This window comes from Sorangium sp. So ce363, assembly GCF_051520435.1.
Classification (GTDB): domain Bacteria; phylum Myxococcota_A; class Polyangia; order Polyangiales; family Polyangiaceae; genus Sorangium; species Sorangium cellulosum_B.
Genome location: NZ_CP150333.1, coordinates 7,509,753 through 7,625,095, shown reverse-complemented (window position 1 = coordinate 7,625,095; position 115,343 = coordinate 7,509,753). Strand labels below are relative to the sequence as shown.

The 115,343-nt window shown below is 71.0% G+C and carries 88 protein-coding genes and 1 pseudogene (1 of these 89 only partly in view); 34 read left to right on the top strand and 55 right to left on the bottom strand.

Features of this window, described 5'->3' with window-relative positions:
- Positions 1–94 precede the first annotated feature (94 nt).
- From WMF12_RS28580 to WMF12_RS28560, 5 genes are all read right to left on the bottom strand, one after another.
- Positions 95–523 (bottom strand): hypothetical protein, encoded by a 429-nt coding sequence (locus WMF12_RS28580; RefSeq protein ID WP_437850463.1) that lies wholly within the window; start codon positions 521–523, stop codon positions 95–97.
- 301 nt (positions 524–824) lie between these two features.
- On the bottom strand, positions 825–1,172 hold the full coding sequence (locus WMF12_RS28575) for a hypothetical protein (protein ID WP_437850461.1): 348 nt from the start codon (positions 1,170–1,172) through the stop codon (positions 825–827).
- A gap of 97 nt (positions 1,173–1,269) precedes the next feature.
- Positions 1,270–3,813, bottom strand: a complete 2,544-nt coding sequence (locus WMF12_RS28570) for a helicase HerA-like domain-containing protein (protein ID WP_437850459.1) — start codon at positions 3,811–3,813, stop codon at positions 1,270–1,272.
- Positions 3,814–3,818: 5 nt separating this feature from the next.
- A complete protein-coding gene (locus WMF12_RS28565; protein WP_437850457.1) occupies positions 3,819–6,014 on the bottom strand; it encodes a hypothetical protein in 2,196 nt (731 codons plus the stop codon).
- Complete coding sequence (locus tag WMF12_RS28560; protein ID WP_437850455.1) at positions 6,011–6,880, bottom strand: hypothetical protein; 870 nt, start codon at positions 6,878–6,880, stop codon at positions 6,011–6,013. The genes WMF12_RS28565 and WMF12_RS28560 overlap by 4 nt, the downstream gene beginning before the upstream one ends.
- 22 nt (positions 6,881–6,902) lie before the next feature.
- Between WMF12_RS28560 and WMF12_RS28555 the strand changes: the two genes are divergently transcribed.
- Both WMF12_RS28555 and WMF12_RS28550 read left to right on the top strand, forming a co-directional pair.
- Positions 6,903–7,172 (top strand): hypothetical protein, encoded by a 270-nt coding sequence (locus WMF12_RS28555; protein WP_437850453.1) that lies wholly within the window; start codon positions 6,903–6,905, stop codon positions 7,170–7,172.
- A 91-nt stretch (positions 7,173–7,263) separates the two neighbouring features.
- Positions 7,264–8,814 carry an outer membrane protein assembly factor BamB family protein gene (locus tag WMF12_RS28550; protein ID WP_437850451.1) on the top strand — a complete coding sequence of 517 codons (1,551 nt, stop codon included), beginning with the start codon at positions 7,264–7,266 and terminating at the stop codon, positions 8,812–8,814.
- 73 nt (positions 8,815–8,887) lie between these two features.
- On the opposite strand, the gene WMF12_RS28545 is transcribed toward WMF12_RS28550, so the two are convergent.
- The 7 genes from WMF12_RS28545 to WMF12_RS28515 form a co-directional block, all read right to left on the bottom strand.
- Positions 8,888–9,976, bottom strand: a complete 1,089-nt coding sequence (locus WMF12_RS28545; protein WP_437850449.1) for a HisA/HisF-related TIM barrel protein — start codon at positions 9,974–9,976, stop codon at positions 8,888–8,890.
- Between the two features lie 308 nt (positions 9,977–10,284).
- Entirely contained in the window at positions 10,285–10,602 is a 318-nt protein-coding gene (gene xseB / locus WMF12_RS28540; protein ID WP_437850447.1) for an exodeoxyribonuclease VII small subunit, read from the bottom strand.
- A gap of 4 nt (positions 10,603–10,606) precedes the next feature.
- Entirely contained in the window at positions 10,607–12,250 is a 1,644-nt protein-coding gene (gene xseA, locus WMF12_RS28535) for an exodeoxyribonuclease VII large subunit (protein WP_437850445.1), read from the bottom strand.
- Positions 12,251–12,437: 187 nt separating this feature from the next.
- Positions 12,438–13,061, bottom strand: coding sequence for a glutathione S-transferase family protein (locus WMF12_RS28530; protein ID WP_437850443.1), 624 nt, complete (start codon positions 13,059–13,061; stop codon positions 12,438–12,440).
- 206 nt (positions 13,062–13,267) lie between these two features.
- Positions 13,268–14,632 (bottom strand): MATE family efflux transporter, encoded by a 1,365-nt coding sequence (locus WMF12_RS28525; protein WP_437850441.1) that lies wholly within the window; start codon positions 14,630–14,632, stop codon positions 13,268–13,270.
- A 6-nt stretch (positions 14,633–14,638) separates the two neighbouring features.
- Entirely contained in the window at positions 14,639–15,616 is a 978-nt protein-coding gene (locus tag WMF12_RS28520) for a phosphotransferase family protein (protein ID WP_437850439.1), read from the bottom strand.
- Positions 15,617–16,075: 459 nt separating this feature from the next.
- Positions 16,076–16,690, bottom strand: a complete 615-nt coding sequence (locus WMF12_RS28515) for an ABC transporter permease (protein WP_437850437.1) — start codon at positions 16,688–16,690, stop codon at positions 16,076–16,078.
- Positions 16,691–16,974: 284 nt separating this feature from the next.
- Between WMF12_RS28515 and WMF12_RS28510 the strand changes: the two genes are divergently transcribed.
- Together WMF12_RS28510 and WMF12_RS28505 are read left to right on the top strand one after the other, a co-directional pair.
- On the top strand, positions 16,975–17,628 hold the full coding sequence (locus tag WMF12_RS28510; protein WP_437850435.1) for a TetR/AcrR family transcriptional regulator: 654 nt from the start codon (positions 16,975–16,977) through the stop codon (positions 17,626–17,628).
- Between the two features lie 17 nt (positions 17,629–17,645).
- Complete coding sequence (locus tag WMF12_RS28505; protein ID WP_437850433.1) at positions 17,646–18,947, top strand: DUF3500 domain-containing protein; 1,302 nt, start codon at positions 17,646–17,648, stop codon at positions 18,945–18,947.
- A gap of 50 nt (positions 18,948–18,997) precedes the next feature.
- Here WMF12_RS28505 and WMF12_RS28500 read toward each other — a convergent pair whose 3' ends face one another.
- Complete coding sequence (locus WMF12_RS28500; RefSeq protein ID WP_437739849.1) at positions 18,998–20,047, bottom strand: iron-containing alcohol dehydrogenase family protein; 1,050 nt, start codon at positions 20,045–20,047, stop codon at positions 18,998–19,000.
- Positions 20,048–20,235: 188 nt separating this feature from the next.
- Here WMF12_RS28500 and WMF12_RS28495 point away from each other — a divergent pair, with 188 nt between their 5' ends.
- Positions 20,236–21,360: an ATP-grasp domain-containing protein gene (locus WMF12_RS28495; protein WP_437850431.1), complete on the top strand. Its 1,125-nt coding sequence runs from the start codon at positions 20,236–20,238 to the stop codon at positions 21,358–21,360.
- A gap of 99 nt (positions 21,361–21,459) precedes the next feature.
- Here the strand turns inward: WMF12_RS28495 and msrB are convergent, their stop codons facing one another.
- The 9 genes from msrB to WMF12_RS28450 all read right to left on the bottom strand — a co-directional run bounded on the left by msrB (position 21,460) and on the right by WMF12_RS28450 (position 28,824).
- The gene (msrB, locus tag WMF12_RS28490) at positions 21,460–21,858 is read right to left on the bottom strand and encodes a peptide-methionine (R)-S-oxide reductase MsrB (protein WP_437850429.1); all 399 of its coding nucleotides are present in this window, start codon (positions 21,856–21,858) and stop codon (positions 21,460–21,462) included.
- 363 nt (positions 21,859–22,221) lie between these two features.
- Positions 22,222–22,743, bottom strand: coding sequence for an ATP-grasp domain-containing protein (locus WMF12_RS28485; RefSeq protein ID WP_437850427.1), 522 nt, complete (start codon positions 22,741–22,743; stop codon positions 22,222–22,224).
- Positions 22,744–22,858: 115 nt separating this feature from the next.
- Positions 22,859–23,572 carry an SGNH/GDSL hydrolase family protein gene (locus WMF12_RS28480; RefSeq protein ID WP_437850425.1) on the bottom strand — a complete coding sequence of 238 codons (714 nt, stop codon included), beginning with the start codon at positions 23,570–23,572 and terminating at the stop codon, positions 22,859–22,861.
- A gap of 115 nt (positions 23,573–23,687) precedes the next feature.
- Positions 23,688–24,095 (bottom strand): VOC family protein, encoded by a 408-nt coding sequence (locus WMF12_RS28475; RefSeq protein ID WP_437850423.1) that lies wholly within the window; start codon positions 24,093–24,095, stop codon positions 23,688–23,690.
- Positions 24,096–24,261: 166 nt separating this feature from the next.
- Positions 24,262–24,678: a DUF6210 family protein gene (locus tag WMF12_RS28470; protein WP_437739841.1), complete on the bottom strand. Its 417-nt coding sequence runs from the start codon at positions 24,676–24,678 to the stop codon at positions 24,262–24,264.
- 169 nt (positions 24,679–24,847) lie between these two features.
- Complete coding sequence (locus WMF12_RS28465) at positions 24,848–25,420, bottom strand: hypothetical protein (RefSeq protein ID WP_437850421.1); 573 nt, start codon at positions 25,418–25,420, stop codon at positions 24,848–24,850.
- Between the two features lie 108 nt (positions 25,421–25,528).
- Positions 25,529–25,903 (bottom strand): hypothetical protein, encoded by a 375-nt coding sequence (locus WMF12_RS28460; protein WP_437850419.1) that lies wholly within the window; start codon positions 25,901–25,903, stop codon positions 25,529–25,531.
- A gap of 466 nt (positions 25,904–26,369) precedes the next feature.
- The gene (locus tag WMF12_RS28455) at positions 26,370–27,800 is read right to left on the bottom strand and encodes an SPFH domain-containing protein (protein WP_437850417.1); all 1,431 of its coding nucleotides are present in this window, start codon (positions 27,798–27,800) and stop codon (positions 26,370–26,372) included.
- Positions 27,801–27,984: 184 nt separating this feature from the next.
- Positions 27,985–28,824 carry an SDR family NAD(P)-dependent oxidoreductase gene (locus WMF12_RS28450; RefSeq protein ID WP_437850415.1) on the bottom strand — a complete coding sequence of 280 codons (840 nt, stop codon included), beginning with the start codon at positions 28,822–28,824 and terminating at the stop codon, positions 27,985–27,987.
- A gap of 217 nt (positions 28,825–29,041) precedes the next feature.
- Between WMF12_RS28450 and WMF12_RS28445 the strand changes: the two are divergent.
- The 3 genes and pseudogenes from WMF12_RS28445 to WMF12_RS28435 form a co-directional block, all read left to right on the top strand.
- A pseudogene (locus WMF12_RS28445) lies at positions 29,042–29,269 on the top strand (DUF3072 domain-containing protein); the annotation flags it as partial.
- The gene (locus WMF12_RS28440) at positions 29,264–29,509 is read left to right on the top strand and encodes a DUF3072 domain-containing protein (RefSeq protein ID WP_437748048.1); all 246 of its coding nucleotides are present in this window, start codon (positions 29,264–29,266) and stop codon (positions 29,507–29,509) included. The pseudogene WMF12_RS28445 and the gene WMF12_RS28440, both read left to right, overlap by 6 nt.
- Before the next feature lie 110 nt (positions 29,510–29,619).
- Positions 29,620–30,774 (top strand): HEAT repeat domain-containing protein, encoded by a 1,155-nt coding sequence (locus WMF12_RS28435; RefSeq protein ID WP_437850413.1) that lies wholly within the window; start codon positions 29,620–29,622, stop codon positions 30,772–30,774.
- Between the two features lie 136 nt (positions 30,775–30,910).
- On the opposite strand, the gene WMF12_RS28430 is transcribed toward WMF12_RS28435, so the two are convergent.
- The 6 genes from WMF12_RS28430 to WMF12_RS28405 form a co-directional block, all read right to left on the bottom strand.
- Positions 30,911–31,465, bottom strand: a complete 555-nt coding sequence (locus WMF12_RS28430; RefSeq protein ID WP_437850411.1) for a hypothetical protein — start codon at positions 31,463–31,465, stop codon at positions 30,911–30,913.
- A gap of 128 nt (positions 31,466–31,593) precedes the next feature.
- Positions 31,594–32,133 carry a carboxymuconolactone decarboxylase family protein gene (locus WMF12_RS28425; protein WP_437850409.1) on the bottom strand — a complete coding sequence of 180 codons (540 nt, stop codon included), beginning with the start codon at positions 32,131–32,133 and terminating at the stop codon, positions 31,594–31,596.
- Positions 32,134–32,208: 75 nt separating this feature from the next.
- Positions 32,209–32,673 carry a MarR family winged helix-turn-helix transcriptional regulator gene (locus tag WMF12_RS28420; RefSeq protein WP_437850407.1) on the bottom strand — a complete coding sequence of 155 codons (465 nt, stop codon included), beginning with the start codon at positions 32,671–32,673 and terminating at the stop codon, positions 32,209–32,211.
- 194 nt (positions 32,674–32,867) lie between these two features.
- Positions 32,868–34,187 carry a hypothetical protein gene (locus WMF12_RS28415; RefSeq protein ID WP_437850405.1) on the bottom strand — a complete coding sequence of 440 codons (1,320 nt, stop codon included), beginning with the start codon at positions 34,185–34,187 and terminating at the stop codon, positions 32,868–32,870.
- Between the two features lie 61 nt (positions 34,188–34,248).
- Complete coding sequence (locus WMF12_RS28410; protein ID WP_437850403.1) at positions 34,249–34,977, bottom strand: HEAT repeat domain-containing protein; 729 nt, start codon at positions 34,975–34,977, stop codon at positions 34,249–34,251.
- An 82-nt stretch (positions 34,978–35,059) separates the two neighbouring features.
- The gene (locus WMF12_RS28405) at positions 35,060–35,455 is read right to left on the bottom strand and encodes a type II toxin-antitoxin system PemK/MazF family toxin (RefSeq protein ID WP_437301626.1); all 396 of its coding nucleotides are present in this window, start codon (positions 35,453–35,455) and stop codon (positions 35,060–35,062) included.
- Positions 35,456–35,757: 302 nt separating this feature from the next.
- On the opposite strand from WMF12_RS28405, the gene WMF12_RS28400 reads away from it, so the two are divergent.
- Together WMF12_RS28400 and WMF12_RS28395 are read left to right on the top strand one after the other, a co-directional pair.
- Positions 35,758–37,134, top strand: coding sequence for a serpin family protein (locus WMF12_RS28400; protein ID WP_437850401.1), 1,377 nt, complete (start codon positions 35,758–35,760; stop codon positions 37,132–37,134).
- A gap of 211 nt (positions 37,135–37,345) precedes the next feature.
- Positions 37,346–38,272 (top strand): hypothetical protein, encoded by a 927-nt coding sequence (locus WMF12_RS28395; protein ID WP_437850399.1) that lies wholly within the window; start codon positions 37,346–37,348, stop codon positions 38,270–38,272.
- A 108-nt stretch (positions 38,273–38,380) separates the two neighbouring features.
- Here the strand turns inward: WMF12_RS28395 and WMF12_RS28390 are convergent, their stop codons facing one another.
- On the bottom strand, positions 38,381–39,898 hold the full coding sequence (locus tag WMF12_RS28390; protein ID WP_437850397.1) for a xylulokinase: 1,518 nt from the start codon (positions 39,896–39,898) through the stop codon (positions 38,381–38,383).
- 136 nt (positions 39,899–40,034) lie between these two features.
- Between WMF12_RS28390 and WMF12_RS28385 the strand changes: the two genes are divergently transcribed.
- Positions 40,035–41,069, top strand: coding sequence for a zinc-dependent alcohol dehydrogenase (locus tag WMF12_RS28385; RefSeq protein ID WP_437739827.1), 1,035 nt, complete (start codon positions 40,035–40,037; stop codon positions 41,067–41,069).
- Positions 41,070–41,227: 158 nt separating this feature from the next.
- Entirely contained in the window at positions 41,228–41,986 is a 759-nt protein-coding gene (locus tag WMF12_RS28380; protein WP_437850396.1) for an SDR family oxidoreductase, read from the top strand.
- A 55-nt stretch (positions 41,987–42,041) separates the two neighbouring features.
- On the opposite strand, the gene WMF12_RS28375 is transcribed toward WMF12_RS28380, so the two are convergent.
- On the bottom strand, positions 42,042–42,203 hold the full coding sequence (locus WMF12_RS28375; protein ID WP_437739825.1) for a hypothetical protein: 162 nt from the start codon (positions 42,201–42,203) through the stop codon (positions 42,042–42,044).
- 585 nt (positions 42,204–42,788) lie between these two features.
- Between WMF12_RS28375 and WMF12_RS28370 the strand changes: the two genes are divergently transcribed.
- A complete protein-coding gene (locus WMF12_RS28370) occupies positions 42,789–43,343 on the top strand; it encodes an RBBP9/YdeN family alpha/beta hydrolase (protein ID WP_437850394.1) in 555 nt (184 codons plus the stop codon).
- A gap of 16 nt (positions 43,344–43,359) precedes the next feature.
- Here the strand turns inward: WMF12_RS28370 and WMF12_RS28365 are convergent, their stop codons facing one another.
- From WMF12_RS28365 to WMF12_RS28355, 3 genes are all read right to left on the bottom strand, one after another.
- Positions 43,360–44,217 carry a hypothetical protein gene (locus WMF12_RS28365; RefSeq protein WP_437850392.1) on the bottom strand — a complete coding sequence of 286 codons (858 nt, stop codon included), beginning with the start codon at positions 44,215–44,217 and terminating at the stop codon, positions 43,360–43,362.
- Between the two features lie 58 nt (positions 44,218–44,275).
- On the bottom strand, positions 44,276–44,653 hold the full coding sequence (locus WMF12_RS28360) for a hypothetical protein (RefSeq protein WP_437850390.1): 378 nt from the start codon (positions 44,651–44,653) through the stop codon (positions 44,276–44,278).
- Positions 44,654–44,870: 217 nt separating this feature from the next.
- Complete coding sequence (locus WMF12_RS28355; protein ID WP_437850388.1) at positions 44,871–50,600, bottom strand: CARDB domain-containing protein; 5,730 nt, start codon at positions 50,598–50,600, stop codon at positions 44,871–44,873.
- A gap of 206 nt (positions 50,601–50,806) precedes the next feature.
- On the opposite strand from WMF12_RS28355, the gene WMF12_RS28350 reads away from it, so the two are divergent.
- Complete coding sequence (locus WMF12_RS28350) at positions 50,807–51,634, top strand: SDR family oxidoreductase (protein ID WP_437850386.1); 828 nt, start codon at positions 50,807–50,809, stop codon at positions 51,632–51,634.
- A 57-nt stretch (positions 51,635–51,691) separates the two neighbouring features.
- Complete coding sequence (locus tag WMF12_RS28345; protein ID WP_437850384.1) at positions 51,692–52,912, top strand: lanthionine synthetase C family protein; 1,221 nt, start codon at positions 51,692–51,694, stop codon at positions 52,910–52,912.
- Between the two features lie 43 nt (positions 52,913–52,955).
- On the opposite strand, the gene WMF12_RS28340 is transcribed toward WMF12_RS28345, so the two are convergent.
- Positions 52,956–53,888 carry a hypothetical protein gene (locus tag WMF12_RS28340; protein ID WP_437850383.1) on the bottom strand — a complete coding sequence of 311 codons (933 nt, stop codon included), beginning with the start codon at positions 53,886–53,888 and terminating at the stop codon, positions 52,956–52,958.
- Between the two features lie 351 nt (positions 53,889–54,239).
- Between WMF12_RS28340 and WMF12_RS28335 the strand changes: the two genes are divergently transcribed.
- A complete protein-coding gene (locus WMF12_RS28335) occupies positions 54,240–57,245 on the top strand; it encodes a PEP/pyruvate-binding domain-containing protein (RefSeq protein ID WP_437850381.1) in 3,006 nt (1,001 codons plus the stop codon).
- Between the two features lie 16 nt (positions 57,246–57,261).
- On the opposite strand, the gene WMF12_RS28330 is transcribed toward WMF12_RS28335, so the two are convergent.
- On the bottom strand, positions 57,262–58,122 hold the full coding sequence (locus WMF12_RS28330; protein WP_437850379.1) for a hypothetical protein: 861 nt from the start codon (positions 58,120–58,122) through the stop codon (positions 57,262–57,264).
- Positions 58,123–58,413: 291 nt separating this feature from the next.
- On the opposite strand from WMF12_RS28330, the gene WMF12_RS28325 reads away from it, so the two are divergent.
- Complete coding sequence (locus tag WMF12_RS28325) at positions 58,414–59,454, top strand: Gfo/Idh/MocA family protein (protein WP_437850378.1); 1,041 nt, start codon at positions 58,414–58,416, stop codon at positions 59,452–59,454.
- Positions 59,455–59,461: 7 nt separating this feature from the next.
- On the opposite strand, the gene WMF12_RS28320 is transcribed toward WMF12_RS28325, so the two are convergent.
- The 4 genes from WMF12_RS28320 to WMF12_RS28305 form a co-directional block, all read right to left on the bottom strand.
- Positions 59,462–63,019 carry an AgmX/PglI C-terminal domain-containing protein gene (locus tag WMF12_RS28320; RefSeq protein ID WP_437850376.1) on the bottom strand — a complete coding sequence of 1,186 codons (3,558 nt, stop codon included), beginning with the start codon at positions 63,017–63,019 and terminating at the stop codon, positions 59,462–59,464.
- Positions 63,020–63,129: 110 nt separating this feature from the next.
- Positions 63,130–64,713: a carboxypeptidase regulatory-like domain-containing protein gene (locus WMF12_RS28315; RefSeq protein WP_437850374.1), complete on the bottom strand. Its 1,584-nt coding sequence runs from the start codon at positions 64,711–64,713 to the stop codon at positions 63,130–63,132.
- Positions 64,714–64,940: 227 nt separating this feature from the next.
- On the bottom strand, positions 64,941–65,435 hold the full coding sequence (locus WMF12_RS28310; RefSeq protein ID WP_437850372.1) for a hypothetical protein: 495 nt from the start codon (positions 65,433–65,435) through the stop codon (positions 64,941–64,943).
- A 1,193-nt stretch (positions 65,436–66,628) separates the two neighbouring features.
- On the bottom strand, positions 66,629–67,105 hold the full coding sequence (locus WMF12_RS28305) for an AgmX/PglI C-terminal domain-containing protein (RefSeq protein ID WP_437850370.1): 477 nt from the start codon (positions 67,103–67,105) through the stop codon (positions 66,629–66,631).
- A gap of 397 nt (positions 67,106–67,502) precedes the next feature.
- Here WMF12_RS28305 and WMF12_RS28300 point away from each other — a divergent pair, with 397 nt between their 5' ends.
- Positions 67,503–68,168, top strand: a complete 666-nt coding sequence (locus WMF12_RS28300) for a hypothetical protein (protein ID WP_437850369.1) — start codon at positions 67,503–67,505, stop codon at positions 68,166–68,168.
- 51 nt (positions 68,169–68,219) lie between these two features.
- Positions 68,220–69,308 carry a Kelch repeat-containing protein gene (locus WMF12_RS28295; RefSeq protein ID WP_437850367.1) on the top strand — a complete coding sequence of 363 codons (1,089 nt, stop codon included), beginning with the start codon at positions 68,220–68,222 and terminating at the stop codon, positions 69,306–69,308.
- 113 nt (positions 69,309–69,421) lie between these two features.
- On the opposite strand, the gene WMF12_RS28290 is transcribed toward WMF12_RS28295, so the two are convergent.
- Positions 69,422–71,476 carry an ATP-binding protein gene (locus WMF12_RS28290; protein ID WP_437850365.1) on the bottom strand — a complete coding sequence of 685 codons (2,055 nt, stop codon included), beginning with the start codon at positions 71,474–71,476 and terminating at the stop codon, positions 69,422–69,424.
- A gap of 163 nt (positions 71,477–71,639) precedes the next feature.
- Here WMF12_RS28290 and WMF12_RS28285 point away from each other — a divergent pair, with 163 nt between their 5' ends.
- Both WMF12_RS28285 and WMF12_RS28280 read left to right on the top strand, forming a co-directional pair.
- A complete protein-coding gene (locus WMF12_RS28285; protein WP_437850364.1) occupies positions 71,640–72,872 on the top strand; it encodes a sigma-54-dependent Fis family transcriptional regulator in 1,233 nt (410 codons plus the stop codon).
- A 250-nt stretch (positions 72,873–73,122) separates the two neighbouring features.
- Entirely contained in the window at positions 73,123–73,902 is a 780-nt protein-coding gene (locus tag WMF12_RS28280) for a hypothetical protein (protein ID WP_437850362.1), read from the top strand.
- An 81-nt stretch (positions 73,903–73,983) separates the two neighbouring features.
- Here WMF12_RS28280 and WMF12_RS28275 read toward each other — a convergent pair whose 3' ends face one another.
- Complete coding sequence (locus tag WMF12_RS28275) at positions 73,984–75,894, bottom strand: DUF4215 domain-containing protein (protein WP_437850360.1); 1,911 nt, start codon at positions 75,892–75,894, stop codon at positions 73,984–73,986.
- A 268-nt stretch (positions 75,895–76,162) separates the two neighbouring features.
- Here WMF12_RS28275 and WMF12_RS28270 point away from each other — a divergent pair, with 268 nt between their 5' ends.
- Positions 76,163–76,909 carry a TVP38/TMEM64 family protein gene (locus WMF12_RS28270; protein WP_437850358.1) on the top strand — a complete coding sequence of 249 codons (747 nt, stop codon included), beginning with the start codon at positions 76,163–76,165 and terminating at the stop codon, positions 76,907–76,909.
- A gap of 651 nt (positions 76,910–77,560) precedes the next feature.
- Positions 77,561–79,306, top strand: coding sequence for a glycoside hydrolase family 5 protein (locus WMF12_RS28265; RefSeq protein WP_437850356.1), 1,746 nt, complete (start codon positions 77,561–77,563; stop codon positions 79,304–79,306).
- A gap of 249 nt (positions 79,307–79,555) precedes the next feature.
- Here the strand turns inward: WMF12_RS28265 and WMF12_RS28260 are convergent, their stop codons facing one another.
- On the bottom strand, positions 79,556–81,001 hold the full coding sequence (locus WMF12_RS28260) for a right-handed parallel beta-helix repeat-containing protein (protein WP_437850354.1): 1,446 nt from the start codon (positions 80,999–81,001) through the stop codon (positions 79,556–79,558).
- 688 nt (positions 81,002–81,689) lie between these two features.
- On the opposite strand from WMF12_RS28260, the gene WMF12_RS28255 reads away from it, so the two are divergent.
- On the top strand, positions 81,690–82,697 hold the full coding sequence (locus WMF12_RS28255) for a hypothetical protein (protein ID WP_437850353.1): 1,008 nt from the start codon (positions 81,690–81,692) through the stop codon (positions 82,695–82,697).
- Between the two features lie 62 nt (positions 82,698–82,759).
- Here the strand turns inward: WMF12_RS28255 and WMF12_RS28250 are convergent, their stop codons facing one another.
- From WMF12_RS28250 to WMF12_RS28220, 7 genes are all read right to left on the bottom strand, one after another.
- Positions 82,760–83,134 carry a DUF4406 domain-containing protein gene (locus tag WMF12_RS28250; RefSeq protein ID WP_437739804.1) on the bottom strand — a complete coding sequence of 125 codons (375 nt, stop codon included), beginning with the start codon at positions 83,132–83,134 and terminating at the stop codon, positions 82,760–82,762.
- Between the two features lie 9 nt (positions 83,135–83,143).
- The gene (locus WMF12_RS28245) at positions 83,144–84,178 is read right to left on the bottom strand and encodes an aspartate-semialdehyde dehydrogenase (RefSeq protein WP_437708313.1); all 1,035 of its coding nucleotides are present in this window, start codon (positions 84,176–84,178) and stop codon (positions 83,144–83,146) included.
- 157 nt (positions 84,179–84,335) lie between these two features.
- Entirely contained in the window at positions 84,336–85,598 is a 1,263-nt protein-coding gene (locus WMF12_RS28240; RefSeq protein WP_437850351.1) for a glucose-1-phosphate adenylyltransferase, read from the bottom strand.
- A gap of 96 nt (positions 85,599–85,694) precedes the next feature.
- Positions 85,695–87,362: a serine hydrolase domain-containing protein gene (locus WMF12_RS28235; protein ID WP_437850349.1), complete on the bottom strand. Its 1,668-nt coding sequence runs from the start codon at positions 87,360–87,362 to the stop codon at positions 85,695–85,697.
- 203 nt (positions 87,363–87,565) lie between these two features.
- Positions 87,566–88,393, bottom strand: a complete 828-nt coding sequence (locus WMF12_RS28230) for a TIGR02452 family protein (protein WP_437850347.1) — start codon at positions 88,391–88,393, stop codon at positions 87,566–87,568.
- Between the two features lie 155 nt (positions 88,394–88,548).
- On the bottom strand, positions 88,549–90,063 hold the full coding sequence (locus WMF12_RS28225; protein ID WP_437850345.1) for a hypothetical protein: 1,515 nt from the start codon (positions 90,061–90,063) through the stop codon (positions 88,549–88,551).
- A 25-nt stretch (positions 90,064–90,088) separates the two neighbouring features.
- Entirely contained in the window at positions 90,089–90,280 is a 192-nt protein-coding gene (locus WMF12_RS28220; protein WP_437739798.1) for a hypothetical protein, read from the bottom strand.
- 577 nt (positions 90,281–90,857) lie between these two features.
- Here WMF12_RS28220 and WMF12_RS28215 point away from each other — a divergent pair.
- The 3 genes from WMF12_RS28215 (at position 90,858) to yddG (ending at position 93,744) form a co-directional block, all read left to right on the top strand.
- Positions 90,858–91,685 (top strand): matrixin family metalloprotease, encoded by an 828-nt coding sequence (locus WMF12_RS28215; RefSeq protein WP_437850343.1) that lies wholly within the window; start codon positions 90,858–90,860, stop codon positions 91,683–91,685.
- A gap of 132 nt (positions 91,686–91,817) precedes the next feature.
- Positions 91,818–92,609: a helix-turn-helix domain-containing protein gene (locus WMF12_RS28210; protein ID WP_437850341.1), complete on the top strand. Its 792-nt coding sequence runs from the start codon at positions 91,818–91,820 to the stop codon at positions 92,607–92,609.
- Positions 92,610–92,748: 139 nt separating this feature from the next.
- Positions 92,749–93,744, top strand: a complete 996-nt coding sequence (yddG, locus tag WMF12_RS28205; protein ID WP_437850339.1) for an aromatic amino acid exporter YddG — start codon at positions 92,749–92,751, stop codon at positions 93,742–93,744.
- A gap of 43 nt (positions 93,745–93,787) precedes the next feature.
- On the opposite strand, the gene WMF12_RS28200 is transcribed toward yddG, so the two are convergent.
- On the bottom strand, positions 93,788–95,194 hold the full coding sequence (locus WMF12_RS28200) for a serine/threonine protein kinase (protein WP_437850337.1): 1,407 nt from the start codon (positions 95,192–95,194) through the stop codon (positions 93,788–93,790).
- Between the two features lie 184 nt (positions 95,195–95,378).
- Between WMF12_RS28200 and WMF12_RS28195 the strand changes: the two genes are divergently transcribed.
- Entirely contained in the window at positions 95,379–96,287 is a 909-nt protein-coding gene (locus tag WMF12_RS28195) for a hypothetical protein (protein ID WP_437850335.1), read from the top strand.
- Between the two features lie 8 nt (positions 96,288–96,295).
- A complete protein-coding gene (locus tag WMF12_RS28190; protein WP_437850333.1) occupies positions 96,296–100,300 on the top strand; it encodes a protein kinase domain-containing protein in 4,005 nt (1,334 codons plus the stop codon).
- A gap of 134 nt (positions 100,301–100,434) precedes the next feature.
- Here WMF12_RS28190 and WMF12_RS28185 read toward each other — a convergent pair whose 3' ends face one another.
- Entirely contained in the window at positions 100,435–102,456 is a 2,022-nt protein-coding gene (locus WMF12_RS28185; protein WP_437850331.1) for a hypothetical protein, read from the bottom strand.
- A 514-nt stretch (positions 102,457–102,970) separates the two neighbouring features.
- Between WMF12_RS28185 and WMF12_RS28180 the strand changes: the two genes are divergently transcribed.
- From WMF12_RS28180 to WMF12_RS28160, 5 genes are all read left to right on the top strand, one after another.
- Positions 102,971–103,678, top strand: a complete 708-nt coding sequence (locus WMF12_RS28180) for an alpha/beta fold hydrolase (RefSeq protein ID WP_437739790.1) — start codon at positions 102,971–102,973, stop codon at positions 103,676–103,678.
- Positions 103,679–103,795: 117 nt separating this feature from the next.
- Entirely contained in the window at positions 103,796–105,304 is a 1,509-nt protein-coding gene (locus WMF12_RS28175) for an NfeD family protein (RefSeq protein WP_437850329.1), read from the top strand.
- On the top strand, positions 105,301–105,774 hold the full coding sequence (locus WMF12_RS28170) for an NfeD family protein (RefSeq protein ID WP_437739788.1): 474 nt from the start codon (positions 105,301–105,303) through the stop codon (positions 105,772–105,774). The genes WMF12_RS28175 and WMF12_RS28170 overlap by 4 nt, the downstream gene beginning before the upstream one ends.
- A gap of 50 nt (positions 105,775–105,824) precedes the next feature.
- Positions 105,825–106,817 carry a flotillin-like protein FloA gene (gene floA, locus WMF12_RS28165; protein WP_437850327.1) on the top strand — a complete coding sequence of 331 codons (993 nt, stop codon included), beginning with the start codon at positions 105,825–105,827 and terminating at the stop codon, positions 106,815–106,817.
- 180 nt (positions 106,818–106,997) lie between these two features.
- The gene (locus WMF12_RS28160; protein WP_437850325.1) at positions 106,998–108,656 is read left to right on the top strand and encodes a hypothetical protein; all 1,659 of its coding nucleotides are present in this window, start codon (positions 106,998–107,000) and stop codon (positions 108,654–108,656) included.
- A 190-nt stretch (positions 108,657–108,846) separates the two neighbouring features.
- On the opposite strand, the gene WMF12_RS28155 is transcribed toward WMF12_RS28160, so the two are convergent.
- The 4 genes from WMF12_RS28155 to ilvD all read right to left on the bottom strand — a co-directional run.
- On the bottom strand, positions 108,847–109,956 hold the full coding sequence (locus tag WMF12_RS28155; protein ID WP_437850323.1) for a fatty acid desaturase: 1,110 nt from the start codon (positions 109,954–109,956) through the stop codon (positions 108,847–108,849).
- Between the two features lie 650 nt (positions 109,957–110,606).
- Positions 110,607–111,578, bottom strand: a complete 972-nt coding sequence (locus WMF12_RS28150; RefSeq protein ID WP_437739784.1) for an FAD-dependent oxidoreductase — start codon at positions 111,576–111,578, stop codon at positions 110,607–110,609.
- Positions 111,579–111,915: 337 nt separating this feature from the next.
- Complete coding sequence (locus tag WMF12_RS28145) at positions 111,916–113,256, bottom strand: formylglycine-generating enzyme family protein (protein ID WP_437850321.1); 1,341 nt, start codon at positions 113,254–113,256, stop codon at positions 111,916–111,918.
- Positions 113,257–113,485: 229 nt separating this feature from the next.
- Positions 113,486–115,343: the 3' portion of a dihydroxy-acid dehydratase gene (gene ilvD / locus WMF12_RS28140; RefSeq protein WP_437850319.1), read on the bottom strand. It continues 59 nt past the right edge of the window; 1,858 of the gene's 1,917 nt are visible here — the last part of the coding sequence; its start codon lies off the right edge, out of view; it ends in the stop codon at positions 113,486–113,488.

Genomic DNA, 115,343 nt, shown 5'->3' with positions numbered 1-115,343 from the left:
GGCTGCTGGCCGACGGCGCCGAGCGTAAGGCGCACGTCGCCGCGGCAGAGCCGCAATCCGTTCGGCGATGACCGATCCGATCCCGGGGGCAACCTCACCAGACCGGCTTTCCTGTCCGCTTGAGCGACCGGAGGAAACGCAGCCGCTCGGCCTCGGGCGGCAGCGGATCCGAGCCCTGGGCCTCGACGATGAGCAAGCAGGTCATGTCCTCGAAATCCACCGTCCGCTGGTGTGCCGCCGGCGGCGTCCCCTTCACCTCGAGCCTGTCACGGCCGGGCGCGCGCGCCTCCGGCCCGAGCTTTCCATCTCGCCGCGCCATGCAGCTCGCGCTGAAGGCGAGCCGTCCAGGCGTCTTTCCGCCGACCGTGTGCGTGCGCAGCTCCACGTCGTCGGTGGCCCGGGCGCGCGTTCGAAAGTCGTTGAACGGGAGCGGCAACTCCACGGAGAAGGCGCCTTCCGTCGATCGCGCGAGGTGCCAGCCATCTCCGAGCGGCTGGGTGGCCTGCACTCTGTGCATCGTCATGAAGACGCCTGCGCCGATTTCACGCTCCTCGCCCGGGCCGATGCCCGCCAGTCGCTCGGCCACCTCGTTCTTCGAGGGCGCGGCCTGCCCAGCGACCGGTGCAGCGTGCGATTGTGCCGGTACGATCGTGCCGCTGGCGGGGGCCGTCGCGCTCGCGGTTGAAATCTCGTTCGATCGAGCGGGCACTCCTTGGCACCCGCAGAGGGCCACGAACAGCATCAGAGGAAACGGCCTCCTTCTTTCAGGCGCGCTCTTCATGGAAGCACCTCGTGTCGCGGGCTTTCTGGGGATGTCGCGACCCCTACTCGTCCGGCTGATGCTCGAGGCCGAGCTCGGCCGCGAGCCGGTAGAAGTGCTCCGACTCCTCTCGGTTGCCAAGCAGCTCATGGGAGCGGCCGAGGTTCACATACAACGAAGGGTAGAAGCTCTGGACACGTTCATCGTCGACCTTCCTTGCGCGAACGAGCGCCTCTCGATTCCACGACATCGCCTCCTCCGGCGTGTCCTGAAACCGTGCGACGTAATGCGCCGCCACGCAGGCGTCGTAGTCGTCCTTGCAGACAGCCCACGCCTGACGATAGAGCTCCCGGGCATCCTCTTTCCTGCCTTCGAACTCCGCCCGGGTGCCCTCCGCACAGAGTCGAATCACGGGATTGTCCAGATCCATGCACCACCTTCGTGCCTACCTCGATCCCGCGGAGTGCCTTGCTGGTGAGGAGGCGTCGACCCCGCCCGCGCTCGCCGCCTCACCCGCCCGTGCCACGGAGCCCCGCCTCGGTGACGGCCCGCTCCACGCGGTCGGGCGACCATGCGCCGGCGTGGCGCGTGAACAGCGTTCTCCCCTTGAACGCGCGGCCCGCGAGCTCCGCGGGCATGTCGGGCCAGCGCGCGACGAAGCTCCCCTTCGGCGCCCCCTTGCGCGCGGCGACCCACGGAGGGGCCCCGCCCTCGATCGTGAACCAGTCGATCACGCGCTCCACGTCCTGGGCCGCCTCGAGCCGCCCGATGAGCTTCGTGCTCGTGTTGCCGAACACGTTGTAATCCACCGATCGAGGGCTCTGGGTGCACAGCAAGCAGCCGACGCCGTACTTCCGGCCCTGGGTGAAGAGCCGGATGAGCGGCTGCTTCGCGGGCGGCTTGCTGCCGCCGGCCGGGATCCAGTCGCGCGCCTCGTCGATGTAGAAGAGCAGGTTCACGCCGCCGGAGGTCGCGTCCACGGTCGTGATCATCCAGCGGTACAGCTCCGTCGCGAGGGCGGCGAGGAAGAAGTGTTTCTCATCGTCGTTGCTGAGCGCGTTCAGGTAAACGATGTTGAGCGGGACGCGCCCCGGCTTCGAGGGCCGGAGCAGCTCGGTGAAGTCGAGGCGCGTTCCGCCCGAGAAGAGCCTCGCGGACGGGCCCTGCACGAACGTGTTGAGCTTTCGCGCGAGCCGCTCGCGCTCGGATTTGCGGATCAGGCTGTCGACGTCGTCGATGCCGAGGTCCTCGGGCGCGGTGACGGCGGCCACGATGTCCCTCAGCCGGACCGGCGCCGCGCGCGGCAGGTGCCGCAGCACCTGGTAGAGGAACGTGCGCTGCGACTCCTCCTCGCCGCCGCACGCGCACAGGCTGACGAGGTTGGCCGCCACCGCCACGAGCAAGCCCTCCTCCTCCTCGGCGCGGAGCGCGGGGTTCGCGATGTGCGAGAGCTCGCCCGCGCTCGGGAGCCGCAGGGGGTCGAGGCAGAGCCGCAGGCCGTGCGAGGACCCGGGCGTGAGGATGCGCGGCTCCATGCGCTCCCTCAGCTCCTCCCACGCGCGGTGCAGCTCCGCCGGCACGTCGGACGGCGGGCGCGCTTCCATCATCTGGACGAGATCGCCCTGGGGGTCGATCGCGACGACGGGGACACCGGCGCGCAGCGCCTCCTCCGCGATGACCTTGGCCATCCACGTCTTGCCGCTCCCCGCCGCGCCGACGACCGAGACGTGCGTCCGGAGCACCGCAGGGTCCACGCGGACGGGCGAGCCGCCGTCGTCGAAGCCGAGGAGCATGCCGGTGACGCTCGCGGTGCGGGCCTCCGGCGGCCTCGCTCCCGCGTCGAGCGCCGCGGGGGTCGGGCGCTCACCGCCTGGCGGCGCCTCCGGCGGCCTGGCACCGCCTGGCGGCGCCTCCGCCGGCCTGGCGCTGGTACCGCCCGGCGGCGCCTCCGCGGGCGCCTTTCGCCCGCGGCCCCGCGCCGGCGCCTGCTTCGGGCGCTCGACGGCCGGCTTCACGACCGCCAGCGCCTCGTCGAGCTCGGGATCGTCCTCCACCATCGGCTCGTCCGCCGGCTCGTCCGCCGCCGGCGCGCTGGCGGCGGCGCGCTCGCTCCCCTCCGGCGCTCCGCCGCCGCGCGTGGCCTCGAGCGCCGTCCAGCGCCGGTCCCACGCGCCCACGTCCTTGTGGCCGAGCTGCGCGACGCACGCCCCGGAGCGCTCGTGCTTGCAGCCGCCGCAGTACGCGCGGTCGCCCGGCGGCGCGAGCCCGCCCGCGCCCACCGCGTGGTCGGACCAGGCCACCATGCTGGCGATGAGCTCGTAGACCTTGCCGCGCTTCGCCTCGATCTCCTCCCAGCGCGCCTCGCGGACGCTGCGCGTGGGGTGCAGGTAGAACACCGCCACGTCCGGCCGGGTGCCGTGCTGGTGGTGGTGCATCAGCGCGTACGTGAAGATCTGGAAGAGATCGCTGTTCGGGGAGGTCGCGGGCGTGAGCTTGTAGTCGACGATGCGGTGCTTCCCGAGCCGCGGATCGAAGTACACGTAGTCGATCGCCCCGGTGACGTGGACGTGGACGTCCTCCCCCACGTGGAACGTCACGTCGACCCGCTTGCGCGAGTCCCCGAAGAGCTGCGCCCGGAGCTCCGCCGCGGGCAGGCCCGCCGCCCTCGCGTGCGCCGCGAGCCGCGCGAGCTCCTCCATGTAGAGCTGGACCGCGGAGATGAAGCCCAGCCGCAGCGGCACCGGGCGCGCCGCGAGCGCATCGAGGTTCAGGCAGGAGGCGTTGAACCAGCGCATCAGCGCCTGCTGGAGGCCCGGGGCGTCGCCGGCGGCCTCCAGCGCCGCCAGCACCTCGTCCGAGCTCGCCGCGGCGGCGTTGAAGCGCTCCACCGCGGTGTGGAACAGCGCCCCGCAGCCGGGCGCCTCCCCGCCCTTGCGCCAGATGCGGCTCACGACCGTCCGCCCGTCCTGCCGCTCGGCCGTGGCGCGCGCGTCGAACCAGTGGAGCCTCGGGCACGTCGCCGCGACGCGGAGCTGGGTCACGTTGACGTGCACGAGCCTCACTTCTTGCCCCGCAGCTGGACGAAGAGGTCGTCGTCGGTCGCGGTCGCGTGGACGTGGCCCTCGTCATGGAGCGCCTGCGCCGTCTTCTTGATGTGCGACCACACCTCCAGGAAGCGCTTCTCGTGCAGCTTCTTCCGGCTCGCGAAGATCTGCGCGAGCTCCTTCGCCATCAGGCCGAGGCGCCACGACAGCTCGGCCATGATGTGCTCCCGCGTCTGCTGCGGATCCCACGCCGGGGGCGGCGTCGAGTCCCCGCCGCCCTTCACGATCTCCTCGGTGAGCAGCTCGCGCAGCAGCGGGTGCGCGAGCAGGAGGCTCTGGCGCTCGAAGGACGCCAGCACCTCGGCCTCGGTCACCTTGCGGTACTGCCCGCGGGGGTGCTCGATCTCGAGATCATGGCTCCTCGCGGCGCCGAGGAGCCCCACCAGCGAGTCGAGCTCCGCGTGCCCGGCGAAGTCGAGGTGGAGGTGGAGGAAGCGCTGGCGGCCCAGCTTGCAGAGCGCGTCGTACGCGGCCTTGCCGGCGCCGCCGAGCCGCAGCGGCCGGCGCTCCTCGTCGGTGACCAGGATGCGCTTGTCCGTGTGCTTCGTGTCCTCGACCATGCGCTGGAGCGGCAGCCGCGCGCCGTGCCCGCTCGGCGCGCAGAGGAACGTCACGCCGGTGGTCACGACGACGCCGTCCGCGCGCTTCTCCTTGGCCACGAGGTGGTGCGCGGGGGCGGCCTTGCCGCGCTTCTTCGCGGTGGCGTGCTCGACGCTCAGGAGCGTCGAGGCGCCCTTGCCGGCGCACCTGGCGAGCAGGTGGTGCGTCAGGCTCGCGAGGTTGTCCTCGTCGGGCGGCAGCGACGCCTGCTGCAGCCGGCGGCGGGTCGTGCCCTCGACGAGCTTCTTCTTCACCTCGGCGTCGATGACGTCCTCCAGCTTCACCGGCGGCGGCTTCGGCCCGTCCTCGGGGCCAGGCCAGTCCTTGAGCCAGCGCTTGCCGCCGACGGCCGCGAGCCGGTCCTGCTGCGCCTCCCAGCGGTCGCGTGCCCAGAGGATCGCGTCCCGCGGCCGGAGCTCCTGCACGCCGTCGAGGCGCCGCTCGAGCCACGCGCTGCCGAGCGGGAAGAGCCGATCGCGCTTGCGCGCGGCCATGAGCTCCTCGATCTCCTTCTCCTCGAAGCCGGAGAGCGCGGCGTCGAGCCGCCCCTCGAGGATGGCGCGGGCCTCCTCCGGCGAGACCATGTGCAGCTCGAGGATCCGCTCCGCGATGCGGTCCCACGCGGCCGCCGGGATCACCTCGCCGGTGCGCAGGGAGAGCATCGACTGCTTCACGCCCGAGACGATCACGACGAGGTGCTTCGCCCGGTCGAGCAGCGCGTGCGCGTACGACATCAGGGCGCGCACGGCCTCGGCGTCGAGGTTGTCGATCTGGTCGAGGCAGAGCACGAGCGGGAGCTCGGCGAGGGCGCACAGGTGCGCGAGGACGTGGAGGACGCGCTCCACCGCGGCGTCATCCGCGAGGGCGAGGCCGTCCTCCCCGGCCGCCTGGTCGAGCAGGCGCGCCTCGTCGGGCCCGAGGGTCTCGCCGGAGAGCCACAGCACCGCCGCCTGGGCGCGCTTCTCGGCGCCGGCGTCGCCGAGGCTCGCGTGCGACGTCCCGGTGAGGAACGCGTTGAGCACGGGGATGACCGCGTTCTGCGGGTCGATCTTGGCGCCGAGGCGGGCCAGCGCCTCCTTGCGCGCCTCGATCTCCTTCGGGCCCGTCATCATCTTGCGGCCCTTGAGCGCGCCCGTCCGGATGAGGGCGCGGTTGAGGACGGTGTAGAGGCGCGACTGCGTGTAGTCGCTGCCGCGGTGCCCCGCGAGATCGCTGACGGTCGCGTTGAGCACGTACCGGAGCATCCGCTCGGGCGAGGCGAGGATGTTGTGCAGGTAGACGACCGTCGCCTTGTCTTCCCCGGCCCACTGGAACAGCCGCGCGAGCAGGTGGCTCTTGCCGACCCCGGGCGCGCCGATGAGCAGCGCGCCGATGCTGATCGGCTCTTTCGCGGCGTCCTGCACGACGCGCACGAGCTTGGTGAAGGCGTTCTTGTGGATCGACTCGACCGTGGCTTCGCCGCCCCCGACGTCGGTGATGCGGTGGCTGCGGAACGGGTTGGTGCCCCGGACCGCGGCGAGGAAGCGCTCGAACGTCGGCTCCTCGCTCATGCGTCGTCCCTCCGCGCCACGTAGACGAGCAGGTTCCCGGCCTCCATGATGCCGGCGTCGCGCTCCGCCTCGGCCATCTGGTGGTGGCGCCCGTCGGACGGGTCGAGCGAGTAGCGCCGCTGCCGCCGGAGCGCGGCGAGCTCCTCGTCGAAGGTGGCGCGCGGGATGTCCGGCAGCGCGGCGCGGAGCGCGTGGAGGGTGACGTAGTTGAGGCGGCCGGAGGCGCGGTCGAGCGAGGAGAAGGCGGCGTCGAAGCGATCGGCGAAGGAGATGGCCGGCGCGCCGGGGCCGCCGGCGGCCGATGTGCCGGCGCTGCTGGGGGCCGAGCTGCCGGGGCCGTCGGCGGCCGTGGGGCGGGCAGCGCCGTCGGTCGCGATCGCGGCGGGCCGCGCCGGCGCGCCGGCGGCCGGGAGGACGGCGTCTGCGAGGAAGAAGAGCAGCGGCTTCTTCCCGAGCAAGGCGCCGATGGTGCGGGGGAGCCGGCGCTCGGCGATGCGCTGATCGAGCGCCGCCTTGAACGCGCGGCTCAGGGCAGGAAGGAGGCCCTTGGGGAGCTGCGCCAGGTCGACCGCGGGAGCGTCGGCCGTCCGCGCCGACTGGAGCTGCACCTCCAGGAGCCGATCGGACTGCGCGACCGCCTCCAGGTCCTCCGCGAGCAGCACCAGCGTGGCGCTGGGGGCTGGCTTCTTCTTGCCTCCCGCGGCGCGGGAGAGCAGCACGCGCCCCTTCGCCTCCTTGGTCGTCAGCGCCTTGCTCGTCACCGCGAGCGTGTCACCGGTCAGCTCCGTCAGCCGCTCGAGCGTCGGCGGGTACGACGCGCCGCCGAGCTGCCTCTGGGACTCCAGGACGCCGAGGAGCTTCGGCACCGGCGAGGGCGGCGGCTCCTTCTTGCGCGCCGCGCCCTTCTGCCTCGCGGGAGCCTTCGGCGCGGCGGCCTTCCGCGGCGCGGCGGACTTCTTCGGCTCCTCGGCGCTGCTCTTCCTCGCTGCAGTGGTCTTCGTGGTCGTCGCCCGCGAGCGCGGACTCGATGCGCTGTTCCGGTTCGTGGCCCACCTCCCGAGGGGCCGAGATTACCCCGGTATCCAGCCATGGGAAGGGGCTCCGCGCCGCCGCGCCGCCTTTCTCTATCCGATTGACGCCCAGCTCGATTCCGCGTGACGTAGACTCGGGGCCTCGTGCTGCGGAGGCGACGGAACTGGCGTGTCGGGTGGCCGATCGCCGCTCACCTCGATGCCCCAGGAGGAGCACCATGAAGCGCATCTTCTGGGTCCGGTCCGCGATCGGGGCCGCCCTATGTCTTGCCTTGCTCTATGTCGTCCAGGGGAGCACGGCCATGGGCACGGGCGCCGGGCGCTGGACCGTCTATGGCTACGATCTCGCCAACACCCACCACGCACGCGACGAGCACGACATCGGGCCATCGAACGTCGCATCGCTCGCCGTGAAGTGGGCCTTCACCACGACCGGCATCGTCCCCGCGACACCGGCCGTCGACCACGGCGCTGTCTACTTTCCGGACGGGGGCGGCAAGCTGTACAAGCTCGACGCCAGGACCGGGCACCCGATCTGGACGCGCACGATCGCCGGCCTCACGGGCACGGCCGGCGCCGTCTCGCGCACGACCCCCGCGCTCCACGGCCACACGCTGTTCCTCGGCACCCTCGCCGGCGCGCACATGGTCGCCGTGGACACGCGCACGGGGGCGCTCTTGTGGAAGAGGCAGCTCGACACGCACCCCGCGGCGATCATCACGCAGTCTCCCGTCGTGCATGGCGGCCGCGTGTACGTGGGTGTCTCCTCGCGCGAGGAGCTCTTCGCGGCGGACAACGCCTATCCGTGCTGCAGCTTCCGCGGCAGCGTGGTCGCGCTCGACGCGGGGACCGGGGCGGTGCTCTGGAAGCGCTACACGGTGCCCGCCGGCTACACCGGCGGCGCCGTCTGGGGCGGCGCGCCCTCGCTCGACCTCAAGCGCCGCACGCTGTACGTGACCACCGGCAACAACTACACCGTGCCGCCGTCCGTCTCCGCGTGCGTGGAGGCCGCCGGCGACGACGCCGTCGCCGCCGAGGCCTGCCTTGCGCCGGACGACTATATCGACGCCGTCCTCGCGCTCGACCTCCGCACCGGCGCGCTGAAGTGGGCGCGGCGGCTCCAGGGCTTCGACGCCTGGACGGGAGCCTGCTACTTCGGCGGCGACTGGTGCCCCGATCCGGCGGGCCCGGATTACGACTTCGGCACGGGCGCCACGCTCTTCACGGCCGGCGAGGGGGCGGAGCGCCGCGATCTGGTCGGCGCCGGCCAGAAGAGCGGTATCTTCTGGGCGCTCGATCGGGATGACGGGAGCGTGGTGTGGAGCACGCTGGTCGGTCCCGGCGGGGAGCTGGGCGGCATCATGTGGGGAGTCGCCGTCGACGAGAGCAGGATTTACGTGCCGATCGGCAACAACGGCCAGGTCGAATACACGCTGCAGCCCTCCGGGGAGGTCATCCACTGGGGTTCGTGGAGCGCGCTCGACGCCGCCACGGGCGACATCCTGTGGCAGACGCCCGATCCCACGCCGGGCGCGCAGACCAGGGGGCCGCTGACGGTCGCGAACGGCGTTGTCTACGGCGGCTCGATGAGCGGTGACGTCCACGCGCTCGACGCCGAGACGGGCGACGTCCTCTGGAGCCATCCGGCCGACGGCTCCGTCAACGCCGGGCCGGCGGTGACGCGCGGTACGGTGTTCTGGGGGAGCGGCTACGAGAGCTTCGGCATCGGCACGCCGGGCAACACGCTCTTCGCGTTCGGCTTACCGTAGCGCTGCCCGCCGCCGGAGGGCGGACGCCGGAGCCCGGCCGTGCCGTGATGCCAGGCGCGGGCGCCGGTGGCCGTCAGTCGGCCACGAAGCCTTTCCACCGCCGCAGGTACCCGGCAAACGTCTCGGAGACGCCGCGCTCGTACAGCTCGGCGCGCGTGAGCGGCGGTCTCCGGGGTTGCCAGGCGGGGTCGGCGATCCGCTGCGGCCAGTCGGGGTTGGTGATGGCGGCGCGCCCCAGCGCGACCGCGGTGGCGCCCTTGTCGAGGAGCGCCTCGGCCTCGGCGCGCGTCCAGACCCCGCCGGCGACCACGAGCGGCAGGCTCGCCCCCACCGCCTCGCGGAACAGGGGCAGCGGGTGCGTGTCCCCGCGCTTCTGCGAGGGCTTGCTCGAGTCCCACAGCGAGAGGTGGAGGAAGTCGGCGCCGTCCTCGGCCAACCAGCGCGCGAGCGTCAGGTTCTCGTCGAGGTCGAGCCCCTTGGCCTGGCCCCAGTCCTCGGGCGACAGGCGCACGCCGACCACGAAGGACGCAGGCACCGCGGCGCGGACCGCCCGGAGGGTCTCGCGCAGGAGGCGAGCCCGGTTCTCCCACGCGCCGCCCCAGCGATCCGTGCGGAGGTTCTGGGTGGCGGACAGGAACTGGCCGAGGAGGTAGCCGTGGGCGCCGTGCAGCTCCACGCCCGCGAAGCCGGCGGCGTGCGCCCGCGTCGCGGCGTCGCGGAAGCGGTCGATCACGGCGAGGATGTCTTCCTCGGTGGCGGCGCGAGGGACGGGGAGGTCCGGCTCGGCGACGGCGCTGGCGCTCCACGTGGGCAGGCCGGAGACCTGGGGATTGGCACGGAGGCCGCCGTGAAAGATCTGGACGAGGCCGAGCGCGCCCGGGGTGGCGATCTCGGTCGCGAGCCGGCGGAGGCCGGGCAGCAGCCGGTCGGCGAAGACGCCGAGCTCGCCCTTCCAGCCCTGGCCGTCCTCGGCCACGTGGGCTGCGCAGGTCTCGACGACGCCGAAGCCGCCTCGGGCGCGGTAGGAGAGCCAGCGCAGCTCGTCGTCGCCCAGGGAGCCATCGTCATGGCTTTGCCCGTTCGTGAGCGGGGCGAGCCAGACGCGGTTCCTGGCGGTGAGGCCGTTCGGGAACGAGAAAGGAGAGAGCAGCGGTGAGGTCACGGGGAGATGATTAGCATTCGCCGGGCCACGCGGGTTGCGTGCTGCGCGCGGACGCGACGGTGCGCGCCCCGTGCTGCGCGCCGGGCAGGGATCCCGCATCCTGCTGCGGTCGCAGCAACGCGCGCCTGCCGATCCGGCGCGACCTCGACCTGGGTGACCTGGGTCGTCTCCAGGGTCCGATCACATACCCCGCGGAGCAGGCGCCGGCAGGGATCGGCGAGACGTCGAGCCAGAGCCCGAGCATCTCGCCGACATCCCGGTAGTTGGCGGGCCGGAACGTCGCGCTCATACGGATCGCCTTCGCCCGCCTACTCGTCGTCTTCGTCGTCCTCGTCTTCGTCGTCCGCGTCCGTTGTCACCGGCGCCTCGCGCTCGAGCTGCTCGGTGATCGTCTGCACCTGGATCTCCGCGGCATGGATCTTCTGGCGGCAGAGCGTCACCAGATCCGCGGCCTCCTTCACGAGCGCGGAGAGCGCGTCGATGTCGACCTGACCTTCCTCGATGTTCTGCAAGATCTCCTCGAGGCGCGACGACGCCTCGCCATAGGAGACCTCCTTTGCGGCGCGCTGCGGGCTTGTCGTGTCCCCGTCGGACAGCTCCTTCGTCCCGCGCTTCGGCTTTGCCATGACCCTATGTCTCCTCCGATCCATCCGAGCGAAGCCGCAGCACGCCCCGCTTCAGCTCGGCGATGAGCGTCGTCCCCTGGGGCGCGCGCGCCGCATCGGTGAGCACCGCCCCTTCCGTCGTGCGCAGGATCGCATATCCCCGCTCCACGACGCGCTTCGGGTCGAGGAGGCGCAGGCGCCGTTCGCGCGACTCGAGGCGCTCGGATTCGAGCGCGAGCCGCCGGGAGGAGCGCGGCCCGAGGAGCGAGGCCATCTCGTCGACCCGATGCGAGGCGGCGTCGAGATCGCGCCTCGCCCCCTGGCGAAGCTGGCGGACCGCCTCCTGGAGCTGGCCCGCGCGGCGCGCGATGAGCAGCGACGCGGAGCGCGGGACCCGGGCCGCCCGGCGAGTGAGATCCGACGAGGCCGACCGGAGGACCCGCCGGCCCTGGTCGAGGATGCTCAGGAGCGACGACTCGACCTCATCCCTCGCCTCCGAGACGCGTTTGACGAGCATCGCGGCCGCGGCGGTCGGGGTCTTCTCGCGAAAACCCACGAAGTCGAGCGCGGAGATGTCTCGCTCGTGGCCGATGCCGACGACCACGGGGAGGGGGAACGTGGCGACGGCGCGGGCGATCGGCTCCGAGTCGAACCAGGCGAGGTCGGTGCGCGAGCCGCCGCCGCGGCAGATCAGCAGCACGTCGAGCTCCGCGGCGCGCGCCCGGAAGTAGTCGAGGGCGTTCAGGACCGACGGCTCCGTCTGCCGCCCCTGGACGCGGACCCCGTGCGCAACGACGCGGAACGCGAAGCCTGACTCCCTGAACGTGCCGAGCACGTCGTTGTAGGCGTCCGAGCCCAGGCTGGTCACGAGGCCGACGCGGAGGGGCAGGGCGGGGAAGGGCAGGGAGCGGTTCCGATCGAGCAGCCCTTCCTCGGCGAGCCGGCGGACGATCTCCTCTCTCCGCCGGGCGGCCTCGCCGAGCGTGTAGCCCACGTCGAGGTCCTCGATCAGGAACCGGTATGAGCCCCAGGGGACGTAGAGCTCCACGCGCCCGCGCACGCGGATCTGGATCTCGTCCTCGATCTGGAACGGGTCGCCCGCCGCGGCGAGGCGCCGCTCGATCTCGGCGCGCGCGCTCTCGAAGAGGGTCGCCTTGACCTGCGCGATCTCCTTTCCGAGGGCGTCGCGCTCGACGAGCTCGAAGCCGACGATGCTCTTGTGGGCGGCCCGGTTGTACCCGCAGACCTCGCCCACCAGCCAGATCGACGCTGGAAACGCCGCCTCGAGCGCGGCGCGGACCTGCCCGTTGAGCTTCGAGACGGTGAAGTCGGACGCGGCCACCGCTGGCCTCGGCCGCGCGTCCCCGTTGCGCGGCTCATCGGCTCGGGCTGGCTCCACGGTGGGGATCGGCGTGACGCCCCCTTCGTCGAGGGCGAGGGCCCCGCCGCGTTCCCGGTAGAGGCGCTGCGTCACCTCGCAGAAGCCGAACCCCTCGGCGAGCAGCACCTCCACCACCGCGACCACGTGCGTCTCCGGGACGCGCCAGGTCTTCTGTTCGGGATTCCAGCGGCGGGACGGGAGCGACTTCACGACGTCCACCAGCCTGCGATCAAAGGCGAAGTGGATCTGGAGGCTCCCGGTCCCGTCGCTGCTGACGCGGCGGCTCATCGCGCCACTCTATCATCGCGGGTCGCGCACGGGCATCGCGGGGGATCTCCCGGCCGGCCTGACGGGGCGCGCGGACGCGCCGCGCGGTCGCCGAGCGTGCGCTGCGTGGCGGCCGAGCGCGCGCTGCGCCACGGCGGCGAGCAAGCCCTCGGCCTGGAGGACGAGAGATCCTCCAGCCACCTGCCCCTCACGCGTTGAGGCTGGCGAACGCCTGGGCGATGCGCGGGGCCGCGTGCGGCCGGGCGTACATCCGGTCCATGTAGGCCCGAAGCTGCGGGAAGTCGTCCAGGAGGTGGGCCTCGTTGGCCCAGTCGAGGGTGTAGGCCATCACGAGATCGGCCACCGTCACGCTGTCGCCGACGACGAACTGCCGCTGATCCATGTGCTTCTCCAGCACGGCGGCCATGGCCTTGAAGTCCTCGCGGGCGACGGGGATGTCGCCCGGCTGGCGTTTGTCCTCCGGATACAGAAACTCGTGACGCGCGATGCGCCACAGCGGCTGCTCCAGCTCGGTCGCCGCGAACAGCAGCCACTGGTTGACCTTGGCCCGCTCCCTGGGGTCTGCCGGGAGCAGGCCCTTGTCGGGGTACTTCTCGGCCAGGTAGAGCACGATGGCAACGGACTCGGTGAGCACGAGATCGCCGTCGACGAGCACGGGGAGCTTGCCGGCCGGGTTGAGCTTGAGGAACTCGGGGCGGCGATTCTCGCCGGCCCGGAGGTTGACCTGGATGGTCTCGAATTCCACGCCGAGCTCCTGGAGCGCCCAGCGCACACGGATCGAGCGGGTAGGAGCGAACTCATAGAGCTTCATCGATGCCTCCCTCCTCAGCCGCGCGCTGCGGCTGGTATCGTTGCTTCTGTTTACTTACGTCCGGACCTGCTGTGTTTTGAGACGAACGGCGCCAACCAGCAGGCGAATGGCCGTGTGTATAGCCGCACCGCGCGACGAGTGTCAATGGACACATTCGCGGTACGCAGACGGCCTCTGCGCCGTTTTTCGGCGGTCTGGAGGCAGGCTCAGCCCGCGTCAGGCGCTCTCGCCATGCCATGCCCAGAACCAGCGTGCGCATTCTTCAGCAGCACGAAGGAGACGATGCAAAGAATCAGCTCCGAGATCGCCTCGGAGGCCCAGATCCCGGTCAGGGAGAACACGCGGGAGGCCAGCAGCAGCACCGGCAGCTTGACCAGCAGGATGCCCCCGAGGGTGAGCAGCAGCGCCTCCCTGGCCCGGCCCACCGACTGAAACGAGGCCGCCGTGACCATGGCCACGCCGGTCAGGGGGTAAGAGAGCGCCAGCAGCCGCAACGCTGTCTGCCCTTCAGCGATGATCGTGCTCTCCCTGGAGAGGAGGGCGATCAGCGCGGCTGGCGTCACCAGGCAGACGCCGCAGACGAGCGATCCATAGACGACCGCGGCGCCAAGGGAGAGCCGGATGGCCTCCCGCACCCGCTCGAGCTTCTTCTGGCCGAAGTTGTACCCCACCAGCGGCTGCATCCCCTGGACGATGCCGGTCAGCGGCGCGAGCAGCCCGGAGTAGAGCCGGCTCACGATCGCGAACACGCTCAGCGCGCTGTCGCCGCCGATCCGCCGGAGCAGGTTGTTGGTGACGATGGCGATCAGGCTGACGCTGGCGCTCTTGATGAGCGAGGGGGACCCGATCTTCACCACCTCGATGATGATGGGCCAGTCCGGCCTGAAATAAGACGCCTTGATGCGATAGGAGCGGTTCTTCCTGAAAAAGAAGAAGTGGAGGCCCATGCCGGCCGAGGTGGCCTGGCAACAGACCGTCGCCAGGGCGGCGCCGGAGACGCCCATCTGCAAGATGATGATGAAGAGCCAGCACAGGACGATGTTGACGCAGATCGGGATGATCCACATGGCGGTCGAGTACCTGGCGTTGCCATCCGCCCTGACGATGGCCGAGTAGCCGGTGCCGGCGATGGCGCCGAGGAAGATGATCCGCCCGTACTCGATGGCATAGGGGGCGACGCTGTCGGTGGCCCCGAGCAGGTAGACGAGCGGCTCGATGAAGACCGAGCCCAGGACCGTGATGGCGAGCGCCGCCGTCCAGAAGATCAGGAAGGTGCTTGCCACCGTCCGGGAGGCCTTCTCCAGGTCCTGCTCGCCGAGCGCCCTGGAGACCACCGAGGCGCCGCCGGCCCCGACGGTCGTGGCGACGGCGCCGAGGGCGATCTGGACCGGCGAGATGATCGAGGCCGCGGCTGCGGCCAGCGCGTTGACGCCCACGGAGAGAAAGTAGATGTCCGTGAGGCTGTAGACGGTAAAGACCAGCAGCGAGAACGTGGTCTGGGAAGACATCTCCAGCAGCAGCTTCCCGACCCGCTCGGTCCCCAGCTTTTCAACCCTGGAGCTCTCGCCCATGAGCGTTCAGTTTGCGCTCAGCCAGGCCATGTGTTCACCCATCCATTGCCTGGAGAGGTTGAGGACGGAGTCGGTGTCGTAGTTGCGGTAATAACACTCCGTGTTCATGACCAGGGCGAGGTGCAGCGAGTAGAGGCGGCACCTCCGCTCTTCTTCGGAGGTGAAGGAGGTCTTGCCATAGCCGCGCATGCTGCTGGTGATGCCGTCGGAGGAGAGCAGCCGGAACTGGGCCTCCATCAAGGGATCGGCCCAGAGCGCCCTCTCGAAGTCGATGATGCCGGCGACCCTGCCTTCCTTGACGAAGACATTGGGGTTCCAGACGTCCCAGTGGACCAGGCAGGGGGTGGCGACCTCCTCCAGCGCGGGGGCGTGCCTGAGGACGGCGGCGCGGATCTCGTCGTATCCCTGGTCGTACGCCACGCCTTTCCGGGCGCCGTCTTCCAGAACCGACTCCATGATCCTGGTGAACGCCTCTCTCCAGGTGCTCGCGCGCAGGTCCGGGTTGCCCTCGTAACCAAAATAGGTGCCGGTGAAGCCGTTGATCGCCCGGACGATCTCGCCGATGTGCAGGTCGATGGACGCCTGCGTCTCCGGGGAAAGGCTCGATTTCACGTGCTCGAGGTTGTCCGCGGCGATCTTCTCCATGAAGAAGTAGTCCGAGTCGCACAGGTCGCGGGCGTCGTCGAAATGGTAGATCTGGGGCACCGGGATGGCCGGGTTTCGCCGGACCAGGCGCATGGCGGCGACCTCGGTGGCCATGATGTTCTTTTCGTAGAGCATGACCTCCGCGTCTCTCGGCGGCGCGATCTTGAGGATGACCTCCCGGCCATCGGCGAGCCGGACGCTGTACGCCGCATTGAACCAGCCGTCTTTCAGCTCGACCACGGCGCCTTCGCCGTCCGCGAGCGCCATGCCGCCGAAGGCCCTGGCGGCCATGGCGGCGATCTGCGGGCGTGTCTTCGTGTTCTTGGTCTTGCTCTCCACGGTCTTCCTTCGTCGATTGGCGGCCCTTGTGACGAGCGAAATGGCGTCCATTGTGCTGGATCCTGGGAAGCTGTCAAGTCGCGACCTGGAGTCGTGCCGGGGCCCGGAGCGAGAGGGGGCCAGAGTCGCCGGCGTGGCCGGCAGGGGGCTCACGCGGGTTATCGTGTTATCCTGCGCCCCATGCGGACATACGATCCCGAGGAGAGGTGGAGTCGCGGGGTGCTCGCCATGCGCATCGAGGCGCCCCGCGCTCGGGATGGTCGCAGGCGGGCCGTTTGGAATCGACACGATGCCCTTCAATCCATCTTGCCTGCGCCTGCGATTGGCACCTGGAGCAGCGCGAGCGCATGTACTGCGGCCCATGCGTCGAGGCGCGCAAGGCCGAGTCGACCGGCGCGAGCCGCCGCGCCCGCGAGCTCGAAGGGGCGGCGCCGACGCTCGATCACATCGCCTTCCGCTTCATCCCGGATGGGTCAGCGCGTGCTTCGCGCGCGCGGTCAGGCGACGGCGCTCGAGGACCGTGGCGACGGCATAGCCGCCGCCGCCGGCGATGGCGAGGACCCAGAAGAGGCCAGGAGTGCCGAGGAAGAGCGCTGCGGTGGAGATCAGGGCGAGCCAGGTGCCGAGGCCGTAGTGCAGCAGGTTGCGGCGGGCGGCGCCTTCGCTGACATAGATCAGGCCGACGATGAGGCCGGAGCCGGTGGGCCAGAGCATGGGCTGCAGGTCGGGCATGTCGAGGGTGTACGCCAGGCCGGTGATGGCGAGGAACAGCGCGGTGAAGGCGCTGACCCAGGAAGCGCCGAGCAACTTGCCGGACAGGGCGTCGGACTCGCTCACGCCGCGCTGGGCGCGGGTGGCGGCGACGGTGGTGTAGACGGTGCCGACCGCGAGCCCCGTTCCCAGGAGCATCATGGGCACCCAGCCGGGCAACGCGAGCAGGGGGCTGGCTCCCTTGGAGATCGCGGCGGCGCCGTGGCCGAGAACGTAGGCGAGCCCGAAGCTGATGTAGGTCGCGCGGTTGTCGACCTCGCCCGAGGGATGCGCGATGAGGGCGTCGGCAGTGGCGGTGAACATGGCGGGAAACCTCCGGATCGTGGGTGCGAGCCGAGAACGTGGGGTGTTGAAAGAAAGTAGGAGACGTCATCGACGTCGACTTACGTGTGTAACCTTATGAGCGTAACCTAACGATTGTCAACTGACGCCGGCGACAAAAGCGCCCGGCGCCTGGCGGGCGCCGGCAGCTCGCGGATGCGGACCTGCAAGCCGGTCGGCAACCTGCTTATAGATGTGATTTTTATTACGTTAGCTCGAGCTTGCGAAGGCTAACGGCGATAAGTTTTGGGGTGTAAGGTGACACCATGGGAGACAGCGGAACGGCGGCATCGGCCGCACCGAAACCGGCCCGCGGCCGCAACCGCCGCGGAGAGGGCGCCCGCCTGCGCGCCGACATCGTGGCCGCGGCGGTCGAGCTGCTGGACGAGGCCGGCGACGAGCGCGCCATCACGTTGCGATCGGTAGCCCGCCGGGTCGGGATCGCCGCCCCCTCGATCTACCCCCACTTCCCCGACCAGCCGGCCATCATGTTGGCCGTCGTGCAGCAGGCCTTCGCCGAGCTGGAGAGCAGGCTGCGCAGCGCCGTGGAAGAGGCCGGCGATGATCCACGAGAGCGGCTGTACGCCGTTTGCAACGCCTATCTGGAATTCTCCCGGAGTCATCCAGAGCGCTACCGCACCATGTTCGGTGGCCTCTGGATGCCCACCCTGGGCGACAGTTCCGTGACCGAGCGGGACCTGACCACGCTCGGCCGGGAAGCCCTGCAAATCCTCATCGACGCCCTCGGCGGCTGCGTCACCGCCGGGCATTCCACCAGCGCCGACCCGGTCGCCGACGCGATCGCGCTGTGGTTCGGCCTGCACGGGTTCGCACACCAACGTGCCGTGAGCCGCGTCTTTCCCTGGCCCGCCGACACCGCCGAACGCATCATCACCGCGCTTGCGCACCTCAACACCTGAGCCGCGCACCGGCAGACGTGAGCGCCACACCTCGATCCGCGGGACATCGCCTCGCCAGCCCCGGTGACGGCACGATCGCGCGGGCCGGTGCGGCCCCGCGCGCGCTCCAGCCGCGCCGCGCCCGCCCGTCCGGGCCGGGCTCGTGGATCGCGATCCTGCTCGCGCTCGTGACGACGACCTCGTGCAACAGCATGCGAACCCAGGAAGGCCCGGCCGGCGAGCCCGCCGCCGCGCCGGGCAGCCCGTCCGCGCCGGCACAGCAGGCCGCCGGGCAGGGCGCCCTGCCCGCCCCGCCCGAGCCTCCGGCGCCCGCGGGGCCTCCGGGCGCCGCGCCTCCGCCGGGCGGCGCTGCGGGACGCGCCACGGCCGAGGCGATCGCGGCCTCCGCGCGTGCCTTCCTGGACGGCCTCGACGGCGAGGCGCGCGGCCGGGCGCTGCTCGCGTTCCAGAGCGGCGAGCGCGAGGACTGGCATTACGTCCCGCGCCGCCGCGCCGGCCTCGCGATCGGCGACATGGATGGCGGCGAGCGCAGCGCGGCGCACGCGCTGCTCCGGGCCGGCCTTAGCCCGGAGGGCTACCGCAAGCTCGAGGGCGTCCTGCTGCTCGAGGGCATCCTCGGGGGCATCGAGGGCAACCCGGCGTTCCGCGACCCGGGCCGTTACCACCTCGCCCTCTTCGGCCAGCCCGGGCCCCGGGCCCCATGGGGCTTTCGCTTCGAGGGACACCACGTCTCGCTCAACTTCACCGCTGCAGGAGGCGGCGTGGCCACCACCCCGGCGTTCCTGGGCGCCAACCCGGCCGAGGTGCCCTCGGGTCCCCGGAAGGGCCTGCGCGTGCTCGCGGTCGAGGAGGATCTCGGCCGCGCGTTCCTGGCCTCCCTCACCCCCGCGCAGCGCCAGCGCGCCGTGATCGCCCCCGCGGCGCCGCCCGACCTCGTGACCGAGGCCTCCCGTCGGGCCGCGCTGGCGAGCTTCGACGGCCTGCCCGCCGCCGAGATGACCTCGGCCCAGCGCGCCGCGCTGCTGCGCCTCCTGGAGGTCTATGCCCGCAACTTCCCCGCCGACGTCGCCGACGGGCACCTCGACCGCATCGCGCGCGCCGGCGTGGAGCGCCTGCACTTCGCCTGGGCGGGCGGCGCCGCGCCGAAGCAGTCGCATTACTACCGGATCCACGGCCCCACCCACCTCATCGAGTACGACGACCGCGGCGGCGATCACATCCACACCGTGTTCCGCGACCTCCAGGACGACTTCGGCGACAGCCTGCTGGCGCGGCACCTCCAGGAGGGCCACGGCGCCCCCGCCCGCGGTCGGCCTTAGCTCCGCGCGCGCCCGTCCTCGCCGGCGCGCGACTGAGCGCGGCTGGCGGGTCAGGCGAAGCACCCCTTCAGGCGCGGATCGGTCCGGAGGATCGCCTCGACCTCGGATACGCAGTCGCGGGAGGAGAGGACCGTGTAGTAGCCGGGCTTGATCTCCGGCGCGACGCGGACCGCCTCGATCCACTCGTCGAGCGAGAACGGGTCTGCCCGGATCGCATCCCAGAAGCCCGTCGCGTCGAGGACGGCGGCGATGAGGTCCGTCTCCCGCCCCTGGAGCTGGCTGACCACGTAGGCGGCCGTGCCTACCTGCAGGCCGTGGAGCCGCGGCCGGCCGGAGGTCTGGTCGAGCGCGTGCGAGATGAGGTGCTCGCTGCCGCTCGCCGGCCGGGACGACCCGGCGATCTCCATCGCGATGCCGTTCAGCATGAGCGCCGTCGCGAGCAGGCGCATACCCTCGAGGTCGCGCCGGGGGCGCGCCATGAACTGGAACACGGTCGCGTCCGAGAGCAGGGCGGCGAAGTCGTTGACCGGCTCGCCGCGCGCGTGGAACGCGAGCTTCCAGTCGTGGACCGCGGTGACCTTGGCCGCGAGATCGCCCACGCCGGAGAGCCACAGGACCTCCGGCGCGCGCAGGCAGACCTCGGTGTCGACCACCACGCCGAACGGCACCGCGCACGGAAGCGAGCGGCGCCTGCCGCCCACCGTGAGGCTCGCCGAAGGGCTGCAGAAGCCGTCGTTCGAGAGCGAGGTGGGCACGGCGAGGAACGGCAGCCGGGCGAGGGACGCGAGGTATTTGGCCGTGTCGAGGGCGCGGCCGCCGCCGAGCCCGACGATCGCGTCGCAGCGCGTGGGGAGCGCGGGCAGGAGCGCCGAGGCCTCCTCGACGCTGGCCGAGGCGACCTCGCGCCGGGCCACGACCTCGATCGCCTGCGCGTCCAGGCCCTCGCGCATCGCCGCCTCGATGGCGGCCGGCGTCCCCGCGCTCGCGAGCAGCAGGACGTGGCGGCGCGCCGCCCGCGCGAGGTAGAGCCCGCTGCGCGGGAGCGCCCCGGGCTTGATGCGCACCAGCGTGGGGATGCCGATCTGGGTGGCTGCGGGCATGCGCGGGTCTCCTAGGCCCGCCGCCGTGCCGCGGCTAGTCGCCGCGGGCTGCTCTACTTCCGGCCGAGCCGAACCGCTCCTACGAGGCCCCGAGCCAAACCACGACAAGAGTCCTCAAATGAGGACACCACGCTGTCACCTGGGGCGCCGAGTCGTCCTGATCCAGGGAAAAGTGCGATGCTTGACCCGTGTCCCGCGTTGCTCTCATCTCCGACCTCCACCGTGCCTTCGACGCCCAGGCCGACCCCCGCAACGTGGCCATGATCCGGCGTCGCCATGTGTTCTGGGCCCAGCTCGCCCGCCTTCATGGCTGGGACCTCGCGGTCTGCGACGTCGCCCAGCTCGACGCGCCGCAGGGGGTCCGCGGCAGTGTGTCCTGGATCGATCTGCCGATGCTACCCCGCGCCCCATACCACTCCGTCTTCGCTCGAGCGGTCGCTGCCGGCGCCGCGTGCGTGCTCGACCTCCCCGAGCATGTGGAGCGGGTCCTCGGGCTCGATCGATTCTACTCGGTCCTCACGAACGCCGGTGTCCCCACGCCGCGCACCGCGCTACTGCCCGTGGACGCCGCCGTCGCTGCCGCGATCGACTCTCCCGCGGCCGTGCGCCGTCTGTTGACCGAGGCGATCTACGGCGCCCTCTTCGATGCGGAGATCGATCCCCACGCCGGGGTCTTCGTCCGCGGCTTCTACGCGTCGGCCAAGTCCGCCAACCCCGAGCTCTACTACGGCAGCAACCAGGCGGACATCGAGGCCACGGTCTTCGAGGTGGTCCGCCGCCTGCGTGTCGCTCTCGACGTCGGTGGCCTCGCCTTGCGCGAGCACCTCGACCTCGAGCGCATCGAGCTTGCCACCCTGCCCGGCGACCGCAGCGCCGTCCGGGTGCCCTTCGAAGTGCGGCTGACGGTGCTGGGTGGCCGGCTCCTCATGGCCAGCTACCACGGCCCCTTCGAGGTCCTCATCGACGACACGCGCCGGCTCCTCGCCGATGAGCTCACTGCCAGGAGCGAGGTGGTCCAGCGGGCGGTTCGCGACCTCGTCCCAGCTCTCCTCACGGCTGACCTCCCGGCGAACTACGTGGCTGACGTGGCCTTCGTTCGAGACGGCCGGCCAGTGGTTCTTGAGCTCAACCCACTCTATGCCGCGGGTTACAACGTGCCCTCGGCGCACGCCCTGCTTGTCGCTGCGCTCGGCGCCGACCTTGCCCACCGTGCCGGGTACGCAGCGTTGCCGTGGACCCAGATCCTCGACAGCGCTGCGACACTCGCCGGCGAACGTGTCGAGCAGAGCCCGGCGGTATGGCTGCTCGGGTAGTGGCCGACCCCTCGCATCCTGTTCTGGCGCCGTCGGTGAATGCCTCCAGCCTCACCCCGCCATGGCAAGGCGTCGACGCGACGTTCGCCGTCTCGCGAGTCATCCGCCTTCGAACTCGAGGCAGGCGGAATTGATGCAGAAGCGCTCGCCCGTCGGCGCTGGCCCGTCGTCGAAGACGTGCCCCAGATGTCCATCACAGCGCGCGCATACGACCTCCACCCGATCGAGGCCATGCTTCCGGTCGGCTCGGCGCTCGATCCGCTTCTCTTCGAGGACTGCGCTGAAGCTGGGCCAGCCGGTCCCAGAGTCGAATTTCGTCTGCGACGAAAAGAGCTGGGTGCCGCAGCCGGCGCATCGATAGACGCCCGTGCCGTGGTGGTTCCAGTACTGCCCCGTGTGCGGACGTTCGGTGTTGCCGTAGCGGAGCATTCGGTAGCGGTGCGGCCCGAGCAGCAAGAGCCACTCGGGTTCGGTCTTCGAGATCTTCTTGTCTGCCATCGCTGGATCCCGTCGTTGGGTCCTGGTGTCACGCGCGTTCGGCTCGGCGCCGGCGGCCCCCATGGATCTTAAGCTATCCGCCCCTGCATTACGAGCGCAACGACCGTCGCGGATCTCGCAGGTGCAGCGGCGGCCATGGCGACCGAGCGCAGATCCCGCGCAGGCACACGCCTTCCGGTCCGGCCCGTCTTGGCACGAGCCCCCGCCCTCCCAACGACCACGGGTGTGCAGCAGGGCGCGGCGAGATTCGATTACGCCATGGCTTCACCAAGCCATCGATGCCAGTCTAACGACCTGGCGGTGCGCCGCCGGCGCGACGTGCCCGTCGGCACCAGCGCCTGATTGGGCGGAGGCCGGCATGATCTAGGTTGCCCGCTCCTGATGCTCGGAGACGGTTCGTACGAGGCGCTCCACGTCTGCCGAGTAAAAACGGCTTCCGTTGAAGCAGTTGCACTCGACGATCTTCCACGCGCCGTCGACCCGTGCCACGTCGAGAACGAACACGCTCGCCGGCGCCCATCGCGAGGCTGCTTTCTCCGCGAAGTCGATCAGCTCGCGAGGGAGGTGTGAATCGCCGCTCGGCCGGTACATGCTACCTGTCACGACTTCACCGTCTACGACAAACAGCCGCCATTCTCCATCGATCTCGCACGGTTCGCCAAGGACGACCTCGGACGTGGGCTCCACCGGCCTCGCTGCGCATCGTAGAGTTTGAAACAGGGTCACGCACTCCGAGAAGCGAAGAACTTGCCCAGTAAAGCGCTTCAGATCGTCGTTCGGCTTCAGGAAAACAAGCTCGTTCGGGGCACGTGGCTCGCCGAGGAGCCTCTCCCATGACATGACGTGCGCATCGGCGTTCAGCATCTGGTCGCCGTACGCAGCCACGTAGGATCGATGTTGAAAGCGCGCGGGGTCGAAGAAGACTCCGTGGCGCCATCTCGGGTGCTCGAAGGCGTCGGCCGCGCGCGAGCTGCGAAGGAAGCTTTCTGGTGGGGGCTTGTTAGCCGGCGGTCACCGTCGTCGCTCGCTTCTGGACTGCGGCGGCGCCCAGAGCGCGGACGAGCGCCTGTGCGATCTTCAAGCCGCCGGCGCCCGACGGCTCGATGGCGTTCGCGAAGTCCCCCACCTCCGAGCAAACAAGGCGGAGGTCGACGACGTCGAGCGCGCGCGAGAAAGCTTGACGAAGGATGACGTCATTGAACGTCATCAAGGCGATGCGAGCTCGCTCGGCCTCACCGGGAGCGAGGTTGCCGTTGTAGATCGTGCAGACCGTGGCCGGTCGGCCGAGCGCGACGACGGCCTCGAGCGCCCACGAGTACGATTGCTCGAACGCGTCCACGCGTTCGCGGAATATGTCCAGAGCCTCGGCCGTCGACCGGACAGGCAGGCCGAGAATGTCAGCGTTCGAGAGCGCGTCGTTTCCGCCAAGCGAGAGGAGGACGTGGGTCGCGTCCTTCGGTATTCGATCGAGCTGGGGTCCGATATCAGAGGTGGTCGTGCCGTCGACAGCACACAGGGTGACTCGCCAGGAGGGCAAGAGCGCGCGGAGGTGAGAGGCGACATCGGGCTCGCCATTGGTATACGAACCATTGTCGAAGATTGAATCACCCAAGAGAACGACAGACGACATGATTTTCTCCCGTGAGATGAGTCCCAGCGGCTGGTTCGGCGGTCGGTCGGGTCGCTTGAGCGCAGCGCGAGCCCGCGCCGTCACGTCGACCTCCCTCGTCCGTTTCTATCACGATTCGAGCTCGAACTCGTCCGCGAGCTCGTGCACCCGGCGCTCCGAGAGCCGCGGCGGCCGGACGAGCCGGCCGACGGCCGCACGGTCAACGTTCGTGCAACACCGCCTCCAGCCGGTGGCCGTCGGGGTCGCGAACGAACGACGCGTAGTAGCCGGGATCGTAGTTCTCGCGAACGCCGGGAGGTCCTTCATCGACACCGCCCTTGCTGAGGGCCTCCGCATGGAAGCGATCGACCGCCTCGCGGCTCGGTGCCACAAAGGCGAGGTGGAAGCCTCGACCGGGCGCCTTCGCGTCAGGACCGGACGCGACGATGGCGAAGGGCGGCTCAGCTTCGTATCCCTCGGGCCCGTACGCCACGCTACGGGCGTTCTGCGAGAGCCGGACGAAACCGAGCGGCGCCAGACAGGCGTCGTAGAACTCCGCAGCACGCTCGAGGTTCTCGACACCGACCGAGACGTGATCGAACACGAAGACTCTGGCGTCCTTGGGCATGGGTACGAGGTACCTCTTGCGGTCGTCCGTGGCAAGCGACAAGGCGCGGGAGGACCTGTACGAACGCGCCGGAGAGAGCGGTGCCGAGCGGACAGCCGAAGACTGCGGAGGACAAGGTATGCCCGGCGCTCGCCGCCGAGCAGCTCGCGCCCGACGAGCGCGGCCCTCAATCGGAATTGGGCCAGGTAAGAATCCCAGGACGCGGGTACGGTCCGAACCCAGTGAAAGGGCTCCAATCCGATTCGCCTTCTATCACGGCGTGCACCCACGCTTCGTGTGAGTCTACGAGACGTGCCCGGTCGGTCACGATGCCAACGATGCGACACTCGCGCAGGATGCGGTCAACGACATCCGCGTCCTCCTGGTCGAGTCCTAGCATCGCGCCGCTGCCCATGTACTTCGGTCCTTCGAAGTGCGCCGCGAGGGAGCGCCACCCGTCTTCGGCGTCCAGCGGAACGAATACGCCCTCGATCTCGGGCTGCATGCAAATGTTCCCACAGGTCTGATTCGAGTAGATGACCCCGCTCGGGCAGGGGATGAGCAGGCCGAGGCCTGCGTCGTATAGCCTGATCGTTTTGTTCATCGACCTCGCCTCCCGAACGCCCTGCGCCTCAGCCGCGCCGTGCAGCGGCGTCGATCGCCGCCGCTCGCTGGGCAGCTCGCGCGACGGTTCGCGAGCAAGCCGGCCTATCTGGGTCCGCGATTTTTTGCCCACGAGACAATGGTCCCAGACCGTGGGCCATGGCGCAGGCTCAAGGGGAGAAGTCGAAGGAAGACTCCACCAGCTCAAGGCCAGGCTTCGCGTCCTTCATGTCGTCGTCATAGCATTGCTCCACCGCGATGAACGAACGTTTGTCGTCCGCGTGAGAAAACACTCGAACTGAGCCCGCGTTCACGCCCAGCAGCTTCCCTTTCAGGAGCATGCCTTGTCCGGCGTACTTGCCCCACATGGTAAACGGCGTGCGTGCAGGCGCAGAGAGCAGCTTGGGGACGAACCCGTCGATCTGCGCTCGAACGTTGTCTGCGGGATCGGTCGGCACGTCAAAGACGAAGATCATCGTCATGCACGAACCGGGGCTCTCGACGTTCACGTGGTGATCGGGATCGTTCTCCGGGGAGTCCGCCTCGACTCTCCAATTTCCCGGGTACTTGAAGGAGAAGCCGGGCCGCACATAGCTCTGGGCGCGCACCAGATCGGCAGGCGCCTCGCTGGACGCGAGATCTTCTAGGAACGCAGCGCCGGCCTTCGTCGCTCCGATTCCGGCGAAGAACCCCGCCACGAGCCCGATGAACAGGAACAGGAAAGCGACGGCGGTCTTGCTCATTCCGCCTGCTGATTGCGGCGGGCCGTGGGGTGTCATCATCGGTAGATCCTGCTGTCTTTCAGGCTGGCGACTACAGCAGCCCGATGCCGTGCCTGTCCAGCGACTCGTTCAGGTGCGCGTGTTTCGCGCGTTTATTGACTCGGTGCCTCCCACGGGGCTGTTTCTGGTGCCGAACAATGCAATCATCACGAGGACGAGCCCGACCAGCTCCGAGAGGTGAGAAGCGAGGCCGGTCAGGTAGGCAATAGGGACCAGTGCTTGCGCTCCGCCGCCATTCTGAATGCTGAATATTTGCCAGTACATGTGCGCAGCATTGATGAGCCAGCCCATGATAAACAAGAAGAATCCGCATCCCGCAAGGAGAGCCGGCTTGCCTTGCGTTGGATAGCGATAGAGCGCAAGAGCGATCGCTGTGATGTAGGCGATGAGAAATGGTATGTTGAGAATTTGCGACCCTAGAAACGTCAGCGTCGTCTCACCCATGATTGTGCGCAGCTCCTAGCGCGATCCACCGTTTCTTGGTTGGAGGGTTCATCGCCCGACGTCACAACCAGCTGTGATGCACGATCTGTCTACGCAGTTTTACGTGTAGGCCGCGAGCGGCGTCGACCGCGGCCCTCCCGGCGTCATCAGCCCCGTTGACCGCTGACCGCGGCCTCAGCGCGGAGCGCCTCGAACTCCGTCCCCGCCCCGTCGTGCCGCCCCCGCTCATCGTGGAACGGTAGCGTAGCTGACGGTTACCCCGCCTTGTCAAGGAGACCAACGCGTGATCGTGCGGGCTCCACACCGGACGACGGCGCGAACGGGCCCTCGATGCACCGCCCCTCCGCGCCGACAAAGTGGCCCTGCTCGGCCCGGTGGATGTACGTCTCGCGCCGCGCCGCCACGTGAAGCAGCCTTGTCCCGGCCCGCCTGGCTCCGCACCAGGATCGCGACCACGGCGCCGGGCTCAACGCCGGCTGCTGTCCAGCCCGCTCTCCTCGGTCAGCTCCGCCTTCTGCGCGCGCGCCGACGGCACCTCGAGCCCTGCCGCGCGAGCCAGCCCCATCACCCCCTCCACGGCCGCCGCGATGTATCCGAACGGGTTCGCCCCATCGACGGCCGTCACGTGTACCTCTCCCATCCGCTGCTGGAACGCGGCGGCGAGCGCCGGCATCTGCTGCGCGACCGTCAACCGGATGACCTCCGGCGACACGGTGTTCTCGATCTCCCGGAGCGCCCGCGCGCGGTCGATCTCGATCTCCTGCGTGAGGCGCGCCTTTTTCGCCTCGATCTCGGCGATGGCGAGCTCGGCCTCGGCCACGAGCCGGCGCGCGCCCGCGATCGCCGCGCGCTGCCGGAGCAGGTCGATCTCATGGGCGCTCGCGGCCATCTTCGCCGCGTGGCGCGCCGCCGCCGCCTCCGCCTCGAGCGTCGTCTTCTCGATCTCGGCCCTCAGCGTGAGCGCCGCGATCTGCTGCTCGTGGGCCAGCCGCGTCTCCTTCAGCCGCGCCTCGGAGGCGAGCTCCTCGAGCCGGGCCTTCTCGCTGGTCTCCTGGCGTCGCGTGCGCAGCTCGACCTCGGCGGAGAGCTTGGTCAGCTCGATCGCGCGCTGCGCCTCGGCCTCGCCCTGCCGGACCGCGCGCTCGGTGAGCAGCGACGCCTCCCTGGCCTTCCGCTCCTGCTCCTGGCGATAGTGCGCCTGCAGGTTGCCAAACACCGCCGGAGAGAGGATGCGCACGTCCTGGATCTCGATGGTATCGATGAGGACGCCCCACCCCTTGTCGGTGGCGTCCTCGGCGCTGCCGCGCCCGGAGACGACGGGCACGATCTCTCGTATCAGCTCGCTGGCGAGCCCTTCCTTCCGCCGCGTCAGGCATTCCTCGACGGAGAGGTTCGCGACCAGCCGGCGCGCGGCGCCGGCAAACATGTCCACGAGGAGCGCCTCGAGCTTCTCCTGCGCGCGCTCCGGGAACGAGAAGTTCAGCATCCGGAACGCGATGAGCGGCTCCACGATGCGGTAGACGGCGAGCCCCGTGATCTCCACGCCGACCTTCTCGAGGGTGACCTGGTCGGCCGTGAACTGGAGCTTCTGGACCGTGGTCGGCACGATGGCGACGCTGTCGCCCGGGAGCTTGAAGCACGAGGCGCCCTGACCGGAGGTGGGCCGCAGGCTACCCCGCCGCATGTGAATCAGGTACTCGCTCGGCTTCGCGCTGACACGGCCCCATCTCTTGAGCTTCTCCGGATCTTCGGCCGGCTTGCCGGCGCGCCAGCCCTGATCGTACCGCCCGCGATTGGCCGCCCCGGTGCCGTGATCGTCCGCGTGGAGGACCGCCGCGGCGCCGCCCGGCACGCCGTTCTCGTGGATGATGACCCTGCGTTGCTCGATGTGCGTCATGACCTCTACCTCGCGAGAACGGCTTTCGCAGGAAGCGGGCCAGGCAGGAGACGCGGCGAAGGAGGCGTCCCGGGGCCGCGCCGCGCGCCGCCGACCCGCGACAGGCGAGGCGCCGATCCGGAATGGAGCGCAGCGCCGGTCCAGGATGGAGCGCAGCGCCGGTCCAGGATGGAGCGCTGTCGCCTCATAACCAGGGAATTATCCGTCGGTGCTGTACGAGCTCGCCATGGACTACGCGCGTCGACTCGGCGGGTTGCGTGCAGATCCAGAGCACGTTCTTTGCGGCATCCGCTGGCGACTGCGCCGACGACATGTCGTCGAACCACGGGCGCGACGCGTCGGTGTCCACGAGCCCGGGGCAGAGCGCGGCGATGGTGAGCCCGCGCTGTGCGGCCTCGGCCTGCCGCTGGCGCGCATAGATCTTCATCGAGGCGACCTGCGCGACCTTGGACGGGATATTGATCCACGCCGGCCAGTGGTGGGCCTCTGCTTCGCCGCGCTCGACCAGCTCGACGTACTCGTCCATGACGCGCTCGATGTCCTCGAGAGATCGCGTGGCGGGGTCGAAGCGGTGGTGCAGCCGAGAATCCAGCTTACCCAGGGAGCCGAAGGAGCTCGCGACCACGAGGAACCGCCCGCCGTCGCGCAGCAGGTGCCCGAAGGCGCCGATCATCCGGTAGGTGCCGTGGTTGTTCGTGTCGATGAAGGTGCGGACCTGGACCGCCTGCGGCAGGTCCTTCACGATGCGCGCGGCCGCGTTCGAGAGCACGATATCTATCCCGCCGTGACGGCGCGCCACCGTCTCCGCCAGGGCCTGGACGCTGGCGTCGTCGGTCACGTCCAGCCGGGCCAGCGACGGCTGCAGGCCTTGCTCGCGCAGGCGCGCCACGGCCGCCTCGCCGCGCTCCGGATCCCGCGCCCCCAGGTACACGGTGCTGCCCGGCGGCAACTCCTGGCACAGACGGGCCACCATCGCGTAACCGAGGCCCTGGTTCGCGCCTGTAACGAGTGCGATTTTCGACATCGATCCCTCCTCACCCTCGCGCCGCAAAGACGTGGTGTTCGAGAAGTGCTACCCCAGCCTGGCTCGGGGCGCGACGATCGTCGTTCACGGTGCGCGCGATCCGTTCGACTCGCCCGGCTCCCGCAGGCTGCAGCGCGCGTTCTGCGGGACGTGACGACGAATCGCGCGGCGTCCTCGCGGGCTTGCCACGCGCGCTCCCGGGATTAGGAAACGGGAGATGAGCACGAAAAGAGACCAGCAGACGGCCGATCCCAGGGCCGCGGGGCAAGCAGGCGAACAGCGGCCCTCGAACGTCCAGAAGGATCCGCGCGACTGGAAGACGGGCGACGAGCGGATGACGGGCGCGCAGGCGTCGTACCTGCACACGCTCGCAGAGCAGCAGGGCGAAGAGGTCCCCGACGACCTGACCAAGGCGGAGGCGTCCGAGAAGATCGACGAATTGCGGGACGCCGTGGGCGTCTCCGGCGGCGCGGAGGGGGCTGCCGGCGTCGAGAACACGCGCAAGGACCCCGAGCAGTGGAAGACGGGCGACGAGCCGATGACAGGAGCGCAGGCCTCGTATCTCCAGACGCTCTCCCAGGAGGCGGGCGTGGACTTCGAGGCGAACCTGACCAAGGCGGAGGCCTCGAAGCGCATCGACGAGCTGCAGGCGAAGACCGGGCGCGGGCAGAAGCTGCGGGAGTGACCCAGGCAGGGTGGGCGGCCTGGGCGATGCCAGCCTGAGCCAAATCAGTCCTGCCGAGTCGTGTCGGGCAGCGCTTGCCGACTGCGCGCCAGCACCGCATGCATGGATCCATGCCGCCCTCGCCCATCGCGCTCCTCATGATGGCGTTCGCCCTCCCTGCCTGCGACGGTTCCGCGGCGCCGGAGGTCGCGCCCGCTCCGCCGCCTCCTCCGCCTGCGGCGGCCCCCTCGCCGCCCACCTCGGCAACCCCTGCCGCTTCGGCCGCGCCCGCCGCTCCGCCGGCGGCCCCGCTGCCCATGCTGAAGGGGGTCGACGTCTACGGCACCGACCGGTTCGACGGCGCCTGGGTGAAGGCGCGCTTCGGCGACGTGCTTCAGCGCTTCTTCGGCACGGAGGACGAGGCGGACAGGAAGGCTCTCGCAAAGGAGATGGTCGAGGTGATCCTCGCCGAGCACAAGGCGATCGGTTGGATCGAGCTCTCACCCATCATCTATTTCGATAGGGGCGAGGTCCTGAAGGCCTATGTCACCGTCGACGTGGTGGAGCGCAGGGAGTTGAAAAAGCGCCTCACCTTCGGCCCGCAGCCCAAGGGCGATTTCGAGGACCCGGCGGGCCTGCTCGCGGCGTGGAAGGACTACCAGGACACGTACTTCCGCATGATGTATGAGAACAAGGAGATCCGTCCTGAGCGCGCCGCGTGCCCCGCGTTTCATTGCCTGGGCGGCTACGAGCACGACAAGCTGCGCCCATACGGCGAGAGATTCGTGAACGACGTTCCGCCGAACGAGGACAAGCTCATCCGCATCCTCGAGGCGGACAAGGACCCGGAAGACCGGGGCGCGGCGGCGTTTCTGCTCGCGCACATCAAGGATGGTGAGAAGCTCGTCTCGCTGATGCTGCCCATGCTGAACGATCCCGACGCCCTCGTGCGGAACAATGCCATGCGCGTGGTCGCGGACGTCGCCATGTTCCACCACGACGTGCCCGTCCCGCTGACGCCGTTCCTCAAGGCCCTGGACGGCCCGACGACGACGGACCGAAACAAGGCGGCCGCCGTGACGTGGGGCCTCATCGACCGGCCGGAGGGCACGAAGCTTCATGCACAGGTCATCAAGGAGGCGGGGCCGACGCTCCTCAAGCTGCTCAAGCTCGAGCAGCCGAACAACCACGACTTCGCGTACCTGATCCTGAAAAAGGTGAGCGGGAAAGATTTCCCGGAGCGCGATTACGCGGCCTGGGAGAAGTGGCTCGCCGCGGCGGCGTAGCGGGCTTTCGTCGCTGACGCGAGCGCGTGACCGCCATCCCACCGAGGGGAGTCAACGCCTGCTCGCGCCCGCCCAACGGCCTGCGGCCCTGCCGCCGCCCGTAGCGCGGCCGGTAGCAGCCGCGGATTGGGCCGCGTCAGTACTTGCGGGAAAAGGCACGCTCGACCCACGCCTCGATGTCCTCGTGGGAGCTCCCCGGGCCTGGCTCATCCGTGCCCGCGACGCGGCTGCGGATGTCGGCCATCGGCTTCGAGCAGTCGGTGACGCGCGAGATGCGTCCCGCCTCGAGCTCCACCTCGAGGACGTGGGCGTATTTCCACGCCGGGTGGAAGCCCATGTGAACATACAGATCGAGCAAGAAATCGCGCGCGAGAAGCAGGCCACCGCTGAAGGGGACGTGGAGCCCGACGCCTTCGTAGGCGGCCGTGAATCCCAGGGGCGTCTTCGGCTCCTGTGGCATCCTGTCCAACAGGGGAGGAGCTTCGCCTTCGAGCGCGACGTCCAGGCCGTCGAGGTACAGGGCGTTGTCGCGAAGCTCATAGCGACAAACGAAGCCACGCCAGCACGCAGTGCTCGCCGGGCGAACACGAAGTCCGTAGCTCGCCGGGTCGAACAGCTCGCCGCCGTTCACGCCCGCCAGGCTCCAGTCAGCGCCCGCATAGGCGACGTCGTCACCGATTTGCGCAGTCATACACCTGTTACCTCGAATCCTTCTGTCGTGGAGAGCCAGCGTACCTGACGCTTCCCCCGCCTTGTCAAGGAGACCAACGCGAGATCACCGCAGCGCTTCCGCTCTCGAGCCCCGCGCTTCTGTCGCGATCAGCGCAGCGCGTGGGAGCGGGTCATCCGGTTCGCGAACGTCGACAGCGTGTAGGTGCCGATACCGACGATCACCTCGAGGGCCTGCTCGGCGGTGAAGCCCGCGCCGAGGAAGGCGTCGAGATCGGCGTCCGGCACCTGGCCCCGCTCGCGCAGCGTCGCCTCGGTGAACGCCGCGAGCGCCTGGAGGCGCGCGTCGGGCGCCGGCCTTCGCTCGAACAGCGCCGCGGCGACCTCGGGGGAAGCCCCCGCGCGGAGGAGCAGCCCGCGGTGCATCGTGCGGCAGAGATCGCAGCCGTTCTCGCCGGCGACGACCATCACCACGACCTCGCGCTCCACCGGCGAGAGCGTCGCCCCCTCGAAGACCGCGAGGAGCTCATCGAAGGCGCGCACCAGGAGCGGCGAGGTCGCGAAGCGCGCCAAGGGCAGCGGCAGGAAACCGAACTTCCGCGAAGCCCGCTCCAGCGCGGGGCGGGCCGCCGGGGGCGCCGTGTCGAGCGTGTGCGCAGGAAAGTGAGGGGAAGCAGCGGTCTGGCTCATGCGGGTCTCTCCGGAATTGGTTGTCTATGCAATTAATTGATGAGGAAGAAGGCGGCGTGGAGGGCGGGGCTACCTTCAGCCCTCGGGCTCGAGGTTCGCGAGGATGCGCTGCAGCGTGCGCCGGGTCGTGAGGAGATCGTCCTCCGGGATGCCGGCGCGCAGCGTGTCCACGAGGGCCATGGCCTCGCCCGACAGGGCCTTGCGCAGCGCTCGCCCGCGCGCGGTGAGGTAGATGAGCCGGGCGCGCCGGTCCGTCGGGTCGAGCCGGCGCTCGACAAGCCCGTCGCGCTCCATGAGCGCGAGGATCCGGCTCATCGTGGGCACGTCCCGGAAGGTGCGCTCGGCCAGGTGCGTCTGCGTGACGCCCTCCTGCTCCCACAGGCGGACGAGGACCATCCATTGCTCGGGCGTGATCTCGACGCCGTGCGCGCGGAAGCGCCGGTACATCGCGGCGCGGGAGGCGAGGTAGACGCGCGCTACCCAGAAGCCGAGCGCGTTGTCGAGGACGATCCCCCCTTCGGCCGTGAACTGGTCGCGCATGATGGCCGATCCTACCGCACAGGATTTGGTTGTCAATGCAACCAATCGTGTGATGTGCCGCACGGCCTCGCCGGGGCGCAGGGCCGAGGGAGGTGGGCGCGCGTGGCGGCTGATCGAGCGATCCCGCGAGGGGAGACGTGGAGCACCTCGGCCGGCCCGCTGCGAGCCGACCAGCCTGTCGAGCGACGTGGCTCTCAGCGCGCCGCGAGCTGGGTCTCGAGCAGGTGCGCGAGCGCGCTCCGCCGCTCGTACATCGACGCGTGCGACGGAAAGGATCTCCCGGACTGGGCCAGAGGACGAAGCTCCGCGTAGAGGGCGTCCCTGGCTATCGGCTCGGCCTGGAACGCCGAGCTCGTGGCCGGCAACAGGTAGCGCGGCACCGCGGTCGGCCCGGCATCCCTGGAGATGAGCAGATCGCGCATCACGTCGTCGCGGGTGATGAACTCCGCCCACGCGGCGGCCGCGGCATTGCAGGCTGGATCGGCGGAGCATCCCTTTCGCCGAACGAAGGCGTCGGTGAACAGGAGGGGCGTGGCGCTGGTACCGAGCGGGATCGTCGACACACGCAGCCCCTCGACGGGCACGCCCTGCGCCTTCATGAGCGTGACAGTCCGATGCAGGCGCTCGCTGTATCCCCAGTACCCGATCGCGTTGCCCTTCACGAACTCCTCGACCGGACCCTCCAGTGTCTCGTCGTACGTGCCGTCGATGCAAGGGTTCCTGTCACCCTGCCGACAGAGCTCGGCAAGCTGCTTGAGCGCCGCTGTGCTGCCGGCGTGCAGGGGCGGCTTCACGGCGTTGCTCAGGGCCGGTTGATCCACGGCATCGAGCCCGTTGTCGACGCGTGCGTCCAGGTAGAGGGCGGGTAGATCCCAGCTGCTCGCGAAATTCCCGAGGAGGGGCTTCCCGCTCTCGCGCGCGGCCTTCACGAGGCCGGCGATGCTGGAAGCGGCGTCGAGCTTCTCGGATCTCGTGACCAGGAAGAACCCGCAGCTGAGATGGGGTACACCCCACCAGACGGACTTGCCACTCCGGTCGATCTCGGCGCTGGCTGACCTGGCTGCGGCAAGGTAGTCGCGCTCCGGCACGGAAGGCCACGGCTCGAGGACGCCGGCGTCGATCAGATCGCCCAGCACCACGGTGTCGATCTCGACGAGATCGTGGCGACCGGACGCGAGCCATCCGGCGAGGCGCGTCGGATTGTGGTAGCTGTCATCGGACTTGACGAGGCGCAGCTCGAGATCGATCGCCACATGCTGCGATTCGAACCCGTCCTCGATCATCGTTCGCAGGGACGCGAAGTCATCGCCGGCGGCGTCTGGGATCCACGGGATGAGGGCAACGCTGAGCTTCGTGCGGCCAGGCTTGCCGGCGGAATCGATCGACGAGGCCGCCGGAGGCGGCGTGGGGGGTGGGCAGGGCATGCTGGCGGCGGTGCCCCCCACGCCTCCGCAGCCGGCAGCGCAGAGCGCGAGCACGGCGGTCCTCAGGCAGGCGCTCGGTCGTCGGCTCATGGTCATGTCGTCCATGGATGGAGGCGCTGGCATGGCCTCGCGTGTGCGTGAAATGAAACGTTCAGGGGTTATCCTGGGTCGCACGAAGCTCCCGTACGAGTCGCTCGAGCGTGAACCTCGATTCATGCCACCACGTGTCGCTCCGGCTGAGCGGGGAGATCCGGTCCAGGAGCTCGTCCATCTCGGGCAACAGCGCGGACGCATCCCGTCCAAGGGCGGCGACCGCGCGCAGCCAGCCCTCGATCCGATGGGGAGCGAGCTGAGCGTCGAGCCGTGGACGTGACGCCGCAAGGACCGGCGCCAGCGGGTGGTCATCGCCGCTGCGCGCGAGCGCCTCCACCGCCAGCCAGCGCACGGTGAAGAGCTCGTCGGAGAGCGCACGACGGAGCGCCGGAGCCTGCTCGGGACACGGCGCAGCGCGCGCGAGCACGCGGGCTGCGGCGATCCGAGCGAGGGGCTCCTTGCTCGTGAGGGCATCGGCCACCGTACTCAGAACAGGCCGCGCAGCCACCCCGGCTCTCTCGAGGGCGACGAGGGCGGCTCGCTGGACGTTTGGATTGGATGCATGTACCCAGCGGGCCGCGCTCTTCACGCCACGCTCGGTCGGGGCGACCGGCGGCAGCCCCCTTAGACATGAAACCGGGCGGCACCACGCCCCGGCGAGCGCGAGCAGGAACCGCTCAGGCTTCGGCTCTTCCCCCGAGAGCCGCTCGATCGCCGCGTCGATTCGCGCCCGATCCTGGGCAAGCGCCGTCTTGAAGACGTCCCCCGGGTCAACGTGGTGAGGCATTCATCGTCCTCCAAAGAAGCCGTGCTCGCCCAATGTCGCAGTTGCGGTGAAGTCGACCTGTCCCACGAGGTGCACCCGCTCGCTACCGCCTGAAGAACGACGCCTGCTGGAAGCGCAGGCCGGCCAGGATCTGATCCACCCGTGCGTCGGACAGCGACCCGATCCGCTCGCCCAGGCGGGCCTTCTCGACCGAGGAGATCTGCGACACGACCACGACGCTCTGCCTGGGAAGGTTCCCCTCGCCCACGTCGAGCAGGATGTTCCCAGGCTCGTTCGCCCGGTGCAAGTTCGACGTCAGCGCGCACACGACCACGGTCGTGATGCGCGAGTGGTTGAAGACGTCGTCCTGGACCACCACATGGGGATGGGAGTAGCTCGGGACAGGCCCCCGCGAGTCGTCGGGCCCTATCCAGAACACGTCGCCGCGATCGATCCGCGCTGAGCGCGTGCCTGTCGGTTCTCCTGCGCCCTCGTCCATCTTCATGTGCCTCGCGCGTCGGCCCGAAGGATGGTCCGTGGCGCACCTCGGCGCAACCCGCTCCTGCTGCACGACCTTCCCAGCACACCACGGGGTCTGGCATGGGGGCACAGGCACATCGACCCCGCCGATCCATCGGTTGCGCCATCACCGGCGCCTCCCGGCTCACCCGCGAGCACCGCGCGCGGCCCATCTTGGCACAATCTGTTCCAGACTTGCTGGCAGCGCGCGTCTCCCCGGGACAAACATGCGATTTGCGGCGCAAAAGCGCTCTGGCACGCAGGCTGCAAAACCCTGGCATCATGAGAACATCAATTGTCTTGGCGACCGTGCTCATGTCGGCTCTCGCGGGGTGCAGCTCAAACGATGGAGGCGGCACCGGCGGCGGTGGCCCGGACCAGGGAGAGGGCGGCTCGGGCCCGGGAGGGGGCGGCTCGGCCGTCGAGTGCTTCGAGAAGAAGGCTGGCTGCGTGCTGCCGTCGGACGCGGCGCGGATCGAGAGCCCGGTCGTCTCGGAAGAGGATCAGGTGTTGCTGACGCGCAACAACGCGAGCTTCGCGCTCGACCTCGGCCGCGTGCTCGCCAGCGCGAACGGGAACGTCGTCTACTCGCCTTACAGCATCTCGACGGCGCTCGCCATGACGTACGCGGGCGCGCGGACCACGACGGAGAAGGCGATGGCCGAGGCGATGCGGTTCGAGCTCCCGCAGGAGCGGCTGCACCCGGCGTTCAACTACGTGGATCTCGAGCTCCACAAGCGCGCCGAGGGCTCAAGCAACGTCGAGGGAGGCGGCTTCCGGCTCCACACGGCCAACGCGATCTGGTCGCAGCTCGACCTCCCGATCGAGCAGCCGTTCTTGACGGTGCTCGGCGAGAACTACGGGGCGCGCGTGCGGCTCGCCGACTTCGCCTCCGCGCCGGACGAGGCCGAGAGCCTCATCAACGCGTGGGTGAAGGACCAGACGGAGGGCATGATTCCGGAGCTCCTCAAGAAGAACGTGAACCCGGAGACGCTCGTCGTGCTCACCAACGCCATCTACTTCGACGCCGCGTGGCACACGCCGTTCAAAGAGGACGCGACGAAGCCCGGCGCGTTCCAGCGCGGCGACGGCACGAGCGTGACCGCCCAGATGATGCACGGCACACAGGAGACGCGCTACGGCGCCGGCGACGGCTGGGAAGCGGTGGAGATCCCTTATGCGGGCACCCCTGTCTCGATGTTCCTCGTCCTGCCTGCCGAGGGGAACGCGGACGCGCTGGCGGAGTCGCTCGACGGCGCGGGGCTCGAGACGATCATCGCCTCGACGCAGACGCGGTCGGTCGACATCACGATGCCGAAGTTCTCGTTCGGCACCTCGGCCTCTCTCAAGAACGCGCTGACGGAGCTCGGCATGGGGGCCGCCTTCGGCCCCGGCGCCGACTTCTCGGGGCTGCTCCCGGTCGAACCGGACGAAGATCTCTTCATCCAGGACGTCATCCACAAGGCGGTCATCGACGTGGACGAGGCCGGGACCGAGGCCGCGGCGGCGACGGCGGTCCTCATCGGCTCCACGGGCTCAGGCCTCTTCCCCGAGCCCGCGGAGATCGTGCTGGACCGACCGTTCTTCTTCTTCATCAGCGATCTGCCGACGGGGGCGCTCCTCTTCGCGGGGCGTGTCAGCGATCCGACAGCGCACTGAGGAGACGTGAGGCAGGCGCGCTGCTGAGAGCGCCCTCGCGCTGCAGATTCTTATACGATTGGTTCGACGTGTCGGTAAGTGCAGGTCGGTTCATACGGCATTACGGGCATCACTCGAATACAGCGTCGAATCTGCCGATTCTACGATTCGACTCTCCGGGTCGATGGATGGTGGTCCGCGCCGCGATCATGGGTTATAGGGTCGCGCGCCGATGCACAACCGCTCCGACCAGTTCTCCAAGAACTTGCTGCGCGATGGGCTGAGCCTCGTATCGGCGGCGCAAACCGAGGTCGAGGTGCTGGCGGCTACCCAGAAGATCGACGTCTACTGTGTGCCGGATCCAGCTCGGGAGGCGGAGCGTGCCAGGATGGGACTGCTCGGCGAGCTCTCGACGGGGCCGAGCCTGTTCGAGCCGTTCCACGGCACGCCTAGCCTTCGCCTGGTCCGGCGGTGCTTGCGCAAGCAGCTGACATGGCACCACGAACTCGAACGTCGCGCCCGCGCTGCAGCCGGCTCCGTGGCGCCGGACGAGGACACCGAGGCGCTCTCGCAGCCGGCGGTGGACTTTCCTGCGCTGGTCGTCATCAGCCGGGGGCGTCCTGAGACGGTGCTCGACGCTTACGGGTTCAAGCCGGCGCAGGCAGGCGTCTACCAGGCCGTGCCGGGCTTGGTGATGCGCGTGGTGGTGCTCGCGGAACTGCCCCGGACGCGTGCCACGCTGCTGCTGCGGCTGCTCGGGTCAGGCCGCCGCTTTCGCGATGCGCTGGCGGATCTGGCGGCCCTGCCGGACGGTGCCTGGGAGAAGAGCGTCGCCACGCCGCTGCTGGTACACTTCCGGTTCGCAAGCCATGAGCCGACGACGGACGAGGAGGACGATGTGAGCGCAGAGATCCGGGCGTGGTTCGAGGAATACGAGCGGAAGCTTCGGGCCGAGGAGCGGAAAGAAGGCCGCAACGAGGGGCGTAGCGAGGAGGCGGCGCGTGCCGTGCTGACCGCGCTCAGGGTTCGTGGCATCGTCGTGTCGGACGTGGCACGTGAGCGCATCCTGGCCGAGAAGGATCCGGAGACTCTGGAACGATGGCATGAGCGGGCCATCGTCGCCGCGTCGCTCGCCGAGGTACTCGACGGCCTGAGCTGAGCAATCCCGGCGAACGATGGGCTGCCCAGCTCGCAGGCTTCGGCGATGGCGCCCCTCTCGAGCGCAGGTCTGCCGCCGCGGATCCTGCCCCGTGGCGAGCGGGCGCACTTACTCCCTCGTGAAGGCCGAGAGGCGGCGCAGCAGCCCCGAGAGCTGCGGATACATGTCGCGGTAGATCCCCAGCAGCGCCGCGTAGCGCCCCCGGCGCGCGGCGTCGGGATGGAACGTCGCCGTGGCGGTCCCGCGCATCGCCCTCGCGGCCGCCTCGATGCTCCCGGTCAGCCCGGCGCCGGCGGCCGCGCACATGGCGGCGCCCAGGCACGCCGCCTCGACCGTCTCGGACCGCTCGATGGCGACGCCCGTCGCATCGGCCATCACGGCGCACCAGAGGTCGCTCGCGGCCACGCCGCCGACCGCGGCGAACTCCGCGACCTCGATCCCCGCCGCGCCGCGCATCAGGTCCAGCACCAGGGCCTGCTCGAGCGCGACGCCCTCGATCAGGGCGCGGTAGACGTGGCCGCGCCCGTGCGCGTCTGTGAGGCCCAGGATCGCGCCGCGGGCGTCGGGATCCCAGTGGGGGTTCATGGCGCCCTCCCAGTAGGGCAAGAGCAGCAGGCCGCCGCTGCCGGGCGGCAGCGACGCCGCCTCGGCCTCGAGCGCGGCCATCGCGGCCCCGTCGCGCGGATCGACGCCCAGCTGGCGGCGCAGGTACCAGTCCGAGAGCAGCGCCCCGCTGCGCAGGCTGCTCTCCAGCACGTAGCCGCGGCCGGAGGCGCTGGTCATGGTCCGCCACGCCGGGTCCTGCCGCGGCTCGGGGGAAAAGACGCCGAAGACCACCGCCGTGCCGAGGTTCAGGTAGGCGCGCCGCGGGTCCAGGGCGTCGACGCCGAGCCCGGCCATCTGGCCGTCGCCGCCGCCGGCCAGCACCGGCGTGCCCTCGCGCAGGCCGGTGGTCGCCGCGGCGGCCGCCGACACCGCGCCGAGCGGCGCGCCGGGAGGGAGCGCCTCCGGCAACCGGTCGGGCGTGATGCCGGCGGCGGCGCAGAGCTCCTCGGACCAGCGACGCGCGCCGATGTCGAAGAGCGCGAGCGGGTCGGCGCTCGCCCAGCTGGTGCGGGCGCGCCCGGTCAGCGCCTGCACGAGGTACGCCTGCACGTCGCAGAAGAGGGCGGCGCGGCGGTGGGTGTCCGGCTCCTCGCTGGCCAGCCAGGCGATCTTGGGCAGCGCCGGGCCGAAGTCCGCGGCCTTGCCGGACAGCGCCCGCAGGCGGTCTCGCCCGATGCGGTCGATCACGGCGCCGAGGTGCCCGCGCGCGCGGCCGTCCAGCCAGAGCATGGCGGGGCGGAGCGGCTCGCCGTCGGGACCGAGGCAGGCGAAGGTCTCGCGCTGGTGCGCGATCGCGAGGCCAGCGATGCGGCCCGGGTCCACCGCGGCGGTGACGCCGGCGACCGCCTGGCACAGGGCAGCCCACCAGTCCCGGGGCTCCTGCTCGAATCGCTCAGGAGCCGGCCGGGCCAGCGAGAGCGGCGCCCGGCCGGCGGCGTGCAAGCGCCCCTGGACGTCGAAGGCCGCCGCCTTGGCCGCGGTGGTGCTCAGGTCGATGCCGAGGACGAGGTCGGCCGGCATGGCGCCGTCAGCGCCCCGGAACGCAGGATTGACAAGCGATCACGGGCGCAGACTACAGTAGGGACTCGCGCCGGCACAATCGTCCAGCGCGGCGCTGCCGGGGAGCCGGCGGAGTTCTGAAAGGGAGTCTGGAACGGTGCGCGCAACCTTCATTCACGGTATCCGCGATGTCCGGCTCGGCGAGGTCGAACCTCCGCGGCCTCGCGAGGGCATGGTGACGATCCAGGTCGCGGGCTGCGGGATCTGCGGCAGCGATCTGCACTATTACCTGGAGGGCGGGATCGGCGCGGCGCAGGTCCGGGACCCCTTCGTGCCAGGGCACGAGTTCGCCGGCTGGGTCGTCGACGACCACCCGGCGCTGGGCCTGTCGAGGGGCCAGCTGGTCGCCGTCGACCCCGCGCACGCCTGCGGCCGCTGCGAGTGGTGCCATCGCGGCCACGTGAACCTGTGCCCGCACGTGGAGTTCCTTGGCGCGCCGCCGCTCCACGGCGGCATGGCGGAGCGGCTGGCGGTGCGCCCCGAGCAGCTGGTGCCGGTCCCCCGCGGCTTCTCGGTGCGAAAGGCCGTGATGCTGGAGCCGCTGGGCGTCGCGATCCACGCGATGGACCTGGCGCGGCCCCACCTGCAGGAGACGGTGGCGGTGCTGGGGTGCGGGCCGATCGCCCTGTGCCTGGTCCAGCTCGCGCGCCTGGCCGGCGTCGAGCGCGTCTTCGCGATCGACCCTGTCGCCTACCGGGCCGAGGCCGCGCGCCGGCTGGGCGCGCACGACGCTGCGCCGACGTTCGCGGCCATCGCGGAGTGGACGGGCGGCCGCGGCGTCGATCTCGTGATCGAGGCGACGAACTCGCCCGAGGGCTTCCACCACGCGGCCGAGGCCGCGCGCATCGGCGGGAGAATCCTGCTGGCGGGCATCCCCGAGGGCGATCGCTATTCGCTGCCGGCGGCGCTGTGCCGCCGCAAGGGGCTGAAGATCAAGTTCTCCCGGCGCATGGGGCACGTGTACCCGCGGGCGATCCGCCTGGTCGCCGAGGGGGCGGTGGACGTCGAGTCCATCGTCACCCACCGGTTCGATCTGTCCGAAGCCGAGAAGGGCTTCCGCCTGCAGGCGGATTGCCAGGACGGGGCGCTGAAGTCGATCATCGTCCCGGACGAAGGCGACACGCCGTTCTGAACCGGGTCGTCGCGCGGGGTCTCCAGACGAGGCGGCGCGGCTGTCATTTTTCCCTCGCCCCATGTCACACGAGCTAGACCCGCTTCGTCATTGACGGCGAGCGCGGGGTCACAGGAGCAAGGCGCCGGTCGCTCGCGTGATCGACAAGGGAGAAAGACATGAAGATCGTGGTTATCGGTGGAACCGGGCTGATCGGGACGAAGCTCGTGCGCAGGCTCCGCCAGCAGGGCCATGAGGTCGTCGCGGCGTCGCCTTCCACGGGCGTCAACAGCCTCACGGGCGAGGGGCTCGCCGGAGCGCTCGCAGGGGCCGAGGTCGTGGTCGATGTGGCGAACTCGCCGTCGTTCGAGGACAAGGCGGTCCTCGACTTCTTCGAGACCTCGGGCCGCAACCTGCTCGCCGCCGAGGCCGCCGCGGGCGTCAAACATCATGTGGCGCTCTCGGTGGTCGGCACCGATCGAATGCTCGGCAGCGGCTATTTTCGCGCGAAGATGGCGCAGGAGGCGCTGATCGAGGCCTCCGGGATCCCCTACACCCTCCTGCGGGCCACGCAGTTCTTCGAGTTCATGGACGGCATCGCGCGCTCCAGCGCCGACGCTGAACGGGTCCGCCTCTCATCGGCACACCTGCAGCCGATCGCGTCCGAGGACGTCGCCGAGGCCCTGGCCGACGTCACGCTGGGGGCGCCCGTGAACGGCATCCTCGAGGTGGCCGGCCCCGAGAGGCGCCCGCTCGCCGAGTTCGTCGGCAAGTACCTGAGCGCGAAGAAGGACCGCCGCGAGGTGATCGCCGACGCGGAGGCGCCCTATTTTGGTCTCCGGATCGACGATCGGTCGCTCACCCCGGGCGACGGCGCGCGCGTCATGCCGACGCGCTTCGACGACTGGCTCGCCCTGTCGCTGGCTGGCGCGGCGTGAGGCATCCGATGCTACGCTCAGAGCGAGCTATCGATCGTATCCCTGCGAGGCGTGATCAGCGCCGTCCGAGCGGCTTCACGACGAGCGCCCCGGTCTTGACATAGCGCTCGTAGACGACACGCAGCTCCGCGTCGTTGAGCCCCTGCTCGTCGTCGATGATGTAGACCCCGCGCTGCGGGTCGCGGTAAACGTTCGCCTGGAACTCTTCCCAGCTCATGGTTTCGTCTCGGTCCGGCGTGGACTCGTCGGACTCGGACGAAGAGGAGGGCTCCGTGCCGCCGCAACCGGCGAGCGCGAGCGCCACCACGGGCACGCAGAGAAGGACAGACAGGGAGCTCGCGACGCGGCTCCTGGACAGACGTCTCGAAGACGATCCTCGATTCATTGAAACTCCTTTCACGGTAAGGTCACACGTTGTTCGCAACCAAGAGATCCTGCCGGCGGAGATTCGACATCCAGCGCCGACAGCATCTGGCATATTTACACAGGAATCGAGGGACATGGAAGTCCCATGCGGGAGTAGCAGGGCAATTTGATCGCCGCATCGCCGCGTCGCCGCCAGCGGGGGGTGCGGTCTCGGTGGTGACTGCGCCTTGCAAGCCAGGAGGATGAAGAGAAGCGCGCACAGCGTCTGCCACAGGTCGTGTAAATCGAATGAATCCGGCGCGCCAGGGCTACCTCGGCCCCATCACGGCGCGCGGCGGAGGGGGTCGACTTGGCTCCGGGGTCTGCGGGGTGGTGACGAAGTGATTTTCACCCGCTTCCTCTGTACCCTCTTCGTTCGCGGGGAGGTCTTGTCACGATGCTTTCGCTTCTCATCGTCCCTGGCTACAGCGGCTCCGGCCCTCGCCACTGGCAGACGCTCTGGGAGCAGAAGCTCTCCTTGGCGCGCCGCGTGGAGATGCCCGACTGGGATCACCCGGACCGACGCGCGTGGGTCGAGGCGCTCGACCGGGCGGTCGCCACCAGCGCCGAGCCCCCGGTGCTTGTCGCGCACAGCTGCGGCGTGAGCACGGTCGTCCACTGGGCGGCGCTGGGCGCGCGACCCGTGCGCGCCGCGCTGCTCGTCGCGCCGGCCGACACCGAATCGCCGAGCTACCCGCGCGAGGCGTCGACGTTCCACCCGTTGCCCGGCGTCAGGCTGCCGTTCCCCTCGATGGTCGTCGCGAGCGCGAACGACCCGTACTGCGCCCCGGAGCGAGCCGAAGCCTTCGCGCGCGCCTGGGGGAGCCGCTTCATCCAGGCCGGGCCGTGTGGGCACATCAACGTCGACGCCGGCTTCGGGCCCTGGCCCGAGGGGGAGCGGCTCCTCGCGGCGCTGATAGGGGAGCCCGTCTCACGGGTGTTCCGCGCTTGAGTTGGCGAGCGCCGTCTCAGCGATTCTCGGCCTGGGCCGGGACTTCGAGGCGCAACGCCCAGGCCTCGTACGCCGGCACGCCCAGCGCGGCGAGCGAGGGGAGGATCACGCGGTCGATCCGGTCGTAAAAGGCGCGCGCCGCGGCCGGACGCGAGGGGATCCCGAGGTTCGGGCCGGCGGGCGGAGGCGCCTCGGGCAACGGCTCGCCGTCGGCGCGCGAGGCGCCGGCGTGGATGCGGTCGTAGTGCGCGAGCGAGAACGCCAGATCGGCGGCGAGCCAGTCGCGCTCGTCCTCGGTGAGGCGAGGAAAGACGAGGCGCGCGAGCGCCCAGCCAAAGCGGTCGTGGAGGATCTCGTCCCGCAGGAGGGTGCCCACGACCACCTGCAGGCAAGGATCGGTGGTGTGCTGCTGGAGGACGTCGAGGATGCCGACGGACGCGGATTCGCCCACGCAGAACATCGATGCGGTCCACCGGGCGACGAAGAGATGGGCCGGGAGGCCGTTCCGTGGGAGCTGGAGATCCGAGGGGGCGAGCGTCGCTCCGTGGTTGCCGCCGAGCGCGTCGGCCGCGCGCGCGCACAGCTCGGTGTGGCGAGCCTCGTCCTGGAGGAGGCGCGAGGCCGCGGTCGTGACCTCCAGGGGCAAACGCATCTCGGCGAAGCGGGCGATGAGCTCGCCGAAGACGATCATGGAGCGGTATTCGGCGACCGCTCGCGCGGCCCACGCCTGGCGGGCGATCTCGACGTCGGCGGGCGGGAGCGCCGCCGGGTCGAGGCGGTCCCACGGGGGCGCGGGGTAATGGCGATCGAGGAAGCGGCGGTGGAGCGTCGCGAAGAGCCGCTCGGTCGTGCCGAGAGGGAACGCGGTGTTCATGAGGGGATGGGGCGCGGCCGCCGGCGAGCGAGGGGGGCGGCGGGGGATGTCGCTCGCGTCACGGCTTCGTGCGCGACGGCGTGTTGATGTGCAGCGGCGACGTGGGCGGGGGTTGGGGTTGGCCGGGCGGAGGACGACCCACGGTCGCGGAGGACGACGCAGGGGGCGCCGTCGGCGGCACTGGCGGGGGCGTGTTCACGTCCACGGGCGCGTTGGGCGGGGCGTCGCTCGGATTGGGCTGCGGAGCATCCGGCGGGGTCGCGGAGGACGAGGACTCGGTGGGCGCTGCGGTCGGCGTCGGCGGGACGTGGTCGATGGGAGCCCGTTCGTTGATCGTGTGGTCGGGCGCGGAGCTCCCGCCGCAGCCGGTGACGAGCGCGGCAGCCGCCAGGAAATGGGCGCGAACACGGGCGAGGCGCTGCGGGTCGAGGGGCATGCGGCGAGCCTAGCGGGGCAAGCGGGGGGTTGGGAAGCGGGGAGAGGGGAGCGATGGGGCGCGGTGCTTCAGCTCGACGACGCGGCGATGTGGCCACTCTGCACGCGAATCGTGCAGCACGCGCCCTCGAAAACTACCTCATTTCACCATTCCTTGGTTCTACGCCTCGAGCCGGGTGAGCGCCGTCACGTCCGCGAAATGTGGAAGCGGGGGATGATCAGAAGGTGACGAGGAGCTCGCCGCCGGCCGTCGCGTTGTTGCCCTCGAGGAGCTCGGGGACTTCGCCGTAGGCGTCCACGATGGCGCCGAGCGTGTAGGTATCCACGGGGGCGTAGGTATCAGCGGGGACGACGAGGCTCTCGCACTGGCCTACTGCGAGGCTTGGCACCCAGGCGCCTCCGGGGAGGAAGTCGGCCGTCGTGATCGTCGCGTCGGCGGACAGCCGGACCTCCACCATGGTGCCGTAGCTCGGGGCCGTCCCCTGGTTGCAGACGGTGATCGAGGTGTCGAAGAGGCTGCCCTGCGTGACGCTCGGCGGGCCGCTCACCGTCGAGACGACGAGATCGGCGCCGTAGCCGATGGCCATCAGCTCGCCGGCGGCGGCGTTGTTGGTCTCGATGAGCTCCTGGACCGGGCCGTTCAGGTCCACGAGCGCGCCGAGGTGGTAGGCGCCGTCGGGAGCATAGGCGCCGGCGGCCACGGTGATGCTCTCGCACTGGCCGGGGCTCAACCCGGGGACCCAACCGTTGCCGACATGGATATCGGAGGGCGTGACCGTCCCATCCGACGACAGCAGCACATCGACGCTCGTGCCGCCGCTCGGGGTCGTGCCCTGGTTGCACACGGTGACGATGGCGTCGAAGCCGCCGCCCGGCGCGGCGGACGATGGGCCGCTCACGGACGCGATGAGATCCGGCTGGTAGCCGACGCCGAACACGCCGCTTGCGTTGATGTTGTTGGTCTCGATGAGCTCCTGGGTCGAGCTGAAAGGGTCCACGACGGCGGCGAGGCGATAGGCGCCGTCGGGCACCGCCGAGTAGGCGGGGATGGTCACGACCGTGCACTGGCCAGGATCCAGGTGCGGCACCGGCGCGCCCCCGGCGATCACACCCGCGCTGGCCGCCTGGTCGCTGGCCGCCAGGCGCAGCTCCACGTCGCTGCCGTAGCTCGGCTGCGTGCCCTGGTTGCAGACGGTGACCTCGGCGTCGAAGCTGCTGCCTGGCAGGGCGCTGGGCGGGCCCTCCACCGCGGAGACGATGAGGTCCGGCCGATAGCCGACGCCGAGCACGCTGCCCGTCGCGGCGTTGTTGGTCTCGATGAGCTCGGGAGTCCAGCCGTACGGATCGACGATCGCGCCCAGGTGGTAGGCGCCGTCGGGCCCGTACGCGCTCGCCGGGAAGGTCACGGTGGCGCACTGGCCCGGCGCGAGGGACGGCACCGGCCCGTTGCCGGCATGGGAGTCGGCCGTCGTGATGGTCGCGTCCAAGGAGAGGCGCAGCTCCACGTCGCCGCCGTAGCCCGCCTGCGTGCCCTGGTTGCAGACGGTGACCTCGGCGTTGAAGTTATCACCCGGGGCGAGGCTCGGCGGCCCGCTCACGGCGGAGACGATGAAATCCGGCCCGAGGCCGACGCCGAGCACGCTGCCCGCCGCGGCGTTGTTGGTCTCGATGAGCTCGGCGAGCGATTCGCCTGGGTCCACGATCGCGCCGAGGTGGTGGGCGCCGTCGGGCCCATAGGCGCTCGCGAAGACGAGCACGGAGGTGCACTGTCCAGGGCTCAGGCCGGGAACAGAGCCGCTCCCCGCGTGGAGGTCCGAGGGCGCGATGACGTCGTCGCTCGACAGGAACAGCTCGATATCGACGCCGTAGCTCGGGGACGTGCCCTGGTTGCAGACGGTGACAGAGGCATCGAATCCGCTGCCCGGCGGGGCGCTGGGCGGACCGCTGACCGCCGACACGACGAGGTCCGGCCCGAAGCCGACGCCGATGAGGTCACCCGAGGCGGCGTTGTTGGACTCGATCAGCTCTTCCTGCCAGTCAACCACATCGACGAACGCTCCGAGGCGATAGGTGCCGTCGGGAACATAGGAAGTTGCGGCGACTGGCACCGCGGCGCACTGCCCGGGTGCCAGGAAGGGGACCATGCCGCCGCCAGCGGGAGTGTCGCCTTCCGTGATCGTGGCGTCGGCGGACAGGTAGAGCCCCAGTTCTGTGCCGTAGCTCGGCTGCGTGCCCTGGTTGCAGACGGTGACGGAAGCGTCGAATCCGCTGCCCGGCATGGCGCTGGGCGGGCCGCTGACCGCGGAGACGATGAGGTCGGGCCAGTTGCCGACGCCGATCATGGCGCTCGCGTCGGCGTTGTTCGTCTCGATGAGCTCGGGAACCCAGTTGTCCCGGTCGACGATCGCGCCCAGGTGGTAGGCACCGTCGGGCACGTACGCGCTCGCCGGGAAGGTCACGGTGGTGCACTGGCCCGGATCCAGGTACGGCACCGGACCGTTGCCAGCAGGGGAGTCGGCCAACGTGAGGGTCATGTCCGCGGAGAGCAGCAGCTCCACCTGGGTGCCATAGCTCGTCTGTGTGCCCTGGTTGCAGACCGTGACCGACGCGTCGAAGCTTCCGCCAGGGATCATGCTCGGCGGCCCGCTCACGGCGGAGACGACGAGATCCGGCGCGTGGCCGACGCCGATCACGCTGCCCGCCGCGGCGTTGTTGGTCTCGATGAGCTCGCCGATCGCGCCGTGCGGGTCCACGATCGCGCCGAGGTGATTCGCGCCGTCGGGCACATAGGCGCTCGCGGGCACGACGACGGAGGCGCACTGCCCGGGGTTCAGCCCGGGGACATCGCCGTTCCCGGCGTGGATGTCCGAGGGCGTGATCGCCCCGTCGCTCGACAGCAGCAGCTCGACGTCGGCGCCGTAGCTCTGGGTCGTGCCCTGATTGCAGACGGTGACGGCGGCGTTGAAGTTGCTGCCGGGCGTCACGCTCGACGGCCCGGTCACGGCCGAGACGACGAGGTCGGGCCAGTGGCCGACGCCGATCAGATCGCCCGGCGTCGCGTTGTTGGTCTCGATCAACTCGGGCTGCCAGCCGTACGGCTCGACGATCCCGCCGAGGTGATAGGCGCCATCGGCCACGTAGACGCTGGCGGGGACCGTCACGGCCGCGCACTGGCCGGGATCCAGGTAAGGCGTCGGCGCGCCGCCCGCGAACGCGTCGGCCTCCGTGATCGTGGCGTCGGCGGACAGGCGCAGCTCCACCATGCTGGAGCCCGGGGTCGTGCCCTGGTTGCAGACGGTGATCTCCGCGTCGAAGCCGCTGCCCGGCAGGACGCTGGGCGGGCCGCTCACGGAAGCGACGGTGAAGTCAGGCCAGGTGCCGATGCCGATCAGAGCGCCTGAGCCCACGTTGTTGGTCTCGATGAGCTCGGGGACCCCGCCCTGCGGGTCGACGATCGCGCCGAGGTGGTAGGCACCCTCGGGCACATAAGCGCTCGCCGGGAAGGTCACCGTGGCGCACTGGCCGGGATCCAGGTACGGCACAGGACCGCCGCCGGCGAGGAAGTCGGCGATCGTGACCGTCGCATCCGCGGAGAGGCGCAGCTCCACGTGGGTGCCGTAGCTCGGCTGCGTGCCCTGGTTGCAGACGGTGACCGACGCGTCGAAGCCGCCGCCGGGGAACACGCTCGGCGGCCCGCTCACGGCGGAGACGATGAGGTCGGGGCCATGGCCGACGCCGATCAGGCTGCCCGCCGCCGCGTTGTTGGTCTCGATGAGCTCGAGGAGCGAGCCGCCCGGGTCCACGACGGCGCCGAGGTGATAGGCGCCGTCGGGCACGTAGGCGTTCGCGGGCACGGCGACGGAGGCGCACTGCCCGGGGCTCAGACCGGGCACATAGCCGCCCCCGGCGGGCGCGTCGAACGGCGTGATCGCCTGATCGGACGAGAGCACCACGGCGACCTCGCTGCCGTAGCTCTGGGTCGTGCCCTGGTTGCAGACGGTGACGGAGGCGCTGAACCCGCTGCCGGGCACGAGGGTCGGCGGCCCGCTCACGGCGGAGACGATGAGATCCGGCCGATAGCCCACGCCGAGCAGCCCGCCCGACGCGGCGTTGTTGGCCTCGTTCAGCTCTCCTTGCGAGTTGTACAGATCGACGATCGCGCCGAGGTGATAGACGCCGTCTGGCACGTAAGCGCTCGCAAGGACGGTCACCGCGGCGCATTGCCCCGGATCCAGGTACGGCGCCTGGGCGCCGCCGGCGGCCGGGTCGGTCCACGTGATGCTCTCGTCGGGTGACAGGCGCAGCTCCAGGGCGGCGCTGTAGCTCGGGGTCGTGCCCTGGTTGCAGACGGTGACGGTGGCGTCGAAGCCGCTGCCCGGAAGGGCGCTCGGCGGGGCGCTCACAGCGGAGACGATGAGATCCGGCCGATAGCCGATGCCGACCACGGCGCCGGCTGCGGCGTTGTTGTTCTCGATGAGCTCGGGAACCCCGCCGGACCGATCGACGATCGCGCCCAGGTGGTAGGCGCCGTCAGGCGCGTAAGCGCCCACGTGGAGCGTCCGCGTGGTGCACTGCCCCGGATCGAGGTACGGCACCACATCGCCGCCGATGGGCACGTCGTTCGCCGTGATGATCGCGTCCGAGGAGAGGTACAGCTCCACGTTGCTGCCGTAGCTCGTCTGCGTACCCTGGTTGCAGACGGTGACCGAGGCGTCGAGGGAGCCGCCAGACATCGCGCTCGGCGGCCCGCTCACCGAGGACACGATGAGGTCCGGCTGGTAGCCGACGCCGATCGCGCCGCCCGTCGCGGCGTTGTTCGCCTCGATGAGCTCGGCGATCCAGTCCGGAGCATCCACGATCGCGCCCAGCGTGTATGCGCCGTCGGGCACGTACGTGTTCGCGGGGATCGTCGCGGAGAAGCACTGTCCGGGGCTCAGGTCCGGCACATAGCCGTTGCCGATCGGGAAGTCGGCGGGTGTGATCTCGTCATCGGGCGAGAGCAGGAGGTCGACATCGGTCCCGTAGCTCGGCTGCGTGCCCTGGTTGCAGACGGTGATCGAGGCGTCGAACCACGCGCCGGGCACCTGGCTCGGCGGCCCGCTCACCGCCGAGACGACGAGGTCCGCCTGGTAGCCGACGCCGAGCAGCCCGCCCGCCCGCGCGTTGTTGGACGTGGTGAGCTCCGGGTTCCAGCCGCTCTCGTGCGCGATCGCGCCGAGGTGATAAACGCCTTCGGGGACACTGGCGCTGGCGGGCACGGTCACCGACTCGCACTCGCCAGGGTTCAACCAGGGAACCGGGGCGCTGCCGAGGGGGTGATCCGGCGGCTCGATCGTGGCGTCCGTCGAGAGCAGCACATCCACGAGCGCGTGCTGGCTCGACGTCGTGCCCTGGTTGCACACCGTGACCTGGACCTCGAAGCCGCCGCCGGGGAGGGCGCTGGGCGGGCCGCCCACGGCCGAGACGATGAGATCCGGGCCGTAGCCGACGCTGATCTCGCCTGCCACTGCCGTGTTGTTGGTCTCCGAGAGCTCGATCACCTGCTCGAACGAGTCCACCACGACGCCGAGCGTGTACGCGCCATCGGGCACGGCCGCGGCGGTCTGGACGCCGAGCTCGACGCATTGCCCCGCGTCGAGATACCCCAGCGGCGCATAGCCGGTGATGGGATCCGACGGTGTGATGATGTCGTCGTCCGAGAGGCTCACCTCGACTTGGGTGCTGTAGCTCGCCGAGTTGCCCTGGTTGCACACAGTGACCCACGTCGTGAAATAGCCGCCCGGCAGGATGCTGGGCGGCGCGCTCGCGCTCGAGATCACGAGGTCGGGCTCGTCGCCTGTGAGCGCCCCGGTCGCGGCCCCGATCGGCTCGGGATCGTCAGGGGGTCCGCTGCTCCCGCACCCCACGGTCATCGCCAGCATGCCGAACGCGAAGCACGCCCGTCGCACCAGAGATACTCTTAGGCTGAGCATAGAGAATCAGGAGAAGCTGGGGGCGCGTCCACGTCAAGGGGGTCGCGATTCTCGCTGGAGTTTCGCGGGATAGGGGCCTTGCTCCGTCACGAGGCCAGGGGCGCCTCGGCTTCCCTGGCGTCTTCGGTGGCGAGGCGCGCGCTGGCCTTGCGCTCACCGCTGGAACCTGAGAGAGGAGCGCCATGAACGGGAAGGTCTGCATCGTCACCGGCGGCAACACGGGCATTGGCAAGGAGACGGCCCGCGGCCTCGCTCAGCGCGGCGCGAAGGTGGTGCTGGCGTGCCGCGACACGGGCAGAGGGGAGGCGGCGCGCGACGAGATCGCGCGCTCCACCGGCCGCAAGGACGTGGAGGTGATCGCGCTGGATCTCGGGAGCAAGGCGAGCATCCGCGCCTTCGGCGAGCGGTTCCGCGCGGCGCACGAGCGCCTGGACGTCCTTGTGAACAACGCCGGGGTATGGCGGAGCTCGCGCGGCACGACCGAGGACGGGATCGAGGCGACGTTCGGAGTGAACCACGTGGGGACGTGGCTGCTCACGCAGGACCTCCTCCCGCTCCTGGAGAAGAGCGCGCCGTCGCGGGTCGTGGTCCTGTCCTCGAAGCTGCACTACCGCGGCCGGATGGACTGGGAGGACCTGCAGTTCGAGCGGCGGAAGTACGGCACGACCGCGGCGTACACCCAGTCGAAGCTCGCGAACGTGCTCTTCACCAAGGCGCTGGCCCGGCGGCTCGAGGGCACCGGCGTCACGGTCAACGCCGTCCATCCGGGCGTGGTCAGGACTGACCTGATGCGCGATTATCCAAAGCTCCTTATGAAGCTCTTCAACCTGTTCCTGCTCACGCCCGAGCAAGGGGCCGAGTGCTCGCTGCACGTGGCCACGGCGCCGGAGCTGGCCGGGGTGACGGGCGAGTACTTCGAGAAGAGCCGCATCAAGCCGGCGGCCGAGGCGGCGCTCGACGAGGCCGCGCAGGAGCGGCTCTGGAAGCTGACCGAGGCGCTGGCGGCGTAGCGCCCCGCCGCGGCGCGCGGTCGAGCGCGACGCTCGCAGAGCAGGCAAAGGCACCGCATGTTGCACGAACCCGAGCGCCACGAGGCATTGACATCCGTCGCATGGGACGAGGACGTCGCGCGCGACGCCATCCAGGGCATCGTTCGCGACACCGAGGCGCGCTTCTCGGAAGACGCGTACTGGCCGCTGCACCCGAAGGACGTCGAGCCCGGCGACGACCCGAGCCAGCCGGCGCTGCCGCTCTACCACGGCGCTGCAGGCGTCATCTGGGCGCTGCGCTACCTGCATGCGGTGGGGGCGGCGCCAGGCGCGATGCGCACCACGGAGCAGCTCGACGCGCTCTTGCTTCGCAACCGCGCATGGCTGGCCTCGATGCCGGGTGATGAGAGCGCCGCGTTCATGATGGGGGACACGCCCATCCTCCTGATGGTGCAGGGCGAGCGGCCCACCGAGGAACGAGCCGACCGGCTCGCGGCGCTCATCGAGCGCAACCTCGACCACCCGGCGCGCGAGCTGATGTGGGGGGCGCCCGGCACCATGCTGGCGGCGTCGTTCCTGCACGAGCGCTTCGGCGACGCGCGCTGGGCCGATCTCTTCCGCCGCACCGCCGAGCGCCTCTGGTCGCAGCTTCAGTGGTCCGACGAGCACGGCTGTCATTACTGGTCGCAAGACCTCTACGGCCGCCGGAGCACCTATCTCGACGCCGTCCACGGGTTCGTCGCGACCGCGCGCGCGCTCCTCCATGGCCGGCACCTGCTGGACGCCGGCGACCGGGCAGCCTGGGAGCAGGTCATCGCCACCACGATCGGGCGGACAGCCACGCGAGAAGGCAGGATGGCCAGCTGGCCAGCGCAGCTGGCTTTACAGGGCGATGCCCCGTACCCCCGGCTGATGCAGTTCTGCCACGGCGCGCCCGGCTTCGTCATCTGTCTTGCCGAACTCCCCAGCCCCACGCTCGACGAGCTCCTTTGGGCCGCTGGCGAGGCGACGTGGGCGGCCGGGCCTCTTTGTAAAGGCTCGAACCTTTGCCATGGCACGGGCGGAAACGGCTACGCCTTCCTCAAGCTCCACGAGCGCACGGGCGACGCGCTCTGGCTGGATCGCGCGCGCGCCTTCGCGATGCACGGCATCCTTCAGACGAAGGAAGACGCGCGCCGGTACGGACAGCTGCGCTACTCGCTCTGGACGGGCGATCTGGGGTTCGCGGTCTACCTCTGGGACTGCATCCGCGCCAGACCGGCCTTCCCGACGCTCGATGTCTTCTATCCGCCCGCGTAGCCAAGCCCTGGAGGCGCTGCGGCCTCGCTCGGCCCACTGCGCCTCAGGGGCAGCTCGGCCGCCACGCGTCGTCGGCGAAGTACCTGGCGATGAGGTCGTGGAGCGGGCGATCGTAGTCGCGCAACTCGGCCCGGGTGTCGATGTCGTTGTGGATCCCGTTCGTGGGGATCGCCTCGGTGTTGGCGTCGAACCAGGACTGGACCCCCTCGGCCCAGTATTCGTCCTTGTTCGTCGCCGCGTAGGTGTTCTCCCATTTCCCGGCCTGGAGCGCGGCGTCGAAGGCGTCCTCGAGCTCCCTGTTGAACGCCGGCTCGACGAAGGCGATGCCCATGATCGCGATGGCGTGCGAGAACTCGTGCACCAGGATGTCCTCGCCGAGGTACGGATCGCTCGGATAACACAGGACGTTCTCCTCGGCGCAGGAGCTCGCGGGCCGGGCGGGGGTCGCGCCGAGGCCGCGGGCCCGCGTGTCCCAGTCCGTCCCCGGGAACGCCTCGTACAGGTCGCTGTGCTCGGGGATGTCGGTTGTCACCTCCGTCTCCGCCATCACGGCGACGCGCGTGTGGTTCTCGATCATCGCCTGACGCACGTCGTCGCGTTGGCCGAGCATGCGGACGACCACCGAGCAGGTGCGCAGCAGCGCCGCGTCAGGCACCTTCTCGGAGCTGATGACGGGAATCCCCGCGGCGTCGACGTACTTCTTGTAGAAAGGGTCGAACCCCAGCTCGGGCGGCACCTCCGAGACGCTCCCGCACCCGCCCTCGGGCTCTCCTCCTCCTCCTCCTCCTCCTCCTCCGGCCCCGGCGCCCGTCGCGGCGCTGGAGGTCGCGCCCTCGGCCGCGCTCGAGCTGGCCTCCGCGGCGCCGCCGGAGCCGCCGCTGCCGGCTGGACCCGCGCCGCCGCCGCCGCCCGCGCCACCCTCGTCGGCCGGCGACTCAGAACAGGCGGCCAGGGCGCAGGTGAGGAGAGCGATCAAAGCAACTCGTCCATGCACGCTTTCACGCATGCGCGCGAGGCTACAAGAGCTCAAGCCAGCATCCAAGGCGCGAGCCGGCTGAATGCGCAGTTGACCGTGTCAGCCGGCGCGGCCCCCTGGCGGTGACGGCGCAGGAGCTGGCACAGCCCGGCGCACGGCGAGCCACGCCGTGCGGCCGAAGGACTGGATTCCACGAGCTTTCTGCGCCGCGCCAGGCGCCGGTGCGTGCGGCACGCCGCGTGCTGTCGGAGCGGGCATGACGGTGCAGGAACGACGGGGGCATGCATGATGGAGCGCTCACCCAGCGATCGCGTTCACCCTTGGCCCCAGCCGCGCGTGGGTGCGGCTCTCTTGTCGCTCGCCCTTGGCGTCGGCTGCTCGGGCGAGACCCAGCTCCCGACGGAGGAGCACCCACCGAAGCCGGAGGTGTGCGACTTCGAGCTTCCCGTGGCCGCCGCGCCTGCGCTGAGCGGCGATCTTCGGATCAACGAGGTGATGACCGGCAACGACGGCGCCTGGGTCGACGAGGTCGGCGAGACGGACGATTTCATCGAGCTGATGAACATCGGCCAGCGCGCGCTCGATCTCGGGGAGTACGCGCTGAGCGACAAGTCCGGCAAGGCGACGCGGCTGCCGAAGATGGCGCTCGGGCCGGGGCGAACGGTGCTGCTCTGGGCCGACGACGCGCCGGAGCAGGGCCCGCTGCACCTGCCGTTCAAGCTCTCGAATTCGGGCGCGCGCGTGGCGCTGTGGTCGGCGTCGTGCCAGCTCGCCGACCTGGTGAATGTGCCGGAGCTGCCGCGGTCCGAGAGCTACGCGCGCTTGCCCGACGGCACGGGCGCGCTGTCGATCTGCCGCTATGCCACGCCCGAGCGAGAGAACGGCGAGACCTGCGGTCCGCCGGATCCGCCGAACCTCGACGACAGCATCCGCTTCGCGCCTTTCCAGTGGCCCGAGCCGTTCCCGGCCATCGCCGGGCCGCTGGTCATCTCCGAGCTCTCGCTGCGGCCCGCGGGGTTCGTCGAGGTGCTGAACGCGAGCGGCGCGCCCGTCGCGCTCGACGGCTTCGCGCTGCGCCTCGCGGCGCTCTCTCCGGGGCAAGCGCTGCCCGGCGCCGATGCGGGCGTGCTGCTCGCGTGGCCCGAGCCGTCCGTCACGCTCGCGGCCGGGGAGCGGGTGAGCGTGCCGGTGAGCGCGAGCGACACGGCCGAGATCGAGGCCTCGCCCGATTTCGAGGGCGTGGCGACGCTGTGGCGCGAGGACAGCCCGGAGCCGAGCGATCGCATCGACTTCATGGCCTGGCCCGAGGGCGCGTCGCTGGCCCGCGTGCCCGACGCCGACGGGGCGCCGCGCTTCTGCGGGGCGGCGAGCCCCGGCGCCGCGAACGAGGGCTGCGCCGAGCTCCCGGGGCGTGAGCTCGCGAGCGGGCGCACGCACCGGCTGGAGACGGCGGCGGACTTCGCCGAGCTGGCCGAGGGCGGCACCGCGGTCGGTGAGCTCGGCGTCAAGTTCGTCGTCGACATGGCCGCGAACGACACGGTGCACCTCCTGAGCACGCGCGATTGGGCGCTCCACTACACCTTTGTCCGCGAGCAGATCCGGAAGGAGCCCCACCTCGATCGCTGCGATCCCGAGCAAGCCGCGGAGTTCAACGTCGGCTGGGGCTTGTTCAGCCAGACCGAGTACTTCCGGTCCGAGGGCCGTCGCTACCTCCTCGGCACGCTGGTCGAGCACACCAACGGAGCCAAGACCGTCGAGTTCTCGCCCGGCGACCAGATCGTCGGCGAGCAGATGCGGCGCGCGTTCTTCGCGGCGATGAAGGCGGTGCCCGACCCGGAGGCGTGGGCGATTCGGCCCACCGAAGGGCGCCAGATCATCGAGCTGCGGGCGATCGAAGGGACCGCGCCCATCGTGGGGCCGAACGCGCCGTACAAGGGGCTCACGTACCAGTCGCTGAACCCGGCCGAGGGCTTTGGCACGCTGACGTTCGTCCCGGCGCGCGATCTGGAGACGGCCGAGCTCGGGCCGAACGTGATCGTGGTGACCGACGACGTGCCGAACGAGACCGCGTTCATGGGCGGCCTCATCACCGAGGCGTTCCAGACGCCGCTCGCGCACGTGAACGTGCTGGCGCGCGGCCGGGGCACGCCGAACATGGCCCTGCGCGGCGCGCGCGACGACGAGCGCCTGAAGGCCCTGTTCGGCAAGCTGGTGCGGCTCGAGGTGCGCGCGTCGGACTTCGACATCCGCGAGGCCACCGCGCAGGAGGCGGACGCTTACTGGGAGAAGCGCAAGCCGACCGGCGCGCGGCTCTCGCCGGCGCTCGACCTCTCGGTGCGCGGGGTCGTGCCGCTCGACGCCGCGGGTTACGCCATGAGCGACAGCATCGGCTCCAAGGCGGCAGGCATGGCCGAGCTGTACCGCGTGAGCGGCGTGGGGCAGTATTGCCCGCTCGACCTGCTGCCGCTGTACGTGCCGCCCGCCGCGTTCGCGATCCCGTTCTCGCACTACATGGATCATTTCGAGGCGAGCGGCGCGGCGGAGCTCCTGGCCGAGCTCGAGCAGGATCCCGAGTTCCGCGCCGATCCGCACGCGCACGCCGAGGGCCTGGCCGAGGTGCGGGCGCGGATGCTGGCGCACCCGGTGGACCCCGCGATCTTGAGCGAGGTCACGGGCGCGATCGAGCAGCGCTTCGGCGGCGACCGCGTGCGCCTGCGCAGCAGCAGCAACACCGAGGATCTCGCGACCTTCAACGGCGCGGGCCTGCACACGTCGACGAGCGGCGACCTGGACGCCGAGTCGAGCTCCATCGAGGAGGCGCTGCGCACCGTCTGGGCGAGCCTGTGGAACACGCGCGCTTACGACGAGCGCGAGTTCGGCCACGTCGAGCAGGCGCGCGCGGCCATGGCCGTGCTGGTGCACCAGGCCTGGCAATCCGAGCGCGCGCAGGGCGTGGCGATCAGCCGCAACGCGCTCGACGCCACCCGCGACAGCCAGTACTACATCAACGCGCAGATCGGGGAGGCCTCGGTCACCAACCCCGCGCCCGGCGTGACCAGCGACGAGATCGTGTACACGCCGCCGCCTCGCACGATCAAGGCGGAGTACCACACGCGCTCGAGCCTGTCGCGCGGGCGCGACGTGCTGTCGTTCCCGGAGGTCCAGCGGCTCGGGTGCGTGCTCGAGTCCGTCCACGCTCATTACCGGCCGCTGGTGGACCCGAAGGGGGAGAACCGGCTGTACGCGATGCAGATCGAATGGAAGCTGATCGGCCCGGAGCGCCGGCTGCTGGTCAAGCAGGCGCGGCCCTACAGCTTCGGCACGCTGGAGGCGCCAGGCGACTGCCGCGAATACTAGGCTCGACGCCTCCCTCTCATTCGAGGAAGACCGTGATCGGCTGCAAGCTCGTGGTGGCCGAGCGGTTCGCCGGATCCGTGAAGCAGGAAGGGTGATAGATGCCGTTCTTGGGGGCAATGGGGTCGCAATAGGTGTCACACGGGCCAAGAAGTTGGATCGCCCCGCACGGTTGGATGGAGCCAGTCGTCTCGTCGATGTGCCCGGCGGCGCAGTCACGAAGCGCCGCGCGTGAGCTCGCATCGTTCTCTGGAACATGGCAGGCATAGAGCGCCGGCGAGCTCCCGTAGATGTTGCCCCAGAACGCACCCTCCTCCCTCGTGAACGTGGACAGCTCCGGCGAGTTTTGTTTGTTGATCGCCTTGGTAGGTCCACGCGAAGAGAGCACGACGGGGACCCTGTAGTAGTTGGTGCGCGCCGCCAGGCACGCCGAGATCCAGCGCTGTCCGTTACCATCCAGCGGGACCCACGCCCAGCTCCTCACGAGTCCGAGCACGCCTGTGTAGATCTCGTCGTGATAGACGCCAGAGGCGTCGATCCAGCCGAAACGGAACGATTGCGAGCTTTCGAGCGCGCACTCGACGACGTACCTCAGGTGCTCGCGTGAGAGGGCGCCGTCCGGCCCGGGGTCCAGGATCGCGGTCAGCGCCTGCGGGCCAAGGGCGATGAGGCTCAAGGCGCCGACTGCCAGCGCGTTGGGGTTCAGCGCGTTGGGATTGAGCGCGTTGGGGTTCAGCGCGTTGGGGTTCAGCGCATTGCCGGCCTCGAGCGCGCTCTGCGCTTCGCCCAAGGGCGCTTCAAGCCACTCTCCGTCCTCGCCGCATCCGGTTCCGGCCAGAACGATGAGCGGTATCAGACCTGCCATGGTATTTCGAGCCATATCAGTCCCCCACTGAAAGGCTGCAATTCTGGTAATAATGGCAGAGTTTACTGAGGGTGTCGAGCGAGCGGGTCGAAGTCGTGGCGTGACGTCCGATGGACAGACGTCTGGAGCGTGAGGGGGACTTCGATGGCGTGCTCTGGTACGCCCCTGGCCGATCTCGGGTACGTCATCGGCGGCGAGGAGACCGAGGGGCGCTCGGCGCGGCGGCGCCTCGGCGGTTCCGCCGGTGCTTGCCGAGCGTTTACAGGCGCGCCGTCGACCGTTAGTTTCGCGAGCAGCGAGGTGCCCATGTCCACATCTGCCGAAGGTCCGACGTCCGACGAATCCCTCACCCCCGTGCGCTGGGGCGTCCTCGGGGCGAGCAACTTCGCGTTGACGGTCAGCCTGCCCGGCATGAAGCGGGGGCCGCTGACCCAGCTCGCCGCGCTGGCGTCGCGCGACATCGGCAGGGCGCGCGACGCCGCGCGGTCGCTCGGGATCCCGAAGGCGTACGGCAGCTACGATGAGCTGCTCGAGGATCCGGAGATCGATGCCGTCTACAACCCGCTGCCCAACCACCTGCACGTGACGTGGACGGCGCGCGCCGCCCGCGCCGGCAAGCACGTCCTGTGCGAGAAGCCGATCGCGCTCAGCGCCAGGGATGCCGAGGCGCTTGTCGACGTCCAGCGCGAGACGGGCAGGCTGATCGCTGAAGCGTTCATGATCCGCAACCACCCGCAGTGGCAGCAGGCCAGGGACTGGGTGCGAGGCGGCCAGATCGGCGATCTGGTCAGCGTCCAGGCGGCGTTCTCGTATTTCAACCGCGACGCCACCAACATCCGCAACAAGAAGGAAGTCGGGGGCGGCGCGCTCTACGACATCGGCTGCTACGCGGTGAACACGTCGCGCTTCCTGTTCGGACGCGAGCCCGTGGGGGCGATCGCGCTCGTCGAGCGCGATCCCGAGTTCGGCACCGATCGCTTGACCTCGGGCCTGCTCGATTACGGCGGCGCGCACCTGACGTTCACGTGCAGCACGCAGGCGGTGGCCTACCAGCGCGTGAACGCGCTCGGTACCAGGGGCCGCCTCGAGATCGAGATCCCGTTCAACGCCCCCGCCGACCAGCCGTGCAGGGTCTTCCTCGATGACGGCTCGACGCTGAACTGCAGCTCGGCCAGGGTCACCTCGTTCCCCGCCGTCGACCAGTACCACCTGCAGAGCGAGGCGTTCTCGCGCGCCATCCGCACGGGCAACCCCGTCGAGAATTCGATCGAGGTCGCGGTGGGCAACATGCGGGTCATCGACGCGCTCTTCCGTTCCGTCGAGAGCGGGCGCTGGGAGAGGGTCTAGCGGCGCGTCAGCGCGTGACGGCGCCGAGCTCCACGAAGGCTCCGTCGGTCATGACCACGAAGGGGCGCTCGTCGAAGGTCAGACCGCCCTTGCCGTCGTGGTCGACGATCTGCAGCTTGCCCATGCCGTAGCCCATCGGGCCGCGCGCGTAGTAGTGCGCCTGCAGGGTGTACCGGCTGGCCCGTTGCTCCCGGGGCGCGCGGATGGTGAAGCACTCGGGCCCGTAGCCGGTGGTCACGTCGGCGTAGAGGCGCCCGCCGCCTGGCAGCGCCGGGTCGCCGTAATAGGCGTGGCCGCCGCGGTCGTCCCGGATGTGGAAGTCGACGTCGTTGGCGTCGGTCTCCCAGTTCAGCACGAAGCGGAGCGAGGGCGCGTTTTCGAGCGCGGCGCCGGCCTTCGCGAGCCGGGCCAGGATGGCCGCACGGCGCGCGGGCTCCACCTTGAGCCACGCCGCGGCGACCAGGCCGAGATCCTCGCGCAGGATGCTCTCCACGCCGACGAAGCGCCCCGGCGGGTAGCGGCGCGCGACGCCCGCCGCGAGCGCGTCGAAGGCGGCGGCGTGCTCGCCCCGCTTGAGGCGGGCGAACGCGAGCAAGCGGTGGCTCGCGGGGTGGTCGGGGCGCTGCTCGCGCGCCTTCTCGTAGGTGTCGACCGCCAGCTCGAGGCCGGCGCCGCCCGCGAGCCGCTCGAGGCGCGCGCCGGCGAAGCGGCGGAGGTCCGCGCGCGCCGGGAACAGATCGATCAGCGAGCCGTACGCGCGGGCGGCGCCCGGCGTGTCGCTCGCCGCCTCGAGCGCCTCGCCGAGCGCGACGAGCGCGAGCACGTCGCCGGGGGCCTCCGCGCGCCAGGCCCGGGCGTCGCGCACGGCGGCCGGCGCGTCGCCCCGGGCGAGGGTGTCGTGGATCTGCTTGAAGCGGCCGGTATACGGCTCCGATCTCGGGGGCGCGGCGTCGTCGGGGGCGTCGGGGGCGGCCGGCGCGTCGGGGGCGGCCGGCGCGGGCGCGGTGTTCGGGGGCCCCGTGAACGCGATCGGGAACACCACGTCGACGCTGCCGCCCTCGGGCGCGGGGAAGGTGAGGTCGCGGAAGGCGCGGATAACGCAGGAGACCACGGCCCTGTCGGGCAGATCGGAGCCGCCGTCGCGCGCGTTGACGAGCGCGCCGTGCGGGTCGATGGTGAAGCGCACGGTGACGCGGCCTTGCAAGCTCTCGTCGCGCAGGAGCCCGCTCTCGTAGCAGAGGCGGAAGCGGCCGAAGTTCTGGCGGACGATGCGCTGGATCACCTCCGGCGGGAGGCGGCCGCTCACCTGGGTGGCGCCCATGCGGACCTGCGGCGCCCTGGTCCGGTGGCTGCCAGCGAGGCGGCCGTGGCCGCTGCCGAAGCCCTGGCCGGCGCCCGTGGCGGCCGACGCGGCGCTCGGCGCGGGCGCCGCGGCCCCGGCAGCGGCCCCGCTGCCGTGGCCGAGGGTGCCGATCTCGCCGAGGCCGATGCCCTCGCCGCGGCCGCCGCCGCCCTCGCCGACGCCCGATAGCCCGAGCCCGCCGGCGCCCCCTCTGACGACCGACCGCGCGACCCCGGCCGCGCCGAAGGAGTACTGGCTGTCCGCGCCAGGAGGAGGCGCCGGCGGCGCGGGGGGAGGGCGCAGGGCGGCGCTCCCGCCAGGGGAAACGTCGGCGCTCTGCTCAGCGGAAACCTCGGCGCGCTTGCCAGGCGAAGCGCCGGCGACCGGGCTTTGGGCCGGCGCGGGGGCCGACGGCTTCCCGGTCTGCGGCCGCGAGCGCCTCTGCACGGCGACGCGGCCGTCGTCCACGGTCAGGATGTCGGAGAGCCCTCGCCGGGCGATGTCGAAGCGCGCGTAGTCGTGCTCGGTCTCCAGCACGAGCAGCGCGGTGTACGGGCTCAGCACCCGGTGCGCGATCGAGAGATCGATGATCTGCTTGCGGATCGCGTCCTGGTCGCCCCCGGCGCCCTCTCGGGCGAGGAGGCCGTCGATCTTCGCCCGGGCCCACGAGCGCTCGAGCAGCGGGCGCTCCACGCCGCGGAGGTCGGGCGTCGTGGTGCGGCCGTCGACCGTGAGCCGGACGGGCAGCTCGGCCGGCACCTCGGCGTAGACGAGCGCCTCGTCCCCGGGCTGCACGCCGTTCAGGGTGCGGGGCCAGACCCAGCGCGCGCCCTCGATGTTCACCGCGATCCCCGAGCGCGTGGCCGAGCCGAGGCGCCGCTCGATCTCGGCGGCGCCGCGCGCGCCGTCGACCACGGCGCCGTCGCGGGGCAGGCCCGCCGCGACGAGCTGCCGCAGCGCGGCCTCGTCGCGGAGGCCGCCGAGCGCGACCGCGTCGAGCCGCTCGACCCCCGCGCCCCGCAGCGCCGCCGCGGCGCCGCGCAGCGCGCCCGGCGCGACCTCGCCCGCCGTCGCGATGCCGTCGGAGAGCAGCACGACGCGCCGCTGGCCGCGGGCGCGCGCGCGTTCGCCGGCCCAGCGGAGCGCGCGCCCGAGATCCGAGGCGCCGAGCGCCTGCCGCTCGCGGATGCGCGCGAGCTCCACCTCGCCGAACGCCGCGGCCGCGCCGTCGAAGACGGGGGTGACGGCCTGGTCGTAGCAGGCGACGGTGAGCGGCGCGCCCGGGCCGCCTGCCTGGGCGACCGCCCGCGCGAGGGCCGCGAGCACGCCGAGCTGCTCCTCGAGCCCGAGCGCGCGTGAGGCGCTCGTGTCCACGAGGATCACCGCGGAGGCGAGCGGATCGGGCCGCGCATCCACCGGAGCGTTCACGCGGGCGAGCACGAGCTCGCCGCTGCGCAGGCCGCCACGCGCCTCGGTCGACGTGAGCCGCGCGGGCTCCACCACGAAATCGGCCTCGGGCGCGGCGTCGTTCCGGCGCAGCGCGTGGACGGGCGCTGCGGCGCCGGCGACGGTGGCCTCGACGTCGAGGCGGCTCACCGTGGGCAGGCCGCGCAACGGGACGGCGAAGGGCGCGTCCGGGCGGAGCTCCTGGGAGTACGACAGGACGATGTGCTTCACGCCGCGCGCCGGGATGGGGAAGACCCGCGCGCTCACCTCGTTGCCCGCCGCCTGCTCGAGCAGCGCAGGGTCCTGCTTGCGGTGGAGGAAATCCTCGTACGCCTCGCGCGCGCGCTGGCGCTCGACGACCTCGCCCTCCTGCCACCGGTCGTCGATCTTCATGGCGAGGCGCCCGACGCTCGCGCCGGGCGGCAGCGTCACGCTGAAGGTGCCCTCGAGCACGCGATCCTCGGGGTTCTCGAAGGTGAGGTGCAGCTCGGCGAGCGCGAGCGGCGCCTCGATCACCGCGCGGCCGGTGAGCGCGACGAGGCGCAGCCCGGTGCCGTCCGCGGCGGTGAGCCGGAACGGCGCGGCCTCGGGGCGGCGCGCCACGACGGCGACGGCCGGCGCGGCGGGCAGGGGGCGCGGCGCGGCAGGCCCGGGCCCGCGCGAGAGCGAGGCGGGGGTGGCGGGCGGCGAGGGGCTGTCGGCGCAGCTGAAGAGGGCAGGGACGAGGGCGGCGATCGCGGCGAGCGCAGCGCGGCTGCGGAGGAGGGCTCTTGGCACAGGGGATCTCCGGTCGTGGCGCGGCGGGCCGAGCGTGAGCGCGGGCCCGCCGGCGGTGGGGCAGGGCGATCGACAGCCCGGGCGGGCCGGAGGTTCCCGCCTCGCGCCGCTCAGTCCTTGGAGAAGCGCGCCGGAGCCACCACGGCATCGGCCGGCTTGGGTCGCTCGGCCACGTCCAGATTCGCTTCCGCGACGCCGCCATCACGTACGTAGGCCCCCGTCGCCCGGCCCGCCGCGGTGACCCCGACCATGTAGGCGCCGTCCGGCAGATCCGTCACCCGGTATGTCCCGTCGGGGCCTGTCGTCGGATAGCGCATGTCGAGCCCGCTCTCGCCCTGGTTGCAGGCGACCTGGAGCTGGATCCCCCGGAGCGGCTTCCCGCCGGACGTGATGCGCCCGCGGATCTCGCCCGAGCCCTTCGCGAAGAGCGCGAGGTTCCGCTCGACGGCTTGCCCATCCTTCACACCCACGTGCACCACGGTACGCTGCGCGGTGTCGAGCAGCTCAAGGCGCACCACGACCGGCGGGAGCTGCTCGAAGCGATATCGACCCTCGGCGTCGGTCACCGCGTTCACGAAGCCGATGCTCCGGTGAGAGGCCACGAGCTTCGCGCCGGCGAGCGGCTTGCCGTCGTTCCCGCGCACCACGCCGACGATGCTGCCGCCCGTGGACATCGTGAGCTCGATCGGCGCCAGATCGTCGCACACGGAGACCAGGACGCCCGCCGTCGTCGTGGCGTAGTCGCCGGCGTATCCGCGGACCAGGATCTCGCCGGGAGGGACGTGCTCCAGCCGGAAGCGGCCTTCGAGATCGCTCTGCGCCTGGCTCGCGGCATCCATCGATCCCTGGCTCGCCGCGCCGGCAGCCTCGCGTGTCTCCGCGTCGAGGAACACCCCTGCGAGCGGCGCGCCTTTCTCGTCATGAACCGTCCCCGTCAGCGTGCACCCGCCCGAGAGAGTCAGATCGACTTTGTGGGTCTCGCCGGCCGTGGCGTGGACGAGCTCGGAGAACGCGGGCGCGTAGTCGGACGCGGTGACCCTGAGCATCACCGGCCAGCCAGGCATCTGGTCCAGGCGGAAGGCGCCGTCCGGCCCCTCGAAGCGCTTCGACAGAAGGGGCGCGGGCGTCGCCGTGCTGTCGGGGGCCATCGTGACGACATCGATGGTGAACCGCGTGATCGGCTCCTTGCGCTCGTTGTAGACATGCCCCTCGACGATCCCGCTCCTCGGGAGCATGAGGGTGACGTCGTCACCGCTGTGTGCGATGGCCAGCGACGGGCCGTATCCCTCTTTGTTGCCAATGAGGTTGTAGGAGCCGTTCGGGACACGGAGCTCGAAGCGCCCGTCTTCGTCGCTCTGGACGGAGGCCGCCGTGGTCGGGAAGTTGCCGGCGACCTCGTATGTGGTCGCGGCGACGGCTGCCCCGGCGAGCGGTGCGCCGGTCATGTCATAGACCGTCCCGGAGATCGACGCTTGCTTGGTGGCCTGCCCGCCAGGGTGCGCAGCGGGTAGCCTCCACTGCGCTCGGTTGACGTAGCCCGATCGCTTCTGTGCGGCCGCCGGCTCGCGCTGCGCGGCGGGGGGCGCTTCGTGCTTCGGCCGGAAGAACAGGACGGCGACGAGGGCGAGCACCGCGAGCACGCACCAGAGTGGCCATCGTCGGGTAGCGTCATGAGGCAAGGCAGGGGGTTGCATGAGAATGTCTCCATCGGGTCATGGTGTGGGGGAGCTCAGGCGCTCGCAGCGATGTCACGACCGCAAGGAGCGCCGCACTCCAAAGCGGCTGCCGCTCGCTCTCGGGGCGAGGCGACGGCGGACACGGGCAGCGATCACCGGCGCATCGAGGATGCCTCCGGGGCCGGGCGGGACCGGCCCCGGAAGCCCCCCTCATCGGACATCGGCGCAGCGGAGCGTGCTCGACGTCACGCAAACGTGATGGACTGGGCACCAAAGAATGGGAAGACTGGAATCTGAATGATGCCGGTCACGGACGGCGTCCCCATCTGCGACTGGCCGAGGATCATGATGGCGTTGGAGAAGGCGATGGTGGGGAATCCCGCGAGAGGGCCTCGGAATCCGCTACAGAAGAAGGTGAAGCCATCGCCGGCGTACATGACGCTGTTGATGTCCGCCGTCATGTTGGCCGCGCAGTTCGGGAAGGTCATCGTCGTCGCCTCCAGCACCTGGCAGATGCGCATGGCCGTCGAGGGAGCGGGGGCGGTCCACCACAGGTTGTACGCGCATGTCCCGTTCGGGGCCAGCACCGGATCGAAGCCGTCGATGCCCGCGAACATGAAATTCCCTGTGCCGGACGCCACCCCTTCGATGAGGATCTGGCGGTTCCCAGGCGCTATCGCCATGGCGCTGCCCGAGAACGACATGGTGGCGAGCGCGGCGAGGATGATGAGCTTCTTCATAAGAACAACTCCTTGTGTTTCGTGCCCTGTGGAACGTACGTCTTGATATGAACGCGGACGACAACCCCTACGGAGAGCGACAGATACGCTCGCTCTCCTGGGGCCCTGCGCTAGCCGAAGACCGCCGCGCCGCGGATGTCTGGCGAGGGGCTCGCGCGAACGCCACCGCAAGCATCGCTCCCTGCCATCGACTCCACGGCGCGTAGCGTCCGCGGAGAGGGCACGCCGCAGCGGGCCCCTCCGAAGTGCGCCCTGATGAAACCGGAACTCCTGTCGGCTTGAACAGGAACTCCTCGAATCGGACGGGGCTGACGATACCCCTCATTTCCCAACGAGCAAGTCCTGGAGAAAGAAAGAATACATCAAACAAGCGAGGAACGCGTGGACGGCGCGCCACAGCCAGGGCGATCACCGTCGTTGCATCCGAACTGCACAATCTTGGAACGTCCCAAAGCGCGCCATGGGTCGTCCAGCCGAGATCGCGCCCGTTTGTCAGGAGCATTGTCAGACATGTCCAACGTGGTTCATCGAGTGACGCTGAGCGCACAAGGGCCCCGTCCGGCGTGGCCATCTCCAGGTGCGCTTGTGTCCTTCATGGTGCGCCATGCCAAGGTCGCCGCGGCGCAGGGGCGCCCTCGGGCCTCGTAGAGGTCGCGCCGGCGCTTGCCTGACGAGGGGCGCCTCACAAGGAGAGGAGGGGATCTGTCCGATACAGACCGGACGGTTCACGAGGAATGAACTCGGCCCGCGGGGGGCCGGCAAGAGCGCTCGCAGGGAGCTTTGAGGCGGAGCGATGGCGAAAGCAGTCCAGCGGCAGCGGCCCCAGCACCGCGGCGCGGCCGCGCCCTGCTTCGCGCGATCCGGCCTCAGTGCATCTTGACGAGCTCAGTCGGCGATTGGGACTTCAGAATTTGGGGAACCTCTCGTGGGCCGTCCGCATGCGTACCTGGAGTGGTCATCTCGTGTCCATCGGTCGATTATGCGGCCGGGCCGAACGTAGGATGGGTGCCCGCGGTGCACGCCGTTCGCACGTTCACCGCATGGACGGCGCCGTTCACTGATTCGTCACTTTCTCGAGCACGCCACAGCGTCAGCGCAGGGAGGATCCCCACATCGCTCTCGTGCTCGTGCCATGTACCAGGGGAGTCCCGCTCCTCGTCAATCGTGTCCTGGATCGGCTTGAAGCGGCCGGACTACGGCTCGGCTCGATGGGGCGCGACGGCGTCGGGATCCGCCGGCGCGGCCGTGGCGCTCGGCGGCGCGAACACGAGCGAGTACACAACGTCGACGCTGCCGCCCTCGGGCGCCGGGAAGTTCAGACCCTTGAAGGCGTCGACGACGCAGGAGACCGTCACCTGGTACGGCAGATCGGAACCGTCGTCGCGCGCCTTCACCGCCGCGCCTCGCGGGTCGATGGTGAAGCTCACGGTGACGCGGCCTTTCAAGCTCTGGTCGTGATGGAGCCCGAGCTCGTAGCAGGCGCGGTAGCGGTCGAAGCGCTGGCGGACGATGCGCAGGTCCACCGCTGACGGAAAGCGGCCCCTCACCTGGACGGCGCCCTGCCGGACCGACGGTGCCGCGGTGGCGCCGGTGTTGACGTTGATGCCGCTGTCCTCGCCGACGAGGAACCGCCCGAGACCGCTCTCGAAGGAGGAGCGTGGGACGGCCACGTCGCCGGAAGGCTCTGGCGGTGCAGGGGGCGGGCGCAGGGCCGCGCCTTGGTCATCGGAAGCGTCGGCGCCCGGGCCAGGGGCAGCGTCGGCGCCCGGGCTGGCGGGCGGCACGGCGGACAGAGGGCGTGGCGCGACCGACCCAGCCCCGCGCGAGAGCGAGGCGGCGGTGGCGGGCGGCGAGGGCCGATCGGCGCAGCTGGAGAGAGCAGGGACAAAAGCGACGATCGCGGCGAGCACAGCGCGGCCGCAGAGGAGGGCTCTTTGCACAGGGGGTCTCCGGTCGTGGCGGTTGAGCCTGAACGCAGGCGCGCCGGCGGTGGTGGCAGCGCGATTGACAACCCGGGCACTGCTATGGTGCGCAGCGGTGCGCTTGAACTAGATTGCGGCGCTACTTATGCAGCCCCTGAACCTCCCACCCGCTGAGCGCAGCTCGCTGCGCGCGCCGGGCGCGCCGTCGAGGCGCTGCCGGCTCCTCCCCGTCTTCCTGCTGGCCCTCGCGGCCGCCGCGTGCGACGGCGACGCTGGTGATGGCGGCGAGGGCGGCGCCGGTGGCAACGGCGGTGCTGGCGGCAACGGCGGCGCCGGCGGCCAGGGTGGGGCCTCCGGGAGCGCGGGCCAGGGCGACGCGCTTTGCCACGACTACACGCGCTTCGACGCCGGGCGCCCCGTGGAGTTCCGGAAGGAGGTGCTGCCGCTCCTGCAGCGCTCCTGCGCGACCGGCGCTGCCTGTCATGCCGACACGCGCGGCGACCCGACGCGGCCCTACCTGGGACCGACCGCGAGCACGCCGCCGGCGCAGGTCAGCGCGGAGGAGCTCGCCGCCATCCGCGAGCAGAACGTGAACGTCGACTCCGGAGAGGCCTCCGGGATGAAGCGCGTGGCGCCGGGGGATCCGGAGCACAGTTACGTCATGCACAAGATCGATGGAACGCTCGAATGCGAGCTCGTCTCGTGCGACGAGGGCTGTGGCCTCGCGATGCCGCCGACGCTGAAGCCGCTCTCGGCCGACGAGAAAGACACAGTTCGCCGCTGGATCGCTCATGGCGCCGCGATCGATTGAGGAGGAGGCCGCCGGCGGTCGATGGCTTCACTGAAAAGGAGATCCGTCACGATGTCTCACAGGAACGGTTCGCTGTGGTTCACACGGTGCATGCTCGCCGCGGCGAGCGCTCTGACAGTCCTGGGTTGCGGCGATGACGAGGAGCTGCGGCCGGCCCCGACGGCCCCAGCGTTCCGCTGGCTCCCCACCGTCCCCACGGGGGAGGCCCGGGAGCTCGATCTGCCGCGGGCTCAGCCCCCGCACCGCTATCCCGACCTGCCCGAGGCCGTCAGCTCCTTCGGAGCCGCCCTCGCCGAGGACACGATCTATACGTACGGGGGGAACCTCGGAGGAGGCTTTGCGGCCGAGCACCAGTCGACCGGGTTCCGGCGGCTCTCCCTCGCGCAAGGCGGCGCCTGGGAGGACCTCGGGGCCGTGGAGCACCTGGAGAGCATCGCGCTCGTGGCGCACGGCGGCTTCATCTACCGTATCGGCGGCCTCCGCGTGGACAGCGCCGTCGACGAGCCGGAGGTCCTCACCTCGGTGGCGACGGTCCAGCGCTACGATCCGCGCGAAGGGACGTGGCAGGCCATGCCGGACCTGCCCGAGGGGCGCTCCGGGCACGGGGCCGTGGTGGTGGGCGACCGGCTGTACGTCGTGGGGGGCTGGACGCTCGCGGGCCCCGGCGAGCTGCTGACCCGGGGAGTCGTGCTCGACCTCTCGACGCCCGACGCGGCGTGGGTCCCCCTCCCCGAGGCGCCGTTCGCGCTCCGCTCGCTGGGCGTCGCGAGGCGCGGTGACACGATCTATGCGCTTGGCGGCGTCGGCGAGGCGATGGCGTTCTCGGGCGAGGTCTACCGATTCGACACGAAGACCGAGGCCTGGTCGCCGGGCCCGGCGCTCCCCTCGGAGATCCCGATTGCGGGCTTCGGCGCGACGGCGTGCAACGACGAGCAGGACCTCTACGTCAACGTCGCCGACGGCCTCTTCCGGCTCAACGCGGCGGGCGACGGCTGGGAGCCCGCGGGAGCCCTGGAGTTCACGCGGTATTTCAGCCCCCTGATCTGTCCTGGCGGCGGCGAGGTGATCGTCCTCGGCGGGCGATCCGCGGCGGACAACGAGCTGACCGCATCCGTCGAGTCCGTCGACGTGGCGCAGTAACGGCCGCGCGCCGAGCGCAGGAGCGCCGGCTCATAAAGTGGAGCTGGCTCCAGTTTGCTGGAGTCGTGCAACCCGTCAGGCATGCGGTGAGGAGCGGGTTGGCCTCCCTGGCTTCAGCGCGTGACGGGGATCGTGCAGGAGAACGTCGTCCCGGCGCCGAGCTCGCTATCGACCGAGATCTGCCCCCCGTGCGCCTCGACGATGCCCTTGACGATGTACAGCCCGAGCCCCGCGCCCGCGCAGCGCGCCGCCCGCCCTTGCCAGTAGCGATCGAACAGGCGCGGGATGTCTTCGGGCCGGATCCCCGTGCCCGTGTCGCTGACGGACAGGCGCACATCGGGCCCCTGGCGCTCCGCGCCGATCGTGATCTCCCGTCCTTCGGCGGTGAACTTCAGGGCGTTGCCCACGAGGTTCGACAGCACCTGGAGCATGCGGCCACGGTCGCAGCTGAGCTCCAGGCCGCTCCCCGGAAGGAGGGTGTGGAGCTGGATCCGCTTCTGCTCGGCGAGCGGCGCGAGCATCTCGGTGACCTCGCGCACGAGCGAGCCCACCTCGCACGGCTGGATGTCCAGCTTCAGGCCCTTCGCCTCGATGATCGCGGCGTCGAGCAGCTCGCCGAGCATCTCGACGGTGCGCTCCGCGGCGCGCTTGATCTGCCGCGCCCGATTGCGGATCGGCTGCCCCGCCGCGTCCGCCGGTGCCGATCGCTCGAGCAGGGACGCGGCCAGGATGATCGACGACAGCGGGTTCCGGAGGTCGTGCGCCGCGATGGCCAGCGCCTCCTCGCGGAGCCGCCGCGCCCGCTGCTCGGCCTCGTAGAGGCGCGCGCGCTCCAGGGCCTGCGCGCACTGCAGGGCGAGCGTCGTCATGAAGCGCCGGTCGTCCTCGCTGATCCGGCAGGTGTCGCGGTACGTGACCCCGAGCACCCCGATGGTCACGTCGCCCAGCGTCATGGGGACGCAGATCAGGGTCTTGGCCCAGTCGCCTACCGGCGTGTCCGGATAGGCAGCCTGATACGCCGCGAGCGACTCGAAGATCAGCAGCTGGCCCGTGCGGATGCAGTCGACGACAGCCATGCGCGCGGACATCGGAATGCGGCGCAGGCGCGCGACCACGTCCTCGGGGTAGCCGGGCGCGCGGAGGACCTCGATCACGTCGTCCTCCGCGAGGAGCGCGACGTACCCCGCGTCGGCGTAGAGCGCGGCGAGCCCGAGCGAGAGGACCACCTCGGCCACCTGCGCGGGCGTCACCGCGCGCGAGAGCTCGGACGTGAACGTCTGGAGGCGCGCGACGCGCGCCTCCGCCAGCTCGACCCCGATGCGCGCGACGCGCTCGCAGGCGAGCGCCCGCTCCCGCGCCTCCTCGGCCCGCTTGCGGCGCTCGATCTCGTTCACGACCTCGACGACGTACAGCGGCGCCCCCGCGCGATCGCGGGCGAGCGAGCGCGTGACCGCGACCCAGAGCATCGACCCGTCCCGCCGCACGCAGCGCTCTTCGGTGGTGGAAGAGGGGATCTTCCCATCGCCCAGCGCATGGACGTGCCGGAGCGCTCCCTCCGCGTGGTCCGGGTGGCGGAGATCCTGGGCGCGGAGCGCCATCAGCTCCTCGACGGTGTATCCGAGCAGCTCACAGAGCTTCGGGTTCACGCGGAGCAAGCGGTCGTCGAGGGAGACGTGGGCCATCCCCACCGCCGCCTGATCGAAGGCCGCGCGGAACCGCTCGTCGCTCTCGGCGCGCGCGACGTTCGCCGCGCGCGCCGAGAGCAGAGCGCGGACGGCCGTCACCAGGAGCCGGCTCTCGGTCGGCCATGCGCGCGAGCCGGCACGACAGCAATCGTACGCGGAACCGTACGCGGAGCCGCACGTCGAGCCGAGCGTCGAATTCGACGTCGATGGCTGACCGACGGCCGCGTTGGGCCGGCTGGCGTGCAGCACCGGGGTGGCCGCCGCGCCCAGCGCCGCCTGGAGGCGCTGGCAGAGCTCGCACCGCTCGCCGTCCGGCAGATCGACGCCGATGAGCACCAGGTCCGGCGGTCGATGGGCTCTTCGCAGGCTCTCCGCGATCGTCGCTGCGAGCTCGACCCGCAGCCCAGCGGCCTCGAGCGTGCGGCGGATCTCCTCTCGTTGGGCCTCGTCATGATCGACGATCAGGACGGTAGGTGCCTGCATACGGTCCGCGCTCTTCCTTGGGAAAATGGAGAGTTGAAATAGCTCACTTCCTCGCGGCTCGCTTCTCGAGGAGGCGTGTCGAGGGTACGAACTGTGCAAGATCCCGGAGCAGAATCGCGGACGATGGCGGACGCAACCGCGCGCTCGAACGAGGGGTGGGCTCATGGCAGCGTGGCTGGAATCAGCGCTCGAGGCGGGGCGCCTCTACCGCTCGATCGGCGCCCTGGAGGCGGAGCAGCTGCGTCCTCACGTGCACCGCGCCTGGGTGCGCTCTCACGGGGGAGGGGCCGATCCGCGCCGCCCCAAGGCCGAGTTCCTGAGCGCGCTCGACACCGAGCGCCTGCGCGAGCGGCACCAGGACCTCATCCTCGCTTCCGAACCCTACCTTCACGCGCTCAGCCTGGCCTCGGGCGACGAGCGTCATGCGGTCATGGTGGGGGACGCGCGGGCGATTCTCCTGGATGTCCGCGGTGACGAGCAGACGATTCACGGCCCCGAACGGGTGCCCGGTCCGGGCGCGTTGCTCGAGGAGAGCGTCTGTGGCGCGAACGGCGTCGGTACGGCGCTCGCCGAAGATGGCTATACGGAGCTCGTGGGGCCGGAGCATTTCATTCAGGGATTCCACGCCTTCACGTGCCATGGGCTCCCGCTCCGGGACGGCGATGGGGCGGCCATCGGCGTGCTCAGCCTCTCGGTCAGGAGACCCGAGATTGGCTGGCGTCTCCGCGAAATTCTGCTCTGCGCCGCGCGCGCCATCGAGATGGATCTCCTCGCCATGCGGCTCGAGCGGGACATGGATCGTCTGCTCACTGCGCGGGACCTGCCCATGGAGGATCTGCGGCGGTTGCTCCAGGACATCCTCCAGGCGCGGGCCGCCGCGCGGCTCAGGATCGATCTCGCCGCGGCTCAGCTCGCCGGGAGCGTCCTCGCCCAGACGCGCGATCTGCTCCACCTCGCCGCCAGCGTGCTGCGCCGCTTCCAGCGCTCCGCTGCGCTGTGGCGGGCGCTCGCGCTGGGCGAGGCGGCGGCGCCGCGCCCGGTGGCGCTCGACGCGCTGATCCGCGATCTCACGGAGCTGCTGGAGGTCGAGTCGGCTGTCTTCAACGTCACGACCAGCATCGAGGAGCTCGAGCCCGTGGTGGTCGAGGCGGACCACGACACCCTGGCGCGCGGGCTCTTTCGCGTGCTGGTGAGCGCCATCCGGGCTGCGCGCCGCGGCGCCGTGCACCTCGCGCTCCGGGCGAGGCCGACGGGCGGAGAGCTGTGCCTCACGCTCTCACCCGGCGCGGGGGTCGCCCCGCGCGCGCCGCGCCCCGTGCGGGTGCTGGTGCTGGTGCCGGCACACCCGGGAGCCCCGGAGCGCGCGGCGAGCGATCTCCCGGCGTGCATGGCCTGAGCCGGCGGGCCCGCGCGCGCCGCGACGGAGCCGCCGCGAGGCGCGTTGACCGTGCTGCTGCGCGGTGGTCAGCGCGTCGACGCGCGCTCGTCGTCGTCCTGGCGCCGCGGCCGCCGCTTACCGCAGAAGCGAGCCATCACCATCGCCGATCGAACGGCGTCGTCCCGGCGATCCGATTCTTGCTCCGCGCGCCGCGAGCGTATTGACGCGCGTTATGCTCGCCCGTCTTTTCGCTTGGAGGAGGTCCAGCATGAGTCGATCATCGCTTGTCAACGTCGGGTTCGCGGCAATGTTCCTTGCGGCGGCGCCGCTGCTCCCGGCGTGCGCCGTCGGTCCGGACGGCACGGAAGAAGCGGAGTCCACCGGCCGCGCGAGCATCGCCCTGGTGGCGCAGACCAACGGGCACGTGTACCGGCTGAGCAACGCGATCTTCAGGATCGAGGGGCCGATCGTCACGTACCTCGGCACCTCGGATGATCCGGGCGAGACGGTGCTCAGCGCGGCATTGCCCACCGGCGATTACGCGAGCACCCTGGAGCAGGGCTGGGTCTTGCAGCGCGATGACGGGGGCACGTTTGTGCCCGTGCAGGCGACGCTGCTCACCCCTCCCACCGTCTCATTCGCTATTTACGATGGGGCCGTCACGCCGCTGGTCTATCAATTCCAGACGGACGGCACGATCATCACCATCGGGGATGGGCAGCTGGACATTTCCATCGAGGTGACCGAGGTCGGCGGTGGCGGCGCGTGCACGCCGCTCGGCGCCGGCTGTAGCGGCGGCGAGTGGTGTGCCCCAGGAGCGCTGGTGGGAGGGGTTCCGGCGTGCCTCCCGGGAGGCACCATCCCCGTAGGAGGCACCTGTGGAGGCGTCGAGGGGTGTGTGTCCAACGCCGCGTGCGGCGACCTGACCGGGGAGGGCCTCACCTTCACCTGCATCGAGCTCTGCCCGGGGAGCAGCTTCGGCGCGCCGTGCGCTAGCGGCGGGAGCTGCGTCGACATCGGGTACCCGGAGTTCGGGATCTGCTTCTGAGCGGGGTTCGCGGCGATCGTCGCCGGGAGCGCGCGGGCAGCTTCCGGCGACGATCGCATCGGGCGGCGACCCTCCGTCGGGTCAGCGCGGAATGAGGTTGCGGCAGCCGCTGCCGCAGGCGTCCCCGTCGCGGTTGTTGCCGTCGTCGCACTCCTCCACGGCCTGGACGACGCCATCGCCGCAGTACTCGCCGAGCTTGCAGTCCTGCGCGCACTCGCCGTAGCCGCCGTCGTTCACGCCGTCGTCGCACTCCTCGCCCAGGCTGACGACGCTGTCGCCGCAGACGGGCTTGCACTCGCTGCGCGCCGTCGCGAAGCCCTGCAGCGTGAGCTTGAACGTCGACGCCGCGGTCTGGCGCTCGGCGTGGAACACGGCGATCTGGTAGACGCCGCCGTCCGTCAGGCCGAGGTCGACGTTCCGCGGCTGGATGACATCGTCTTCCTCCGTCGCGTAGGTCACCCTGCCTCCCCCGTTGGCGTTGATGACGAGGCGCCCGTTGACGGCGCTGTGGATGCCGCCGACGTCGACCGCGAGGCGATCGTTGATGAACACCCACACGTCGTCGTCGCCGGTGAAGTCGAGCTCGTACTGCTCGCCCGCGTTGTACTGGAACCAGTAGCGGATCTCGCTCGTGAAATGGAAGTTGTGCTTCGGGCTGCCCTGCTCCTTCAGCCAGTCGCCGCCGCCGTAGCTCGGGAAGATGTCGGCCGCGACGCGCTCGGCCGCCGGGGTGAACGGATCGTCGTCGACCGGGAAGAACAGGGGGCTACCGTCGTAGGTCTCCTCGATATACCTCGCCCAGTAGACCCCGTCGCGCACGTTGCAGCTGTGGAACTCCTCGCTGTGGATGTCGCCGCACTGCGGGGTGGCCTGGGCCGACGAGGTGCACTCCTCGTCGTTCACCTCGTTGCCCACGTTGCCGCAATAGTGCTCGCTCTCCTGGGACAGCAGGGTCCACTGCTCGCCGTCCTCGCCCCAGCGGTTCACGAAGCGGCCGTCGCCGGTGTCCCAGAGCGTGAGGGTGGTGACCGTGGTGCTGTTGGTGCCGGGCACGTCGTGGTACCACTGGGCGAAGGTCTGCGCGCTATTGACCAGGCTGTTTGCGGTGGTCATGTACGTCGGCTTCTTCTCGGCGTCGAGCCGGGGCGCGACCATGTTGAAGACCGGCGTGCTGCGGCCGGGACCATCCGGCTCGAAGTCGGGGTGTGCCTCCTTGAAGTCGCGGAAGACCACCGGCACGGCCATCGATCCCGAGGGCTGGGGGACGGCGCAGGTGTAGCCCGGCTCCTCCGTGCACGTCGCGGAGCAGCCGTCGCCGTCGATGTTGTTGCCGTCGTCGCACTCCTCGCCCAGCACGAGGCCATCGCCGCAGAGGGACGCGCAGGAGCCCGCGGAGCAATCGGGCTCGGCCTGGCAGCTCGAGGAGCAGCCGTCGAAGGGCATCGTGTTGCCGTCTTCGCAGCTCTCCGCGCCCTCTTGCGTCTTGTCGCCGCAGGTCGTCGGCGTGCAGGCGCTCGGGCTGCCGCTGCACTTGAAGCCGACCTCCACCTTGCAGGTCGGCGAGCAGCCGTCGGCCGCCTCGGTGTTGCCGTCGTCGCAGAGCTCCGGGAACACCACGGAGCCGTCACCGCAACGCGCGATGCGCGCGCAAGCGACCCCGGGCAGCGGGCACGACCAGCCGAGCTCGACCGAGCGGCAATCCGCCGCACAGCCGTCATCCCCCACGGCGTTTCCGTCGTCGCACGCCTCGTCGTTGGTCAGGCCCCCGTCGCCGCAACGGAACGCGCTATTGCCGTCGCCGATGTCCGATCCGCTCCCCGTGGTGTCGCCGTCGCCGAGATCGCCGCCGGTGGTGGTGGTGGGATTGTCCCCGCCGCCACCGGGGCCACCGCCTCCGGAAGGGCGGTCGGCGCTCGCAGAGCAGCTCGCCACCAGGGCGGCGCAGCTCGTGATGAAAATGGTTGAACCAAACCACGAAGATCGAGGACGCATGACCTGCTCCTTCCGGTTGCCCGGGACCTCTCGGGATGCGTGAATTGGCGACAGTCTCCCACGCGGGTGCCCTGAATTCGAGCCCTTCCTGCGCGCGCCGCCGCCTCCAGGGCTGTTGGATAAGGCGACTCCCCCTGTGCGTGGACAAATCCTGAACCAGCGTCTCTTTCGCCCGAGGGCGGACCGCGTGAGGGACGTATACTCGCGCGCCGGCCGGCTCGCTCCTCCTCGCAGGGCGGCCGGCCCGTCACCGGACCTGGAGCGCTGCATGTCGCGATCGTCTGACTCGACCCGTCCTCCGGGGAGCGCACGCCTCCCCGGCGCGACCGCGCGCCCCCGGCGCTCCTGGCCCGGGTGGGCCGGCTTCTCCGGCCTTCTCCTCCTGGTCATCCTCGTGCCGTTCTTCCTCTTCGCCGACAGCCTCGAGGCCGCGGCGCGAAGGCTGCTCGCGGCGCCTCCTTCGCCCATTGCGACGGCGCTCGTCCTCGGCGGATTGCTCGCTGGCGATATCGTCCTGCCGGTGCCATCGAGCCTGGTGAGCACGGCGGCGGGCGGGCTTCTCGGCTTCTGGCGCGGGACGGCGGTCTCCTGGGCGGGCATGATGGTGGGCTCGGGGCTGGGTTATCTGGTCGGCGCGTGCGCGGGCGCGCCGGCCTTGCAGCGCATGGTGGGTGAGGCGGAGCTCGCGCGCCTGACGCGGGCCGCCGAGCGGCACGGCCGCTGGTTCCTGCTCCTCTTCCGCGGCGTGCCCGTGCTCGCGGAGGCGTCTCTCGTCTTCGCGGGCGCGGGCCGCATGCCCTGGCGCGCGTTCGTCACGGTGACGGCCCTGGCCAACCTGGGCATCTCCGCGACCTATGCCGCGGTGGGCGCCTCGGCCGCGCGGCTCACGTCATCCCTGCTGCTGCTCGCTGGGATGGTGCTCCTGCCGGGGCTCGCGCTGCTCCTCGTGCGCCTGCCAGAGCGCTGGCGGAGACCGCGAGGGGAGGGCGAGGGCCGCGGAAGAGGAGGGGAGTAGCGTTACCCGCTCAGCCGCCGGCACACCCGCCGCCGTCAGGATCGATGAAGGCCGGAGCAGCGCGTCGACGCGTCGACGCGTCGCGTGCCCCCTGACAGGCATCGTGGCGAGTCGTGGTCTTTCAGCGTGCCTTTTCCATTGACGAGCTCTGCCGATGTCCCCTTTCGTCGATTTTGACGCTGTGCGCAGGATGGATGACGCTGCGCACCTATCGAATGACGCTATGCACCTATCGAATGACGCTGCGCGCCCTTCGGGAGCGCAGGGCGCCCAGGTGGTTCGGCAATTGATGTGCAATTTGAAAGTCAAGCGCCTCGTGGCGGTCGCCCCCTCGTGCAGCGCTCCTGCAGGATCCCGTTGGAGGAGAGCGCCTCCTGCGATCCGCCGTCGTGGGAAAAACACCGCCCTATCGATAATTGGCCTCGGCATCGGGGGTGCGTCTCGTCTTGACCCTCTGTTTGGTGGCGGGTAACATGCGAGCCCGGTTGGCAACCCGTCGGTGTTGCTTGATTGCGAATTCTGCGCAGGGTCGACTGTAGAGCGCGACCAACCGTTGATCTGGCTGAGATTGTCTTACGGACGAGCCTTGGGGGTTGTCGCTCGAAGCAGTGCGCCGTGCTCTGAATTTGTGCTTAACGAAAGAACGAACCTATGAGAATCCGAAGAAGCCATATCTTCTTGTGTTCCTTCGCCGCCCTTGCTCTGATGGGCATCGCCTGCGGTGGTGATGGATCGACCGCGGCGACCGGGGGAGGGCTGACGGGCTCCGGCGGCGCGGGCAGCGGCAACGGCAGCGGCGCGGGCAGCTCGGTGGGCAACGGCAGCGGCGCGGGCAGCTCGGTGGGCAACGGCAGCGGCGCGGGCAGCTCGGTGGGCAACGGCAGCGGCGCGGGCAGCTCGACGAGCAGCGGCGACACCAGCGGCGCGGGCGCTGGGATCCCGAGCGGCAGCGGCAGCGGCAACCCGGACGCGAAGCCCACGCCGGACACCGACGACTCGCCGAACGGGAGATTCCGCGTCAACCTCGACAACGGCCGCCTGACGCAGGACGGCACGGAGATCCAGGTTCGCGGCGGCAACTGGTTCGGGCTCGAGGGACAGGACGATCTCGAGCGCCCCGGCGCCATGGAGCTCTTCATTGGATCGATGTGGTGGGCGGAGAACAGCGCCCCGCGCACCATCGAGCAGACGATGAAGGAGCTCACGAGCTCCAACCTCAAGTTCAACACGATCCGGCTGCCCATCGCGCCGCAGACCCTGGTCGCCAACCACCCGGACGGCAACTACAGCACCACGACGCCCCGGATCAAGAACAACGACCCGGACGTCTACCCCTACGCCAACGCCTACGCGGCGCTCGAGGACTTCCTCAAGCAGGCCGCGAAGAACAACCTGAACGTCATCATTGGCATCCACTCCTGCTCGAACCACCTCGGGTGGCGCGCGGGCAGGCTCGACGATGCCCCGCCGTACGTGGACAGCAACCGCGAGAACTACGATTACAAGGCGGACGACTACAACTGCAAAGATGGCGAGGACGCCTACAGCTACGACAAGTGGCTCGCGGACATCCGTACGATTGCGCAGCTGCCCAAGAAGCTCGGGATCAACAACATCATCGGCGTCGATTGCTTCAACGAGCCGTGGAAGTACAGCTGGCCCGAGTGGGCGGATATGGCCAAGGCGTGCTACGACGTCATCGCCGAAGAGAACGACGACATGATCGCGGTCGTCCAGGGCGTGTCCGGCAGCCACCAGCCCGCGGGCGCCAGCGGCCTGACGCTGGAGCCGGAGCCCCACGGCGATGAGAACCTCAACCCGAACTGGGGTGAGAACTTCTACGGACAGACGGCCTACCCGATCCAGGTCCCCAGGAATCGGCTCTGCTTCTCGCCCCACACCTACGGGCCTTCCGTGTTCGTTCAGAAGCAGCACGTCGATCAGTCCAAGCCCGAGTGCGTCGGCCTCGAGGACGAGGAGGCCGCCAAGGCCAAGTGCGGGCTGATCCTGGAGCGGAGCAACGCGGCGGCTGTCGCGAAGATGGAAGCGCAGTGGGACGAGCACTTCGGGTTCCTGCACGACCAGAAGTTCTGCGTGATCACCGGCGAGTTCGGCGGCGTGAAGGAGTGGCCGAAGAACGAGATGGATCCGGCGCTCGCCCAGCAGTGGGCGCACTTGCCTGCCGGCAAGCTCTACGACTGGGAGTGGCAGAACATGTACGTGGACTACCTCATCAAGAAGAAGATGACGGACTTCACCTACTGGTCCATCAACCCCGAGTCGGGTGATACGGGTGGTATCTACGGCCACAAGTACACCGATGCTGACAAGACGGGCTGGGGCACCTGGACGGAGCTCGACAAGGACAAGGTCGACATGCTGGCTCGCCTCAAGTAGGCCGAGTCGCTGATTGAAGAAGACCGCCCGCAGGCCTGGCCCTGCGGGCGGTTCTCTTTTGTGACTTCAGCTTTGTGCACCCCGCTCTACAGCGATTTCCGCCCACCTCTGCACCATGCAGAGCAGAGCGGCGGTCTCCCGCACAGGAGACGGGCCCGGATCGGCGTTTTCGGCGCGCAAGCGCACTCCGGTGCGCTGAGCACCGAAAACGTCGAGGTGGGCCCGTATCCGAAGCGGGTGACCGCCGCTCTAATCGCAGCTGTTGTCGCGCGCGTTCACCAGCGTGAGGTCGCGAAAGGTGCTGTTCTCGGCGCAGGGGTTCTCGTTGACGGCCGTGTCCGTGATCGTGAGGTTCTGGATCGTGATGTCCGAGGAGTTCGCGAACTCGGTGCGTGCGGCCAGGCGGATGTCGCCGCCGCCGTCGACGGTCCCGGATTCGGCGGCGATGTTCACGTTGTGGCAGTTCTCGATCAGGATCGCGTTGTTGCCGGTGTCGGCGAGATCGATCCGGTCGATCGTGACGCCCCCGCTCTCGGACACGCAGAAGATCCCGCGCCCGCCGCCGCGGGCGATGACCTGGCCGACGTGGATGTTGGTTGGGTAGCCGCTGCCGATGCGCCCCGCGCGGTTGGCGAGCCGGAACGCCGCGTAGCCGGTGCCCGCGCCCGCGTTCACGGCGTCGACCGTCCCGACCTCGGCGTTGGTCGTATCGTTCAGGAGGAGGCCGCATTCCCCGGTGTCGCGCGCGATGACGGTGCCGATGCGGATGTCGTCGACGCCGTAGGTCTCGACGCCGTGAGAGCTGGTCCCCTCGGCGTAGACATGGTCGATCTCGATGTTCTTCACCTTGTTGGCGCGGTCCGAGCGCCCATGGTTGTCGATGCGGACGCCGAGGCCGCTCGAGACGCGCAGCTCGACATGGCCGAGGCGCAGGTTCTCGACGTCGCGGAAGAACATGGCGTAGAGCGGGGTGCCGCTGATCGTGACGTTCGGGATCTCGATGTCGGTCCGGCCGCGCGCGTAGATGGGCGCATTGTCGCCGGAGCCGCTGCCGGTGACCTCGATCGTGCCGCAGACGTTGAGCACGGTGTAGCTGGGCACGTTCAGCCTCGAGCTGGCGGCCACGGTCCCGGAGCCCTGGACCAGGACGCTCTGCTTGCTGGTGCGGCCGGAGCTCAAGCTGTCGAGCGCCGCCTGCATCGCGGCCCGCATGTCGCCGCCGCTGTAGACGTTGCGGGCGCCGTTCTGCGCGATCCAGTCGGATCCGGATCGGGTCACCACGGCGTTGTAGCCGCTCGTGTCTCCGTCGCACGGATACGCCGCGTCACCACCTCCGCTGCCGCCCGTTCCCGCCCCTCCGGCGCCGCTGCCGCCCGTTCCGGCCCCTCCGGCGCCGCTCCCGCCTGTGCCGGCCACGCTGGAGCCCGCGCCTCCGGCGCCGTTTCCGCCGGTGCTCGCCGCGCCGGAGTCCGCGCCTCCGCTGCCGGTGCTGCTCGTGGCGGCGGAGCCTCCCGAGCCCGCCGCGCCGGCGCCCGACGTCCCGCCGCTCGCGACGCCGCCGCCCACGCCAGAGCCACCGCTGCCGGGCGAGCCCCCCGTCGCCGAGCTGCCGCTGGCGGGCGAGCCCCCCGTCGCCGAGCCGCCGCCGCTGCTCTCCGGGTCGCTGCCGGCGTCCGAGCCGCAGGCCGCTGCCATGAGCAATCCGATGAGTATTGCGGGTATCGCTGAGATGGTGCGCAATCGAGTCTTCATTCCAAGCTCCGAACGGTGAAAGAGACCTGGCGCCCCCTGGTCCGCGCTCGCGCTCGGGGCCCGGCGCCCAGGCCCCTGAGGGGCAGCGTCGAGCGTTGACAGGACTGCCGTCGCCAGGAGGGTGTCGACGTGGGGGCAAGACCAATCACCGCTCTCGACCGGCGACGAGTCGTTCGCGTGCGAGCGCACGATTGCAGTGCTGCGCGTCGCCGGATCGATGCTCGAGGCTTCCCCAGCCGCCCCGCCGCGATGCCGCCCGAAGCCGCCGGCGAGCCGGATGGCTCGCACGACGGATCCCCATCTCTCGCCTCCCCGCCTCCCCGTCTCCCTGTGAATCTTCTCTTCTCCCTCTCCACCCAACGTCGCGTTTCGTCTCCGTCGATGTCGCGAGCGCCACGCCCTCGATCCTCTTCTCATGGCCGCCCTCCAGGCGGCCGCGCTCCGATCGACCCTGGCGACCTGAGCGCCGCGCGGTCGGGGCGGATCGGGCAGCGCGCTCGCCGATCGGCGGCAGCGGCGCGCTGCCGTGTTCCGCGGCGCTCCCGGCTTGGATACGCTACTTTACGAGCTCCCCCGTCTCGTGTGTGCATCCGGGGCCGAGCGCGCTGCTCTTCGAAGCCCCGCACCCGCCATGTACCGTACCGCCGCTCCCCTGCCTCCCGAGCCGCCCCGCGAGTGGCAGCTCATCGTCGAGGCCTTCCTGTACGAGCACCTCTCCGTGCCCGAGGCATGGCTCGCGCGCGCCGGGGGCACCGTCGCGCTGCTCGTCGGCGCGCGGATGCTCGCGCCCGAGCACCACGGGGAGAACCGCGCCTGGCTGTTCGGCGATCTGCGGCGGATGGAGGGCCAGCGGCCGCCGCTCCTCGCCCCCGCCTCGTTCGGGCTGGAGCGCGTGTGTGCGCCGGGCGAGGCGGAGGCCCTCCCGCGGCACGTCGCCGTGTGCCCCTGGCCCGACGCGGCGGGGATGACGCTGGCGGGCATCGCGCGCCACCTTCCGGGCTCGCGCTTCGAGATCGGCGCGGCGGCGGAGGTCGCGGCGCAGCTCGCGCGCGTGCGGCTCGCCGTGCCGCACGCGCGCTTCACGTACGCGCGCGTCATCGTGTTCGAGAGCGGCGAGGTGCGGGTCGCGCCGCCCCTGCCGGAGACGGAGCGCTCGGCCGCGCTGAGCGATTCCGGGTTCGAGTACCTCGACGACCTGGGAATCAGGGGCTCCCCGCTCCACAACCCGAGCGACCTCGAGCCGGCCTTCGGCGTCGCGTCGGCGCTCTTCGAGCTCGTCGCGGGCTTCGGCGAGGCGGGCGGCGTCGCGAAGCGCCAGTTCCTCCACGCCGCGATCACGGCGCAGCCCGCGCACCCGCTGCCGTCGGACTTCGGGGTGCGCAGCCGCGAGGTCGACGCCCTCGTCGCGCGGGGCACCTCGGGCGAGGCGTCGCTCCCCGAGATCGCGCAGGCGCTCGCCGCGCTCAGCCAGTCGCTCGACGGCGCAGCCGCGCTCGGGCGCGCGGTGCGCGCGAGCGCCGCAGCGGCCGCGCCCTCGCCGCCCCATCGGCAGATGTGGGACGGCAAGCGCGTCTACATGCTCTTCCCCGACGTGCAGGCGCTCCCTGTCGGCGCAGGCTGGCCGGGGCCCGAGCCATGAAGGGACCGCGCCGCCGCGGCGTCTCGTGCGCCGCTCACGTGCCTCTCGTGAGGCAGCCGCGGCTAACCGCGGCCCGGCACTTCGTCGAAGCTGAAGAAGACCTGCTTGCCCATGGAGCGGGACAGCTCGACCATCTCGTCGGCTCCCTTCGAGGGGCCGCCGATCCGCAGGCAAGCGTCGCAGCGCGCGACGAGCCGGCGCGCGACGGGATGGAAGATCTCATTGAAGATCTCGTCGCCGATCTGCCGCGACCCGGCGTGCTCGATGAGCGGCAGCGCGAACCATTCGCCGAGGACGGGGAGGTGGCCCGCCCGGAAGAGGCGCACGGCCATGTCGTTCATCGCGCGAACGTTCGCCGCGATCAGGACCGGATCATCGCCCGTGCCGGAGCGATACGGCCCGGCGACGAGGATCATGAGGGGCTGGGTGGGTTGCATCGTCTGCCGTCAGGGGGCCTGCAGGTCCCGGTCGGCGCTCGGGAACCAGCGCGTCGCGGCGCGGACCGCGTTGGTGGCCGCGCCGAGCCGAAGGTTGTCCCCGACCACGGTCAGGCACACGCTCTTCCGGTCGCGGTCCCGGTGATCGGGGCGGATCCGCCCGACCAGCGCGAGGTCTCGGTCCTGCACGCAGTGGAGCGCGCTCAGGCCCTCGCCGGCGGCGCCGGGGAGGTGCTTCACGAAGGGCGACTTCGCCGGATCGCTCAGGATGCTCGCGACCCGCTCGAGATCCACCGGGCGATCGAACGTGACCCACGCGTTCTCGTAGTGGCCGACCGCGACGCCGACCCGACAGCACTGCGCGGAGACGCCGAGCTCCGGCATGCTCAGGATCTTGCGGCTCTCGAAGATGAGCTTCCGCTCTTCCGAGGAGTAGCCGCTCTCGTCGGTGCCGCCGTTGTGCGGGACGGTGTTGCCGGCGTAGCCCGACGGCTTGAACGGCAGGCCCAGGCGATCGAGGGCCTGGAAGCCGTCGCGCGCGTCCGCGAGGAACGAGTCCAGGGCGGCGATGCCGGCGCCGCTGACCGCCTGGTACGTGCTCACCGTGACCGCGCTCAGCCCGAACTCCCGGCGCAGGGGCGAGAGCGCGAGCATCAGCGGGATGGTGGTGCAGTTCGGGTTGGCCACGAGCCGGACCGAGTCGTCGACGATGCTCGAGTTCACCCCGGCGACGACGAGCGGCACCTTCGGGTCGGCGCGGTACGTGTTGCTCTTGTCGATCACGCGGTACCCGAGCTCCACGAGCCGCGGGACGTACCGCTTGCTGTGATCGTCATCCAGGGCCACGAACGCGAGGTCTCCGCGGGGGGCGTCCTGCGCCTCGAGGCGCGACGCACTGAGCACCTCGTACGACTTGCCGTCGAGGGTGAGCTCCTGGTCCCGGCTCGCGAACAGGGCGAGCGTCGCGCCGGGCCAGGCCCGCGCGATGAGGGTGATGGTTTCGCGGCCGACAAGGCCCGTGGCGCCGAGGATGCAGATTCGCATAAGTGCGCTCTTTACCAGACCGGGGCCCAGCCGACGAGGGGCGAGTGGCCGGGCGCCGCGGCGGCGTTCTGCCTGGCCTAGCCTAGCCGCGCGAGCGCGTCCCTTCCGCCCGCGCGCCCAGCCGCCGTCCCCTCGGCGGCCGGGGCGCGGTCCGCGCTCAGATGACCGTGCCCGGCGGGACGACGGCGTTCTTCGGGACGACGACGATGCCCTCCCGGGCCGCGTAGTACGGGGCGTCGGTGTCCGGCCGGTCGGGGATGTTGCGGATCACCACCCCGTCGCCGATGCGCGCGTTCTTGTCGATGATCGCGCCGTCGATCGTGCACCCCCGGCCGATGCCGATGGGCGGCAGACCCCTCGTGCTCTCGGGGCCGTGGGCCTGGAACAGGGACTCGTAGTCCGCGCCCATCATGACCGTGTTCGACATGGAGACGTGGGGCCCGATGGAGGAGAGCTGCCCGACGACCGACCGGGAGATCTTCGACTCGATGATCCGGCTCCCCTCGGCGAGGAGCACCTGGTCGAGGACCGAGCCGGCGGTGACGTGGGCCGGGGGGAAGAACTGCGGGCGCGTGTAGATCGGCCGCTGCGGGTCGTAGAACGAGAACGGAGGATCGGAGTCCGTGAGCGCGAGGCTGGCCTCGTAGTAGCTGCGGATCGTGCCGATGTCCTCCCAGTACCCGTCGAACGTGTAGGTCATCATCCGATGGGTGTCGAGCGCCCGGGGGAGGATGTGGCTGCCGAAGTCGGAGGCGTTGTCGTGCTCGAGCATCTCGTAGAGCGCCTTCGCGCTGAAGATGTAGACGCCCATCGAGGCGAGCCACGGGTTCGCCGGATCGGGCAGCTGCCGCACGTTGTCGAGCAGCTTCATGTCCTTCGGCTTCTCGACGAACTTGACCACACGCCCGGTGTCGTCGGTGTCCACGATGCCGAGGCGCGACACCTCGGCCGTCGGGACGGGGCGGACGGCGAGCGTGACGTCGGCCCGGGTCTCGCGGTGGTGCTCGAGGAAGGGCTCGTAGTCCATGCGGTAGAGGTGATCGCCCGAGAGGATCATGACGTCCCGCGGGTTCGGCGATTTCACCTCGACGAGCTGCTTGCGGACGGCGTCGGCGGTGCCCTGGTACCAGTCGCTGTGGGTCGGCGTCTGCTCGGCCGCGAGGATCTGCACCGCGCCGGCGGAGAAGACGTCGAATCGGTACGTCTGCGTGATGTGGTTGTGGAGCGAGACCGAGTTGAACTGCGTGAGGATGTGGATGCGGTTGAAGCCCGAGTTGAGGCAGTTGCTGATCGGGATGTCGACCAGCCGGTACTTGCCGCCGGTCGGGACCGCTGGCTTCGAGCGCAGCTTGGTGAGCGGGTAGAGGCGGCTTCCTACGCCTCCACCGAGGATCAAAACCACCACGTCGTTGTGCTTCAAGCGGGTCTCCGCGAGGTGAGGGGGACGGTTCGACGCCCGGGACGATGGGCGCGGTTACACTAGCAGGAGTGGCGAACCCACCGGGCTGCAGATCGCTCAGCGGCAGCGGGCTGGGCGGTCGCTCGGGCCGGGGGCTTCCCGGGCGATAGCCCCCGTCTGCTCCTCCACGCTGAGGGACGTGATCCGCGCGTCCGGCGAGGTGTCCACACGCACCGCCAGCGAGAGCGCGCCGCGCTCGCAGCGCAGGCCGAAGCGCGCCGCCGTGGCGCTCTCCACCACGGCGGAGCCGTCGAGCGCGCACGCCCCCACCCGCGCGCCGGCGTCGCGCAGCGCCTTTCGCAGGGTGGCGAGGTGAGCCTCCGGGAACCAGCCGGGCCTGAGCCTGCGATCGAGCGCCCCCGTGCGCGCGCGGCCGATGACCGAGGCGACGGCCTGGGCGGCGCGGCGCACGGGCGGGGAGGGCGGGACGACGCGCGCCTCCATGGCGCCGGTCGCCGCGAGCTGGCCGAGCACGTCCGCGTTGAGCGACTCGAGATCGGCGCCGGCGACGTTGGCGAGCGCGACGACGCCGACGCCCCGCTGCGGGAGGAGCGTCACGGACGCGGAGAAGCCGTCGATCAGGCCGTTGTGGAAGACCACGTGGCCGAGGTCGCAGTCCTCGCGCACGTGCCAGCCGAGCCCGGGGCCGTCGTCGCCGCCGGCGGCCGGGAACGCCGAGCCGTTGCGCGCCATCAGGTGCGACTCGCGCACCGTGCTCCGCCGCAGGGCCCCTGCCTCGGGCGCGTCGCGCGCGGGCCAGGCGGCGAGCTCGAACCCGACGAAGCGACCCATGTCGGCGAGGCTCGCGTAGAGCCCCGCGGTCGCCTCGGAGGCCCCGAGCCGCCAGGGCTGGATCGGCGTCACCGCGCCGTCGTCGACGCCGCGCGCGTGGGGCGACGCGAGCTCGCCGGGCGGCACCTGCGACGGGTCCCAGGCGGCGTCGCGCATGCCGAGCGGCCCGAGCACCGCGTCGCTCATGTAGCGCCGGTACGGCACGCCGGCGGCGCGCGCGACGACCAGCCCGAGGAGCGAATAGCCGAGGTTCGAGTAGGAGGTCGCGGTGCCCGGCGCGCTCTCGAGCCCGAAGCCGTCGAGCGTGGCCAGGATCTCCCGCTCGGTGACGTCGCGCGACGTCGACGCCGGGGGGAACACGCCGAGCCGCGGCAGGCCGGAGCTGTGCGTGAGCAGGTCGCGGACGGTGATCTGCCGCGCGTCGCGCGTCGGGTAGACGACGCCGGTGAGCGCCGGCAGGTAGCGCGCCGCCGGGGCGTCGATCGACAGCCGCCCTTCGTCGCGGAGCCGCAGTATCGCCGCCGCGGTCAGCGGCTTGGTGACGGAGCCGATGCGGAAGCGCGTGTGCTCGTCGACCGCTCCGCCCGCCGCGGCGTCCCGCACGCCGAGCACCGCCTGGATCGCGAGCTCCTCGTCGATGACGACGCCGAGCGCGAGCGCCGGCAAGCGCTCCCTCTCCGCGGCGCGCCGCGCGAGCGCCTGCACGTCGGCCGCCGCCGCGCGGAGCTTCCGCCCGCGCTCCGGATCGGGGAAGCGCGGCGTCGGCGCGGGCTCGCTGGCGAAGCGCTGGTCGAGCGGCGCCGCGGTCCCCTGCGCGACGGCCCGCGACGCGGGCGCGGGCGCGGGCGATGCGCACCCGCAGAGGAGCAGGGGTGACGCGGAGAAGACGGCCGCGGCGAGGAGCGCGGCGAGCCTGTCGTCGATCGTCCTCAAGTCGGAGCCATGACTCTCGCTCTTCGATCGCGACCCGACAATTCGAAACGGACCCGGTGGAAGGGGTCAGTCCTCGATTGTAGCGGTGGAGGTAGGCGGGGAGCACGACGTCCACGCAGCTCTGGGGTGGGGATCCCACGGTGTGATCCGCGCGGGGCCGTGACGGCGCGCGTGGGATCGGAGGCGCCGGCGGCAGTACGCGCCTACGCCTGCGCGAACCGCTCCTGGAAGGCCCGGTAGTTCGGCCGATCGGCGCCCCGGTCGTACACCGCGAACACCACGCGCGAGAACGCGCCGCGGAAGCGCGGGCCTTCGAGGCACCGGGCGAAGACGTCGGCGACCTCGCGCGGATCGTTGCGGAAGACGCCGCACCCCCACGCCCCGAGGACCAGGCACCGGTGCCCGTGCGCGCCCGCCGCGGCGAGCACCATGTCCGCGCGGCGCTCCAGGGCGGCCCGGATCTCCTGGTCCGTGGCGTCGTCGCGCTGGAACGCCTCGCCGGCGTTCGGCGCCGGCGCCGTGATGATCGACAGCGCGAACGGCCGGTCGAGGAGGGCGTGCTGCTCGTCGCGGAAGAACGGCACGTCCGGCGAGTAGATGATGTGGTCGGTATAGAGAAAGCTCCCGCAGGCCCGGTTCTGGTCGTAATACTCGCGCTGCTCGACCAGGGACGCGTACAGCGCCGAGCACCTGGCGAGGTCCTCCTCCTGGGCCTTGGCCCCGCGCAGGAACCCGCCCCCGGGGTTCTTGGCGGAAGCGAAGTTGAGGGCCATGACGCGGGCCTCGCCCTCCTGCTCGATGAGCCGCCGCCCCGCCGCCCCCGTGGTCTCGCCGGTGACCTCGATCACCGCCGGGCCATCGCGGCGCTCCTTCGGCTCCCAGGCGTCGAGTGATCCGGGCCGGTAAAGCACGGTCCCCTTCACCGCGGCGAGCACGCGGTCGCGGATGCGAACGGTCGCGCCCGAGGGCGCGATGTACTCGCCACGACTCGCGATCTGCACGGTCTCAGCGGCGATGCCGGTCAGCTTCATGCGCCCAAGGATTGGCGAGCCGCGGCCGCTCGTCCAGCGAAACGCGCGGCGCGGCGCGGGCGCGGCGGGGCGCGCAGCTCCCTCTGCCGGAGGCGCAGGCGGGCCGGCGATTTCCTCCAGTCAGCGTTCGCCCGCGCTCCCCGCCCTGCGCCGCGTCAGCGCCGCACGGAGAAGAGCGCCCACTGTCCGTCGCGCGCGGCGAGCTCGAGCCGCTCGTGGGCGAGCAGCGCGGGCGAGGGCGAGCGCAGGAGGACGTAATCGAACCTCGTGAGCTCCGGGTGGCGGAGCCAGCTCGGGCCGAGCCCTGGCATCGGGTTCTTGCCGCCCACGTACTGAATGAAGTTCATCCCGTAGCCTGCATAGGAGCTGTTCGGCAGGCCGCCGTGGCGCACCGTGGCGATCTCCTGGATCGCGCGGAGCGGCTTGACGGGGAACGCCTCCGTCGCCTCCCACGCGTCGAGGGGCGCCAGCAGCGTTTGGCCGTGAGATAGCCTGTCGATGAGCCGGGAGGCGCCGACCGTCTCTCGATGGAAGTCGACGAAGCGCCCGCAGAGGTGGAGGAGCAGGGCACCGCCGCCGATCGCCATCGAGGCGAGGAGGCCCGCTCTCGGCGCGGGGCGCGCCGGCAGGCTCCAGGCGAAGGTGAAGAGCAGCGCGGCCATCCAGGGGTGCCGGTTGTTGATCCCCTCGACCCCGAGGCAATACGAGGGGAGGACCAGGTGACAGACCACGCTGGCGAGCGCGAGCACGGCGAACGCGTTCGGGACCCGGTACCGGGCGGTCGGGGACTCGGGCGACGCGTGGGGCGCGGCGGGCTCAGCGGTGGCGCCGGCGACGACGAGCAGCGCGAAGAGGAGCACGTAGCCGACCGAGATCGGGAGGAGGACCCCGACGAACTCGGGGAGCTGCGCTGCGTTCTCGAAGAAGGGCGGCCACGCCGCGACAGGGCCGGGGACCGGGGCGCCGGAGGGCCTCGTGAGCACCGACATGCCCACCCAGACCGCGAACAGGGCGAGCGACGGCGTGAGCGGGAGCAGCGCCCGCCATCGCTCCCGCGGCCCCGGCGCCCTCCAGAGCGCCCAGAGCAGCGCGACGTCGAGGAGGAGCTGGGCCAGCGCGAGCGCGTGCCACAGGAGCAGGGCGACCGCGATCGCGGCGAGACCGACGCCGAGGCGCGGGGTCGGGCGATCGAGCCATCGCACCGCGACGGCCAGGCCCAGCACGACGAGCGGAGGGGCCGTCGCGAACGCGAAGAAGCCGCCGCTCACCCAGTACGAGTGCACGAGGGGGAAGACGAGCAGCACGCACCAGCGATCCCGCCGGAGCACGCGGAGGAGGAGCATCGAGGCGGCGGGCAGGGCGACGGTGTACGCGGTGAGGAGGACCTTGCCCGCGATCTCGATGGAGCTCACGGCCGCGATCGCCCGCGCGAGGAGGATCGGCAGGACGAGCGGCGCGATGGGCCATCCTGTCGTGTAGGTGCCGTGAAAGGGCGAGGCGGGATCCCCGTGGTCCTGGAACGCTCGGACGAACGTCAGGAACGGTGGGTAATCCATCATCGGCAGGAGGTCGGTCAGCCAGAAAGGCACCGCCGCGAGGAGCGTCAGCGTGAAGACCGTCACTCCATAGGCCCAATGAGCCCACGGGAATCGTGCGCTGGGACGTTCCATGGCCTGGTCGAGGTGAGGGGATTACTCAGCGGGGCGCCGTCGAACTGCTCGGGCGCCATGTAGAGAAGAGCGTCGGGTGCATGATCTTGAGCGCGCGCCGCCGGTTCGTCTCGATGTGTGCGGCCTCGTACACGGCGCCCATGCCGCCGACGCCGATGACGGGCCCGAGGCGGTAGCGCCCCGCGAACACGGTGCCCTCCGCGAACGCGAACGTCATCGGCGGCCGCCTCCATCGGCGCGGGCGCCCCGCGGGGGTCGCCGCCGCGCGCGGGCGCGCCGCCATGTCCCTCTCCCCGGCATGGATGCCACGATTTTCTGTTCGCGCCGTGCCGTCAAGCCCTCGATCGCAGGCCGTCGCGCCGTACGCCACCCCGGCAGCGCGCAGCGCACGATCACGACGCCCGACGCTGCTCGCGCGATGGAACCAGCACGACGGCGGGACGAAGCCCCATCGATCGACCGCCTCGATCCGGTCCCGGCGGCGCGCGTTGCGCGCTCTGCTTCGATCTCGATACGCAAGTCCTTGCACAGGTGCGCAAGCACCCGCTCCACACGTGTGGACTCCTTCGCTCCGCGCTTGACCTCTGGACCGCAAAGTCACGCCATCGCGCGTGCGGCACGTCGCTTGCCAATATCGGACAACGAAACCGGACGCCATCCGCGTCAGTACCAGCAGTCGAGTCGGCCCGGACCGCCGTGGGGGTCCTGTGGCGCCGTCCGGCGGAGCTCACTGCGGCGCTGCGCGCCCTCGCCTGACCCGAGAGGGAAAGGCATGAACGAGAGGTACTTGTATGATGAGTCATCTGTCTACGAAGTCTCTTGGTCTCCTCGTCCTGTCGCTCGCGTCGGTCGGGTGCGCCGTCGGCGCGCCTGGGGGAGAGGAGATCTCCGAGCAGGTCGGCGATACGGAGGTGAGCTTCGACGAGTTCGAGGCTCGCACCTACCGTGAGCCGGAGAGCGGCATCTACATCGTCGACGGCGACATTCCCGTCGAGGGCCTCGACGGGCTCGAGCGGTTCTATGAGCGCCACGTCCAGCGCGGAGCGCTCATCGTCGATCAGAGCCGTGGAAGGGACGTGAGGTGGAGCGACAGGGAGAAGCGGAACCTCAGCTACTGCGTGAGCGAGGCGTTCGGTGACGACCATGGCGCGGTGGTCTCCGCGATGGAGAGCGCCGCCGCGGCGTGGGAGGAGGTGGCGGGCGTCCGCTTCGTTCACAGCGCAGACCAGGACGACGCGTGTGATGCGCGCAACAAGAGGGTCGTCTTCGACGTGCGCCCGGTCGAGGGGCAGCCGTACTACGCGCGCGCGTTCTTCCCCGACAGCTCGCGCCGCGCGCGCAATCTCCTCATCGACTCGACCGCCCTCGGCCCGCTGGATCTCTGGACGCTCACGGGCGTCCTGCGGCACGAGCTCGGCCACGCGCTCGGGTTCCGGCACGAGCACACGCGGCCCGAGGCGGGCGCCTGCTTCGAGGACGACGGCTGGCGCGCCCTGACGTCGTACGACGCGGGCTCGGTGATGCACTATCCGTGGTGCAACGGCACGAACTGGGGCGACCTCGACCTGACGGAGCACGACGCGCGCGGCGCCGCAGCCCTGTACGGCCCGCCCTGCCGGTGAGCTCCATCCCGCGGCGCGCGCTGCGTCCCGCGCGCGCTGCGTGCCGCGCGCCGCGCCGGCGGGAGCGCTGGCGAGGTAGGGAGCCCGAGGGGCCATGGCGCGCGCGCGCCGCGCGTGAGATCATGGCGCGCCATGGATGAGGTCGAGCTCGGCGTCCGGCGATACTCGGCCGAGGTGGTCGCGCACCGCCACGCGCACCACCAGCTGGTCTTGCCTCTGGAAGGCGCGATAGCGCTCTCGATGGACGGTCGAGAGCTCATGGCATCCGGGCTCTCGGGTGCTCTCGTCCCGTGCGACACCCGCCACGCTTTCGCGGCGCCGGACCGGAATCGCTTCCTCGTCATCGATGTGCCGCCCGCCTCCGCGGAAGCCCTCGGCGCCGCGCCGTGGTTCGAGCGGATCGCCGGCGGGTCGATCGCCCTCGACGCCGCTGCTGCGCACCTGGTCCGGACCGCGGCGGACGAGCTCGACCGGGGCGGCTCGGTCGCGCTGCGCCGGCAGTGGGCGGGGCTGCTCGTGCTCACGCTGGCCGAGCGCGGGGCGCGCGGCGCGCTCGGCCCGATGCGCGCCCCGGAGAAGCTGCGCCGCGCGCTGCGCTTCCTCGAGGACCACGCGCACGAGCCGCTCACCGTCGCGGACGTGGCTGCCCGGGCGGAGCTGAGCCCGGGGCACCTCCACCATCTGTTCCGCACGGTCCTCGGGACGACGGTGCAGGAGCGCATCGCGGATCTGCGCCTCGCGCGCGCGACCGACCTCCTGTCCCGCACCGAGCTCGGGATCGCGGAGATCGCGATCCGCTGCGGCTATGCCGACCAGAGCTGCCTGACCCGCAGCCTGCGGCGCCGCCGCGGCGTGACCCCGGCGGCCCTGCGTCGCGCGGTCCGGGCCGAGAGTCGGGGCGAGCCGCGGCGCAGGCGAGCGTAGTCGCGCCGCAGGCGCGCAGCCCAGGCACAGCGAGCCGGGGCGCGGGCGAATGTCGCTGGGGCGCGAGCCCGTAGCCTCGGCACAGGACGGCGGAGCCTGAGCCAAGACGGCGGCCGGCCGGCGCGCCATGCTCGGCGCCATGTCGGACACGACGCACGGCGCCGCCCTATCGGACGTGGCGATGGCAGCGACGCCAGCGGCGCGCTCCTCGCGGCGAGCCGCCACCCTGGCGGGCGTCGCGGCGATCGGGCTCTGGGGCAGCCTCGCCCTGCTCTCGACCTCGGTGCGCCGGTTGCCGCCGCTCCAGGTGCTCTCGTCGACGTTCGCGGTCGCGGCGCTCCTCGGCGCGGCGCGGCTCGCCCGGCGCGGCGGGGGCGGCCTCGGCGCGCTGCGCCAGCCGCTCGGCAGCTGGATCCTCGGCGTGGGCGGGCTGTTCGGTTATCACGCCCTCTATTTCTATGCGCTCTCCGCCGCGCCGCCCGTGCAGGTCAGCGTCATCTCGTACCTGTGGCCGCTGCTCATCGTCCTGCTCTCGGCGGCGCTCCCCGGCGGGCGCCTGCGCGGCAGGCACGTGGTTGGGGCGCTGCTCGGGCTCGCGGGCGTCTGGACGCTCGTCGCCGGCGGGGGCACCGTCCGCCTGAGCGCCACACACACGCCCGGTTACCTGGCCGCGCTCGGCTGCGCGCTCCTCTGGTCGACGTACTCGGTGCTCCAGCGCCGCTTCGCCGAGGTCCCTGCCGACGCCATCGCAGGCTCCTGCGCCGCGACGGCCGCCCTGGGCCTGGCCGGGCACCTCGCGTTCGAGCGCACGGTCGTGCCCACGGCCGGAGAGGCGCTCGGCCTGCTCGCGCTCGGGCTCGGCCCCGTGGGGGTCGCGTTCTTCGCGTGGGATCACGCGACGAAGCACGGCGACGTGCCGCAGCTCGGGGTGCTGTCCTACGGCGCGCCGATCCTCTCGACGCTGCTGCTCTGCGTCGCCGGCCACGCCGAGGCGAGCGCCCAGCTGCTCGCCGCCTGCGCCCTCGTGGCTCTAGGCGGCCTCGTGTCGACCGCGCCCGCGGCGAACGTCGGCACCGGCACCCGCGGGCCGTCGACGTTCGCACGCTGGATCACCCGCCCTCGATCGCGGCGCTGACGCGCCCGCGATCGAGGGCGCTCTCTTTCGTTGCGGCTCGTGGCTACGCGCGGCGTGTGGGGGTCGGCTCGTCGTCCAGCAGGCCCGCGTTCGCGCTCGGCGTCGCGAACACCCCCTGCACGTCGTCGGCCGGAGCCCAGTGCCCCGCGCACATGAGCGCGCCCCCGGTGATCTCGGGCTGCGGCGAGAGGCGGGCCTGCACGTCGTCCGCGTGCACGCACACGTTGACGTGCACGCGCGGGTCCGCTTCCGGTCGCTGGGCCAGCGCCCGGTGCACGGCGGTCGCGAGCTCGAACGCTGCGCGCCGCTCCCGTAGCTCCCCGGCGGCGTTTGTCGGGAGGAGGCGAACGCCGAGCACCTCGTTGCCGGTGATCGACGCGAGGATGAAGCCTGCGCGCGAGAGCTGCGACTCGGCGATGTCGAGCACCCGACCGATGTCGAAGGTCAGCGCGTCGTCCAGCTCGCCGGCGTCGCCGCGGGTCCGGACCTCCAGGTAGACCGCCACCGCGGGGTGCGTCGGGTCGGGCCCGCTCGGCATGCCCGACGCGGGCCCGCCGATGGCGTCCCTGAGCGCGCGCATCAGCTCCTCGACCGAGCCAAAGCGCCGCTCCCGCCGCTTCTCCATGCACCGCAGCACCACCGCGTCGAGCTCGATGGGCAGCGGGACCCGCAGGCTCGGGGGCAGCGGCTGCTCCTCCAGGTGCTTCCGCACCATCTCGTCCATGTCGTGTGTGTGGAACGGCAACCGGCCCACCAGCATACGATGAAGGAGGACGCCAAGCGCATAGACGTCCACCCGCGCATCGATAGGACCGCCGAGGATCTGCTCTGGAGCCATGATGGATGGCGTCCCGGGCATACGTCCGGCGGTGGTGAGCCATGTCGACCCCTCCTCGGGCGCCATCATCTTTGCGATACCGAAATCGAGCAGCTTCACGGTACGTGGCGGGCTCGAGCAGATGAAGATGTTGCTCGCCTTCACATCCCTGTGAACGATGCCCGCTGTGTGCGCGGCTGCTAGCGCTGCGCACACAGGTTCCATCAGCTCCAGGGTCTCGCGTGGCGTGAGCCGTGTCTGGGACCGGATCAGCGCGTCGAGCGTCTGGCCCTCGAGGCGCTCCATGACATAGAACGGCTGATAGTTGTTCAGCTCACCAACTCCGTAGATTTCCACAATATTGGGGTGGGATATCGACCGCAGCACCTCGATCTCGCGTGCGAATCGATCGACCACGCGGCGAGAGTGGGCCACCGCCTCGCTCAGCACCTTGACCGCGGCGGGTCTGCCCGATTGGACGTGCCTCGCTCCGTAGACCACACCGCAGCCGCCACGCGCGATGAATCCTTCGAGGATGTACTCGCCCGCCAGGGTGCCCGGCGGGAACTCGCCGCGCGCGGTCGACCTCTCGAAATCCGAAAACGGCCTGGTCTCGTCTTCTTCGTCGTTCATCTGCTCCTCCGCGCCGTGCGTCGCGATGCGTCGCGGTGCGTTACAGCCCTGCTGCCAGCGAGCGCTCTGGATCGAACGCATCCTTTACTAAAGCGCTATGCAGAAGCATTTCGAAATGGTAACTTAAACTTTGCGGCTACTCGACCTTAAACGCCAAATCGCGGCGATGAAAAGGGGGACCGTCATGGTTCTTTGCTGTGCACGAAGTGTCGCGGTCTTCGCATTACCTCTGCTTACCGCTGCCTGCATCGGCGCCGAGATCGACGAGCAGGCGGAGGAGCTCGTCGGGGAAGCCGAGAGCGAGCTCATGACCGAGAACGGGCTGTTCCCGAACGCGCTGTTCCCGAACGCGCTGTTCCCGAACGGGCTGTTTCCGAACGGGCTGAACCCAAGCTGGCTGATCCCGAGAAAGCTGACCCCGAGTGGCCCGAGTGGGCTGACCACGAGCGCGCTGGCGGCCATCCAGGATCCGGGAACGACCGGCACCCTATCGAGGGATCTCCTGCGCTACATCGTGAGCTGTTCGCTGCGCCCCGACCAGACGTTCTCGTTCTCATGGACCGACAGCAGCGGGGTCGCCCACCCGGAGGTGTACCGCGGCGACCTCGGCTACGCGCACTGGTGGGCAACCAGCCCCATTGGTAACGATACATATGTCCAGCATCAGATCTCGGCCTGCATCGCCGCGCGGGTAAACTGGTACGGCGTCTCGGTGAGCGTCTCCCTGCGCAACAACGAGATGGCGTCGACCGCGGCGGAGCGCGCGGCCTATCCGGTGCGAGAGGGCGCGTTCTGGGGCAACCTGTTCGCCGCGACGCCCTATGTGGGGGCCTGCTACGATTCGGTGGGCTACGTTCGTGCGCGCCAGGTGAAGCGCGACTGCGCGGCCGGCCACGTCGAGACCAACCCGACGACCGGGGAGGTCACTTGGCAGCCGTGTGGCTCCATGGTCATCTGGGGCTCATGCAATGCCCTGTGCAACGGGACGGACGCCACGGCCGGATACTTCAGGGGGTGTGTCACGAACTACCCAGTCAACCCCTATGTGCGCACGGACCAGGTGGTTACCACGTTCTTGACGGCCGGCCCCTAGGAGCGTGAATGGGCTCGGAAGCCCTGCGAGACGATGCGCCGGAACGCGCGACCCGGGAAGCGGGGCGCTGTCCGGCCTGCGGGCGGCGGAATCAGGGCGCGTGCCCCGAGTGCGCGCAGTCCGCTAGGACGCCGTCTGGCCAGTCGTCGATTCCTCCGGAGATCACGGAGGTCGTCCCCGTCGCTTTGCCTCGTTTCCCCGGCTACTGGACCCGCAGGACGCTGGGGCAGGGGGGCTTCGGCCTCGTCTTCGAGGCCGAGCCCGAGGGCGGCGGCGCGCGCGTGGCCATCAAGCTCGCGCGCGCCGATCGCCGCGGCGCCGCCCAGCGCCTTCGGAGTGAGGTCGAGGCGCTCTCGGCCATCGGTGCCCCCCACGTGCCGGCCGTGCACGCGTGGGGGGCGCTGGACGACGGCTCGCCCTACGTGGTGATCGAGCACATCGCTGCGCCCACGCTCGCCTCCCGCCTCGCGGCGCGCCCTGCTCCGCAGCTCGAGGAGGCCGCCCGGCTCGGGCTCGCCACGCTCGCGACCCTCGAGGCCGTGCACGCGCGCGGCTACGTGCACTGCGACCTCAAGCCCGAGAACATCCTCGTCGATGAGGCGAAGGCGACGCTCATCGACCTCGGCATCGCCCGCGTCGTGGGGTGGCGCTACGACGGGCAGGACGAGGACCTCGCCGTGGGGACGGCCGAGTACATGGCGCCGGAGCAATCGGCCGGGTGGCCCGATCTCGACGCGCGCGCCGACATCTACGCGATGGGCGTCATCCTGTACGAGCTCTTCGCGGGCCGGCCCCCGTTCTGGGGGCCGCGCGCGGCGGTGCTGGAGGACCACCGGAGCCGCAGACCGCCGCGCCTGTCGGCCAGCGCGGCCGTGCCGCGGGCGGTCGAGGAGGTGGTGCACCGCTGCCTCGCCAAGGAACGGAGCGAGCGGTTCGCGAGCGCGAGCGAGCTCCGCGTGGCGCTGGAGCGCGCGCTCCGGGACGAGGTCGCAGCGAGCGCGCCGGAGGGGTCGCGCTCCGCGGCCGGCATCGAGCGCCGCGTGATGGGGCTCCTGTTCTTCGAGAGCGCGGCCGATCGCATCGCGGTGCAGCGCAGGCTCCTGGCGCTCGGCGGCGAGCTCGCGCACGCCTCCGGCGCTCGTTACGTCGGCGTCTTCGGCCAGGAGGGGACGGCGAGCCCCGCGCGCCGCGCGCAGCGGGCGGCCGACGAGCTCCTGCGACGCGGGCTGTGCACGCGGGTCCTCATCGATCTCGCGCCTGTGTCGATCCAGGCGCGCCCGGATGGGACGCGGCGGTTCCTGAGCCCGCTCTTCTCGCGCGCCGAGCGGTGGCCGTCCGCCGCCGGGCCGCTGGGGCCTTTCCTCACGCCCGAGGCGTCGGCCGCGCTCCCCGAGCCGTCGCACGCCGCAGCGGGCGACGAGCTCCCGCCGGGCATCGAGGATCAGTCGCGGGACGCGACGCGCCCCGGCGGGTTCGTCGGCCGTCGCGACCTCCTCGAGCAGCTCACGCAGAGCGCCGAGGAGGCGCTCTGCATGAAGAAGCCCACGGTCGTCTCGGTGACGGGCGGGCCCGGCCACGGGAAGAGCCGCCTCTTCGTCGAGCTCGGCAAGCAGCTCCGGGAGCGGCTGCCGCACGCCCGGATCATCGAGCTGCGCGGGCAGGAGCCCACGAGTGGCGCCTCGGACGCGACGCTCCACGAGCTCGTGCGCAAGGCGCTCTGCGTGCCGGAGCAGCCACCGGAGAGCGGCGTCCGCGGGGCGCTCACGGAGTCGCTCGGTGCCGTGCTCGGCGAGGAGCTCCGCTTGGGGCTGGCGATGGCGCTCGGATGGGTGGACGAGCAGACGGGCGTCGACATCTTCCCAGAGCTCGAGGCGCTCCGGGCCGCGCCCGGCGCGCTTCGCTCGGCGCGCGTGCGGGCGGCGGGCGAGTGCCTGCGCCAGTGCGCGTCCGCGTCGCCCGTGATCATCCTCCTCGACGACGCGCACTTCGCCCACGACGCGATGCTCGCTGCGCTCGAGTACGCGGCGCTCGCGGACGAGGCCACGCCGCTGTGGATCTGCGCGATGGGGCGCCCGGCGTTCGCCGAGGCGCACCCCTCCTGGGGAGAGCGCGCCGCACGACACGAGGCCCTGCGGCTCGATCCGCTGGACGACGAGAGCGCGCGGGCGCTGTGCAGGCGGCTGCTCCTGCCCGCGCGGGACGTGCCGGAGCCCGCGATCGATCGCCTGCTCGAGCGCTCGCAGCGGGTGCCGCTCCTGCTCGTGGAGCTCGTGCACGGGCTCAAGCGCGAGGGGATCCTGCGCCGTCACCGGCGGGGCGACGCGTGGTACCTGGCGACCGACGAGCTCGAGCGCCTCCCTGTGCTGCCGTCGCTCGATCCGCTGGCGCAGGCGGAGATCGCGGCGCTCGGGCCGGCGCTCGGGGCGCACGCGCGGCTCGTCTCACTGCTTGGCGCAGAGGTGTCGATCGACGAGATAGCGGGCGTGCTGCGCCAGCTGGATCTCCGCGGCGACGGCGCGGCCTTCCCGCTCGATGCGCGCGTCGGGACCGAGCGGTTGTTGAAGGTGGGCGTGCTGGTCGGTGATCGGAAGGACCGGCTGCGCTTCCGGCACGCGCTGGTGCGGGAGGCGGTCGCGCAGGATGTCGCCGAGGCGGAGCGGCGGCGGATCCACCTGGCCGCGTACGAGCACCACCGCGAGGCGGCCCACGAGGGCCGGGAGCAGCGGCGGCTCAGGATCGCGCACCACGCGGCCGAGGCGGGGCTGGCGACGGTCGCGGAGGACGCCTACCTGGAGCTCGCCGAGCGGGCACGGGCGCGGCACGCCTACGTGGAGGCGGAGCTCTACTACAGCCGGGCGCTCGCGCAGCCTGTCGAGGCGCCTGGGGTGCGGCGGAGGAAGGCGTACCGGGGCCGGGGGCTGATGCGCTACCGGCTGGGCCGCTACCACGACGCGCTCGGGGATCTCGATCGCGGGCGCGCGATGGCGGTCGAGGAGGGCGACGTGATCGAGCAGATCGAGATCCTGCTCGACGAGGCCACGGCGCTCGACTGGATGGACGACTACGGACGATCGAAGCAGCGCGTGGAGGAGGCGAGGGCGCTCGCGCGCGGCGATCTGCCGCCCGCGCTGGCGGCGCGGCTCTCGATGGGGGTGGCGCGCTCGCTGAAGCGTGAGAGCCGGGAGGAGGAGTCGGCGCAGCAGTTCGAGCGCGCGGCGGCGCAGGCAGAGGGGCTGGGCGACGAGGGCTACGAGACGCTCGTGGTGTCGCTGCTCCTGCTGGGCGCCATCTACCCGGGGCTGGGAAAGCTGGACGAGGCGGGCGTGGCGCTGGATCGGGCGATCCGCATGTGCGAGGAGCGCGGCGATCTCCTGCACCTCGGGCCGGCGATCAACGGCCGCGCGCAGCTCAGAGCCTGCCAGGGGGACAGCCCGGGGATGATCCTGGATCTTTGTCGCCTGATCTCGATCTCGCGCCAGCTGGGCTTGGGGATGCTTGAGCTCGTGGCGGAGTTCAATCTGGGCGAGTACGTCTATCTGATGGGCAATCTGGACATGGCGATGCCGCACGTGGAGCGAGCCGTGTCGCTGGAGCGCCAGCAGCGGGGAGAGGCGCGGCCGTCGATGCAGCTCCTGCTGGCGAGGCTGCTCCTCTACCGGGGTGAAGAGGGCAACGCGCGGGAGATCATCGAAACGATCCGGACTCAGCAGGCGAAGGCCTCGGCGGAAGGGCGCGAGGGCATGGAGATGGCGCCCTCGGAAGAGGTCCAGTGGTCGATGATAGATCTAGCGACGCGGGCGGCGAGCGCCGAGGAGTGGGATGAGCTGGAGGAGCGGTCTGCCCGGTTCTCCGTGGGGCAGGAGCAGATCGAGGTCATCGAGGCGCGCGCGCGGGCCCTCTCGCGGTGTGGCCGCCACGCGGAGGCGGAGGCGGTGATCGAGCGTGCGATCGAGGTAGCTGGGCGGATCCCCAACATGATGCGGGAGCGGCTCGAGCGGCAGCGAGGTCGCTAGCCCGGATGCTCCATGAGCCGCTTACGCCGGCTCGTGACCCACGGATTCAGCACCACGCGTACGAGAAACAGGCCTCCAGGTGGCTCGTTGCTTCGCGCAGCGCTCGCAGAAATTGACGGGATTCATCCGCCGACTCACCGCGGGACAGCCGCCGCGGCGCGGCGTGGTGGGTCCTCGCGGTGGGAGACGCCCGTGACGGCGCCCTTGGCGCTTGGATGCGCAGCGGGATCGCCCGTCGCGTCGAACAGGGCGAGCGCCCTCGAATAATCGAGCGCCGCCCCGGCGGTGTCGCCCCGCTCGCAGCGCAGATCGGCGCGCGCGTGGAGCACCGCGGCCTGGCCCGCGCTGTCCCCGAGCTCCTCGAAGAGCCGCAGCGCATCCTCGTAGTCGCGCTGCGCGCCCGGGAGCGCGCCCCGCTGGCGGCGCAGGTCGCCGCGGGCCTTGAGCGCGGCGGCCTCACCGCGGCGATCTCCGCTGTCCCGGTACAGCAGGATCGCATTGCCATAGTCGCGCGCCGCGAGCGCCGTCTGCCGCTCTCGCAGGCGCAGGTCGCCGCGGGCCTGCCACGTGCGCGCATGGGTCTGCTCGCACCCGAGCGCCCGGAGGAGATCGGGCTGCGGGAGCACCTCGCGCGCGGCGCGGGCGCGTGAGCTCCCCCCGCGACGCTCATCGCGGCTGCTCGGCGGGGGCGAGCGCAGCTGGCTGAGGACGCGCTCCTCCACGCCCTCGAGGATGTAGAGCGCGCGGTCGTAGGCGCGCGCGGCGCCCGCGAGGTCCCCCTCCCTGAAGCACAGATCGCCCTGCGCCTTCAGCACGTTGGCCTCGCCCAGGCGATCACGGCAAGCCCTGAGGAGCGTGAGCGCGCACCCGTAGTCGCTCGCCGCCCCCGCCAGCTCGTCCTGGTCGAGCCGGAGTTTGCCGCGCGCGAGCAACCCCATCGCCTCTCCGGCCCGGTCGGACGCCGCCTTGAACAGCGACAGCGACCGCTCATGATCGCGCGAGGCGGCCGCGAGGTCCCCCTGCCGCCGGTGCACGTCGCCGCGGAGCAGGAGCGCCGTCGCCTGGCCACGCCCGTGCATGGCCGCCTCGAACCCGGCGAGCGCTTCGCCGTAGTCCGCCACGGCGGCCTCGAGCGCGCCCTCGGCGAGGCGCCGATTGCCGCGCGCGAGCAGCTCCTTTGCGCTGCGGAAGACCTCGTCGTCGGCCGGCGGCGAGCTCCGCGCCGCCGCGCGCTGCGCGTTCGCGCGCACCGCCTTGCGGAGGACGTCGCGGTGACCCGGGCGGCCGCGCTCGCGAGCGGCCGGCGTCGCGCGGAGCGTCCCGAAGGTGCCGCGCCGCTTGCTCGCGAGCTCGGCGCGACGCGCGCTCTCGAGCGCCGCGAGCGCGCGCTCGCGCAGCTCGGGGAGCGCGTCGCCCGAGAGCCGCGCCGCCTCGTCGAGCAAGCGCTGCTGGAGCTCGGCCGGGAGCCCGAGATCGACCACCGTGCAGGCGTCGACGAGCGCCCGCGCCAGCACCTCGGCGCCGCGCTCGCCGTCCCGGAACGGCGCGAGGTCGAGGGCCGCGAAGAGCTCGCAGGCGACGCGCCGGCGCGACGCCGCCTCCGGCCGCCCCTCGGCCGCGGCCGTCCAGAAGAGCAGCGCCTGCATCGCGTCCGCCGACCCCCGGTGGAGCGCGTCCCAGCGCCTCGCGTCGGCCGCCGCGTCCTCGCGGGCCGCGGCGCGCACGGGGGGCGTCATCGTGAAGGTCTGCGGGCCCTGCTCGAGCGACACCACCCGCCCATGCACGAGCAGCTGGAGCGGCCGCGCAGCGGAGGGCGCCGGCTTCCCCGCCGCGGCGGCGACCACCTCCAGCGGAATGCCCGCCGCAGGCAGCACGGCGAGCGCATGCACCACCCGGCGCGCCTCCTCGCCGAGCGACTCCAGCGCGTCGCCGAGCACCAGACCCACGATCTCCCCCTCGGGTCCCCCCGGGTCCAGCTGCGCCGCGTTCTTCCGCAAATACGCCTCGACCGACATTCCCGTCCGCCGCAGCGTGGCTGCGGCGATCTCGATCGCGGCCGGCAGATACCCGAGCGCAGCGACGAGCGCATAGGCCCACTGGGCCTCCGCAGCGGGCGGCGCGTCCGTCCCCCATGCACCCTGGGAGAGGACGGACATCGCAGCGGATACGGAGAGCGCCGAGGCGCTGAGCTCGGCCATCTTCCGATCTCCGGACGTGGAGCGGAACCTCAACATATCGCCTCTGTCATTCCAGAAGAGCTGGTTGTCCGAGCAGGCGCCGTCCGGCTCTCGGCCCGCGGCGACATGCCTGCTGGCCCCCAATCAGCCTGGAGATTGATGTCTCGAAGCCTGTGTCGAGGAGCTTAGCGCGGCGCGCGACAGGCTCAACGGTCTTCCAGGTTTTCATGCGATCCCCGCGGCGGATTCGCGGCGAACCAGCGCGCGCTGGCACGCGTCCGGCAACGGCTCGCCGATCATGGGAAAGCGCGTTCGACGAAGCGGAACGACGGGATCCTGCGCCGGACGCTCGCTCCTTGTCGCCGGCTCGTATGTCCCCCGGTCGGGTCGAGGAGAGAAGATCCTGCCCATCTCCGCGGGCCCCGCGGCGAGGCGGGGGGCTCGGGCGGAAGGCCGTGGGCGTGAGATCCGGGTCGGAGACGAGATCCTTTATGTGACCGAGACGGGCACCGGCAAGCCCGCGGTGCTTCTGCCCAGCATGCTGATCGACGGCGCGACCTACCAGCCAGCGGTCGAGGCGATGGCGCGCCACGCGCGGGTGCTCGTCCTGGAGCTGCCCGGCTCGGGCCGCGCCTCGCGGCTCCGCGCGCCGTGGACCCTGGAGCGGTATGCGCGCTGCGTCGCCGAGGCCTTGCGGGCTTTGCGCCTCGAGCGCGTCACGCTGATCGGCCACTCGCTGTCTGGCGCCGTGGCGCTGATCGTCGCGGCGCTGTACCCCGAGCGGCTAACCGGGGTCGTGCTCGTCGACTCCATCGGATTCAACCCGCCGGGCTCGGTCCTTTCGCTCGTCCTCGCGCGCGCGGCCGAGGCGCTGCTGGCGCCTCGCTTCGTCGCGCGGGGGACGCCTGCTCTCCTCCACAACCTGCTCTTCCACGCGCGGAGCGCGCTGAGCCTGCTGCGGATCGCCGCGACCGCGGATCTGAGCGGCCATGCGGCGCGCGTGCGCGTGAGGGCGCTGCTCGCCTGGGGCGCGCGCGATCTCACGGTGCCGATCGGCTCGGCCCTCGCCATCCAACGCTTGATCCCCGACTCGACCCTTGTCGTCTCCTCAAAGGGAAGCCACGACTGGATCGTGGAGCGACCAGCCGAGTTCGCGGACGCGGTGGCGAGGTTCATGGCGTGCAGCGGCGGAGCAGCCTGAGCAGGGGGGTATCGTGGAGCGCCGCCATGCGCTACCCTTGTCGCGGCGGTCTTCGGCGTGAACCTCAGGGAGCATGGCGCGCGGCGCGAGCCGAGCCGCCATAGCAGGGAGCGGGGCTTGACTGGTTTGTGGCGCCTGCTGGAACAAGCCGCGAGGTGGGCGCGGCGCGCGACCCCGCTCCTCGCGCTCCTCGCGACGATGGCGCTGTGCCTCCCCGCCCGCGGCGAGGCGGCGGCGCCCGCCGCGGGCCCCGGCGGCGCGGCCGGAGCCCCCGCGCCGCCGGGCCCGCGGCCGCTCCCGCCGATCCCCGGCGCGGGCAAGGTCACCGTGGTCGCGATCTCCGGGACGATCGATCTCGGCCTCTCGCCCTTCCTGGAGCGCGTCGTCGCCGCCCAGGGGGAGGGCGACCTCCTCGTGCTCGACATCAGCACGCTCGGCGGCCGCATCGACGCCGCGCTCGCCATCCGGGACGCGCTGCTCCGGGCGCGCGTCCGCACGGTGTGCTGGGTCAACCCGCGCGCGATCTCGGCCGGAGCGCTCATCTCGCTCGCCTGCGATGTCATCGCGGTCGCCCCCGGCGCCACCCTCGGCGCGGCGACGCCCGTGCAGATCGGCGAGGGCGGCGAGATGAAGCCTGTCGCCGAGAAGGTCGTTTCCTACATGCGGAAGGAGATGCGCGCGACCGCGGAGGCGAAGGGGCGGCGCGGCGACATCGCCGAGGCCATGGTCGACGCCGACGTGGAGGTCCCCGGCCTCGACGAGAAGGGGAAGCTGCTCACGCTGGACGGCGCGCAGGCGCTCGCGTGGGGCGTCGCCGAGGTGCAGGCCGGCAGCGAGGCAGATCTCTTCGGCGCCCTGGGCCGCCCCCAGCCCGCGGAGATCATCCGCCCGCGCCCCAGCTTCGCCGAGGAGCTCGCGCGCTTCCTCTCGGATCCCACGCTCTCCGGGGTCCTCATGACCCTCGGGATGCTCGGTATCCTCCTCGAGCTCTATGCGCCGGGCCACGGCGTCCCGCTCGCCGTCGGGCTCTCGTGCCTCGCGCTGTTCTTCTTCGGGCACCACGTCGTGAAGCTCGCCGGCTGGGAGGAGCTCGCGCTCTTCGCCGTCGGCGCGATCCTCATCGCGGTGGAGATCTTGGTCCCGGGGCACATCGTCCCTGGGGTCGCGGGCGCGGCGTGCGTGGCGAGCGCCCTCCTCCTTTCGCTGCTCGATCTCGAGCGCGTGCCGGTCGACGTCGCCTGGCACGCCGGTTGGCTGCCGCGCGCCCTCGCCTCGGTGTGCGGCTCGCTCGCGGCGACGGCGGCGCTCGCCGTGGGCGCCGCCCGCGTCGCGCCGAGGACGCGCTTCGGGCGGCGGTTCGTTCTGGACGCGGCGATCCGCGGCGTCGCCGTCGGAGGGCCTCCCGAGGGCTCCGCGGCGCCCGCGTCGCTCGTGGGCCGGCTCGGCACGGCCGCGACCGATCTGCGCCCCTCGGGCAAGGTCGCGCTCGACGGCCGCCGCGTGGAGGCGCTCTCGGAGCTCGGCTACGTCGAGGCCGGCGCCCGCGTGCGGGTGATCCGCGCGGAGGGGGGCCGGGTCGTCGTGAGGGCGGTAGCGCGCAGCGCGGACGAGGAGCGCGGAGCGTGACGCCCGCGCTGCTCGTCGTCGCGCTGCTCGTGGCGGGGCTCGTGCTGCTCGCCATCGAGGTGCTGGTCATCCCCGGCGTCGGCCTCGTCGGGCTCCTCGGCGGCGCCGCCGTGCTCGGCGCGGTCGCGCTCGCATGGGCGGCCCTCGGGATCGGCTACGGCCTGCTCGCCCTGGGCGCCGGCGTCTGCGTGACGGGGCTCCTGTTCTGGGCTGTCCCGAGGACGCCGGTGGGCCGCAAGATGGTGCTGCTCGAGACCCAGCGGAGCGGGCGTGGCCCGGACGCGCGGCTCGCCGCGCTGGCCGGCAAGGAGGGCAGGGCGCTCACGCCGCTCCGCCCCGCCGGCACGGTCGAGATCGAGGATCGCGCGGTCGACGTCGTGACCGACGGCCTCTACGTGGAGGCTGGCACGCCTGTGCGGGTCGCGAGCGTGGAGGGGAATCGGGTCGTCGTCGAGCCGCGCAAGCCCTAGAGAGCGCGCGAGAGGCGGCCCTTCACGGACAGGGACGGGTGGAGAGGGATATGGAGATCATCTCGGTCATCGTGATCGGCGGGCTCGTGCTCGTCGCCATCGTCGCGACGCTGTACATGGTGCCGCTCCGGCTGTGGATCGCCGCGCAGGCGTCCGGCGCCGGGGTCTCGATGCTCACGCTCATCGCGATGCGCCTGCGCCGGGTGCCGCCCGATCAGATCGTCAACGCGCGGATCAGCGCCGTGAAGGCGGGTCTCGAGGAGGTGTCCGTCGACATGCTCGAGGCCCACTACCTGGCCCGCGGGCGGGTGGAGGCGGTCGTCAACGCGCTCATCTCGGCGGGCAAGGCGGGGATGGAGCTCGATTTCTCGCGCGCGGCCGCGATCGATCTCGCCGGCCGCAACGTGCTCGAGGCGGTGGCGATGTCGGTGAACCCGCGCGTCATCGAGACCCCGAAGGTCTCGGCCGTGGCCAAGGACGGTATCCAGCTCCTCGCGATCGCGCGCGTGACCGTGCGCGCCAACATCGATCGCCTCGTCGGCGGCGCGGGCGAGCAGACGGTGCTGGCCCGCGTCGGCGAGGGCGTCGTCTCGACCATCGGCTCGGCCGACGACTACAAACACGTCCTCGAGAACCCGGATACCATCTCGAAGAACGTGCTCAAGAAGGGCCTCGACGCGGGGACGGCGTTCGAGATCCTCTCCATCGACATCGCCGACGTCGACGTCGGCTCCAACATCGGCGCGAAGCTCCAGACGGAGCAGGCCGAGGCGGACAAGCAGGTCGCACAGGCCAGGGCGGAGTCGCGCCGCGCGCTGGCGGTCGCGCAGGAGCAGGAGATGAAGGCCAAGACGCAGGAGATGCGGGCAAAGCTCGTCGAGGCGGAGTCGACGATCCCGCTCGCCGTCGCGGAGGCGCTCCGCACGGGCAAGCTCGGCGTCATGGACTACTACAACATGCGCAACGTCATCGCCGACACCGAGATGCGCCAGGGCATCGCCGGCACCACGGGGGGCAAGCCCGATCCCGCCGGGGAGTCGTGAGGTGCCGCCGCGCGACCCACCGAGCCCGCTCCTCGCGTGGCTCGGCCGCCGCGGCGCGCTCGTGCGGCGCTTCGTCCTGGCCGAGGTGCTCGGCCCGCCCCGGGCGCTATCGCCGCGCTCTGCGCGGCCAGAGAGCCGCGCGGCCGGAGGGCCGCGCCCCGACGACGCTGGACGGGCGCCATGCGTGACATCGACCTCGAGAAATACGTCGGCGCCCTCATCGGAGTGATCTGGGCGATCGTCAAGCTAGCGAGCCTGTACGGGAGCCTGCAAGCCAGGCGCGCCGAGCGCGCTGCGCGTGCCGCCGCGCGGCCCGTCGGCGAGGACGCCCCGCGGAGCGAACCAGCGCTCGTCGACGTCGCGCCGGGGAGCGATACGGGGCCCGTCGATGTCGCGCCGCCGAGCGCTGCGCCGTGGGCGGGGATGCCGTTCGGCGCCCCGCGCGCGCCCGACGCCGACCGGCTGCGCGTGGTGCTCCTGCGGCTCGCCGAGCTCGAGCAGAGCGCCGCGGCGCTCGGCGACGTGGTGCGTCACGAACGGGCGAACCGGCGCTTCACGGACGTGCTCCTCGGGGCCGTCCCGCACGAGATCGGGAGCCTGCGCGCCGCCGTCGACGCGGGCCTCGCGGCGCGCGAGGCGGAGGCCGCGGCGGACACCATCGAGCTCGTCGTGGGCGAGATCGCGGTGCTCGTGCGGCAGCGCCGCGACCCGTCGCTCCTGCCCGATCTCGGCGACGCGGACGCCCTCGCCGACGCCTGCTACGCCCCCGTGATCGCGTTCGCGCGGGCGGAAGGGCTGCCGCTCCGGAGCGGAGCGCCGGCCACGCAGCTCACGGAGTTCGATCTCGCGATCTGGACGGGCTTCATCCCGACGTCGATCGCGCCCATCTTCCTCCCTGTCGACTTCTTCTCGACCCCGCTGCGCTGGCCGGCGCTCGCGCACGAGATAGGCCACGATTTCCTGGCCTCGGTCGACGGCCTCGAGCCGGCCCTGCGCCGCGAGCTCGGCCTGGGGGGCGAGCAGGTGCGCCCGCTCGCCCCGGACGGCGATCGCATGGGGGCTCCCGCGCTCAGGCGGGTGTTCGGCGTGTGGTTCGAGGAGATCTTCTGTGACGTCTTCGGCACGCTCATGTTCGGCCCCGCCTACGTGCTCACGATGAGCGAGCTGTTCTTCCAGGAAAACGAGCCGTACGCGTCCATCGCCGTCCAGACGGACGTGACCGGCGCGCGTTATGACGAGCACCCTCCGCCGCACCTGCGCGTGCTGATCGGGTGCATGGTCCTCGAGCGGGGCGGGCTCAACGAGGACGCGCGCGCCCTGCGGGAGGCGTGGGCGCGCCGCCACGTCGAGGTGAGCCTCGATGACCTGCTCTTGCCCGTGAGGGGCGCCTTTCGCCCCGTCCCGCTGGCGCCCTTCGCCACCATGGCCGCGTGGATCGTGGAGCGCCTCTATGCCGGCCCGCTCACCGCCCTGTCCGGCTTCGGTCTGCAGGACATCAGCGGGCTCGACTACGGCCCGCACGAGCGCCAGGAGGCGTCGCGCGCGCGCGACGCGCTGCTCGCCGGCCGGGTCCCCGCCGTCCTCGACGCCCGGGCGCTCCTCGCGGGCGCGGTCCTGGCGGCGCATCGGGCGCCCGCGCAGTCGCTGTCGATCCTCATCAGCGCGCGCGCCGCGATCCCGGCGCTCGGCACGAGCGAGCGACGGCCCGACGCGTTCGGGTCGCGCCTCGACGCGTCCAGCGTCGCGCTGGACCGCCGCACCGTGGCGGAGGCGCTGCTCTTCCGAGAGGTCCTGCTGCCGCCGCGAGCGCTTCGTGCCCGCCGCCGCGCGCGCCTCTAGAGCGACGGTCACCCGCTTCGGATACGGGCCCACCTCGGCGTTTTCGGTGCTCAGCGCACCGGAGTGCGCTTGCGCGCCGAAAACGCCGATCTGGGCCCGTCTCCTGTGCGGGTGACCGCCGCTCTGCTGCCGCTCTGCTTGGTGCAGAGGGGGGCGGATACCGCCGTGGAGCGGCGCCGCGCGGCGCGGATCAGATGGCGTCGAGCTCGGCCGCGCCCTGCGTGGGGTGAGCCGCCTGGATCGTGGGCGCCCGCGGCGCGGCGAGGCTGCCCGCCGTGATCAGGGGCAACGACGCCCGCGGCGGGGGGATGCTCTCCGAGCGGAGCTTCATGAGCTCCTCGCGCTGATGCTTCCACACGGTCCGGTAGCGGAAGAACGGCACGGCCGGGTAGAGGTGGTGGATCAGGTGATACGTCTGCCCGAAGAGCAGCACGTTGAACAGCGCGCTGTCGACCGCGCGCGTCGCGCTGTACCGGTCCTGCGTCGCGGTGATCGCGTGGGGGTAGTGAGGCAGGTAGTCGAAGGCGAACGCGAGGAAGAAGATCGCCAGCCGCGCCGGCAAGATCCAGTAGAGGAGCGCGAGCTGGCCATAGCCGAGCCCGAAGGCCAGCGCCACGAGCGCGAGCATGGCCGCGAGCGACGCGACCGTCTCGATCCGCTCCGCGCGCTTCTGCGCGTGGTAGGAGCGCAAAAATAGATAGTAGTAGTGGAGATCCTGTGTCGCCCAGCGGAGCGGCAGGAGGTACCACGGGCCGCGCCCACTCCAGTAGTCGGGATCCCGGTCCGCCTCGTTCGTGTGTTTGTGATGCTCGAGGTGGAAGTGACGCACCGCCAGGAACGGCGCCATGAGCAGCAGCCCGGACAGCCGCCCGATCACGCCGTTCAGCAGCGCGGAGCGCGCCAGCGACCGATGCGACGCCTCGTGCATCGGCGTGAAGGCGGCATACGCGGCGACCGCCGCCGCGAGCACGGCCGGAACGGTCGACACCGAGCCCGCGATGCCCGCGTAGACGGCCGTCGCCCAGAGGGCGTACGACCCGGCGAAGAGCGCCACCGTCGGCCACTCGATCGTCCGGGTCTGCAGCAAGCCGCTGTCGAGCGGCAGGACGCTCCAGAGCGCCGGCCGCCCGGAAGGTCTCCCCGACGGCCTGCCCGAGGGCCGCCCCGACGGCCTGCCCAAGGGCCGCCCCGACGGCCTGCCCGAGGGTCGGCTCGGGCCCTTCTCGTCGTTGTTCCTCGTGAAACTCCAGACGGCTGGCCGCCCCGATGGACGACTGAGTCGGTTCTCGTCGTTGTTCATGGCGCTCAAAACTCCCGGGGGAAGCTTCGGATCTTCACGTTGGTGACAGCGAACGGTGGACACCGGATCAAGCGCAAACGAACGTTCGACCACTCGGGACCGCGTTCCAGGGATGGCACCGAGAGGTCGTCAGGGGTTAGCGACCTCCAGAGCGAGGCCGTCCACGGCCATTCCCTCGGACGAACAGAGGATCGCCATGGGCGGTCCCACTGCGAGAGAAGGCGGGAGACGCTCGCAGACGAGCACGAATCCAATCTAGCAGCCTAGCAACAGGAGCACAACGGGACTTTCGGAGCGTTGCGTTGGGCTTTCTGGTTGGCTGGATTCCAGAAGCAGCGTCGTTTGTTTCGGTTTGCGACGGTTGCGACGGTTGCGACGGTTGCGACGGTTGCGTCGGTTACGACGCTTACGACGGTTACGACCGTTGCGACCGTTGCGACCGTTGCGACCGACGCAACCGTTGCGTCGGTTTGCGATGACGTCGTCCGCCTGCGTCAGCTTGCGTTGGCTCGTAGCCGCGTTCGCGGCGGCGTGGGTTGGCGTTGGCGTTGGCGCCGCTGCCGTTGTCCGAGGAACAGGCCCGGAGCGCCGCGCTGACGCTGACGCTGACATCATGGCGCGCGTCAAAACAGTGCGCTCGGCACATTCCGCTAGACATGGCCGTGTGTCGACGCGTTGCCGTCCCGCAGAATTGCGCTCACCTCGTGGGCACAACCCCATGCCAGCGTGTATCCCGAACCGCCGTGGCCGTAGTTGTGGATCACACGGCCTTCTCGCTCGACCCGTACGGTGCTCCGGTAAGGGCGCAGCCCGGCGCGTGAGCCGAGCAAGCGGCCTGGCTTGAGCCCGGCCGCGCGCACCCGCTGGAGCATTGCGTCAGCGAGCTCGGGATCAGGCGTCAACGGGCGATCATCGGGCGACGGGATGAAACAACCGCCAATCACGATCTCGCGACGCCTTGGGATGACATAAACGAGCGCCGACTCGTCCCTTTCATCACCCAGTGCGACATCTGGGGGGATCTCGCCTGGTTCGACGATCGCCACCTGGCCATAGATACCGATGAGCTCGCCGTCGCCGGTGAGCGCGCGCGCCCCGAGCCCGGTGCAATTCACGATGCAGTCGCCCTCGACCTCGGCGAGCGATCGCACGTGCTCGGTGCGCACTGGACAGTCGAGCTGCGCCTCCAGCCAGGGCAGGTGCAACGATGGCTCGATGCGCGGCGCCGTGAATCGCAGGCTGTACGGCGCGCCCAGCGGGTGGGGTCCAGGCTCGAGCGCGAGGTCCGGGGCGCTCGGAGCCCACCACGGCAGGCGCGTGTCGTCCGCCGCCTCGCGCGCGGTCAGGAGATCCACGCCCGCCTCCGGGTGTTCGTTCGCGATGCGCGTGAGTTCATCGAGGCTCCTCGAGGACCACGCGTTGACGCGCTCGGGCGGGTTCGCCAGGAAAGGATGCCACAGCGCCGCCGCGACCGCGGACGTCGTTCGCTCGCCGCGCGCCGCTGCGATCACCTGTACCCGGTGGCCGTCCCGCTGGAGGACGACCGCCGTGGTCAACCCGATCACCCCTGCGCCCACGACGGTGATCTGCTGCCCTTGAGCCTGGCCCCGCGATGACGCCACGATCGCGCGCTCTAGCACGCCTCGCCTCGGCGTCGACATCGCACACCACGCCCGGCGTCGAATCCGGTCTCGTGGACGTCCAGCGACGTCCCGTGATGTCCCGCGACGTCCCGCTGTGTCCCGCGACGCCCCGTGATGTCCCGCGACGTCCCGCTGTGTCCCGCGACGTCCGATCCACAACGGTTTCCGCCCACCTCAGCTACATGCCGAGCAGAGCGGCGGTCTCTCGCACAGGAGACGGGCCCAGATCGGCGTTTTCGGCGCGCAAGCGCACTCCGGTGCGCTGAGCACCGAAAACGCCGAGGTGGGCCCGTATCCGAAGCGGGTGACCGTCGCTCTAGATGTTTCGTGCGCAGCGGGCGCCGATGTTGTTGACGCGGTCGATGGGATAACTGAAGTCGCGGTTGCCTGCGCGCACGTCCGTCGCCGGCGCGCGGTAGCTCCCGCCGCGGGTGACCCGCGTCGCGTCGCGATCGCCGTCCACGCGATGCACGCAGTCGATGCACGGCGTGGGGAGCGCATCCCGCCACCAGTCCATCGTCCACTCCCACAGATTCCCGGCCAGATCCGAGTGCCCCCATCGCCCGTCGCCACGCGGCTTCGACCCGACCGGCAGGATGTCGCTCAGCGCGCAAGCCCCCGCGGCGCTCCCATCCCCCGTGCAGTTGTAGGAGGCGCGATCGCCGTCGATCCCGGAGCCCCAGGGGTAAGGTCGATGCTCGTCGCCACCGGCAGCCGCATAGTTCCACTCCGCTTCGGAGGGCAGGCGGCCGCCGTCCCACGCGCAGAACGCGAACGCCTCGAACCAGGTGATGCAATTGATCGGCAGCTCCTCGTTCGACCCGGGGGCGTCGGTCCACGTCCAGAGGCGATCGCCATTGCACTGCAGCGCCGCCCGGAGCCCCGCGGTGTTCGGCGCGAGCCGCGTGTTCCACCCCGCGATCCACCCGCTGCCGTTGACGTGGGGGTGCCGGCCAGCCCCGATGGCCGGCGGGCTCTCCTGCACGCCCTGCCCGGCATCCACGAACGCTCGGAATCGCCCCACCGTGATCTCGTACTTGTCCAGGCGGAAGTCGCTGACGGCCGCGGGGAACGCGTCGTCAGTGCTCGGCGTCCCGTCGTAGCCCCTCAGGAAAGTGCCACAGGGGACCATCCTGTTGCCGCAGCAGCTCGCGTCGCCCGGCCCGCAGCTGTCCCCGGCGCCCGGCCTGCCCCCCGCGCAGCTCGCAGGCATGACCATCACGTCCGTCGATCCGCACGTGTTCGGGCAACCCGGCTCCCCGCACTCGCACTGCATGCCGCCCGCGCACGTCACGCAGTCCCCGGTTCCATCACACTCCGCGCTGCCGTCTGCCCCGCAGGGGGTCCGCGCCGGCCTCGGCCGCTCTGCACACTCACCCTCGCTGCACACCGCTTCCATGCAGGCGCTCTGCGCTGGCGGGCAGTCCTCCACCGGGTCGACGCAGCTATCCGTCGCACCGCCGCTGCTGCTGCTGGCGCCGCTGCTGCTGCTGGCGCCGCCGGTGGTGGTGGCGTCACTGCTGCTGGCGGTGGCGCTGCTGCCGCCACCGGCCCCGCTTCCACCGCTCCCGACGTCGTGGTCACCAGGGAAATCACGCACCTTCGGGCTGCAACCCGAGACGAGAGAGGTGGCCACGATGAGCGCCAATTTTCTCATGTACGGCATCCTACGCGACCGGGCGCACCCCCGTCGCGGTGGATGCCGTACCGGCCCGGAGCGTTGCAGCGCCCGACCTGCGCCGGGCGCCGAGGCGCGCCGGGTGGCCGGGGCGGTGGCCACCGTTCCACCGACGGCGGCCGCCGCGCTGCGGGCGCTGTGTCCTCGTCCGCGCCTCGTTCGCGCCTCGCCTGCGCGGCTCGGCGGCTGGGCGGCGGCTGGAGCTCCGTTACTTGCGCTGCGCGGGGGCGGTCGCGGTCGCGCCGTCCCCGGCGCGCCGGCCCGGCTCGATCTGGCCGACGTCGCGGACAGCGCCGTTGGCGGCGCTCGTGGCCATCAGCGCGTAAGCCCGCAGGGCAGGGGAGACCTTCCGGTCGCGGTTCGGCCTGAACGCATCGGCGCCGCGCGCCTCGGCGGCCCGGCGGCGGCGATCGAGCTCCGCCTCGCTGACGAGGACATCGATCGTCCGGGCGGGGATGTCGATCCGGATGCGGTCGCCCTCCTCGATGAGCCCGATGGTCCCGCCCTCGGCCGCCTCGGGCGAGACGTGCCCGATGCTCAGGCCCGAGGTCCCGCCGCTGAACCGGCCGTCGGTGATGAGGGCGCACGCCTTCCCGAGGCCCTTCCCCTTCAGGAACGACGTCGGATAGAGCATCTCCTGCATGCCGGGGCCGCCCTTCGGCCCCTCGTAGACGATCACGACCACGTCGCCCGAGCGGATCTGGTTGTCCCAGATCGCGTCGCACGCCGCCTCCTGCGAGTGGAAGACCCGCGCGGGCCCCTCGAACTTCCAGATCTCGGGCTCGACGCCGGCGGTCTTCACGATGCAGCCGTCCACCGCGATGTTACCGTAGAGCACGGCGAGCCCGCCTTCGCGGCTGTACGCGTGGTCGACGTCGCGGATGCAGCCCTTCTGGGCGTCATCGTCGGTGTCGGCGAAGTACTTGTCTTGCGAGAACGCGACCGTGGTCGGCACGCCGCCCGGCGCGGCGAGCGAGCGCTTCTTCGCGGCGGCCGTCGCCGTGGGGCGGCGGATGTCGTTCTCGTCGATGGCCTCGCCCAGCGTGCCCGCGTGGACCGTGCCCGCCTGCCGGTGGATGAGCCCCGCGCGGTCGAGCTCGCCGAGGATCGTCAGCACGCCGCCCGCGCGGTGCACGTCCTCGACGTGGTGATGCGACGACGGCGCGACCTTGCAGATGTTGGGCACCTTGCGCGACATCCGGTCGATGTCCGCCATCTTGAAGTCCACCTGCGCCTCGCGGGCGACCGCCAGGATGTGGAGCACCGTGTTCGTCGAGCCGCCCATCGCGATGTCGAGCGCCATCGCGTTCTCGAACGCCTCGAACGTCGCGATGCTCCGCGGCAGCACCGAGGCGTCGCCGTCGACGTAGTGCCGCTGCGCGAGCGCGACGACGCGCTTCGCCGCCGCCTCGAAGAGCTCCCAGCGCGCCGCGTGCGTCGCGAGCAGCGTGCCGTTGCCGGGCAGCGCGAGGCCGAGCGCCTCGTTGAGGCAGTTCATGCTGTTGGCCGTGAACATGCCGGAGCACGAGCCGCAGGTCGGGCACGCGGACCGCTCCATCGCGGCGAGATCCGCGTCGGTCACCTTGTCGTCGCTCGCGGCGATCATCGGATCGATGAGGTCGAGCTTCCGGATGAGCGGCTTGCCGTCGCGGTCGTGGGTCCCGACGAGCTTGCCCGCCTCCATCGGACCGCCCGACACGAAGACGGTCGGGATGTTGAGCCGCATGGCGGCGAGGAGCATGCCGGGCGTGATCTTGTCGCAGTTCGAGATGCACAGCAGCGCGTCCGCGCAGTGCGCGTTCACCATGTACTCGACGCTGTCGGCGATGAGCTCCCGGCTCGGCAGCGAGTACAGCATGCCGGCGTGGCCCATCGCGATGCCGTCGTCGATGGCGATGGTGTTGAACTCGACGCCCCACCCGCCCGCGGCGTCGATGACCTTCTTCGCCCGCTGGCCGACGTCGTGGAGGTGGACGTGCCCCGGAACGAACTGCGTGAAGCTGTTGGCGATGGCGACGATCGGCTTCTCGAAGTCCGCGTCCTTCATGCCGGTGGCGCGCCACAAC

Bases quoted from the DNA above. Each gene is read 5' to 3' on its own strand.
- WMF12_RS28580 (WP_437850463.1), bottom strand. From the start codon at position 523: ATGACGATGCACAGAGTGCAGGCCACCCAGCCGCTCGGAGATGGCTGG.
- WMF12_RS28565 (WP_437850457.1), bottom strand. From the start codon at position 6,014: ATGAGCGAGGAGCCGACGTTCGAGCGCTTCCTCGCCGCGGTCCGGGGC.
- WMF12_RS28550 (WP_437850451.1), top strand. From the start codon at position 7,264: ATGAAGCGCATCTTCTGGGTCCGGTCCGCGATCGGGGCCGCCCTATGT.
- xseB (WP_437850447.1), bottom strand. From the start codon at position 10,602: ATGGCAAAGCCGAAGCGCGGGACGAAGGAGCTGTCCGACGGGGACACG.
- xseA (WP_437850445.1), bottom strand. From the start codon at position 12,250: ATGAGCCGCCGCGTCAGCAGCGACGGGACCGGGAGCCTCCAGATCCAC.
- WMF12_RS28530 (WP_437850443.1), bottom strand. From the start codon at position 13,061: ATGAAGCTCTATGAGTTCGCTCCTACCCGCTCGATCCGTGTGCGCTGG.
- WMF12_RS28525 (WP_437850441.1), bottom strand. From the start codon at position 14,632: ATGGGCGAGAGCTCCAGGGTTGAAAAGCTGGGGACCGAGCGGGTCGGG.
- WMF12_RS28515 (WP_437850437.1), bottom strand. From the start codon at position 16,690: ATGTTCACCGCCACTGCCGACGCCCTCATCGCGCATCCCTCGGGCGAG.
- WMF12_RS28510 (WP_437850435.1), top strand. From the start codon at position 16,975: ATGGGAGACAGCGGAACGGCGGCATCGGCCGCACCGAAACCGGCCCGC.
- WMF12_RS28500 (WP_437739849.1), bottom strand. From the start codon at position 20,047: ATGCCCGCAGCCACCCAGATCGGCATCCCCACGCTGGTGCGCATCAAG.
- msrB (WP_437850429.1), bottom strand. From the start codon at position 21,858: ATGGCAGACAAGAAGATCTCGAAGACCGAACCCGAGTGGCTCTTGCTG.
- WMF12_RS28475 (WP_437850423.1), bottom strand. From the start codon at position 24,095: ATGCCCAAGGACGCCAGAGTCTTCGTGTTCGATCACGTCTCGGTCGGT.
- WMF12_RS28470 (WP_437739841.1), bottom strand. From the start codon at position 24,678: ATGAACAAAACGATCAGGCTATACGACGCAGGCCTCGGCCTGCTCATC.
- WMF12_RS28465 (WP_437850421.1), bottom strand. From the start codon at position 25,420: ATGAGCAAGACCGCCGTCGCTTTCCTGTTCCTGTTCATCGGGCTCGTG.
- WMF12_RS28460 (WP_437850419.1), bottom strand. From the start codon at position 25,903: ATGGGTGAGACGACGCTGACGTTTCTAGGGTCGCAAATTCTCAACATA.
- WMF12_RS28455 (WP_437850417.1), bottom strand. From the start codon at position 27,800: ATGACGCACATCGAGCAACGCAGGGTCATCATCCACGAGAACGGCGTG.
- WMF12_RS28450 (WP_437850415.1), bottom strand. From the start codon at position 28,824: ATGTCGAAAATCGCACTCGTTACAGGCGCGAACCAGGGCCTCGGTTAC.
- WMF12_RS28435 (WP_437850413.1), top strand. From the start codon at position 29,620: ATGCCGCCCTCGCCCATCGCGCTCCTCATGATGGCGTTCGCCCTCCCT.
- WMF12_RS28430 (WP_437850411.1), bottom strand. From the start codon at position 31,465: ATGACTGCGCAAATCGGTGACGACGTCGCCTATGCGGGCGCTGACTGG.
- WMF12_RS28425 (WP_437850409.1), bottom strand. From the start codon at position 32,133: ATGAGCCAGACCGCTGCTTCCCCTCACTTTCCTGCGCACACGCTCGAC.
- WMF12_RS28420 (WP_437850407.1), bottom strand. From the start codon at position 32,673: ATGCGCGACCAGTTCACGGCCGAAGGGGGGATCGTCCTCGACAACGCG.
- WMF12_RS28415 (WP_437850405.1), bottom strand. From the start codon at position 34,187: ATGAGCCGACGACCGAGCGCCTGCCTGAGGACCGCCGTGCTCGCGCTC.
- WMF12_RS28410 (WP_437850403.1), bottom strand. From the start codon at position 34,977: ATGCCTCACCACGTTGACCCGGGGGACGTCTTCAAGACGGCGCTTGCC.
- WMF12_RS28405 (WP_437301626.1), bottom strand. From the start codon at position 35,455: ATGGACGAGGGCGCAGGAGAACCGACAGGCACGCGCTCAGCGCGGATC.
- WMF12_RS28400 (WP_437850401.1), top strand. From the start codon at position 35,758: ATGAGAACATCAATTGTCTTGGCGACCGTGCTCATGTCGGCTCTCGCG.
- WMF12_RS28395 (WP_437850399.1), top strand. From the start codon at position 37,346: ATGCACAACCGCTCCGACCAGTTCTCCAAGAACTTGCTGCGCGATGGG.
- WMF12_RS28390 (WP_437850397.1), bottom strand. From the start codon at position 39,898: ATGCCGGCCGACCTCGTCCTCGGCATCGACCTGAGCACCACCGCGGCC.
- WMF12_RS28380 (WP_437850396.1), top strand. From the start codon at position 41,228: ATGAAGATCGTGGTTATCGGTGGAACCGGGCTGATCGGGACGAAGCTC.
- WMF12_RS28375 (WP_437739825.1), bottom strand. From the start codon at position 42,203: ATGAGCTGGGAAGAGTTCCAGGCGAACGTTTACCGCGACCCGCAGCGC.
- WMF12_RS28370 (WP_437850394.1), top strand. From the start codon at position 42,789: ATGCTTTCGCTTCTCATCGTCCCTGGCTACAGCGGCTCCGGCCCTCGC.
- WMF12_RS28365 (WP_437850392.1), bottom strand. From the start codon at position 44,217: ATGAACACCGCGTTCCCTCTCGGCACGACCGAGCGGCTCTTCGCGACG.
- WMF12_RS28360 (WP_437850390.1), bottom strand. From the start codon at position 44,653: ATGCCCCTCGACCCGCAGCGCCTCGCCCGTGTTCGCGCCCATTTCCTG.
- WMF12_RS28350 (WP_437850386.1), top strand. From the start codon at position 50,807: ATGAACGGGAAGGTCTGCATCGTCACCGGCGGCAACACGGGCATTGGC.
- WMF12_RS28345 (WP_437850384.1), top strand. From the start codon at position 51,692: ATGTTGCACGAACCCGAGCGCCACGAGGCATTGACATCCGTCGCATGG.
- WMF12_RS28330 (WP_437850379.1), bottom strand. From the start codon at position 58,122: ATGGCTCGAAATACCATGGCAGGTCTGATACCGCTCATCGTTCTGGCC.
- WMF12_RS28325 (WP_437850378.1), top strand. From the start codon at position 58,414: ATGTCCACATCTGCCGAAGGTCCGACGTCCGACGAATCCCTCACCCCC.
- WMF12_RS28315 (WP_437850374.1), bottom strand. From the start codon at position 64,713: ATGCAACCCCCTGCCTTGCCTCATGACGCTACCCGACGATGGCCACTC.
- WMF12_RS28310 (WP_437850372.1), bottom strand. From the start codon at position 65,435: ATGAAGAAGCTCATCATCCTCGCCGCGCTCGCCACCATGTCGTTCTCG.
- WMF12_RS28300 (WP_437850369.1), top strand. From the start codon at position 67,503: ATGCAGCCCCTGAACCTCCCACCCGCTGAGCGCAGCTCGCTGCGCGCG.
- WMF12_RS28295 (WP_437850367.1), top strand. From the start codon at position 68,220: ATGTCTCACAGGAACGGTTCGCTGTGGTTCACACGGTGCATGCTCGCC.
- WMF12_RS28290 (WP_437850365.1), bottom strand. From the start codon at position 71,476: ATGCAGGCACCTACCGTCCTGATCGTCGATCATGACGAGGCCCAACGA.
- WMF12_RS28285 (WP_437850364.1), top strand. From the start codon at position 71,640: ATGGCAGCGTGGCTGGAATCAGCGCTCGAGGCGGGGCGCCTCTACCGC.
- WMF12_RS28280 (WP_437850362.1), top strand. From the start codon at position 73,123: ATGAGTCGATCATCGCTTGTCAACGTCGGGTTCGCGGCAATGTTCCTT.
- WMF12_RS28275 (WP_437850360.1), bottom strand. From the start codon at position 75,894: ATGCGTCCTCGATCTTCGTGGTTTGGTTCAACCATTTTCATCACGAGC.
- WMF12_RS28270 (WP_437850358.1), top strand. From the start codon at position 76,163: ATGTCGCGATCGTCTGACTCGACCCGTCCTCCGGGGAGCGCACGCCTC.
- WMF12_RS28265 (WP_437850356.1), top strand. From the start codon at position 77,561: ATGAGAATCCGAAGAAGCCATATCTTCTTGTGTTCCTTCGCCGCCCTT.
- WMF12_RS28260 (WP_437850354.1), bottom strand. From the start codon at position 81,001: ATGGCAGCGGCCTGCGGCTCGGACGCCGGCAGCGACCCGGAGAGCAGC.
- WMF12_RS28255 (WP_437850353.1), top strand. From the start codon at position 81,690: ATGTACCGTACCGCCGCTCCCCTGCCTCCCGAGCCGCCCCGCGAGTGG.
- WMF12_RS28250 (WP_437739804.1), bottom strand. From the start codon at position 83,134: ATGCAACCCACCCAGCCCCTCATGATCCTCGTCGCCGGGCCGTATCGC.
- WMF12_RS28245 (WP_437708313.1), bottom strand. From the start codon at position 84,178: ATGCGAATCTGCATCCTCGGCGCCACGGGCCTTGTCGGCCGCGAAACC.
- WMF12_RS28230 (WP_437850347.1), bottom strand. From the start codon at position 88,393: ATGAAGCTGACCGGCATCGCCGCTGAGACCGTGCAGATCGCGAGTCGT.
- WMF12_RS28225 (WP_437850345.1), bottom strand. From the start codon at position 90,063: ATGGAACGTCCCAGCGCACGATTCCCGTGGGCTCATTGGGCCTATGGA.
- WMF12_RS28220 (WP_437739798.1), bottom strand. From the start codon at position 90,280: ATGACGTTCGCGTTCGCGGAGGGCACCGTGTTCGCGGGGCGCTACCGC.
- WMF12_RS28215 (WP_437850343.1), top strand. From the start codon at position 90,858: ATGAGTCATCTGTCTACGAAGTCTCTTGGTCTCCTCGTCCTGTCGCTC.
- WMF12_RS28210 (WP_437850341.1), top strand. From the start codon at position 91,818: ATGGATGAGGTCGAGCTCGGCGTCCGGCGATACTCGGCCGAGGTGGTC.
- yddG (WP_437850339.1), top strand. From the start codon at position 92,749: ATGTCGGACACGACGCACGGCGCCGCCCTATCGGACGTGGCGATGGCA.
- WMF12_RS28200 (WP_437850337.1), bottom strand. From the start codon at position 95,194: ATGAACGACGAAGAAGACGAGACCAGGCCGTTTTCGGATTTCGAGAGG.
- WMF12_RS28195 (WP_437850335.1), top strand. From the start codon at position 95,379: ATGGTTCTTTGCTGTGCACGAAGTGTCGCGGTCTTCGCATTACCTCTG.
- WMF12_RS28190 (WP_437850333.1), top strand. From the start codon at position 96,296: ATGGGCTCGGAAGCCCTGCGAGACGATGCGCCGGAACGCGCGACCCGG.
- WMF12_RS28185 (WP_437850331.1), bottom strand. From the start codon at position 102,456: ATGTCCGTCCTCTCCCAGGGTGCATGGGGGACGGACGCGCCGCCCGCT.
- floA (WP_437850327.1), top strand. From the start codon at position 105,825: ATGGAGATCATCTCGGTCATCGTGATCGGCGGGCTCGTGCTCGTCGCC.
- WMF12_RS28160 (WP_437850325.1), top strand. From the start codon at position 106,998: ATGCGTGACATCGACCTCGAGAAATACGTCGGCGCCCTCATCGGAGTG.
- WMF12_RS28155 (WP_437850323.1), bottom strand. From the start codon at position 109,956: ATGAACAACGACGAGAACCGACTCAGTCGTCCATCGGGGCGGCCAGCC.
- WMF12_RS28145 (WP_437850321.1), bottom strand. From the start codon at position 113,256: ATGAGAAAATTGGCGCTCATCGTGGCCACCTCTCTCGTCTCGGGTTGC.